The sequence below is a fragment of the Microbacterium sp. Y355 genome (assembly GCF_059445345.1).
The window spans coordinates 2,609,334-2,721,814 of the sequence record NZ_JCAIUD010000001.1 but is presented as its reverse complement, the minus strand read 5'-3'; the positions used below and the strand labels follow the sequence as shown (position 1 = coordinate 2,721,814).

Below are 112,481 nucleotides of genomic sequence, written 5' to 3'. Positions count from 1 at the left end.
GCAGCATACGGAGCGGGTCGTCGCCGAAGCTCACGTTCGGGTCGATCGGAGTGCGCAGGATGCCGGCGACGAGATCTTCCACGCCGCCGGTCGGGTCAACCAGCTTGATCTCGGGCACGAGCAATGCCATCGCGTTGACCCGGAAATCGCGACGCACGAGGTCGCCGTCGATCGTGTCACCGAACTCGACGGTCGGCTTGCGCGTCACGCCGTCATAGCTGTCGGCGCGATAGGTCGTGATCTCTACCTGCTCGCCCTGCACGCGAGCGCCGATCGTGCCGAACGCCCGACCGATATCCCACTGGGTGGTCGAGATCGGCGTGACGATTTTCAGAATCTCGTCGGGTGAGGCGTTCGTAGTGAAGTCAAGATCATGCGTGGAGCGCCCAAGCAGCGCATCGCGCACCGGCCCGCCGACGACAGCGAGCTCGAAGCCGGCTTCTTGGAAGGCGCGGGCCACTACAGCGACGATCGGGCCTTCGGCCAGTGCGCTCAGGCGCGCGAGTCCTTCGGCCATATTCAGCATGGGTTCCAGAATACCGGCCGGATTCATCGACGTTTCGCATGGGCACTGAGCACGGTTCCACCCGCGCAATAGGATCAGCGTGTGCCCCACGATGACGCTGAGCCCACCCGTCCCGCAGACCGAAGGACGTCGCGGCGCGGATTCTTCAAGGTGGGCGGTGCCGCTCTCGCCGGAGCCGTGGTCGGTGGCGGCGCGGGCGCCGCGATCGGTGCGGCGATCGGCCGCCGGGACGGGTTCGCCGACGGCACGGCCGAGTTCAGCGCCCTCTCCCCTCGGCACGCGCCTGGGTTCGACCATCTCGTCGTGGTGATGGGCGAGAACCGCTCCTTCGACAATCTGCTCGGCTACCTTTACTCCGCAGACGACTTGCCGGATGGTGCGAGCTTCGACGGCCTCGCGTTCGGCGACTACAGCAACACGGCGCCCGACGGCACCGAGGTTCCGGCCCACGTCTACGAGGGCGAGACGGACAAGATCATGGGGTACCCGAACCCGGATCCGGGCGAGGAGTTCCCGCACGTCAACACGCAGATCTTCAACACGATCGAACCGGCTGGCAACGACCGACTCTTCGTGGAGCAGATGAAGGCGCCATACAACACGCCTCAGAACGGCGAGCAGCCGACGATGTCCGGGTTCATCAATGACTACGTCGTGAACTTCCGACGCCTCAAGAAGGGGAAGGAGCCGACGCTCGACGAGACGAAGCACATCATGGGCTCGTTCTCGCCGAAGATGCTGCCGACGCTGTCGACGCTCGCCCGAGAGTTCGCGGTGTACGACAACTGGTACGCCGCCGTGCCCTCGCAGACGTTCTGCAACCGCTCTTTCTTCCATGCCTCCACGTCGCACGGGTTCGTCACGAACAAGCACGGCGGCGGTTATGACAAGTGGTTGGATGCCCCGAAAGCACCCACAGTCTTCAACCGACTTGAAGATGCCGGGCTCAGCTGGAAGGTCTACTTCGACAAGCTGCAGATGGTCTCGTTCACCGGTGTGCTGCATGCACCCGTGCTCGAGAAGTTTTGGCGCACAGAGCACTTCGGCACCATGGAGGACTTCTACGCCGATGTGAAGAACGGCACCCTCCCGGCATACGCATTCATCGAGCCGCGCATGGTCTACAACCACAACGACTTCCACCCGCCGTTCGGCCACCTGCGCGAGAGCGAGTTCCAGGGTGAGGAGGTCGTCGACAGTGCGCTGTCGGACGTCCGTGCCGGGGACGAGCTCGTCCACGAGATCTACGACGCGATCCGCACCAGCTCATCGGACAAGGGTTCCAACGCGGTGAACACCCTGCTGCTGATCACCTTCGACGAACATGGCGGATGCTACGACCATGTGCCCCCGCCCGCGGCGACGCCGCCGAAGTCGACGGACGGCCCCGGCGAGATGGGATTCACCTTCGATCGTCTCGGATGCCGCGTCCCGGCGATCGCCGTGTCGGCATACACGCGCCGCGGAACGATCGTCCACGACGAGATGCACCACGGATCAGTGATCGCCACACTGAACCGTCAGCATGGGCTCGCCCCGCTCACCGACCGTGACGACACCGCCAATGACATGTTCTCGGTGATCAACCTGGATGAGCCCCGCCACCCAGCCGACTGGCCCGTGACCATCCCCGGATTCACGCCGCCAAATCCGGAGGCGACACCGCCGCATCCGGCGCACGCGAGCAAGGACAAGCCGCTCACGCCGCCGGCGAACGGGCTGCTGGGCCTTCTCCTCGCGCGGTACGGGACGGGCAAGGAGAAAGAACCACAAACCTACGAGGACGCGTACAACCTGCTGCAGAAACACGGCAAGGGGTTGTTCGGCTCGCCCAGCTGACGCCTTCCTCGGATCAAACGGGGTCGCCCTGCACCGGCCCCTCGGTGTTCGGCTTCCAGCCCAGCGCCGGAGCGACATGCTTCGCGAATGACTCCAGCACGTGCAGGTTGTAGTCCACACCGAGCTGGTTCGGGATGGTGAGCATCAGTGTGTCTGCGGCCATCACGGCTTCGTCGGCGAGGAGCTGTTCGATCAGCACATCCGGCTCTGCGGCATACGTCTTACCGAACGTCGAGCGGAAGCCATCGATGACGCCGATCTGGTCGCCGTTTTCGGCGTTGCGCAGGCCGAAATAGCCTCGATCTCGGTCATTCATAAGCGGGAAGACGCTCCGGCTCACTGAGACGCGGGGCGTGCCGGTGTGGCCGGCTGCCTTGTAGGCGGCCCGATACAGGTCGATCTGTTCGCGCTGCAGCTGGTCGAACGGCACCCCGGTCGCCTCGGTGAGCAGCGTCGAGCTCATCAGATTCAAACCCTTGCGTCCGGTCTCTTCTGCGGTGGCTCGAGACCCCGAGCCCCACCAAATGTGCTCGCGCAGCGTCTCGGAGCGCGGTTCGATCGCCAGGTACCGTCCTTCGCCGACCTGCTGTGGGTCGCCCTGCACGACACCCGCACCGTCGATCGCCTCGAGAAACAGGTCGAACTTGTCGCGAGCGAGGTCGCCTCCGCGGGGATCCTCGCTGCCTGCGTAGCCGAATGCTTCGTAGCCGCGCAGCGCGGTCTCGGGTGAACCGCGACTCACGCCGAGCGCGATGCGACCGCGGGCGATGAGGTCGAGTGCGGCTGCTTCCTCAGCGAACTGCAGCGGGTTCTCGTACCGCATGTCGATGACGCCGGTTCCGACCTCGATCCGCTCAGTCTTCGCCGCCATCGCCGCGAGCAACGGCATGGGAGACGCAGCCTGGCGTGCGAAGTGGTGCACCCGCACGTACGCGCCATTCACGCCGATCTCGTCGGCGCCGACCGTGAGATCGATTGTCTGGTGCAGCATGTCGCCGGCGGTACGCGTGCCCGATCCGGGTACGGGCGCATAGTGCCCGAAGGAGAGGAATCCGAAAGCCTTCATGTTCGTATTCAACCGCATGGATGCTGTGTTATTCCCTGCGTATCGGCCGAGCTTGCCGCGTCGATCCGGCGTGCCTACGGCATCCGTTCGGGAGGAGAACGCACTGATAGGCGGACCGAACCGGGAGATTCCTCCGCCCAAGACTGCGAAATCCGCCCAACGGTGTGAGGCGAGGTGGTTCAGTCCCCAGCGACGAGGAACCCGTCCAGCACGAGCTGACGGATGCGCGGCTCGAGATCCTGCCACAGCGCCACCAGCGGCACCTCGAACAGGTCGGCCAGCGCTGCCACAATCTGCGTGACTGTCAGCTCTCCATCGCATGCACCGACGAAACCGGCCAACGCAGGATCGACCGAGACCGTGCGGCCGAACCCGCCGCCCTGACGCAACTCGATCACACTCGGATCATCGTTTCCCGGCATAAAGTGTCGGGCCTCGGTGACGTCCGGCGCCGTGATCAGGGTCGATGGGATGCCGCCGCCGAGCACATCGTGCGCAGCTAGACCATCGCGGAGCGCACGCCCCGGTGCAGACAGCGGCTGGGACACCCTCTCAAAGCGGCGGAGCACGTCCTGCCCGGCGGGTGCACGCCGCAACAGCACGTACCCGAAGCCGATCGCGGTGACTCCACGTGCCGCGAAGTCATCGAGCCAGGCCTCCAGCATCCGTCCGAAAGCCGCTTCGCGCGGGGTGGTGCCACCGTCGCGGATCCACAACTCCGCATAAGAGAGGGGCGTGAGCTCTTCGCGCTCAACAACCCACACGTCAAGGACGTCGTCCACCCACGACTCCACGCGCTCAAGACCTGCGGTGGCGCGCGACTCCCAGTTTCCCAGCAGTTGAGCCACCCCGCCGGGTGTGAGGTGGGCCGGCACTTCGCGCAGGAACTGCTCAACGAGCGCATCGCCGATCAACCCCCCATCGCGGTATTCGTACGCGGTCACGCCCTCGACGCGCGGAGTAATGACGAACGGCGGATTGGAGACGATCAGGTCGAATGCCTCACCGGCGACCGGCTCGAACATGCTCCCTTGGCGGAACGTGATGTTGCTCACGCCGTTCAGGCGTGCGTTGAGCTCAGCAAAAGCGAGCGCCCGCGCGGAGATGTCTGTCGCGACCACTTCGCCGGCATGACGTGCGACCAGCAGCGCCTGGATGCCGCATCCGGTGCCGAGGTCGAGCGCACGCGCAACTGGATTCGGGATGATCAGCTCGGCCAGCGTGCGCGATGCCCCGCCCACACCGAGCACATGATCCGCCGGCAGCGCTGCGCCGAGAGCAAGTTCATCGAGATCGCTCGCGATCCACCACTCCCCTACACCGTCAGCATCGACGAAGGACTGCGGATGCAAGAGCACCGCTGGCGCAGCATCCGTGCCGGAAACCGTGGCGAATCCGAGCCCGACCAGGCCGTCCACACCGAGCCGGGGCAGCGCTGATGCGATGAGCGCACTCGGCTGCGGCATCCCAAGCACGAAGAATCGACCGAGCGTGGCGAGGGCGCCATCGTCACCTTGGATCGCGCGCAGCAGCGGTTCGCGCACGCCGCGTCCGATGGCGTCGTCTGCTTCCTCTCCCCACAGTCGTCGCAGCGGCTCTGAGCGGAAATCTGCGGCATCGAGATCGGCCGACAGCGCGGCGACGAGGAACGGATCGGGCGTAGGCGGGAGAGCGTCGGACACGGCCGTCACTCTACGCGCCTTCAGGGTTCCCTGATGCCACCCGCCTAGAATTACGAGGTCACAACTCACGGGCTGGCCGCCACGGCACCCGAGGAAGACCAGAGACGTTGATCAGCCCCCGAACCGGCAGTCGTGCGCGCGCGAAGCGCTGTGCACGCGGTTTCGTCGCGTTCTCACTCGCCGCCGGCCTCTTGGCTGCACCGCAGTTCTTTGTCGCCTCGCCGGCGACAGCCGCCGTCGAAGACGCGGATCCCGGCACCGTCGAGCTCTCGCTCTCGGCGGGGCTGCATGGCGTGATCCAACCGGGTGCCCCTCTGACAACGAGCGTCACGATCGACAACGGCAGCGATGATGAGCTCCCTGCAGGGCGCGTCACCGTTGAGCTCAACCGCACGCCGCTCATCGACAGCGCGGCGGTTGCGGCGTGGCTCGATGCCGACGAATCCGACGGCACATTCGTCCCGCTCAGCAGCGAGATCTCCACGGCCGTCGGGTCATCCGAGTCGTCCACGATGTCAGTCTTCACCCCCGTGACCGCGCTCGGAGAGCTGACTGATGGCGTCTATCCGCTTCGAGTGACCTTCGATGACGGCACCACTGGCAATGCGCCCGGCGCCGACGAGGGGCCCGACACCGACACCCCGGCAGCCAGCAACTTCACCGCGAGCAGCGTGCTTATCGTCACCGCGGGCACGGCCACGCAGGTGACCGTCATGGTGCCGATCACGGCGACGCCCGCGAACGGCGCCCTACTCACGGCCGACGAGCTCACGACACTCACCGCACCCGACGGCGCCCTCACCGCGCAGCTGAACGGCATCGCCGGTACCACGGCTGTGCTCGCCGTCGACCCCCTGATTCCCGCCGCCATACGTGTGCTCGGCTCTGCGGCACCTCTGACCGCGACTGAGTGGCTGGCCCGGCTTGAGACACTCTCCAATGAGCGCTTCGCGCTGCAGTACGGCGATGCAGACGCCACCGTTCAGGCGCAGGCCGAGCTGCCGGAGCTGCTCACTCCCCTGCCGTTCACGTCTTACCTCGACGTGGCGAACTTCGTCGAGAGTGACGGCACCGCCTCACCATCGCCATCACCATCGCCGTCCCCGACATCGACGCCGTCCGTCCCGACCCTTCCGACCGATGAGGAACTGACCGCGATTCGCGCTGAGGAATCCGGCATCCTCTGGCCCCTCGGAGACGTGAACACCGCCGACCTCGCCACTTTCAGCACGTACTTCGACAGCGATCTCACGACGGTCCTGCCGTCGTCATCCATCGCTGCAGCTACCGGCGCTGTTGTCGAGATCGATGGCAGCGATGTGCTGGTGATGGATGCCACGGCCTCCGCCGCACTATCGGATGCCGCCGCCGAGGAGGATGCCGGTCTCCGCGAACGCGAGATCGCGGAGGGTCTCGCCCAGCTCGCTTTCGCCGGTGCGCAAACGCCCCTACTCGTCGGCCTCGAGCGTGACGAGACGCGCACGGCCGATGCTCTGCGTGAAACGGTCCTTTCGCTCGGCGCGATCGCCGACCCGATCGACCTCGATGCGCTTCGGGCCACGGCACCGGCATCCGCCACGCTCGCCGTGGAGTCCTCGGCAGAGCGCGTGACGGCCCTGAGCGCACTGCTTGCCGACGAGGCGCACCTGGCCGCGTTCTCGTCAATCCTCGACGACCCGCTCGTGCTCCGCTCGCCTGAGCGCCTACAGATCCTCCGCCTGATCGGCGTCGGGGCATCCGACAGCTATGCAGAGGATGCCAGTGCGCATCAAGTGGAGACCAGCACCACACTCAATGCAGTGGGCGTGCAGCAGCCAAGCCCCATCCAGCTGTTCACGTCAGCGGCTCCGCTGCCGGTGTGGGTGCGCAACGATCTGCCGTGGCCTGTGAATGTGCGACTCACGTCTACGCCTTCGGATGCCCGCCTCGATGTGCAGCCCACGAAGGACTTCGTGGCGCAGCCCGCGAGCAACGAACGTGTCAAGGTGCCGGTCGAGGCGCGAGTGGGAAGCGGCGAGCTCGAAGTGAACTTCAGCCTCAGCTCGCCTACCGGCGTGCCCATCGGTGTCGACCAGACGGCGAAGGTGACGGTCCGCGCCGAATGGGAGAACATCGGCCTCGGCATCCTCGGTGGGATCATCGGTCTGCTGCTCGTGCTCGGCGTGGTGCGCACCGTGGTGCGGCGTCGGAAGGCTGCTGCGGAGGATACGGATTCAGAAGATTCGGGCGGCTCGACAGAAGAGGTGACCGGTGAGTAGCCTCGGGCGCGCCAGCGCCGTCATCGCGGCCGGCACCATGGTTTCGCGTGTAACCGGGTTGCTGCGCAGCATCGTTCTCGTTGGTGTGCTCGGATCAATATCTCAAGCAGCGGATGCTTTCACGGTCGCGAACCAGCTGCCCAACAGTGTCTTCCAGCTGATCTCGGTCGGCGTCCTCACCGCCGTGATCGTTCCTCAGATCGTCAAGGCGACGACGCATCGCGACGGCGGTAGCGCGTTCATCTCGAAGCTGTTCACCGTCGGTGTCGTCGTGCTCCTGATTTGCACGGTCATCGCGATGATCGCCGCCCCCGGCCTGGTTTGGCTCGCCACTTCAGAGAAGCAGCAGGAGCTGCGCGCCCTCGCGACCGCATTCGCGTACTGGTGCCTGCCACAGATCCTCTTCTACGGCATCTACGCCCTACTCGGCGAAACGTTGAACGCACGCCGGGTCTTCGGCCCGTTCACGTGGGCGCCGGTCATCAACAACGTCGTGTCAATCGCGGGTTTCCTCGCTCTCGGTCTGCTGTTCGGCAACATCCCGACCCGCGCATCCGCCTGGACACCGGAGATGATTGCCGTCCTAGGAGGCACCGCCACGGCTGGCATCGTCCTTCAGGCCCTCGTGTTGCTCATCTTCTGGCGGCGTGCCGGAGTCTCACTTCGTCCAGACTTTCGCTGGCGCGGAGCCGGTCTCGGCACGGTCGGCCGCCTCGCTGGCTGGACGCTGCTGATGGCTGGCGCTGGCATCGCTGCCGGCTTCCTCCAGAGCAATATCGCGACCGCAGCATCCGGCACCGGCGCGTCATCCACCGTCATGGCGAACGCATGGCTGGTGTTTATGCTCCCTTACTCCGTCATCGTGCTGTCGATCGGGACTCCGTACTTCACGCAGATCAGCGAGCACGCCTCGGCGGGGCGTCACGACGAGGTGCGCGCGGACATCAGCCGTAGCATCCGCACCCTTGTCTTCTTCATCATGGCCGCCATTGCGGCTGTCGCCGCGGCAACCCTTCCGGCCACCCGGGTGTTCACCAAGACACCGATCGAGGCCTTCGCCGCCGCTCCAGTTCTGGTGGCGTATCTGATTGGTCTGCTGCCGCTGACGATCCTTTTCATCGTGCAGCGCACCTTTTATGCCTACGACGACACCCGCACACCCTTCTGGTTCACGATCTTTCAGGCCTCTCTCGTCGTTGTGACGGCCCTGCTCGCGTCTTACCTGTACTCAATCGACGTCATTCCAGTGACGCTCCTGGCGGCGTGCGTGGCGCTCGGTCAGTCCATCGCCAGCACGCTGCAGACATTCCTCGCCATCTGGCTGCTGCATCGGAAGATTGGTGGGCTGCAGGTCCGGTCCTGGATGACGGCAATCGGTCGTTTCGCCCTCGCCGCCGTGCCGGCGGGTTTCGCCGGATGGGGCGCGTTCATCCTGCTCGGCGGCACCAGCGGGTGGACGATGCAGAGCCAGCTCCTGGGAGCCATCGGCACCTGCATCATCGGCCTTGTCGTGGTTGTCGTCTACGTGGCGCTACTTGCGCTGATGCGGGCACCGGAGCTCAAGGTGGGCGCTGACCTGCTGAAGCGCTTCCTGCCCGGACGCTGACGTGCAGCGCGGCTCTCAGGCCAGGGAATGACGCACGGCTACCATTGGTTGAAGCAATGGAGCGTCCTGCCCAGGCAAAGAGAGAGAGCACATGCGCAAGGTCATCATCATTGGCTCCGGCCCCGCCGGATTCACCGCCGCGATCTATGCGGCGCGCGCGAACCTCGAGCCGTTGCTCATCGCTAGCTCCGTCGAGGTCGGTGGCGAGCTGATGAACACCACCGAGGTCGAGAACTACCCGGGCTTCCCTGAGGGAATCCAGGGACCAGAGCTCATGACGAAGTTCCAGGAGCAGGCGGAGAAGTTCGGCACCGAGGTCGTCTATGACGACGTCACCGAGCTGGATCTGGATGGCCCCATCAAGACGATCACACTCGGCAGTGGGACTGTGCACGAGACCCAGTCGCTGATCTACGCGACGGGTTCGGCGTACCGCAAGATTGGCGTCGAGGGCGAGGAGCGTCTCTCCGGGTACGGCGTCTCGTGGTGCGCAACCTGCGACGGCTTCTTCTTCCGCCAGAAGACCATCGCCGTCGTCGGCGGTGGCGACTCGGCGATGGAAGAGGCGACCTTCCTCACGCGCTTCGCGGACAAGGTCTACATCATTCACCGCAAGGACACGCTGCGGGCATCGAAGATCATGCAGGATCGCGCGTTCGCGAACGAGAAGATCGAGTTCATCTGGAACAGCGAGGTCACCGAGGTCACCGGTGCTGACAGCGTCGCAGGCGTGAAGTTGCGCAACACCGTCGACGGCACGGTCTCAGATCTCGCGCTTGATGGTCTGTTCGTCGCGATCGGCAACGACCCGCGTACACACCTGGTGCACGAGAAGCTCGAGCTCACAACCGAGGGAACGATCTGGGTCGACGGCCGCTCATCGCGCACGTCGACACCTGGTGTCTTCGCCGCCGGCGATGTTATCGACCCGACCTACCGTCAGGCCATCACCGCCGCCGGGACCGGCACCGTTGCTGCCCTTGACGCCGAGCACTACATTGCTGCCCTTGAGGACACCGCCCCGGTCGGGGCATCCGTCTAGGGAACACAATCCTTTCACTCGCTGTTGTAGCGGGTGAACCTCTATTGAAGGAGAAACTGATGACTGCAAAGGTAACGAGCCAGGCGACCTTCGACCAGGATGTACTTCAGGCCGAAGGCCCCGTTCTGGTTGACTTCTGGGCTGAGTGGTGTGGTCCGTGTCGCATGGTCGCACCGGTGCTCGATCAGATCCAGGCTGAGAACGCCGACAAGATCACCATCGTCAAGCTCAACGTTGACGAGAACCCCGAACTTGCCATGAAGTACCAGATCACGTCGATTCCGGCGATGAAGGTCTTCCACGGTGGAGAGGTCAAGGCGACTATCATCGGCGCCAAGCCGAAGCCCGCGCTCGAGAAGGATCTCGCCGCGTTCCTCGCCTGACCCTGAAACTACAAAACCACGCCGAAACGACGTCTTAGACGTGTTGTTTCGGCGTGGTTTTGTTGTTTCGCGGGGTGCTCTGGGCGCTAGTGCGCGTCAGGACACGTCAGCGACCGTGGTGTCCCACTTGCGATGGCGCGTCTTCTCGCCGAGCAGTCCCCAGACGGCTGGCGTCAGCTCCGGATACTCCAACGCGATCTGTCGCATCACGCGGTAATTGCGGGCAGCGTTGGGCCGAACACCGTCATTCGCGGCGATGTTATCGGCGCGCAAGAGGTAAACGACCAACTCATCGACGCTGGGGAGTTCTTCCATGAAATCCCAAGGATCCTCGCCGCCCAACAGTCGCTCCTGCACGAGCACTGCAAGTTCGTCAGACGCCTCTGCGCGTAGAACTTCCAAACTCGCGCGACGCGGGACAGCTTCTGACATGCCTTAAGCCTACGCGCGCTTATGCCCGCCTCGGCGCGGAAGGTTCACAACATCCGTCATCGTCTCGAGTTCTCGACCCTTCGTCTCTGGCACCTGGAAGTACACGAAGAAGAACGACACGATCGCGAAGAACGCGTAGAAACCGTAGGCGAAAGTGAGCCCGATCTCAGCGAACGCCGGGAATGTCGTCGAGATGAAGAAGTTCGCCACCCACTGGGCGGCCGCAGCCACCGCTAGCGCGCCGGCACGAATACTGTTCGGGAACATCTCCCCCAGCAGCACCCAAACCAGTGGGCCCCAGGTAGCACCGAAGAACACCACGAATCCGTTGGCGCAGACGAGCGCAATCAGCGACCACGGCTCGGGCAGCACGACGTTGCCATCCTGCAGTGTGCCGAACGAGAAGGCCACAGCCATCATGCCCAAGGTCACGGCCATGCCGATGGAGCCTGTGAGCAGCATCGGGCGCCGGCCAACCTTGTCGACCAGCATGATCGCGATGATCGTGACGACGATGTTCGTGACCGATGTGATGACGGAGGTCATCAGGGCCTGAGACTCGTCGAATCCCACCGACAGCCACAGCGTGGTCGAGTAGTAGAAGATCACGTTGATGCCGACGAACTGCTGAAAGACGCTGAGCAGAATGCCGACCCAGACGATGGGCTTCAGCCCGAACTTGTCGCCGCGCAGGTCGCGCAACGACTCCTTCTGCTCGACGTTCAATGTGGCGCGGATCTCCTCGATCTTGAGATTTACGTCAGTCTCGCCGCTGAAATCGTAGAGAACCTGCGAAGCCTTGTCGAGCTGTCCCCGCGCCACCAGGAATCGAGGAGACTCCGGAAGTCGGAGGGCCATGAGCCCGTAAACCACGGCGGGAATCGCCTCGACCATAAACATCCAGCGCCACGCTTCGATGCCGAACCACAGAATGGATGACGCGGAGCCGGCGATATTGGCCAGCAGGGCGTTGGAGAGCAGGGCCGTGAAGATACCAGTCACGATTGCGAGCTGTTGGAGAGAACCGAGACGCCCGCGAATCTTCGCCGGCGAGACCTCCGCGATATAGGCCGGCGCGATCACGGATGCCGCCCCCACGCCGAGTCCGCCGATCACACGCCAGACGATCAAGTCGATGACCCCGAACGCGAAGCCTGAGCCGATGGCCGAGATGAAGAACAAGATGGCCGCGATCACCATCACCGGGATACGGCCCAACTTGTTCGCCAAACTTCCCGCGAACCACGCGCCAACGGCACAACCGATCAGTGCGGAAGACACGGCGAAGCCCTGTAGCCCAGGTCCGAGCGAGAATGCTCCGGCGAGAGCGGTGACCGCGCCGTTGATCACGGCCGTGTCGAAGCCGAACAGGAATCCGCCGAGTGCTGCGGCAATGCTGATCCCGATGACCCGACCGTTGAGTCGTGCGGCCGGACTCTTCTTATCTGCCATGTTGTCTCCCCTGTTGTGCCCACTCTAAGAGTCACGCCCACCACAAGGCGAGCGAGAGTTCAGAAGTTCAGGATCCGTACTGCTCTTCGCCCAGCTCAGCCAGGATGCGATTGAGATCCTGAATCGACGCGAATTCGATTGCGACCTGGCCTTTTCTTGCACCCAACGTGATCTTCACACGAGTGTTCAGGCGGTCGCCGAGCTTGCCGGACACCTCGTCGAGGTAGGCACGGCGGGCACCGGGCTGCGCCTTGACCTTCTTCGTGCCGGTGCTCGGGAAGGATTTCGCAGCTTCTTCAGTGGCCCGCACTGAGAGGTCTTCGTTGACTACCTTGTCGGCGAGCTTCTGCATCGCGGCGGAGTCATCGAGGGAGAGAAGGGCACGAGCGTGGCCAGCGGTGAGGACACCCGCGGCAACACGCTGCTGCACTGGAACAGGCAGCTTCAGCAGGCGGATCGTGTTGCTGATCTGCGGGCGAGAACGGCCGATGCGCGTCGCCAGTTGCTCCTGTGTGATCCCGAAGTCTTCGAGCAGCTGCTGGTAGGCGGACGCTTCTTCCAACGGGTTCAGTTCCGAGCGGTGCAGGTTCTCCAGCAGCGCGTCACGAAGCATGTCTTCGTCTGCGGTCTCGCGGACGATCGCGGGGATCGCATCTAGACCAGCCTCGCGTGCGGCGCGCGTGCGGCGCTCCCCCATGACCAGCTCGTAGTCACCATCGGAGTTCTTGCGAACAATCACCGGCTGCAGGACACCGAACTCACGCACGCTGTGCACAAGCTCGTCAAGATCATCGGTGCTGAAATGCGTGCGCGGCTGACGCGGGTTGGGAACGATCTTGTTCGGGTCGATCTGAATCAGATGAATGCCGGGAACTACCTCGAGGTCGGGCGCCCCCGTGACCGCTGCAGAGACGTCAGAGCTGCCCGCATCCGCCTTCGGGCGAAGTGAGGCACCGGGGAAGAACACATCAACCGGACGCTCGGACTGATCCGCCGTGGGGATGAGTGCGCCGATTCCTCGACCCAATCCAGTGCGCTTGGCCATCAGTTCTCCTTGCTCTGCGTCTTCTGGGACGCGATTTCGACAGCGGCCTCGCGGTATGCAATCGCACCAGCGGAGTTTCCGTCGTAAGCGATCACCGTCTGACCAAAACTTGGTGCCTCAGATACACGTACTGAACGCGGAATCATCGTCTTCAGCACCTGATCGGGGAAATGGTTGCGCACCTCGTCGGCAACCTGCTGAGCAAGACGGGTGCGTCCGTCGTACATCGTGAGCAGAATCGTGGAGAGGTGAAGATCAGGGTTGAGGTGCTTCTGAATCATCTGGATGCTGCCCAGAAGCTGACTCAGTCCCTCGAGCGCGTAATACTCGCACTGGATCGGGATGAAAACCTCAGATGCCGCGGTGAAGGCGTTGATCGTCAGAAGACCGAGCGACGGAGGGCAGTCGATGATGACGAAGTCGAGAGCACTCTCTCGGAGGTACACGTCCAGTGCGTTGCGTAGCCGATGTTCGCGAGCCACCTGGGAGACCAGTTCAATCTCGGCGCCGGCGAGGTGAATCGTGCTCGGCGCGCAAAGCAGGTTCTCGGATTCCGGGCTCTGCTGGATGATGTCTGCGAGCGGAACATCTTCAATCAGCACGTCGTAGACGCTGGGAGTATCTGCGTTGTGCGGCACCCCGAGTGCGGTGGATGCGTTTCCCTGTGGGTCAAGGTCGATCACCAACACCTTCGCACCTAGAGCCACAAGAGCGGATGCCGTGTTCACTGCCGAGGTGGTCTTACCGACGCCACCCTTCTGGTTCGACACTGTCATGACACGCGTCTCGCCACTGAATTCGATTGAGGTAGTTTCCAATCGGCGACGACGAGCGCTCAAATCGGCGATTTCTCGCGCCAGTGGCGTATCTACCCCGAAAGTACTGTTCGGTGTTACCTTTTCGGACTGTTTCACGTGAAACATCCACTCCTTTCGAGGGCCGTATTCCACTCTAATCGCTGCGTCAGACGTTCCGGACAGTTGTGGTTTCTAGCTACTGAGACTCGGGCTTCCCGGCATGTCTACTTCGACTATTGCGCGGCAGTGATGTGCCGCGATCTCTTCCGGCAGTCCATGTTTCACGTGAAACATCGGGGTCTCAGTTGTGTTGTCCACGCATCCAGTTCTTCCAGCTGCGAGAACTGATGTTTCACGTGAAACATTCACCCGAGGGCCGTACGCACCAAGGACTAAGCGCCCCGCACTTTAGCCCGAAACACGCGAGTAGTCTCCTCCAGCACGCCAATACCCAGAACCTCAACCCGCACATCACTGAGCCGATACTTCTTGATCTGCTTGGCGGCTGCGTCAATCTCTACTTCAGCGTTTTTTCCCTTGAGGAGTGCAAGCTCTCCCCCATCGCGCACCAGAGGCGCTGTGTACGGGAGAAGGGTACGCAACGCGCTGACAGCCCTGGCCGTGACAACGTCGAACTTCTCGCTGGTGCGAACATCTTCTGCACGAGACCGCAGGACCACGACGTTATCGAGCTCAAGCTCGTTGACCTGCTCGTTGAGCCAATTGACTCGACGTTCCATGGGCTCGACCAGTGTTAACTTCACATCTGGCCGTGCGATGGCAACGACAAGGCCGGGCAGGCCGGCCCCGGAGCCGATATCCGCGGCCGAGCCATGAAAAAGTGGTGCTGCAATGGCGCTGTTCAGAATGTGTCTCGTCCATAGACGAGGCAGCTCGAGCGGACCAATAAGTCCACGTTCCTCACCCTGCGCAGCGAGTGCCGCAGTGAACGCACGTGCGACGTCGATCCGATCGCCAAAGAGTGATGCCGCAACTTCCGGTTCAGTCTCAACCGTGGGTTCTGCCTGTGTATCTGACACGCTCACTCCTCACGATGTTTCACGTGAAACATCAGCGGCGGCGGATGACCGTGTGACGTTCGGCGCCCTCACCGTACGACTCGGAAACAAGATCGCGATCGGCCACGATATCGTGCACGAGCTTTCGCTCATAGCTCGACATCGATGGCAACGATGCCTGCGATGCTCCTTCGTCAAGCTTGACCAACGCAGCATCCACCAGCTTCTCGAGCTGACGCTTGCGAACATCACGAGATCCACCCACATCGAGAATCAGTCGCGAGAACGAACCGGTCTTGTTCTGCACGGCGAGGCGGGTGATCTCCTGCAATGCCTGAACAGTGTCGGGGTCTGAAAGGACGGAGATGTCTTCACCCTCAGCCTCGACCGAGACGTAGGCGCGACCTTGGCGCACATCGAGATTCAGATCGCCGTCGATGTCTGCAATATCCAGCAGCTCCTCGATGAAGTCAGCCGCGACATCGCCTTCATTCTCAAGCTGCTCGACAGTGGGCTCAGTGCGCTCAGTGCGTTCCACGACGTTCTCGCTGGTCATGAGTTCGGACCCTTCTTCTTCGAACGCTTCTTGCCCACCGGCTGCTGACGCTTCGGTGCGTTCTGCTTGGCCTTCTCTACCTCGTCGAGCTTGCGCTGCTGCTCAGCCTCATACGCCGCAATCGGGACAACCTTGCCGGATGAATCGATCGCCTTACCCTTGCGTGCAAGTCGCTCTTCGCGTGCCTTGGCTGCTTCCGAACCGGGGGTCGGCATCTCGCGGATGACGAGGAACTGCTGCGCCATGGTCCACAGGTTCGAGATGAACCAGTACACAACCACGCCGAGCGGGAAGAACACACCAGAGAAGATGAAGCCCAACGGCAGTACGTAAAGCATGATCTTCTGCATCTGGTACGCCTGGCCGGTCTTGGCCTCTGGTGACAGGTTCTTCGAGATGATCTGCAGCTGCGTAAAGAACTGCGAACCGATCATCAGCACGACGAGGATGACGAGGAGCACGATCGCAACGGTGTTCTGCGTCTCGACAGCGTGGCCGAGGGTGCCGTGCAACGAGACTGATCCAAAGATCGTCGCGTCGTAGAACTCCTTGGTCAGGTCGGCGCTCAGGAGGCCCACACCACCGATGCCATCATTGGCATGCTTGGTGACGTCGTTTAGCACGCTGAACAGGGCAAAGAAGATCGGCATCTGAACGATCATCGGCAGACAGCTCGACATCGGCGAAGTGCCGTGTCTCTTATACAGCGCCATTGTCTCGCGGCTCATCGCCTCACGAGACAGCTGATCCTTCTTGCCCTTGTACTTCTCCTGGACCTTCTTCATCTCAGGAGCGATTTCCATCATCTTGCGCTGGCTCTTGATCTGCCGCACGAAGAGGGGGAACACCGCACCGCGAACGACGATCACGAGACCGACGATCGAGAGGATCCAGGTGATGCCGGCTGCTGCGGGCAGCCCGACCGTGGTGAACAGCGAGTGCCAAGCAACGAGGATGAGCTCGACGACCCACTTAAGGGGCCACAGGATGGTGCCGAGTAGATCGAAGCCACCACCGGAATCAGCGGGCGGTGTTGGCGTCGCAGAGGCGAGCAGAAGGTCAAGACCCACTGTTCAGTCCTTTCGAGAAGGTACGACGAAACCTCGAGCGGTCAGGTCGAATCGGAAATGGTCGTGGGGGCGAACGTCATCGACGCCGCCTTTTGTCCAGGGATTGCATCGCAGCACGCGCCACGCCGAGAGCATGGCTCCCTTGATAGCACCGTGCTGCTGCACAGCACCTACAGCGTAAGCCGAACAGGACGGATAGTACGCACACACATCACCATAGATCGGCGAGATTACGGCGCGATATCCGGTGAGAAACCCCAGCACGAGATTGCGTGGAACGAGTGGGATGCTGCGCACGAGGTCACCAGGATGCAGATGCGCCGATCCCATCGCGTAGGAGGGCAGGGCACTCATGCCGACGTCCTGGTGCGGTTGAGTCGTGCGAGACACCGCGTCACATCAGCGTTGAGCTCGGCAAATGTCGCGGTGGCGGACGCAGGAAGGGCACGGATGACGACATCCGTGCCCTCTGGCACCATCGAGAGCGCGTCCGCGCACACGGCTTTGAGCCGTCGACGCACGGTATTGCGGATCACAGCAGTGCCCACCTGTTTACTGATGATGAACCCGAACCTGGGTTCACGTGCTTCATCGGTCGTCAACAAAGACGTGACGACCGTCGCGCCCCCGCACCGGACTCCGCGACGCACGACCAACCGGTAGTCGGTACCTCGCGTTAGTCGGAGCGGGCGGGCGAGCACGAAGCTTTACGCCGAGAGCTCGACGCGGCCCTTCGCGCGGCGGGCCGAGAGGATGCCGCGGCCGGCGCGCGTGCGCATGCGCAGGCGGAAGCCGTGCTTCTTAGCGCGACGGCGGTTGTTGGGCTGGAACGTACGCTTGCTCATGGAATCACTCCGGGAACGCTGTCACCGGATGTGTACGACCGGAGACATAGGGATCTGCCCTTTTTCGGGCATAAGTCAACCGATTAAGCGTACGTCGTACCGGCCCAGAGAGCAAATCTCCGCGCCATACCGTTTCGCGCTGTGTTGCGCCGCACCATAATTATCCACAACCTTGTCGCCACCGACGTACTCGACACACCGTTGATTTTCCGTGGGTAGTTGCCCTTCACAGGTTGGCTGACTACCGTTGCATCCGAAGTTATCCACAGGGGGGATCTGCCGAAATCGGTCTGTCCTCCGCGAGCCCTTACCCGGAGCACCATGCCCTCTCCTGACCAGCCCGACGTTCCGATCTGGGCAGAGGTTCTGGATCTACTCGCCCATGACGACCGGGTCACCCCCCAACTGCAGGGCTTCCTGAGTCTCGCCGTTCCTGCCGGCATCATGAGCGCGACGCTCTACCTTGACGTCCCCAACGACCTGACCGCGGCGCAGATCAACAAACGACTACGCGTTCCGATCATGGAGGCTCTCGGTCACCTCGGCGAAGAAGTCACCTCTTTCCGTGTGGTCGTCAACCATGAGCTCGCCGAGCACCCGACCGCCCCGATCGCGGTCGCGGACTTCGGACGCCCAGAGGCCCCGCGCACCGACTATCCGGTCGAACAGCCCACTCAGTTGCGCCACGAATCGCGCCTGAACCCGAAGTACACCTTCGACAACTTCGTCATCGGACAGTCCAACCGCTTCTCACACGCAGCGGCGGTTGCTGTCGCAGAGGCGCCGGCGAAGGCCTACAACCCGCTATTCATCTACGGCGACTCCGGTCTCGGCAAGACCCACCTTCTGCACGCGATCGGCGACTACGCCCAGTCTCTCTATACGGGGGTGAAAGTTCGCTACGTCTCCAGCGAAGAGTTCACCAACGACTTCATCAATTCGATCGCCAACAACCGTGGGTCTGCATTCCAGGCACGCTACCGTGACGTCGACATCCTGCTCATCGACGACATCCAGTTCCTGCAGGGCCGCGCCGAGACGCAGGAAACCTTCTTCCATACCTTCAACACCCTGCACGATCACAACAAGCAGATCGTGATCACCAGCGATGTCGCCCCAAAGCACCTGACCGGTTTCGAAGACCGGATGCGCAGCCGGTTCGAATGGGGTCTCATCACCGATGTGCAAGCTCCTGACCTCGAAACCCGTATCGCTATCCTGCGCAAAAAGGCACAGAGCGAGGCGCTCCACATCCCCGACGACGTGCTGGAGTACATCGCGACCGTCGTGTCGTCGAACATCCGCGAACTCGAGGGCGCGCTCATCCGTGTCTCCGCATTCGCAAGCCTGAATCGCTCTGCGCTCGACATATCCCTCGCTCAGACGGTGCTCCGAGACATCATCGACACGGCAGAAGACAACATCATCTCGCCGACCGACATCATCACCGCCACCGCTCAGTACTTCAAGCTCACCGTCGACGACCTGTATGGATCAAGTCGATCGCAGCAGATCGCGACGTCGCGTCAGATCGCGATGTATCTGTGCCGCGAACGCACGAACCTCTCACTGCCGAAGATCGGTCAGCTGTTCGGTAACCGCGATCACACCACCGTCATGTACGCATATAAGAAGATCAGCGACCTCATGAAGGAGCGTCGCTCCATCTACAACCAGGTCACCGAGATCACGACGCAGCTCGGTCGGCGCTGACGATTTGCAGCCGATTGGCCGCTTCGACCACGCTCCATACCATGCAATTCACCCCTGTTTACACATGTGGATAACTTGTGGATGAATACACTTAACATCGGGACGAATGTGTGGAAATCGCGGCTACCTGTGGATAACTCCACAAACGGCCGCTTCGACCACACACCTGTTTAAGCGCGGTTTCCTCAGGGTTTCCACATCTCACACGCATGTAGTTCCCTACGGACGATTGATATCCACCGAGTTATCCACAGTATCCACAGGTGTTAACACTGTTAAGGAGTTAACCCTTTGAGAGCGGATTCCGAGCACCTCAACGGTGTCGAAACCCGTCGTATGGCAGAGCCGGGCTGTGGGGATACGATGGGAACCCCTGACGTGAGCCCATGCTCCTCAGATCCTGTAATTACGACGAGGGAGCGCCCGTGAGGTTCCAGGTCAACCGCGATGTCTTCAGCGAAGCTGTTTCCTTCGTCGTCAAACTTCTGCCACAGCGCAATCCACAGCCGATCTTGGCCGGTGTGCTCATCGAAGCAGGCGAGTCAGGTCTCACCCTCTCGGCATTCGACTACGAAGCATCCGCACGTACGACCATCGAGGCGACGGTCGAGACACCAGGAACGATTCTGGTTCACGGGCGGCTGCTCTCAGACATCGCGAGCCGACTGCCGAACGCACCCATCGAGATTGCTGTCGAAGAAGACGGCGGTATCACCGTCACCTGCGGATCGGCTCGCTTCACGCTGGCTGCAATGCCCGTTGAGGAATATCCGTCGATCCCTGAGGTTTCTGGCACTTCGGGTGTTGTTCCGGCCGACGATTTCGGTACGGCGATCGCGCAGGTCGCGTTTGCAGCGTCTCGTGATGACGTGACTCCTGTGCTCACCGGCGTGCAGCTCGAGGTAACCGAGAACAACCTCAGCCTCGTCGCTACCGACCGCTACCGCGTTTCGCTTCGCAACGTGCCGTGGGATGGCGAGGCACCTGAGCAGACTGCGCTGGTTCCCGCGCGCACACTGACCGAGGTCGGAAAGACCTTCGGACACACCGGAACCATCCAGGTGTCGTTCTCCGGCGCCGGCGACCGCGAGATCATCGCGTTCACGTCGGGCAACAAGACGGTGACTTCTCTCCTGATCAAGGGAAATTTCCCGCCGGTTCGTCGCCTGTTTCCCGAGCAGACCGAGCACTACGCGGTCGTCAACACCGCCGACCTGATCGAAGCAGTTCGGCGTGTGGCGTTGGTGCTTGATCGCGCAGCTCCGCTGCGTTTCACGTTCACATCTGACAGCGTGACGATGGATGCCTCTGGCAGCGAGCAGGCTCGAGCATCTGAGTCGGTCGACGCACACCTGACCGGTGGCGACGATGTGACGCTCGGCTTGAACCCGCAGTATTTGACCGAGGCGCTCAGCGCGGTCAAGAGCGAGTTTGTGCGCGTGACATTTACGTCAAGCGACAATGCCAACAAGCTCAGCCCGGTGCTGATCACGAGCCAGACCTCGGTCGACCAGGCAGGAAGCGACTCCTACAAGTACCTGCTGCAGCCGAACCTTCTGCTGCGCTGATCGTCTCCATCTCGCTCGACGAGCGAATTCGGGGAGAGTGTCTGCCCCGAAAGGTAGGGTGAATCCGTGATTGTGGAGCACCTGAGCCTTGTGGACTTCCGCAACTACGCGACCGCAGAACTCAGCCTCCACCCTGGACCGAATGTGCTCGTCGGCCGCAACGGCCAGGGCAAGACGAATCTTGCAGAAGCAGTGGTGTTCCTTGCCACGCTCGGCTCCCATCGGGTGTCGTCGGATGCTCCGATGGTGAGGGACGGCCAAGATTTCGCAGTGATCCGAGCACGGCTCTCGGTCGGAGAACGCAAGGTTCTCGCCGAAGTGCAGATCAATCGGCAAGGGTCTAACAAAGCCCGCATCAACGGATCACCATCCAAGACCAACGAACTCCCCCGCTACGCGCATGTCGTGTTGTTCGCACCAGAAGATCTGCAGATCGTTCGGGGAGACCCGTCATCCCGGCGTCGATTCGCAGACCAACTGCTGATTCAGCGCGCGCCGCGGATGTCTGCAGTACTCGGTGATTATGACCGCGTTCTCAAACAACGAAGCGCACTGCTGAAATCCGCCCGCGCACGCGGCATCCGAGGCGAAGCACTTACCACGCTTGAGGTGTGGGACGACAAGCTTGTCGCACTGGGATCCGAGATCATCGACGCGCGCCTCCGGCTTGCGGCTGACCTGCAGCGCCCACTTGCCGACGCGTACACCGCCATCGCCGGCGCTGACCATCAGCCCGAACTCGAGTGGGCGCTTTCTGTTCGAGGAGGAGACCCCGAAGAAGGCGAAGAAGGCGCGTCCGATACCCGTGGCGAGATAGCCGACATGTTCCGCGCGGCATTGCAGGCGAAACGTAAGCAAGAGCTCGACCGAGGTCTCACTCTTGTCGGTCCTCATCGGGATGATCTTCTGATGCGCGTACGTGGGCTTCCGGTGAAGGGATATGCCTCGCACGGCGAGTCCTGGTCGATTGCGCTGTCTTTGCGTCTGGCATCCGCTGAGCTTCTGCGCGCTGAATCGCCGGCGGGAGATCCGGTCCTCATCCTCGATGACGTCTTCGCCGAGCTCGATGCTGATCGACGGCAGCGTTTGGCGACTCTGACCGTCGGATATGAGCAAGTGGTGGTCACCGCAGCGGTGGAGGAAGATATCCCTGAGCCGCTGCACCGACACGTCGTGCGCATCAACGCCGGCATGATCAGCGATGATCGCGCCGAGAATGACAGCAGCGAGACGGATGATGAGGAGGAAGACGATGAGTGAATCAGCATCAGATACTCCGGAAACTGTCGCGACCTACCTGCGTCTTCGCGGGCTGAAGCCCAGCTCGAAGTCATGGAAACGCAAGCGTCGTATTCGAGATGACGATGACAACGCACCTTTCACTCCCGGTCGCGACCCTGGGGCGCTCGGTGCGGTGCTCGACAAGCTCAGTCGTGAATCCGGTTGGGAGATCACGCTGGCGCGTGAAGATGTGGTGCGCCAGTGGGCGGAATTCGCCGGCGCAGACACCGCGAAACACTCTGAACCGGTCGGACTTGAGAATGGGATGCTGACCGTCAAGTGCGACTCGACAGCCTGGGCGAAGAACCTGCAGTTCATGCGCGCGACCATCTTGACTGAGATCGGACGACGCTATCCACAGGCGGGAGTCAACAACCTCCGTTTTATCGGCCCGGACGTTCCCTCTTGGAAATGGGGGCCGAGAGCCGTTCCAGGGCGGGGCCCGCGCGATACCTACGGGTAGGGCATCAACGGACCCCACTTGATCGATTTCAGGGCCACACAGGGCCGTATAGCCACGTTTAGGGTCTGAGTGAGGGTAGACTGGGCATTCGAGATATCGATGTGGAGAATCACCTCTGATGACGCCTGAAACCCCTGCTGACGAGCCTGAATCGACAACCGGGGAAACCCCCGACGCCGAGCGCACCATAACCCCCCAGCAGAAGCAGCAGGGTGAGTACGGTGCCAATGAGATCCAGGTCCTCGAGGGTCTTGAGGCCGTCCGCAAGCGCCCCGGTATGTACATCGGCTCGACTGGGCCGCGAGGACTGCACCACCTGGTCCAGGAGATCGTCGACAACTCCGTCGACGAAGCGATGGCTGGGCACGCAGACACGATCCTCGTCACACTGCTCGCAGACGGTGGCGTGCGTGTCATCGACAACGGTCGTGGCATTCCCGTCGACCCGCACTCCTCCGACCCGTCGAAGTCGAGTGTGGAAGTTGTGCTCACGATCCTGCATGCCGGTGGAAAGTTCGGCGGCGGCGGATACGCCGTCTCTGGCGGTCTGCACGGCGTCGGTTCGTCTGTTGTGAATGCGCTCTCCACGCGTTTCGACGTGGAGATTATGCGTCAGGGTCACGTCTGGAATCACAGTTTCTCCAACGGTGGCGAACCGCAGGAACAGGGACTCATCAAGGGTGCCGAGACCGATGAGACCGGCACCACGATCACGTTCTGGCCCGATTCTCAGATCTTCACCGAGGGCGTCGTCTTCGAATACGACACTCTGCGCACTCGTTTCCAGCAGATGGCGTTCCTGAACAAGGGACTGCGCATCGAGCTGAACGACGAGCGTGAAGGTGCCACCTATGAGATCGAGGAAGAGGGCACGACCGTCACCAAGCAGCGCGCCGATGTCTTCCTCTACGAGCGCGGTCTTGTCGACTATGTCGAATACCTGAACCGGGTGCGGCACGCCGAGGTCGTCAATGAGGAGATCATCGACTTCGAATCGGAAGACACCGAGCGCAAGATCTCTTTGGAAATCGCGATGCAGTGGACGACGGGTTACACCGAGAATGTCTTCACCTACGCGAACACCATCAACACCCATGAGGGTGGCACCCACGAAGAAGGCTTCCGCGCTGCGCTGACCACTCTCGTCAACAAGTACGCCCGCGCGAACAACCTACTCAAGGAGAAGGACGAGAACCTCTCCGGTGATGACGTGCGTGAGGGGCTGACTGCGGTCATCTCGATCAAACTCGGCGAACCGCAGTTCGAAGGTCAGACCAAGACCAAGCTCGGTAACACCGAGGCGAAGGCATTCGTTCAGAAGGTCGTCGGCGATCAGCTCGGTGACTGGTTTGGTCGCAATCCGGTGCAGGCGAAGAACGTCATCCGTAAGTCCATCGACGCCGCAACCGCGCGGATGGCCGCCCGCAAGGCGCGCGAGACCGCCCGTCGTAAGAGCGTGTTCGAGTCTGCGGCTATGCCGGACAAGCTCAAGGACTGCACCAGCAAAGACCCGTCGATCAGTGAGATCTTCCTGGTGGAGGGTGACTCGGCCGGTGGTTCGGCCGTGCAGGGTCGCGATCCGCACACCCAGGCGATCCTCGCCCTGCGTGGAAAGATCCTGAACGTCGAGCGCGCTCGTCTGGACAAGGCTCTGGGCAACCGCGAGGTCCAGGCAATGATCCAGGCATTCGGCACTGGGATCGGCGAGGACTTCGATATCTCCAAGGCCCGCTATCACAAGATCGTGTTGATGGCGGATGCTGACGTCGACGGCCAGCACATCACGACGCTGTTGCTGACGTTGCTGTTCCGATATATGCGCGGACTCATCGAGGCCGGCTTCGTGTACCTCGCAATGCCGCCGCTGTACCGACTGAAGTGGACGAACAAGCCGCACGAGTACGTGTACTCGGATGCCGAGCGCGACGCGCTGATGAAGCACGGTTTGGAAAACGGCAAGCGCATCGGCAAGGACGGCGTGCAACGGTACAAGGGTCTCGGCGAGATGAACGCCAAGGAACTCTGGGAGACCACGATGGATCACACCACGCGGACGCTCCGTCAGGTGACCATCGAAGATGCAGCCTCTGCGGATGAGATCTTCAGCGTGCTCATGGGTGAGGACGTTGAATCTCGACGCAACTTCATTCAGCGCAACGCCAAGGATGTCCGCTTCCTGGACATTTGACGCCGTAGGCAACGCTCAGCGAACGATTGAAAGATACAAATGACTGACGACAATTCGACGGGCGAAACGACCGGATCCGGTCGCGAACAGCCTTATCACGAGCACGGCAAGATCGATCAGGTCGACCTGCAGTCGGAGATGCAGCGAAGCTACCTCGACTACGCGATGGCGGTCATCGTCGGCCGTGCGCTGCCTGATGTGCGTGATGGTCTGAAGCCCGTGCACCGCCGGGTGATTTACGGCATGTACGACGGTGGCTACCGTCCCGACAAGGCGTTCTCGAAGTGTGCCCGTGTCGTCGGCGAGGTCATGGGTCAGTACCACCCGCACGGTGACACGGCGATTTATGACACCCTCGTGCGTCTGGTTCAGCCCTGGGCGCTGCGGTACCCGCTCGCTCTCGGTCAGGGAAACTTCGGCTCCCCCGGCAACATGGGTGCTGCTGCACCCCGTTACACCGAGACGAAGATGGCTCAGCTCGCGCTAGAGATGGTGCGCGACATCGAAGAGGAGACCGTCGACTTCCAGCCCAACTACGACGGCCAGACTCAAGAGCCGACGGTCCTTCCGGCCCGTTTCCCGAACCTGCTCGTCAACGGCTCCGTCGGCATCGCGGTCGGCATGGCGACCAACATTCCCCCGCACAACCTGCGCGAGGTTGCTACTGCTGCGCTCTGGGCTCTCGACAACCCCGGTCTGCCGCGTGAGGAGCTTCTCGAGGGGCTCATCCAACGCATCTCCGGTCCTGATTTCCCGACTGGTGCGCAGATTCTCGGTTCGAAGGGCATCCAGGAGGCCTACCGCACCGGTCGCGGTTCGATCACGATGCGCGCAGTCGTGAATGTTGAAGAGATCCAGGGCCGCAACTGCCTGGTGATCACCGAACTGCCCTACCAGGTGAACCCCGACAACCTCGCAGTGAAGATCGGTGACCTGGCTCGCGATGGCAAGGTCACGGGCATCGCCGATATCCGCGACGAGACCAGCGACCGCACCGGTCAGCGTCTCGTAGTGGTTCTCAAGCGGGATGCTGTCGCCAAGGTTGTGCTGAACAACCTGTACAAGCACACGCAGTTGCAGGACAACTTCGGCGCGAACATGCTCGCCATCGTCGACGGCGTTCCGCGAACGCTCGCTCTCGACGGCTTCATCACGAACTGGGTCTCGCACCAGATTGATGTGATCGTCCGTCGCACGCAGTTCCGCCTCCGCGAGGCTGAAAAGCGCATGCACATCCTGCGCGCATACCTCAAGGCGCTCGACGCGCTCGATGAGGTCATCGCGTTGATCCGCCGGTCGCCCACAGTCGACCAAGCTCGTACCGGGTTGATGGAGCTTCTCGACATCGATGATGTCCAGGCCGATGCGATCCTCACGATGCAGTTGCGTCGCCTTGCGGCCCTCGAGCACCAGAAGATCGTCGATGAAGCCAACGAGCTTGAGATCAAGATCGCCGACTTCAAGGCGATTCTTGCCGATGAAATGCGCCAGCGCACCATCATCCGCGACGAGCTCACCGAGATCGTCGAGCGTTTCGGCGATGACCGACGCACCCACATCCTGCACGGTTTCGACGGTGACGTCTCGATGGAAGACCTCATCGCCGAAGAAGAGATGGTCATCACCGTCACCCGTGAGGGCTACATCAAGCGCACGCGCAGCGACAACTATCGCTCGCAACACCGCGGTGGCAAGGGTGTCAAGGGCGCGCAGTTGCGCGCGGATGACATCGTCGAGCACTTCTTCGTGACCACCACTCACCACTGGCTGCTGTTCTTCACCGACAAGGGCCGCGTCTACCGGACCAAGACCTACGAGGTGCCGGAGGCCGGTCGCGACGCGAAGGGTACGCACGTCGCGAACCTGCTCGCATTGTTGCCGGATGAGAGTATCGCTCAGGTGCTCGCGATCCGCGACTACGACGTGGCCGAGTATCTGGTTCTTGCAACTCGCAACGGCCTGGTCAAGAAGACCCGACTTGACGCCTACGACACGAACCGTCAGGGCGGTGTCATCGCGATCCGTCTGAATGACGAGGACGAGCTTGTCAGCGCACTCATGGTGAACGCGGAAGACGACATCCTTCTGATCAGCCGTCGCGGTATGTCGGTGCGCTTCAGCGCGACCGATGAGGCACTGCGTCCCATGGGACGCGCGACCGCTGGCGTCAAGGGTATGAAGTTCCGTGAGGGTGACAGCCTTCTCTCGGCATCCGTCGCCTCGCCTGGCCAGTTCGTGTTCGTGGTGACTGACGGCGGATTCGCGAAGCGCACTGCCGTCGAGGAGTACCGCGTGCAGGGACGCGGCGGATTCGGCATCAAGGTGGCAAAGCTCAACGACGATCGCGGCACTCTTGCGGGTGGAATGATCGTGGCTGAGGACGACGAGGTTCTGGTGGTTCTGTCCAGCGGCAAGGTGGTACGCTCTGCCGTGGCCGAGGTGCCCGCGAAGGGCCGAGACACCATGGGAGTGGTGTTCGCCCGGACTTCCGAGAAGGACCGGATCCTCGCCATTGCCCGCAACAGTGAGCGGGGCCTTGCCGAAGAAGAGGTAGAGGCGGAGTCAGACGCAGAGGCGGCGACTCCCGAATCGACACAGAACTCTGAGGAAAGCACGGACGAATGAGCACAGTAGCCGACAAGCTGGCGAAGAAGTCCACGCGTAAGACCGGTGGCAAGCAGGTTCGACTGCGTCTGGTCTACATCGACTTTTGGTCAGCCGTGAAGCTCTCGTTCCTGGCCGCGGTCGCGCTTGCAATCGTGACCATGGTTTCGTTCTTCCTGATCTTCCTGGTGCTGCAGGCGACGAGCATCCTGGCTGGGGCCGACGAATTGGTCGGCAACATCACCGAGGGCGCGGTGTCGATCTCGTCGATGCTTGGCCTTCCCCAGGTCATGGCGTTTGCCGCAGTTGTATCGATCCTGAACCTGATCGTGGTCACCGTGCTCGGCGCGGTCGTGGCCGGTATCTACAACCTTGCGGTGAAGGTGACCGGGGGCCTGCTCGTCGGCTTCATGTCGAACTAGTTCCCCGCACGACCCCTTACGAGTGGGCGTGTGTGGCTCGCCTTCGCTGGCGAAGCGCCACAGGCGCCCATTCGCATATCTAGGAGTAGGGGAAACCCGAACCTAGGCGTCGGGCTGGCACGGTGTTGGCAGCGGGGCGTGCGGCCTACCTTTGAGATATGACCACTCAGACCGCCCCGGCCCCAGTCGGCGCTCCCCCCGCGAAGAAGCCGCCGCTGCGGCTCTTCCTGACAATTCTGCAACTTGCCGGCCTCGGCGTGATCGGTTCCGGTGTTATCGGCCTCCTCGCCGCACTCTTCGGTACCGGCGTCGGGCTGCTGTTCGCCTTCGGTATCGGCGCGGTGTTCCTCGTCGGGCTGGTCTACGCGCTGTACGGCGTGGCGTGGTTCGAGATCGCTCGCGTTGACGGGCTCTACCGTCTCGGACTCCCGCCGCTGGCTCCGCGCCGACGCTTGCGGCCCGGCTTCGGCGGTTGGCTGCGTTCACTCGGTCGCCAGTCGATCGATGCGACCATGTGGCGGGCAGTGGCGAACTTCGCGATCGCGTGCATCTTCGGCACACTGGTTCTTCGACTCTTCTGGGGCATGTTCTGGTCCGCGATCTACACGTTCTCGCCGCTGTTCGGAGACTCCTCGATCGGACCATTCGGCGCGGTCGTGAGCGGCGGGTGGGCGCCGGTGATCGGCATCCTCGGTGTTCTCGCTGCTGCTGCCGGCATCGTCGGCCTGGCGCTGCTCCACCGCGTTCTTACTCGAGCAATCGTCGTGCCGAATCGCGAGGCCGAACTCACCGAGCAGGTGCGCACGACCAGTGCGCAGCGTGAAGGCGCCGTGCGCGCTGCAGATCTCGAGCGCACCCGCATCGAGCGCGACCTGCACGACGGTGTTCAGCCGCGACTGGTTTCGGTCGGCATGACCCTGGGTCTCGCACACCAGAAGATCGAGAGCGATCCGGAAGTAGCGAAGCAGCTGATCGGCGAGGCACACACGTCCACGAAGGCCGCCATCACTGAGCTGCGCCAGCTCGCCCGGGGCATCCATGCTTCTGTTCTTGACGATCGCGGTCTGGATGCTGCGCTCTCAGCGATTGCCAGTAGATCGCACATCCCGGTGCAGCTCGATGTGCGCATGACCGGCCGCTGCAGTCGTGACGCCGAAGCGGCGGTGTACTTCTCCATTGCCGAGTCGCTGACGAATGCCGCCAAACACTCGCGAGCCAGCGAATGCCGAGTCATCGTGCGGATGCGCGAGAGCGGAGTGCTCTGGGCCCGCGTGGAAGACAACGGCATCGGAGGCGCGCACGTGCAGCCCGGCGGTGGCCTTGATGGCATCTCTAATCGGGTGACGGCCGCCGGCGGTACCTTCCGCCTCGACAGCCCGCAGGGCGGTCCGACATCGCTGGAGGTGAGCGTGCCATGCGCATCCTGATCTGTGAGGACTCGGTTCTTCTTCGCGAGGGTCTGGTTCGTCTGCTGGAGGATGCCGGACACGAGGTGGTCGCGGCTCTGGCCGACACCGAGGGTCTAACCGAAACCGTGCGGAGCACGGACCCGGAGCTCTGCATCCTCGATGTGCGGCTGCCCCCGACTTTCACCGACGAGGGTATCCGTGCGGCACTCGCGCTGCGGTCCACGCATCCTGCGCTGCCGTTGCTGGTGCTCTCGCAGTATGTCGAGGAACGGTATGCCAGCGATCTGATTGCCGCACAGGGTGGGCCTCTCGGGTACCTGCTCAAGGATCGCGTCGCAGATGTCTCAGAGTTCCTCGCCTCCGTGGAGCGGATCGCCGAGGGAGGATCCGTGCTTGACCCGGAAGTGGTCCAGCAGTTGCTGACGCGTCGCAATCGCGACGATCGGATGCTGCAGCTCACCGAGCGTGAGCGCACAGTGCTCGCGCTGATCGCCGAGGGGAAATCGAATCAGACGATCGCGGGTCTGCTGTTCCTCTCGGAGGCGAGTGTTGAGAAGAACATCACCGCCATCTTCCAGAAGCTCGGCCTCGAGCCAGAGGCCGGCAACCGCCGCGTGCTTGCAGCGCTTGCTCATATCGAGAACACCGGCGGCACGCCCCCGCTCGGTAACCAGACGGGAATGACACGATGAACATCGAACCTCAGCGCACGCCTGACGGCACACGCACCTACGCCAGAGTCACAGCGATCACCGTGACCACCGCGGTCGTGGGGGGCATCGCCTTGCTGGGAGCCGGCGGCACGGCCGCAGTCGCGGCCGTGAATGATGCGACGGTCACCAGCGAAACCCGGTCCATCGATGTGGACGGGATCGAGACGCTGGAAATGGATGTCAGCGCCAGCAGAGTCACCGTGCGCTTCGGTGACGTCGACGAGGCACAGCTCCAGATGGAGGGCAGCCGCGGTGGTTGGACGATGCGCCGTGACGGCGATGAGCTGATCGTACAGAGTCCGAGGGAGTTGTTTGACGGCTGGTTCGGCGGTGGAATCTTCGGGAACTGGTTCAATGACGACGAGCGCGTCTTGTTGACGCTGCCGGAAGAGTTGCAGGATTCCCGGCTGGACGCTGACATCACGTTGATTGCAGGGGGCCTCGACGTGGATGGAGCGTTTGATGGCCTGGACATAGAGTTGGGGGCCGGCAGGCTCCACTTGAGTGGATCAGCGTCATCTGTTGACGTCGATATGAGCGCGGGTCGAGCTGACGTCAACCTCACGGACGTGGACGAAGCCGATTTCGTCGTGTCTGCCGGTGAGCTCGTGGCCGAGCTGGCTGGAACGGCGCCCAGTGAGGTAACCATCGACGTCAGCGCCGGTTCTCTCGATCTGACGCTTCCGGATGTCGCCTACGACGTGCAGCAGGAAGTCAGCGCGGGTTCCCTCGACAACAACCTGCAGACGTCGTCGAATGCGCGGAATTCTGTCGTGGTCAGCCTCTCTGCTGGCAGTGCGGTTCTGCGCCCCGGCCGCTGAGCATCGTCGATTCGGATTTTCCTGAAATCTCGGGTAAAGTCTTGGAGGTTGACGGGGATATAGCTCAGTTGGTTAGAGCGCTTCACTGATAATGAAGAGGTCCCAGGTTCAAATCCCGGTATCCCCACTCCGTCACCACAATTAAATAGCTTTTGGGGCCTTAACTCAGTTGGTAGAGTGCCTGCTTTGCAAGCAGGATGTCAGGAGTTCGAATCTCCTAGGCTCCACAAATAAGAACCGGTCAGACATCACGTCTGACCGGTTCTTTGTTCCTGCGGGATGTGCCTGCGTCCGGAGACTGAGTACCGATACCCACCCGTGTCCTCGCCGGGACAGGCGCGACACTTTTGACACGATTCAGAGAAACCGTTGACACGACGCGACGCGTCCTCCTAGTCTCGAAGGCGGCGACTGGGGAAAGCGTATTCCAACGTTCAGCGATCAAAGGTGAAGCGAATGAAAACCCCCCTACGAACGACCGTACTGGTCGCGGCTTTGGCAACCACTCTGATCCTGCCGGCGCAAGCCGCACAGGCCGGATCCTCAGGTCAGGGGAATGGCCATGGTCACGGTGGCACGTCCGCCAGCCCTCAGATCGAAGACCTCGATCGAGGTCTGGTCGCCGTCGACACGGCATCTGGAATCTTCGTCAGCTGGCGACTGCTGAAAGCCGAAGCTACCGATGCGAGCGAGACCGGGCTGACCGGCACCGACTTCGTCGTGTACCGAGATGGCCGCAAGATCGCGAGCGTCACCGACAGCACGAACTATGTGGATGCCGCGGGCTCGGCAGATGCCACGTACCGCGTGGCCCCGGTGGTCAAGGGGCGCACCGGCAAGAAGAGCGACAAGGTCACGCCACTCGACCAGTCGTATCTCGACATCCCGCTGACCAAGCCCGCCGACGGCGTCACGCCGACCGGCGAGACCTACACATACTCCGCCAACGACGCGTCGGTCGGCGACGTCGACGGGGACGGCGAGTACGAGTACATCGTCAAGTGGGACCCCTCCAACGCGAAGGACGTCTCGCAGGTCGGCTACACCGGCCCGGTGTTCCTCGACACGTATGAGGTCGACGGCACGCTACTCAACCGCATCGATCTGGGGGTCAACATCCGCGCCGGTGCCCACTACACGCAGTTCCTCGTGTACGACTTCGATGGTGACGGCCGCAGCGAAACGATCCTCAAGACCGCGCCGGGCACGAAGTCGGTGCAGTACGGCGCGAATGGCTCGGTCAAAAAGGAGTCATACATCACGCTGCCGAAGGCCGACCGCAAGGCCGGGTACGCGCACGAGGATGACTACCGGATGAGCGCAGACGACTATTACGCGCACCTCGTCGAGACGTTCCTCGGCTGGTCCGCGCGCGAAGAGGTCGTCTCAGGCCAGTGGCCCGCCACGCTCGAAGAGGCATGGGGCACCGAGGTGACACACGAGTACCCGCTGTCGCGCGAGAGCGCGGAGGAGCTCACCGATTACTTCATCGATGTCTATGCGCCGTCGCGCTCGGCGCGCAATGCGCTACGCGCCTTCGAAGGCTTCATCGTCGACGGTCCCGAGTACCTCACGGTGTTCGATAGCGCTACCGGCAAGGAGCTGCAGACTGTGACCTACGAGCCGGGACGCGGTGACGACGGTCTGCTGTGGGGAGACTACGCGATGTCGCGTATCGAGCCCGGCAACCGCGTCGACCGCTTCCTGTCGGGCGTCGCTTACCTCGACGGCGAGCACCCTTCCGCCGTCTTTGCCCGCGGCTATTACACACGCTCGACGATCGCGACGTATGACTGGAACGGCAAGAAGCTGAGCCAGCGCTGGCTCGTCGACAGCGGCCACGTGCCGATGTCGAACCCGTTCAACGACGGTCCGCACGGCCGCGACGGCACCGATCCGGTCTATGGCACGATCACCACGCAGGGCTTCCATAGCCTGAGCGCAGCCGATGTCGACGACGACGGCAAACAGGAGATCGTCTACGGCTCGGCGACGATCGACGACGACGGCGGCCTGCTGTACTCATCGTTCGACGTGATGCCCGAAGGCAGCGGCGACCCCGGCGCCGTGGCCCGGCTCGGCCACGGTGATGCGATGCACGTCGCCGACATCGACCCGAACCGCCCCGGTCTTGAGATCTTCACGGTGCACGAGGGCGGCGCCTGGGCGCCGTTCGGCACTGCGTTGCGCGATGCGGCGACGGGCGAAGTGATCTTCGGCGCCTACTCGGGCCGCGACACCGGTCGCGGCATGATCGGCGACGTCCGCAGCGACGTGCCGGGTGTCGAGGTCTGGTCGAGCATGCCCGCGGGCACCGACGCATCCGGCCTGCTGTCGGCGACCGGCGAGATCGTGTCGCCCACGAACCCCGGCACCAACATGTCGATTCGGTGGTCCGGCGACCTGACGACGCAGCTCGTGAACGGCGCCCTCGAGGTCACGCCAACGATCGACGACTGGACCGACGGCACGGTGCTCACAGCATCCGACACCCGCACCAACAACGGGACGAAGGGAAACCCCTCGCTTGTGGCCGATGTGCTCGGGGACTGGCGTGAAGAGCTGGTCGTGCGCACGGCCGACTCGAGCGCGCTGCGCGTCTACCTGTCGACCGAGGTCACGACACACAAGCTGTACACCCTCATGCAGGACGTGCAGTATCGGGCCGAGATCGCGCGCCAGCAGACGGCGTACAACCAGCCGGCTTACCCGTCGTTCTACTTCGCCTCAGACATGTCATTCGACGACGTGCCACTGGGCTCGGGCAAGAAGGGCGGCAAGCACTGAGCCGCTGAAGCAACCGGACGGGCCGGGGGTCTTGCAGACCCCCGGCCCGATGGCGTTTCAGAGGTCGCGGTACCGCTTAGCCTCAGCCAGCCGCGCAGCTAGCTCGTCGTGTGAGACCGGGCGACCGACCTTCGGGTCTGTCGAACCAAAGTATGGACGCGTGTACGCGGGAGTGTCCCGCTGAAAACGCCATCCCTCCGATAGGACGCCCGCGTCCAGGGTGTCGTACCCGATTGCGTCGAGAAATTCTGTGACGGTCTCTTTTGCTGCCTGGTCGTCTCCGGCAATGGGAAGGACGGAGCGCTCCGGGTCTCCTGACGGTCGGGCTAGGCCAGTGAGATGGGGGAAGTAGATGCTGTTGAAGGCCTTGACCACGCGCGACTCCGGCAGATGCGCCTGCAGCAACTCGGTCGTCGTCGTTGATTCGTCGTCGAGCTCCGGGTAGTGGCCGTCGCGATCGGGATAGTAGTTATTCGTATCGATGACCGTCTTGCCCTGTAGTTCGGCGACGGGCACGTGCGGGTAGGCGGCCAACGGGATGGACACGATGACGATGTCACCGGCCGCAGCAGCTTCCGACGGAGTCGCCGCTCGAGCACGCGATCCGAGATCGGCGACAAGGCCCGCGAGGGTCTCGGGGCTACGGCTGTTGCTTAGCACCACTTCGTAGCCCGCCGCGATGGCCAAGCGAGCGACACCACTGCCGATGTTGCCGCTCCCGATCAAACCAATGGTCGTCATAATCTCTCACTTTCCTTCATTGAGTACGCGCCACTGCCGCGGCGTCGGACATGACATGATGTACACGTCAGTATGTACATCACCGTACCTTATGTACACGCAAAAGCGTACATAAGGTACGGGCCGGAACGTAAGGAAGAGGATCGTGGCAAGTCGCTTGTCGCACCCACTCGAAATCCCCGCCGAAAGTGAGCTGGACCTGTTTCAGGCGATGTTTGCGCTGACCGACCCGGTCCGTCGTGCGATCGTCTACTACATTGCTCAAGAGCCCGGAACAGCGTGCAGCGGATCGGACTTCGGAGTATCGAAGTCCGCGCTGACGAGGCACTGGCGGGTGCTCCGTGAGGCCGGGGTGATCAAGCAAGAGGTGGACGGTACCCGTCACCGAAACTGGTTACGCCGTGAGGAACTTAACCGCCGTTTTCCTGGACTGCTCGACCTTGTCCTGCATGAGCACGAGGCGACTCTCGCAGGAGCGAACCGCGAAGCATCCTCTATTTCGAAGCGATGAGCTGCTCGATGCCGTCGAGCACGCGAGCGAGGCCGAACTCAAAGCTCAGCGTGGGAGCCGACGCGCCGTTGTAGAGTTCGCCGACGTTCTGGCCAACGCGGCCGGAAAGCGGAAAACGACTGCCGTCCATCACCTTTTCGAGCAGTGGTGCGTTGATCTCCCACCACTCACGGTCACTCATACCCGATGATTCTTTCGTGCGCTGAGCGTCACGGGCCGCGCGCGCGGGGCCCGCGACGAAGGAGACCAGCAGGGTGAGCGCCTGATCCATCTCGAGGTCGCTGAGTCCAAGTCCATCGACCGCAGCGAGTTGCCACTCGTAGCGATCCGAGATTCCTGGGCCGAGTGGTGGCCTGCTCGAGTCGACCTGCAACAGCCAGGGATGGCGGCCGAACTCTGCCCACTGCTGGCGTGCGATGTTCTCGAGGCGAGCCCGAACCAGGCCCGCGTGGGGATCGAGCGGCGTTTCAGCGGCAACCGAGTCGAACATGAGCTCAATCAGCTCGGTCTTGCCTGGAACATAGGTGTAGAGCGACATCGCGCCGAGCCCGAGCATGTCGGCGACGCGACGCATCGACACGGCCTCTAGACCCTCCTCGTCGGCCAGTGCGATAGCAGTCTTGACGACTTCATCGACGCTGGTCTTCTGCTTGGGGCCACGGGCTCCCTGCGGCTCGCCGATCTGATGACGCCACAGCAGCGCGAGCGTGCGATCCGCCACTCGGGAGTTCTCGTCGAGCTCCGCATCATCGTCGTTCATCCCTCTAGCCTACTTTCTCCGTATGGTGTACGATAATCAATCTCAGTAACTTTGTACAGCGTACGAAGTAAAGACGAATGATCGATCTAGGAGGAACGTGTCCCTCAAATATTCACTCGAAGCGAGCGGCCTGCGTAAGCGCTATGGCGCAGCGTTGGCACTCGACGGTTTCGATCTCAGGGTCGAATCCGGAACGATCCACGGTCTACTCGGCCCAAACGGCGCGGGGAAGTCCACCGCAGTGCGCGCGCTGTGCACCCTGGTCGATCTCGACGACGGCAGCGCGACCATTGACGGCCACGATGTGCGCACCGCGCCCGCCCGCGTGCGCGAACGTATCGGCCTCGTTGGCCAAAGTTCGGCACTTGACGAGGTACTCGGCGGCCGGCAGAACCTCGTCATGTTTGGTCGGCTCTCCGGGCTCCGCACCCGGGCGGCGCAAACCAGAGCCGATGAGCTGATCGAAACCTTCGGGCTTACGGATGCGGCGCACCGCCCGGTCGCGGGCTACTCGGGTGGAATGCGACGTCGTCTCGACATCGCGGCAAGCCTGATCCTGCGCCCCGCTGTGCTGTTCCTCGATGAACCGACGACCGGTCTCGACCCCCGCGGGCGAAACGAGGTGTGGGAGACGGTGCGCCACGCGGCCGGAGCAGGAACCACGGTGTTACTCACCACTCAATACCTTGACGAGGCCGACCAGCTCGCCGAGCGCATCTCGATCATGGACAACGGGCGCGTCATCGCCGAGGGCACGCCGGAGGAGCTCAAGCGCCGGGTGGGTGGCGAAGTCGTCGAGACCGTACGCCGGCTGCCCACGCTCGACGAAGTGTTCCTCACACTCACGGGCGCACCCCGCACAGCCGGAGCAGCCGCAGATCCCAGCGAAAATGATTCAACCCAGGAGGCCACGGCATGACCCAACTCACCACAGACATGGGCCGCGCACGCTCTAATACCCTGCGCGAGGGCTGGATCCTCACCCAGCGCGAGTTCGCGCACTGGGCGAGACAGCCCGCCACACCGATCTTCGGCATCGCATTCAGCGTGATGCTGCTGCTGATGTTTGCGTTCCTGTTCGGTGGCGCGATAGCGGTGCCTGGTGGCGGCTCCTACATTCCCTTCTTACTACCGGGCGTACTCACACTCACGATGATGTTCGGGCTCGAGGGCACGATGCTGGCCATGACGACGGATGCCGCGAAGGGCATCACCGACCGCTTTCGCTCTCTACCTATCGGTAGCGCGGCAGTCTCACTTGGGCGGGCCGGAGCAGACATGGCAACGTCCGTTGTGAGTCTCGCCGTTCTCATCGGCGGCGGGCTGCTGATCGGATGGACGATCAATGCGAGCGTCGGATCCGCACTGCTTGCGGTGCTGTTGCTGCTCTGGTTGCGCTTCGCCCTGCTCTGGGTCGGCATCTTTCTCGGGCTCACCTTCCGCTCCCCGGGCGCGACGATGGCCGTGCAAGTGCTCGTGTGGCCGGTCGGTTTCCTGTCAAACGTCTTTGTCGCACCCGAAACGATGCCAGCCTGGCTCGGCGCGATTGCGGAATGGAACCCGATCTCAGCTACAGCGACAGCGGCCAGGCAACTCTTCGGCAACCCGACCGGCATAACGGAGGGCTGGTTCACCGACAACGCGCTACTCATGGCCGCGGTCTGGCCGCTCGTCATCACGCTCGTGTTCTTGCCACTCTCGGCACGCGCCTACCGAAACCTGCGTGCGTAGGTGGGGGCGTGCGCCGAGGCTTCGTGCCTGGTCAACGTAGGATCGAAGAGTGCTGATCGGTCTGATGCGTCCTGTTGAAACCCAGTCTGTTGACGTCGAGGCGGCAGATCTCGCCGCTGTGCAGACCCAGCTCGCTCTGCAGAAGCCAGAAGGCTTTGACCTCATCTCCGCACCTGTCGCGATGATCAAGGGTGCGGACATGCTCAAGGCGACCGGCACATTCGCCCGCCGTGACCAGATTCAGCAGATCGACGCCGATGACATGGATGCGCTGCTCGCCAAAGTGCCCGAGGGCTGGCAACTGCTCAACGTACGCAACACCTGAGCCCGGCGAGGCCCAGCGGGAGCCCACACCCCTCAGGCAGACCGGCGCCGGCGCACGCCCTCGGCGAGCTGACCCAGGGCGACAGCCGTGGCATCCCAGCCCATGCAGGCATCCGTCACGCTCTGTCCGTGCACAAGCCGCGTACGGCCGGCGTCCACATCGAGCTTCTGGGCGCCAGCGACGAGGTTGCTCTCCAACATGACGCCGGCGATTGCCTGACCGTCGGTGGCGATCTGCTCACCGAGCTCGGCAGCCACTTCGGCCTGGCGCACATGGTCCTTGCGACTGTTCCCGTGGCTAGCGTCGATGATCACGCGTGACGTGAGCATTGCTGCCGAGAGGCGCTGCGACGCGCTCAGCACGGTTTCGGCATCGTAGTTCGGGCCGTCCGCTCCGCCACGCAGGATGACGGAGGTGTCCGGGTTGCCCGTCGTGGCAACCAGGCTTGCCCGACCGTCGGCGCCGATCCCGAGGAACGCCTGCGGGGCGGATGCCGAGGCTGCAGCATCCAGCGCCACCTGAAGTCCGCCGTCGGTGCCGTTCTTGAATCCGATCGGCATCGACAGCCCGGATGCGAGCTGCCGGTGGATCTGGCTCTCCGTGGTGCGCGCGCCGATGGCACCCCAGGTGACGAGGTCGGCGGTGTACTGCGGGCTGATCGGCTCGAGGAACTCGGTGCCACACGGCATCCCGAGTGCGGTGACGTCACGCAGGAACCCGCGCGCCAGGCGCAGCCCCGCCTCGATGTCGTGGCTGCCATCGAGGTGCGGGTCGTTGATGAGGCCCTTCCACCCGATCGTCGTCCGCGGCTTTTCGAAGTACGTGCGCATCACGATCAACAGGTCGTCGCGGTGCTGCTCGGCCTCGCGCACGAGCCGACCTGCGTACTCGAGGCCGGCGGCTGGGTCGTGAATTGAGCACGGGCCGGCGATGACGAGGAGTCGGTCATCCTCGCCAGCCATGATCGCGCGCACCTCGGCGCGGGTGCGAGACACGAGCGAGGCGCGCTCCTCGCCGATCGGAAGCTCAGCGGCGATATCGGCCGGAGTGGGGAGTGTGGTGAACTGCGCGACGTGCAGGTCGGCGGTTACTTCAAAGGCGGTGGCATCGATGGTGGCGGCGTCGTTCATATTCCTGGGTCCTGTCTTCTGTGCGAAGGCGGACCCCGGATGCAGAGCCCGCCGAAACGGCGAAAGCCAGAGCAAAATGCTCTGGCTTGTCAGCTCTGAAGGAGTCGGTGTGCGCTAGATCAGCGACGGCTCCTCCAGAGCCGACTGAAAATACGCATACCAACGAGTTGTCATGCGAACGACCCTACAGCATGCGCACGGGGTGCGTGCGCATGCTGTCCGACTCACGTCAGCGGGGAGAAATCGCGGTTCGCGATGTGTCCAGGACGGGCCGTCTTCGCCGCGAACGGCTCTACGAGCGTGTTCTCGACGCTGTTGAAGACCATGAACACGTTCGAGCGCGGGTACGGGGTGATGTTGTTTCCCGAGCCGTGCATGATGTTCGAGTCGAACCACAGTGCGGAACCTGCAGCTCCCGTGAACTGGTCGATGCCGTACTTGTCCGCCATTGCCGTGATGGCCGCATGGCTGGGTACCCCTGCCTCCTGCGACTGCAGCGACTGCTCGTGGTTGTTGTCGGGGGTTTCTCCCACGGCCGGCACGAACGTGCGATGCGAACCCGGCATCACCATCAGTCCGCCATTGAACGGATAGTTGTCCGTCAGCGCGATCGACAGGCTGACGGCTCGAGGGATCGGCATGCCGTCCTCGGCATGCCAGGTCTCGAAGTCCGAATGCCAATAGAACCCTGTGCCGGTGAAGCTCGGCATGTAGTTGACCCGCGTTTGGTGCAGGTAAACCTCAGACCCGACGATCTGCCGTGCGCGGTCGAGCACCTTGGGGCTGCGGGCGAGGGCATCGAGTACCTGGCTCAGCTTCTCGACCTCGAAGACTGAACGCACGGTGCCAGTGCTGCGTTCGGTGATCATTCGGTCGTCGTTCTGGAGCGCCGTGTCTGCGGCGAGCCTGTCGAGCTCACCGGAATACAGTGCGACCTCATCCGGCGAGATGAAGTCGTCGAGGATCGAGAAGCCGCGTTGCTCGTGCGCGTTCAGTGCGGCTTCGGTGAACGGTCCGTCATCCGGAGATCCCCACACCGCCGGCTGGGTGCGGGTGATGAAGTCGGAGGGCTGGGTCAACCGGGTCGGGAACAGATCCTCTGCGGTCGTTGTGGTGGTCATGCGTCCTTCTCCTGCCTCTCGTGCTGGTGTCGTTCGGATGGGATCGGATCGGGTCAGGCAGGCTCGGCGACGAGCGGGTACACGCCGTTTTCGTCGTGCACTTCGCGCCCCGTGATGGGCGGGTTGAACACGCACACCGTGCGCATCTGCGTGCGCGGCCGCACTTCGTGCTTGTCGTGGTTGTTCAGCAGGTACAGCGACCCCGGTGCGAGCTGGTGGGTCTCTCCGGTCGCCAGGTCGGTGATCTCACCCTCGCCCTCGACGATGAACACCGCCTCGATGTGGTTCGCGTACCAGAACTGGTTCACGGTGCCCGCGTACAGCGTGGTCTCGTGCACCGAGAAGCCCACTTGCTCCTTCGCAAGCACAATGCGCTTGCTGCGCCAGTTCTCGGTCTTGATGTCGGCGTCGGTGTCGGTGATCTCATCGATGGTGCGGACGATCATGCGGGGGTGTGCTCCTTGCTCTCGGCGATGTGGTGGGTGTGGTCTGCGGCATCCGGATCGGGCTCGCCCAGCACGGCGCGAATCGATTCATCGATGATCATGAGGCCGCGGTCCAGCTCGGCATCGGTGATCGTCAACGCCGGAAGGATCTTCATGACCTCGCCCTCGGGCCCGGAGGTCTCCATGAGCAGGCCTCGTGTGAACGCCGCTTGGCAGACGGCCTCCGCCATGTCACCCGACGGGAACTGCAGACCGCGCGCGAGACCGCGGCCCTTGGCGACGAGGTCGTGCTTCGGGTACCGCGCGACGAAGGTGTTGAACCACCCTTCGACACGTGCCCCCTTGGTGAGGGTGGAGTCGCGCAGCGTGTGGTCTGTCCAGTAGCGCCGCAGCGCTTCGGCTGCGGTCGCGAAGCCGGGGCTGATGCCACGGAAGGTGCCGTTGTGCTCACCCGGCTGCCAGACATCCAACTCTGGCTTGATCAACGTGAGCGCCATCGGGATGCCGTAACCGGAGATCGACTTCGACAGGCAGACGATGTCGGGGACGATGCCGGCTTCTTCGAAACTGAAGAACTCACCGGTGCGGCCGCAGCCCATCTGGATGTCGTCGACGATCAGCAGCATGTCGTACTTCTTGCAGAGTGCTGCCAGCGCGCGCAGCCATTCCGCACGCGCAACGTTGATGCCGCCCTCGCCCTGCACGGTCTCCACGATCACGGCGGCCGGAGCGTTCAATCCGCTCCCGGTGTCTTCGAGCAAGCGCTCGAAGTAGAAGAAGTCCGGGTAGTCGCCATCGAAGTAGTCATCGAACGGCATAGGTGTCGCATGCACGAGCGGCACGCCAGCGCCGCCGCGCTTGAGCGAGTTTCCGGTCACCGACAGTGCGCCGAGCGTCATGCCGTGGAAGGCGTTGGTGAAGTTGATGACCGATTCACGGCCGGTGACCTTGCGTGCCAGCTTCAGCGCGGCCTCGACGGCATTCGCTCCACCCGGGCCAGGGAAGACGACCTTGTAGTCGAGATCGCGAGGCTTCAGGATCACATCGTTGAAGGTCTCGAGAAAGTCCCGCCGCGCCGAGGTGAACATATCGAGCGAGTGCACGATGCGGTCATCGGCCAGATAGTCGAGGAGGACTTTCTTCAGCGCGGGATTGTTGTGTCCGTAGTTCAACGCCCCGGCGCCGGTGAAGAAGTCAAGGTATTCCTTGCCGTCTTCGTCGTACATCGCGCTGCCGACGGCTCGGTCGAACACGACCGGCCATGAGCGGGAATAGCTGCGAACTTCGGATTCAAGCTGGGTGAAGATATTCATCTGCTGTGGTTCTTCTCCTTGAGGGTCACGTGCGGGGGAGTGCACGCCGCCCTGAACGGGCGGATGGTGCCGGCTACATCGGCGGACCGATCTCGTACAGCCGTTCGGGGTCGTGGGACGCGGCATCCGAGCTGTCGAGGCTCAGGTGTGCGCTCTCGAAGAGTGGGGTGACGACGACGGGCGCGTCACTCCAGCGGCGCGCGAGGCTTCGGAAAGTCTGTTGTGAGGCGATGTTGTCGTCGGTGATCGTCGTCTGCAGGGTGCGCACCGGCGGGTGCACAGCAGTGTCGTGGATCAGATCGTCGAGCATCTGTCCTGCCAGCCCCAGACCGCGGAAGCGCTCATCGACGGCAACCTGCCAGATGAACAAGCATTCTGGGTCGGCCGGGCGACGGTAGCCGAGAACGAATCCGGCCGGGCGGTCGTCGACAAGCGCGATGCGGCACGTTGCGGCGAAGTCTCGGGCGTAAAGGACGTACGCGTACGAGGAGTTCAAATCGAGAGTCTGAGAGTCGCGCGCGATGCGCCAGAGCTCAATTCCTTCGGTGACGCTTGGCGACCGAATCAGGCTCGTCCTGCCCGACCGCGCATCGATATGCGCGGCCCGTGCTGACGTGCTCGGCTCAATCGAGCCGGGGGAAGTCAGAGCGTTTCACCATCCCGGATCGAGGGGTGAAACGCTGGCGAGTTCATGTTCATGGGGGAGTGGACTCCGCTGAGAAACAGCTTCGGTCCGCTCTTCACACTGTCATGCTCATGCCAAGACCTCAAATTCGGGCCCGGCTCCGCCCCGCAAATATGTGATCGGGAGTGCCCGGCATTTCGTAGGCTGGCCGCATGGCACGCACGAAGCGAAAAACGCTCCCGAAGAACTTCGATGAGATCCTTCGATCTGGTGATCTGGTGGCCGTGCAGAAGGTGTTCGACAAGAGCGCATTGGACGCCTACGGGGGATATCGCCGGCAGACGGCGATCGGATACGCGGATGCTGATGCGGACGTCATTCGGTGGCTTATCGCGGAGGGCGCTGATCTTGAAGCAGGTGATGAGAAGGATGCGACGCCGCTGATCGCGCACGCCGGAGCCTGGAACGGCAAGGTCGCGCTGCTCCTTGAGCTCGGTGCTGATATCGCCGCCCGCGACAGCAACGGGATGACGGCTTTGCACGAGGCAGTCCCGTTCCACACTCACAACGTCCGGATTCTGCTGGATGCCGGAGCCGACGCGCTTGCCCGGGACGACGACGGGCAGACGCCGCTCGCGCGCGGACTGCAGCGGTGCTCGACCACGGCGATCGAGGAAATGGCTGAGATCGCCGAACTGCTGCTCGCGGCGGGTGACGCGGTCGACGATGGGATGCGTGAGTCCGTGCGCCGAATCGCGGCGAACTTCGAAGACATCCGCGAAGTCTTCAATGAGGAGTCGCTGCCCACAACGGATGCTGCACTGAACCGCCTCTACGAACTCTTCGGCGTGGAACCCATCGTCGCCCCTGAGCGCCATGACGGTACGTCACCGATCCTGCTCCCCGAGGGTGACTGGGTCGAACAGCACAGTGCCCTTTTCGACTCCCTCATCCCGGCGATGGGTGCGGCGGCCACGGCACAGGGCGAGGCGATCCGCATCACTGGGCGCGTGGTCAACGAGCTCGACGGCAACGGAGGCATCAACTGGGACGACCACTTCCGACGGATGGTCGACACACTCCTCGTGCTGTTGCGTCGCGGCATCCCGCTGGATGATGAAGATCTGGCGGATGCTGCGAAACGGGCCGCGCGCGTGCGCAAGGCCCGACCGTATGAAGACGATGTCGCAGCCCTGGCCCGGTATGCCGTGGTCTGGGTCGGGCGCAACCCCACTCCTCTTCCCCTCGGGGAGGTTCCGTACGAGCGCTGATGGAAGCCGGAGGAGATCGTCCCCGTCGAGTGATCGCGGCCTGTGGCATGCTGGGGCGCATGATGACCCAGCCGCACCTGCCGCACGATGATGTCGACCCGGATGGCCTGCTTGAGTATTCGGTGGTCTTCACTGACCGCTCCCTGAACCACATGTCAGCCCGCTTCGTCGGTGTCATGCAGCAGACCCTCGAGATCCTCGAGGAGGCGTACAACGCGCACACTTCGGCGATCGTCCCCGGCGGCGGCACGTACGCGATGGAAGCGGTCGCTCGTCAGCTCGCCAGCGGACGGCGTACTCTCGTGGTGCGCAACGGTCTGTTCTCGTTCCGGTGGTCGCAGATCCTTGAGGTCGGCGGCATCAGCGATGACGTCACGGTGCTCGCGGCCCGCCCTGACACCGATGACCTGCAGGCCACGTGGGCGCCAGCGCCGATCGACCAGGTCACCGGAGTCATCCGCGCTCGCCGCCCTGAAGTCGTCTTCGCGCCTCATGTGGAGACCGCCGCCGGCATGATCCTGCCCGACGATTACATACGCGCCCTCGCGGATGCTGCGCACGAAGTCGGCGCTCTCCTCGTACTTGATTGCATCGCCTCGGGTGCGATGTGGGTCGACATGAAGGAACTCGGAGTCGATGTGCTGCTCAGCGCTCCGCAGAAGGGCTGGAGCGGATCGCCGTGCGCCGGGTTCGTGATGCTCAGTGAGGCAGGGGCAGATGCCGCACGCTCCAGAGTCTCGACGAGCTTCGCCATCGACCTCGCCAAGTGGTTGACGATCGCTGACGAATATCGCGCCGGACGAGCGGCCTACCACGCGACCATGCCCACTGATCCGCTCACTCACAACCTCGCCGCCATGATCGCGACCCGCGAGCGCGGGTTCGAGGCACTGCGTACGGCGCAGATCGAGCTCGGCACTCGCGTTCGGTCACTACTGGCGGGGCGTGGATTCACCTCGGTGGCGGCATCCGAATTCGCAGCGCCCGGTGTCGTGGTCGTTCACACGGATGACCCTGCACTGAAGTCTGGTGCGGCGTTCAAGGAGCAGGGTCTGCAGATCGCTGCCGGAGTTCCGCTGCACTGCGACGAACCGGAGGGCTTCTCGACCTTCCGCCTCGGGCTTTTCGGCCTGGACAAGCTCGCGGATATCGATGGCACGGTGGCTCGTCTGGAAGCGGCGCTGGACCGAATCCAAGGCTGACCCCGCGGGTGCGAGGTTCGGGTGAGGATGGCCTAACCTCGAAGCATGACGACAGGGCGCGCAGAGCAGACATCGGGTGGTAGCGAAGGCGGTGGCCGTCCGCGTGGTGTGCAGCAGGTCTTCGAAGTCGTCCGCACCGAGCTGATCGCACCTCAGCTTGTCCGGGTGCACCTGGGTGGGGGAGCGTTTGATGCATTCGTCACGAACGCTGGCGACGAGAAGCTTGCGAAGACCGACAAGTACGTGAAGTTCCAGTTCGCCAAGCCCGAGTTGGGCCTGCAGCCGCCGTACGACCTCGATGCCCTGCGCGCCGAGCTCGACCCCGCCGACATTCCGGTGCGCCGCACCTACACGGTGCGCTCGGTCGACTATGACGCGAGGACCATCGCGGTGGACTTCGTCGTGCACGGAGACGAAGGACTCGCAGGGCCCTGGGCGGCGAAGGCGCAGCCCGGCGACCTCGTCGCGCTCTCGGGTCCCGGCGCGCAGTACTCACCGGCTGAGGGGGATGTCACCTACCTGCTCGTCGGGGATGATTCCGCGATCCCGGCCGTTGCCGCTGCCCTTGAGGCGCTGCCGTCGACGGCGCGCGGCATCGCACTGATCGAGGTCTCGGATGCGAGCGAGCAGATCGAGCTTCGCTACCCCGCCGCTGTCGAGGTGCGGTGGCTGCATCGGATCGTTTCAGGTGTGGCGACGCCCTACGGCGAGCTGCTGGTCGCAGCGGTGGTGGCTCTCGATCGCCCGGATGGCGAGGTCGATATCTTCGCTCACGGAGAGCGCGAGTCGATCAAGCGCATCGGCGCCCACCTGCACAGTGAGTGGGGCATCGAGCGTCGGGCAATGTCCGTATCGGCATACTGGGCCTACGGTCGCAGCGAGGATGCGTTCCAGAACGAGAAGCGCAGTCCCGTCGGACAGATCTTCGCGGACTGACGCTCATACGCTGCCCCAAGCACACTGCGCACGAGCGCGCTGCCCACGAATCTCGCTACGCATGGGGTGCGCCTGCCAGACTGACGGCATGACGACAGTCTTCACCGGCCACATCCGTCCGCTCACAACCGACGTCGATGCCCCCGGCGCTGCAGGTGCAGATCTCGTCGAGGCCATGGCCGTCGAAGGCGGACGCATCCTCGCGCTCGGCACGGTGATCGAGATGACAGATCGGTTCCCGGATGCCGAGACTGTCGCCCTGGACGGGTGGGTTATGCCCGGACTCATCGAGCCGCACGGCCATCCCGCCTACTCGTCGATCCTGCTCTCGCTCCTGGTCGTCGACATCCGTCCGGTGGTGATCCCGGATGCTGCCGGCGTCCTCGCCGCGCTGAAGCAGGCCGTCGCGGACGCCGACGGGCAGGCTGTCTTCGCGAACGGGTGGGACTCGCTGCTGCAGCGTGGGCTCCCCGATCCGGACATCCACTGGCTCGATGAGTTCGCCGGTGAGACTCCCCTCGTCGTGATCCACAACTCCGGACACTCGGCTTACTTCAACAGCGCGGCCGCTCGTGCGGCCGGCATCGATGGCAGCACTCCTGATCCGGCCGGCGCGCGTTTCGCTCGTGACGCAAGTGGCGGCCTCGCCGGCGTCGCTTTCGAAGAAGCAGCGGTCGAGCAGGTCGTCGCCCCGATGCTCGGTAGCGCGCAGCAGCATCTGCCCGAGCTGCTCGTCACCCATCTGCGCGACCTGGCCCGTCGGGGCATAACGACGGTCGCTGATCTTTCGTGGAACCCCGATCTCAACCCGCTCGTCCAGGCGCTGCATGCCAAGGGTGCACTGCCAGTGCGGCTGCGCTGGTACGAGATGTCGCGGCCAGGTGGCACGGCGTCACCTCGCGGAGATGACGATGCGGTGTTCCGTCAGACCGGGGTGAAGACCTGGTCGGACGGTTCCCCCTGGATCGGCAACATCGCCACATCCTTCCCCTACCTCGACACCGAGGCGACCCGCGGTCTGGGTCTTGAGCCGCACCACATCGGCACCGCGAACTACACGTCAGAGCAACTGCTCGCGATCGCCGAACCCTATGCCGCGGGCGGATGGCAGCTCGCTTGTCACGCGCACGGCGATCTTGCGGTCGACTCCACGCTTGACGTCTACGAGCAGATCATCACCGCTCACGCGTTGACCGACCATCGTTTCCGTCTTGAGCACTGCGGCGCGATGACTCCGGCGCAGTTCGAGCGCGCAGCATCCCTCGGTGTGACCGTCAGCCTGTTCGTCGACCACATCACCTACTGGGGCGAGGTGCTCGTCGACGACCTGTTCGGCGCCGCGCACGGCGGAGCCTGGGCGGATGCCGGTGCGGCATTCGCCGCTGGACACCGCGCCACGTTCCACAACGACGGCTGGGTCACTCCGAACGAGCCGTTCCGCAACATGGCGGTCGCAGAGTCGCGCACCACTCGCAGCGGGTTCCGGATGCCCGGTGGCACGCCGGTCACTCGCGCCCAGGCGCTCGCGGGCCAGACGACGAACGCGGCATGGCAGCTGTTCAGCGAGCACGAGATCGGCGCGCTCGCACCGGGACTGTTCGCCGACTTCATCGTCGTCGACCGCGACCCGGTGACTGTTTCTGCGGAGGATCTGGCCGAGACCGTGGTGCGGGCGACATACCTGGCGGGTGCGCCCGTGGGCTGAGCGCGTCTGGTCGCTTCGCGGCCGGGAGGGGTCGCACATGGTCGCTTCGCGCCGGGGAGGGGTCGTATATGGTCGCTTCGCGCCGGCGAGGGGTCGCACATGGTCGCTTCGCCGCCGGCGAGACGGCAATGTGCGTCACCTCAGGACGCGGGGTGACACGCACCACATGCTACAGTTGCTTAAACCGACTGGACGGTATGTAGATCGCGCAAGGAGGCGCCATGTCCGCAGCACGATTCGACGGCACAGCACGCTTTAACGACACAGTCTCACTGATCACCGGGGCGAGCCGCGGCATCGGCTTCGCCATCGCTCAGCGCATCGTCGCCGAGGGAGGCTCAGTGATCATCACTGGCCGTAAGCAGGAGGCGCTCGATGCTGCCGTCGCGGAGCTCGGGTCCGCCGCATCCGCCGTCGCTGGTCGCGCCGACGACGCCGATCACCGCGCTGCTGTCTTCGCGCATATCGCAGAGAAGCATGGCCGTCTCGATCACCTCGTGAACAACACCGGAATCAATCCCGTCTATGGACCGATCATTGACGTAGACGCGGATGCCGCGCGCAAGATCCTCGAGGTCAATGTGGTCGCAGCCCTCGACTGGACTCGAGCCGCGCTTTCTGCCGGTCTCACCCGCAGTGTCGTGAACATCGCGTCGGTGGCTGGGCTGAGCGCGAGCCCCGGCATTGCGTTCTACGGCATATCCAAGGCGGCGCTCATCAACCTCACGGCGCAGCTCGCCTACGAGCTCGCCCCCGGCATCCGCGTCAATGCTGTGGCCCCGGCCGTGATCAAGACGGCGTTCGCGCGAGCGCTTTACGAAGGACACGAGGGCGAGGTCGCGGCGGGCTATCCACTCGCACGCCTCGGCGAACCCGCCGATGTGGCCGGTCCCGTCGCCTTTCTGCTTTCCGACGACGCGGGATGGATGACGGGACAGACGGTTTCGATCGATGGCGGCGCCAGCATCCGTCCACTCTGATGGATGGCTCTGACGCGCAGATCCGACGCCCGATCGGGATTCACGGGAGGATGAGGGTATGAAGGATTCACACGTCGCAGAAGACGTCACCCGCGCCGCCGTCGAGCTGTTCGCCATCCGCGGGTATGCGAACACGAGCGTGCAGCAGATCGTCGAGGCTGCCGGCGTCACCAAGGGCGCGATGTACCACTACTTCGAGTCGAAGGACGATCTGCTCTTCGGCATCTACGACTCGCTGCTGTCGCTGCAGAAGGCGCATCTCGACGAGATCATCGCGCGCGGTGGGACGACAGACGAGGTGTTGCGCGCGGCGTGCATCGACGTGCTCGAGACCTCGATCGATCACATCGCCGAGGGGGCGGTCTTCTTCCGCAGCATGAACATGCTCTCGGCGCCCCGGCAGCAGGATGTCACGCGCCGCCGCCGCGGATATCACGACGAGTTCGCTGCCCTCATCGAGGCCGGACAACGCGATGGAATCTTCCGCGACGACATCCCGGTTGCCCTGCTCGTGGCGCACTTTTTCAGCGACGTGCACTACCTGTCGCATTGGTATTCACCCGAGGGACCGGAAGGCAAGACGCTCATCGCCGAGCAGATCACCGACCTGTTCCTCGCCAGTCTGAGGAGAACGGATGCCGTCCACCACTGAAGTTCCGCAGTCCATGCGCGCCTGGCAGGTCACCAGTCTCGGTGAACCCGCAGATGCGCTGACGCAGCAGAGCGTGCCGACACCGGTGCCCGCCGAAGGCGAGGTGCTCATTCGGGTTGCGGCGGTTGCGGCGAACTTCCCGGATGTGCTGCTCGCTCGCGGCGAATATCAGGTGAAGCCGGATCTCCCCTTCATCCCCGGAGTGGAGTGCAGCGGGACAGTGGTCGCCGTGGGCGTCGGCGTCTCTACGCACGCGATCGGTGACAGGGTCATCGCGGGGAAGATCGGCGTTCTCGCCGAGTACGCGGCAGTGGATGCAGCAGCCGTGCACCGCATCCCCGACAGCTTCGACTTCGAGGCGGCGTCGGGTCTGAACGTCGCGTACCAGACGGCATGGTTCGCACTGCATCGTCGGGCGAAGCTGCAAGCGGGCGAGTGGTTGCTCGTGCATGCTGCGGCGGGTGGAGTCGGGGTGGCCACCGTGCAGCTCGGTGTCGCCGCAGGCGCAAGGGTGATCGGCGTGGTGGGCAACGAGGCGAAGGCCGAGGTTGCTCGTGCCGCGGGAGCAGAGTACGTCATTCTGCGCAGCGATGACATCGTCGGCGAGGTCAAGCGAATCACGGGCGGCCGAGGCGTTGACGTGGTGTTCGACCCGGTGGGAGGGGCGGCGTTCGCAGCCTCCACCCGTGTGGTCGCCTTCGAGGGACGCATCGTCGTGATCGGCTTCGCGAGCGGTGAGATTCCGCAGCTCGCGGTGAGCCATGCGCTGGTGAAGAATTATGCCGTTCTCGGGCTGTATTGGGGTCTCTATCAGGAGCGCATGCCGCACCTCGTCGATGAAGCGCACGAGGAGCTGATCCGACTGTTCGAGGCGGGCAAGATTGCGCCGGTGATCGACAGTGTGGTGGCGTTCGACGATGCACCGTTTGCGATCACCAAGCTCGCGACTGGTGCGACTGTGGGCCGCGTGGTCATCCAGGTCTCGTCATGAACGATCTCGATGGCAAGGTTGCGCTGATTACGGGCGGTGCCCGTGGCATCGGCGAGGCGTACGTCCGCGCGCTGCATGCAGCCGGTGGAAGGGTCGTGATCGCCGACATCCTTGAGGATGTCGGGCGCGCGCTCGCAGCGGAGTTGGGTGAGCGTGCGTTGTTCGTGTCGTTGGACGTCACGGATGAGGCGCAGTGGGATGCCGCGGTGGATGCTGCCGTGCAGGCCTTCGGCGCCGTCGACGTGCTGGTCAACAACGCCGGTATCGCGAATGCCGCGCCGATCGAGCATCTCAGCACCGAGAAGTGGAATGCGGTGATCGCGGTGAACCTCTCCGGCACCTTCTTCGGATGCCGCGCGGTGGTGCCGATCATGAAGCAGCAGGGCAAGGGATCGATCATCAACATCTCCTCGGTCGAGGGGATGCGCGGTAGCGCAGGTCTGCATGGCTATACGGCGGCGAAGTTTGGGGTGCGCGGACTCGCGGCATCCCTCGCGGTCGAGCTCGGACCGTTCGGGATCAGGGTGAACTCGGTGCATCCGGGGTTCATCAATACTTCGATGACGACCAGGATCGACCCTGCACATCTCGACATTCCACTCGGGCGGCCCGGTGAGCCGGAGGATCTGGCGGGAACGATCGTGTTCCTTGCGAGTGATGCGTCGTCGTTCACGAGCGGCGCGGAGTTCGTCGTCGACGGCGGCATGATCGCCGGCATCCCGCACCGCTGAGGGGTTCAATGCCGCGTCGGATTTCCGCCAGCATTGGGGCCGCCGCGCTGGTGAACTGAGCGCATGACACGCGCGCTGCTGACGTCCCCTCACCACATCACAATCGACCCCGCGATTCTGTACTGGGGCACGCCCGTGGTCCTCATCTCCACAATCAATCCAGACGACACTGCGAACCTGGCGCCGATGTCGTCCGCGTTCTGGCTCGGCCATACAGGCGTTCTGGGCCTCGGCCGCAGCTCGCATACCGCAGCGAACCTGTTGCGCACCGGAGAATGCGTTCTGAACCTGCCATCCGCAGAACAGGCGGATCTCGTGGACGCACTTGCTCTGACAACTGGAGCAGCCGAGGTGAAAAGCTGGAAGCTCGCGGCGGGGTATCGCCACCACGCTGACAAGTTCGGACTGGCTGGCGTGGACTCGATCGCTTCCGACACCGTCGCAGCGCCGCGCGTGGCGCAGACACCGGTAGCGATGGAAGCCCAACTCATCGCCGATCACTTCACAGACATGCATCTGCTGACCGTTGCCATCACTCGAGTTCATGTGCATGAGAGCATTCGCGCGCCGGGAACGAAGAACCGCATCGGTCCGGATCGGTGGAGACCGTTGATCATGAGCTTCCAGCACTTCTACGGACTGGGCGCAGAGGTGCACTCCTCACGGCTGTCGACGATCGACGAAGAGCAATACCGTTAGATCACTGAACTCTTCGCATCACTAGGATCTTCGCATCGTTACGCTCTTCGTTCCGGTCCACCATCATTCGGCGGTGGCGAATCTTCGTCGGCGGGGACGCAGATTCCCGGCCGGACGCCAGCGTTGTTCGCGATCCCACCACAGCGGGCCGCGCACCTCAGGAACGCCGCCGTTCATCCGGATTCGCCACTCTGACAGGTGCAGATTCCGGTGGTGCCACCAACAGAGCAGCACGCCGTTGTCGGTGTGTGTCGGACCGCCATCGGCGTGCTCACGAACATGATGGATCTCACACCAGGTGGCAGGAATCGTGCAACCGGGAATGATGCAGCCACCGTCCCGAAGCGTGATCGCCCGCCGTTGGAGGGCATTGAAGATGCGGGCCGAGGTGCCGATCGAGACGATCCTGCCCTGGCTGTCGAAGAGGACGCGTTGGATGCCGCCCGCGCAGCCCGTCTGTGCGGCGACATTTGCAGGAATGAGGTCACCGGTGTTCAGCACGCTCGCGTGACCTGTGCCGGTGGCGTAGTCGTCTGCGTTGACGGTCACCACCAGAGTTGGCGCAGCACCGCCCAGCGTCGGAAACTCGCCAGTACGCGCAGCGGTGTTAAGAATGGCGGCGAATGCATCGTGACGCTTCTGCGTGCGCGTGCGTGAGTCCATGGGCTCGGAAGGATCATCGTCCTCGGTCGACGGCACGAACTGCACACCGGTGTTGCCAGCGTCATCCGGCCCCTTGACCCGAGGATTCAGCAGGCTGTCCAACAGCAAGTTCAATTGACCGGCGACTTCGGGCAGCAGGTCGCCGTAGATCGGGACGCGCCCATCGCGCAGCCGTCCGAGAGTGAGTCCGCGCCCACGGGCGGCACGCTTGTCGGTGGGTTCTGCGCCGTCTGGGTCGAGGTAGGCGACGAGGACCTGGGAGAAAATACCGATGTCCTCCGGCGTCGGCAGCGGGCCGCGACCCGTGGGTGAATCGAGGTCTGTGTCGATCCCTCTGGCAAGGGACGCGAGACGCCGGTCGGCCTCGAGCCGCTGATCGTCGAGGATGCGCGCGCGTGCCTGCTCCAGCGGAGTGATCGCGGCTAGTAGACCGGACAGTCCCAGCGCCCCGTCGATCACCGCTTCGCGCAACGCGGGATAGCGCGCAGGAAGGAATACACCCTCGGTAATGCTGCGGGTGCGCCTCAGGAAACCGGCGGCCCGCACCGGCCGGTGAGCCTGGCGGGAGTCGACCAAGGTGAGCATCCGAATGAGGTCGACCGCGGTTGCGCACCCGTAGGTGAGGGTGATCCGGTCATCCCGCATCGCAGCCGAGCGCTCCTGCACCTGGACCGCGCTCTCGATCTGCAGGCTCTCGATTCGTCGCTGGATCCGACCGGATGCCTCGAGCAGCGCAGCCAGATCCTCATCGGAGAGATCGGGAATGACTTCGCGGCCGAACGCGTCGCGCGTCAGCACTGCGAGGGTCTCATCGAGACCCTCGAACTGTGCGACGACGTTGTTCATACTTACTATTGAACACCTGGCCACAGACATTCGAACTCGATATTCGACCAGGTCAGCGAACTTTTTCTACGTTGCTCCCGTTGGCGGTGATCCGTTCATTGCAGGCGCTCACGCTCGATGACCGTTGCGCCTGCGGCGGGTCCTCGTTGGGACCGCGGCCGGGTGGGATCATTGGTCGCCATTAGGAGCCGGAATGCGAACCAGCCGGCCTGGCACAATCCCAGCGCTCAGCAAATGTCCTCGCCTAGATTGACGCCTTGTGCAGCCCCGCACCCGAATGCGTCAGCGGGCGGTGTGCCGCTTGCGCTGACTAGGGAGGAGACCGAGGAGCACTGGGACGAGGATGCCGAGTGCGCAGACGATCGCTACAGCTGCTGTGCTCATACACTCGATTGTTGCATCGAAGGGACACCGCCACCAGGCACCCGTGGGTCTCGAGACATCAAGGTCATGAGACACGTTCTCGGAAGTAGACGGCTCCGCCTCAACGCCTCCGTGCCGCGACATGATCGGGAAATCTTCCTGGCCGATTCCGCCGTCTTCGTAGAACGAGTTCAAAAAATTCTGCACGTGCGCGATCAGTTGTTCTCTGGAGAACTTGGAAGCATCGCATGACTCGGTTTCTGCGGAGTGATTGGCAGAGAAACCGATGGTGTAGCCGTAGGTTCCGTTAGTAGGTCCGTTCAGCCAGGTGAAGTCTTAGCTGATGGTGGCACTTGGTTGGTACCTCTCGCTGACACCCAGTCGGTCCATCCAACGCTCTGCAACATTTACATACCGCCCGGTCGGTTTCTGAGGTACAGTGGTCGAACCAGCGACACGAAGAGGTGCCGATGTACCCGCAAAACCAGCAATCCGACCAGCCTTCCGCGAGGCTAGAGGTGAGTCATCTCACCGTGACTTTCGGCGGTCTCACTGCCGTCGACGACGTCTCTTTCGACGTCCGACCCGGCGAGATCGTCGCCCTCATCGGCCCGAACGGCGCAGGCAAGACGACCGTGTTCAACGCGATCTGCGGTCTCGTGCGCAACCGGGGGAGCATCTCGCTCGACGGTCGTCCGGCACCGCGCCGCACGGCACGCCTCACCGGGCATGGGCTCGCACGCACCCTGCAGGGTCTCGGGCTTTTTCCCGGCCTGACTGTGCGCGAGAACGTCCGGGTTCCGCTCGCCGGACGACGGGATGCCGAGACCACCGTGAGCGCGCAGCTCGAAGCTCTCAACCTCACGGCGCTCGCTGATCGTCCGGTCGCGGCGCTCGCCTACCCAGACCGCAAGCGCGTCGCCCTCGCCAGAGCCCTTGTCTCTTCTCCCACCATGTTGCTGCTCGACGAGCCTGCCGGCGGTCTGGGCACCGATGACATCGATGCACTCGCCACCACCGTGCGCGCCGTCACCGACAGCGGATGCGCCGTCCTGCTCGTCGAACACCACGTCGACTTCGTGATGGGCCTTGCCGATCGCATCGTCGTGCTGGACTTCGGCCGCGTCATCGCGCAAGGCTCCCCAGACGAGGTCCGAACCGACCCTCGCGTGGAAGAGGCCTATCTCGGCGTGAGGGCAGATGCTGCTACCCCAGAGGAAGTCAGCTCATGACCACCATCACGCGCACCGGCGCCGCCCTCAACATCAGCGATCTCACCGTCGGGTACGGCGGCGCACCTGTTCTGCACGACGTCAGCATCGACCTTCGCCCCGGTGAGGTGGTCGCGCTGCTCGGCGCCAACGGCGCAGGCAAGACCACGCTGCTGCGAACGCTCGCGGGGCTCGTGCCTGCGGCATCCGGTTCTATCACGCTTGACGGAACCAATCTCGGCGTCCTCCGCACAGAAGACCGCGCGCGACGCGGCCTCGCCCTGGTGCCCGAAGGTCAGAGTGTCGTTGCCGAGCTCAGCGTCGAGGAGAACCTGCGCCTCGGCGCCCTATGGCGGCATCGCGGTGCCGCTCGCGAGCGCGCGATCAATGGCATTTACGAGATGTTCGAACCGCTCGCCCGGCGCCGCACCGCCGATGGGCATCAGCTTTCCGGTGGCGAGCGGCAGATGCTGGCCCTGGGCCGCGCGCTCGTCTCCGAGCCTCGCGTCCTCGCACTCGATGAGCCTTCGCTCGGCCTCGCACCGCTCGTGGTTGCGCAACTGATGGGCACCCTCCGCGATGCCGCATCGCAGCGCGGCATCACCGTGCTGCTCGCCGAGCAGAACGTCACCGGAGCTCTCTCCATCGCCGATCGCGGCGTCGTGCTCGACCTCGGTCGTGTGGTGGCGGATGCTCCGGCATCCGATCTCGCCGGCGACGCCGCCCTCCGACACGCCTACCTGGGGTTCTGATGGATCGTCTCGCATTCCTTCTCGCCACCGGCCTCGCCCGCGGCGCGATCTTCGCGCTGTTCGCGCTGTCGCTCGTGCTGATCTGGCGTGCCGCGCGCATCATCAACTTCGCGCAGGGTGCCATGGCGCTCGTCGCCACCTACGTCGCCTTCGCAGTGAGCGCGCTGACCGGCAACTATTTCGCCGGACTCGGCGCTGGCCTAATCGCCGGCGCGGTTGTCGGGCTCGTCATCGAACGCGGAGTGATGCGATTCGCCCCGCACGCGAGTCCGCTCACCGGTGTGATCGTCGCGATCGGGATCGTCATGGTGCTGCAGTCACTGCTCGGCATCCTGTTCGGACCGCAGTATCGGCCCATGGCGGCGCCGTTCGACGACGCACCGATCACCGTCGGCGGCGTGCCGCTGTTCTCTCCGAACGATTTGTTTATCCTGCTCGTCGCGCTGACTGTGATGGCAGCCCTCGCACTCCTGTTCACCCGCACCTCGCTCGGCTTGCAGCTGCGCGCAGCGGCATTCGCCCCCGAAGTGTCGCGCGTACTGGGGGTGCGGGTGAACAGGATGGTGACGATCGGATGGATGCTGTCGAGCGCCGTCGCGGCCCTCGCGGCGATCCTGCTGGTACCGACGGAACTCGGATTGAACCCGCACTCCACCGACATGCTGTTCGTCTACGCCTTCGCGGTCGCGGTGGTCGGCGGCTTGGATTCGCCCGCCGGCGCGATGCTAGGCGGCCTTGTCGTCGGCGTCGCGATGACGCTCGTCACCGGATACCTCGGTGCCACGGTCGCCCCGATCGGTGTACTCGTACTGCTCGTCGCCGTGCTGCTGTTGCGGCCAGGCGGAGTGTTTTCCCTACGAGAGGCGCGCAGCGCATGAACCGCATCCTGCCCGCGCTGCGCGGCCCGCGTCGCACGATCGTGTTCGGCGTGATTCTCACCATCCTCGCGATCGGTGGCACGTTCCTGCTCGATCCGTACCGCAACTTTCAGCTCGCCACGATTGCCGCCACCTTCTGCACGGTGGCAGGACTCACGCTGCTGGTCGGCCAGAGCGGTCAGCTCTCGCTCGGGCACGCGGCCCTCATGGCGACCGGCGGCTACGGCTATGCCCTCACTGCCAATGCCTTGACTGAGGCAGGAGTCGCAGGCGCGCCACGATTCCTGATCGCCTTCATCGTCGCCGTCCTCGCGGCCGGCGTTCTCGGTCTGCTGCTGGGTCTCGCCGCCGCTCGCCTGCGCGGTCCCTATCTCGCCGGCGTCACTCTGGCGCTCGTGATCGCGGTTCCTGCCGTCACCGCGGTGTTCTCTGGAGTGTTCCGTGGCGACCAGGGGCTGCAGATCGCCTATGACGGCGTGCCGGAGGCACTGCGCACGATCATCGCCCTCGAGCAGTGGCAGGCGTGGGTCGCCGTCATCGTCGCCGGAGTGGTCGTCACGACGCTCGCGGTGCTGCGTGGCGGCACGCTGGGGCTGCGGATGCGCGCCGTGCGCGATGACGAGACGGCGGCCAGGCTCAACGGCGTCGCCGCCGCGCAGGTAAAGGTCACCGCGTTCGTGGTGAGCGCGGTCGCGGCAGGTGCCGGCGGCGCGGTGCTCTGTTTCGTCACACAGTCGGTGAGCCCTGGCGCCTACACGCTGGCGTTCTCGCTGCTGCTGCTTGTCGCTGCCGTGCTCGGTGGCCTCGGCAGCATCGGCGGTGCCGCGATCGGCTCTGCGCTGATCGTGCTGCTGCCGTGGCTCATCGGAACCGCGACCTCGGCGCTTCCGCTACCGACAGAGATCGCGCAGCGCCTCGCCGGCAACCTCCCCGTGCTCATCTTCGGTGCCCTGCTCATCATCACGATGCTCGTGCGGCCCGGCGGACTCGCCAGCCTTCGTCTGCGCGCGATACGCCGGCAAACGACGGATGCTCCGCCGACAGCGCTCGCACCGACGGCGGCGGTCACGGCATCCGGCCCCGACGAGGCATCCGGCGCCTCGGCATCCGCACCACTGCTCTCGTCTGAACCAATCCTGCAATCCCGTACCCAATGAAAGAGGTGACCCATGTCACAGCACACCCCGCGTCGAAGGATCGCACTGATCGCTACGGCATCCGCTGTCGTTATCGCGCTCGCCGGATGCAGCACTCCTGCACCGGCAGATGATCCCGCCGCCGCAACCCCCGGCGTCACCGAAGACACCGTCACGATCGGCACGCACACGCCGCTCACGGGCCCGGCAGCTGCTGGCTACTCGTCCATCTCGGCCGCGGCCACCGCCTACTTCACTTACCTGAACGAGCAGGGTGGGATCAACGGGCGCGAGATTGAATACATCGTCAAGGATGACGGCTACAACCCCGCCACCACCCAGACGGTCGTTCGAGAGCTCGTCCAGGAGGATGAGGTATTCGCCATCGTGAACGGCCTGGGAACCGCACCGCACACGGCCGTGCTCGACTTCCTCAACCAGAACGAGGTCCCAGACCTGTTCGTCGCCTCCGGCTCCACGAACTGGAACGATCCGGAGAAGTACCCCTTCACCTTCGGATTCAACGCCGACTACATCGTCGAATCAGCAGCTCTCGCGCAGTACGCCACCGACGAGTACGCGGGCAAGAAGGTCTGTCTGCTCGGACAGGACGATGACTTCGGCGACGAGATGATCGAGGGCGCGGAACTCGTTCTCGGAGGGGGCGGACTCACCCACGTCGAGCGCTATTCGACCTCCAACCAGGACGTCACCGCGCAGATCGGAGCACTCAAGGCCGCCGGCTGCGAGATCAACATCCTCGGAACCATCAACGGCTTCACCGCTCTCGCGGTGGGTACGGCTGCACAGCTCGGCTGGTTCCCGCAGTGGTTCTCTTCCTCCTCCGGAGCTGACTACCCGACGCTCATCGGCTATCTCGGCGAAGAAGTCGGACCGCAGCTGCTGCAGGGATTCGTGGGGACGAACTACCTGCCCGCACTCGGTGGCGACAGTGACTGGGTGACGCTGTTCCAGACGGTCAACGAGGAGTACAACGATGGTGCGCCGTTCGACGGCAACACGATCTACGGCATGAGTGTCGCGTATTTGTTCGCGGAGGCGCTGGCGGCCGCAGGCGAGAACCCGACGCGCGAATCGCTGGTGGATGCTGTGCGCTCCGGTGACCTCGCCGGCAACGGCATCCTGCCGCTCTCATTCAGCGAGGACAGCCACGCCGCCTACCTCGGCGTCGGCATCAGCACCGTCGATCAGGGTGTGCAGGACTACGTCGGCACGACGTACTCGGTCGAGGATGGCAAAGTCACCTCGGCCGAACCGGCGCCGGTGGCGCTCACCGCTGAGGGCGTGCCAGGGTCCTGACCTCACGTCCCTCACGAAGAAGCGGCCCGGCTCGGAGTAGCCGGGCCGCTTCTTCGTGCACGGCCCGGCTACTTCATCGCCTTGGGTGCAACATTCTTCCGTGTGCGCCGTCGCCGGAGCCAGATGACGGTTGTGACGATGATCGGTATTTGAGTGAGCCCGTATAAGAGGTGAAAGGCGTAGTGGGTGAGCGATTGGTCGGGGTCAAAGGGCAGGAACGTCAGCGGCAGAACGGTGACGATCGCACCCGCGAGGTTCAGCGTTCCCCACACCAGCAGTGCCCACGCTGCACCCTCACGCAGCGGTGTGAACCAGAGGGCGACCAGAACGGCGGTGATGAGCAGAGGGATGAGTGATTCTGCGCTCATGATCGTCTGACCTGGCAGGTCGGCGAGGTTATGGATGAACAAACCGATCCACCCAAGAAGCGCGGTCACGGGTGCCCACAAAGCCATCAGGCCAGTCCCATCGCACCGATGACAACCGCGAAACCGCTTGCGAGCAGCGCGAGAGTGTTCGCCGCGACTCGCAGGCCGAAGAAGCGCTCCCAGCGGGCGCGAATTGTGCGCCACTCGGCAGGTGGTTTATCCGCCGACCAGCTCGCCATCCTTCGGTTGATTGGCAGGTCGCCGCGCAGAATCGCGAGGAGGACCAATACAAGGGCGGCGAGTGTGACGGCGTCGGCTGCCACAACGATCACGGCGCCGGTGAAGGCGGCTGCGACGAGCGCCGCGGCGGTGACTGCGAGGCACGAGAGCATCAACGGTTTCGCGAGGCGGGGCGCAGTGAGGTCGATCGCGCGCTTCACCGGAACGTAGACGCTCGCGTCCATCATCCGCAGTGCAGGGTTCAATGCAAAGTAGCCGGTGAGATGCACGCCGAGCAGGAGCGCGATCAGCACGAGCGCGGTGAGCGAGAGGGCGAACGACGTCATGAGCAGACATCCTTTTCGACACAACCTGCGTGTATCTAGTTGTGAGGATGAACGATGCGTCGGAGGCTGTCAAGAGCACCCGCCGTTCACGCCTCTCTGACTCCCGGCTGGCAGCGAGTAGTCAACGGCAGTGACTACCCGCTGCCGCCTACTACTTTCCGGTGAGGGTGGCGGTCAACAGGTTCGGGCTGTCCTGGGTGACGTAGGCGGCGCTGGGCACGTAGATCGTGTCATCCTGCACGAGTACCGAGGTGGGATTGCTGAGGCCGTCGTCTTCGGTGAGTACCGTGGTGCGCTCGCCGTTGGTTACAAGGACGACTTCACTGCTCGGATCGAGCGTCGCGACGATCTGGTCCTCGCGTCCGGTGAAGGCGAAGTCGTCGACGCCGACAAGATCATCGGCTGCGACGGTGATCTCGCCTGCAGCCCCGTCATCCTGGATGTCGATCTGGAGAATCGTTCCGGCGTCGAGATTCGAGACGTAGACATCACCGCCGTGCAACTGCACGCCGTTCGCACCGAGGAAACCGTCCTGAGCGAGTTCGGCACCCTTCGACCAGGTCGACACCTCTCCGTCGAGCGTGATGCTGTAGATCGCAGAGAGCACTGAGTCTGCGGCGAGGAACTGGTCGTGTTGCTCGTCGTAGGCGAGCCCGTTCGGCAGACCGGTCGCTGGGAGCGATGCGACCAGCGTGAACTCCCCGTCGGCGTCGAGCTTCCACAAACCGGTGGTGTCTGCCTCCCCGGTTGCGTACAGCGCGTAGTACGCGTCGTCGACGAGTGCGAGACCGGTCGCCAGGGGGAAACCGAGCACGGGGGTGGCGGTGCCGCCCCCGGCGGGTGCGGGGAGCGTGCCCAGAATGTCGACATCGCCAGCGGCGGAGATTTCGGCAATCTGGCGGCTGGCCGCGAAGGTGACCGCAACGGCGTCGCCGGCGGTGCTCACGATGTTTTCGGGCAGCTGCCCGGCGGTGAGGTCGAAGGACGCGACGATGCTGGCGTCGGTCGCGTGGGAGAAGACTGCGGGTGACGCGTCGGCAGGGGCCGCTGGAGCAGCGCACGCGCTGAGCGTGAGTGCAGCTCCCACAGTGAGCAGGCCGAGACTGGTAATGGCGAGTCGGTTGGTGAACATGAGTGTGTACCTCTTTGGTTGGTGTCGGTGCGGGGGGATGCCCGAATTCCACTGTGCGACCGTGGTCGAGAACGGGCCAGCCCGCCGTGTGGGTATCCCTGAGCGGGATACCCACACGGTGGCGGTCGCAGGCACAATGGGGTGATGACCGAGATGAATCAGCTCGGGATGTTCCTGCGTGCGAGCCGCGCCAGGATCACCCCCGAGCAGGCAGGGTTGACGCTGTACGGCGATAACCGCCGAGTGGAGGGGTTGCGCCGCGAGGAACTTGCGATGCTGGCCGGAGTCAGCGCCTCGTACTACACACGCCTTGAGCAGGGCCAGGCAAGTGGCGCTTCTGCGCAGGTGCTCAACTCCCTCGCAGCGGCTCTGTTGCTCGACGCCGACGAGCGTGCGCACCTGCACACCTTGGCAGGACATCATGTGGGGACGCTTCGTGCGCGCGCTTCACGCAGCGTGGAATCAGCTGATCCGGCGTTCCTCGAACTGATCGACTCGATGCCGGACATCCCGGCGATGGTACTGGGGCGTCGCAGCGAGGTCCTCGCCTGGAATCGGCTCGGCCATGCGCTGCTCACTCCGCATCTCGGCTACGACGCCCCTCAGCATCCGCAGTCTCGGCCCGTGCTTGCAGAGTTGGTCTTTCTCGATCCGGCACTGAGGGTGCTCTACGTGGATTGGCCGGCGAAGAGCCGGGCTGTCGTCGGTGACCTTCGGTTGGCCGTCGGCAAGTATCCGGACGACACCGGGTTGGCCTCGCTGATCGGGATGCTGTCGATGAAGAGCGCGGAGTTCGCCCGGCTGTGGGCGGACAATCGTGTGCAGGCTCGTAACACCGTGGTCTACGAACTGCGCCATCCGCTGGTGGGCTCGCTCACGGTGACGAAGCAGTCGTTGCAGTCGCCTGGCATCTCTGCACAGGTGCTGGTGACGCACACCGCCCCTGCCGGATCGGCATCGCGGGAGGGACTGACACTTCTGCACCATGCCGATCTAGACCGTGCCGCTCTAGATCACGCCGTTCCGAGCGCGCTCAGCGAGAGTACTGCTCCACCAGCGCACGCTTGAGCACCTTGCCGCTGCTACCGAGGGGCAGCTCCGCAACGAGGTGCACGACGCGCGGGTACTTATACGCGGCGATGTGCTCGCGCACGAAGGCAATGACCTCTTCGGTGTCGAGCTCCACACCCTCGAGGGCCACGACCGCGGCGTGCACCTCCTGGCCTTTGACGTCGTCCGGCACACCGAACACAGCGGAGGAAGCGACACCAGGATGCCTGGCGAGCACTGCCTCGACCTCGGTGGGGTACACGTTGTACCCAGAGCGTACGATCATGTCCTTCTTGCGGTCGACGACCGTCAGCACGCCATCGACGTAGGTGCCGAGATCACCGGTACGGAACCATCCGTCGACGACCGCGGCGGCCGAGGCCTCCGCGCGTCCGAGATAGCCCTTGAAGAGGTTGTGCCCGCGCACGACGATTTCGCCGAGGCTCTCACCTGAGTCGTCGAGCACGATGCGGTCATCGATCTCGGCATCCGCGATCGCCACATCGACGCCCCACAGGGTGCGACCGACGGTGCCAGGTCGGATCGGAATGCCGAGCGGATTCGACGACACCGTCGGCGCAGTCTCGGTGAGACCGTACCCCTCATGCACATCCGCACCATAGGCGTCGTGGAACGCCTCCAGCACGGCGACCGGCAAGGCGGCACCGCCAGAGACCGCGAATCGCAGCGGCGGACGCGCGGGCGAGCGGCGAGCAGCCTCGAGCATCCCGACATACATGGTCGGTACGGCCGTGAACACGGTCGCCTGATGCTCGACCATGAGTGTGAGCGCTTCGTCGGGATCGAACCGGGGGAGCAGGATCACCGCAGCGCCAACCCGGAACGCGATGTTCATCACCGCGGTCTGGCCGAAGGTGTGAAACAGCGGCAGCCCGCCGAACACGATGTCGTTTGCGCGGATGTCGAAGGCATCAATGAGGGTGCAGTGCACCTGCTCAATGATCGACAGATGGCTGCCGACCGCGCCCTTCGGGGTGCCCGTCGTGCCGCTCGTGTAGAGGATCGTCGCGGGATCAAGCGGTCCGGTCGCGACGTGCCGCACGATCGGCGCGGCTGCACCAGCCTCACGTTCCAGGCGAGGAAGCTCGATACCGGCATCCGCAGGAAGCAGCACGGTGGTCAGGGGAACGCTAGCCTGCTGCGCGGCAGGAATCGCCTCACCGAGCAGCGGGGCAGCGACCACGAGCAGATCCGCCTCGGCATCGCGCAGCACGTAGGCGATCTCCTCTGACTTGAACAGCAGATGCACTGGCACCGCGATCGCGCCGAGCGACAGCACTGCGTAGTAGACGCGCGCGAAGTCGGGCACGTTCGGGATCAGCATCGCTACGCGGTCGCCCTTGCCGATGCCGCGGTCTCGCAGGGCACCGGCGTACGCACGTGTCTGGTCCCACAGGTCGCGGTAAGTGGTCGCGGTGCCGGCGAAATGCACGGCCGTGCGGTCGGCGTGCCGAACGGCAGATTCGGCGAGGATCCCGGCGACTGACAGTGTCGGGAAACCGGGGCCGTCGATGGCGGGGTCAGGGGTGTGGGTCATCATGTCTCCTTTGACGTGAATGGTGCGTGCGTGTGCGGATGGTGGTTGAGAGTCGATCAGAGGCGCAGCTGCGCGCGACCGAGACTCGACAGGTGCACTTCGTCGGGACCGTCGGCGATTCGCAGCGAGCGGATGCCGGCATACAGCTCGGCGAGCGGGGTGTCACCAGAGACGCCGGCACCGCCATGCACCTGAATTGCGCGGTCGATGATCGTCTGCACCGCGCGCGGCACCGCGATCTTGATCGACTGGATCTCCGTCGATGCCTGCCGATTACCGACGGTGTCCATCAGCCAGGCGGTCTTCAGCACGAGCAGGCGCAGGGCCTCCAGTTGGATGCGCGACTCGGCCACCCACTCGCGGATCACGCCCTGCTCGGCCAAGGCGCGACCGAACGCGTGCCGCTCGTTGGCGCGAGTAATCAGCAGCGAGAGAGCTCGCTCGCCCATGCCGATGGCGCGCATGCAGTGGTGGATTCGACCGGGGCCGAGGCGCGCCTGCGCGATCGCGAAGCCGCCGCCTTCCTCCCCGATCAGGTTCGAAACGGGCACGCGCACGTCCTCGAAGACGATCTCGGCATGGCCGCCGTGGTCACGGTCGTCGTAACCGAACACGGTCAGTGGGCGCACGATCTGCACTCCAGGAGTGTCCCGTGGCACGAGAATCATCGACTGCTGGCGGTGACGAGCGGCATCCGGATCGGTCTTGCCCATCACGATGAAGATCGCGGCGTCCGGGTTCATCGCTCCCGTCGACCACCACTTGCGTCCGCTGATGACGTACTCGTCACCCTCACGGCGGATGCTGGTGCCGATGTTCGTGGCATCGCTGGATGCGGCATCCGGTTCGGTCATGCAGAACGCGCTGCGGATCTCGGCATTCAGCAGCGGGGTGAGCCACTGCTTCTTCTGTTCGGGGGTGCCGAAGTCGTTCAGCACCTCCATGTTGCCGGTGTCGGGTGCCGCGCAGTTGAACGCGACCGGCGCGAGCCGGGGACTCCATCCGGTCAGCTCGGCCACCGCGGCGTACTGCAGGTTCGTCAGCCCGGCGGCTCCCGTCGCGGCGGCGTCGCCCGGCAGGAACAGGTTCCACAGCCCGCGTTCGCGAGCCTTCTGTTGCAGCTCACGAACGATCGGACGGAACGTCCACTCGCCCGGTGTTGCGGCAACTTGCGCGTCGAGGGTGGGCTCGGCCGGGAACACCTCCTCATCGAGAAAGGCGCGCACCTGCGCGGTGATTTCGATCGTTCGTGCATCCAGAGCAAAGTCCATCAGTGCACCTGCAGTCCTTTTCTCGCGAGCGGCTCGACGAGCCCACCCATGCGTTCGAATCCTTCGCCGACGGTGTCGCCTGCGCGAAAGCGGTAGTGGATGCCCTCAAGGATGACGGCAAGTTTGTACGCCGCGAAGGCGCGATACCAGTCGAGGTTTGGCAGGGTGATGCCGGCGTGCGCCGCGTATGCATCGGCGAGCTCGCCGAATGCGGGATACCCGGCTGCCGGGTCGACGGCGCTTGCAACGACTCCGGCGCCACCGGGTAGATCGGCGACGTCCCAGTACAGCGCGAAGATGCCGAGGTCAACGAACGGGTCACCGAGGGTGGCCATCTCCCAGTCCAGAATCGCGGAGATGTGCGGGCGGTCGCGCGGGCCATCGACGAGCGCGTTGTCGAGGCGATAGTCGCCATGCACGATGCCGGTGCGCACCGTCTCGGGTACGCCGCCGGCGAGCGTCGCCTGCAGGCGGTCGAGGTCAGGGGTCTCACGTGAGCGTGAGGCATCGAGCTGCCGTCGCCAGGTGGCGAGTTGACGGTGCAGATACCCATCGGGGCGACCGAAGTCGCTCAGGCCCACTTCCGCTGGGTCGACGGCATGCAGGTCGGCGAGATGTCGCACCAGCTTGAGGCTCAGCGCGTGCAGGCTCGCGGGGGAGTAGTCGGCGTTCTGGGTGGGCGATGCGAGTACACGCCCAGGCGCGCGCTCCATCAGGAAGAACGGGCTGCCGGTGATGATCCCGCCGGTGTCGTCGACGAAATCCACCGCAGCCGGAACCGGAATCGCTGTGTGCGCGAGGGCGGAGATCACGCGGTGCTCCCGCCCCATGTCGTGCGCGCTGGAGAGCACGTGTCCGAGCGGGGGACGGCGCAGGATCAGTGGAATCGTCGCCCCCTCGACGGCGTACGTCAGGTTACTGCGGCCGCCGGCGATGACCTCGGCGCGCAGCGCAGCACCCGTGGCACGTTGCGGAGGCGCGAGGTCGGGATGCACGGCAGCCAGCCATGCGGTCAGCGCCGTCACGTCGAGCCCTGGTACCTCAGACATCTGCGCCCGCCTTCCTGCGGCTCGTCGATGAGCCGTCACCAATACCATACCGGATGGTCGGTATGTGCGACTACTCCTCGCACAGATGCACGGAGATCGTACGGATGCAGGGCGAAACGCCGGTGAATGGCACTGCATCCGTTCATCGGCCCTGCAGGTGTGCGGGCTCAGTGCACGGGGGTGATCTGAAACTCGATCGCTTCCCTGATGGATGCCGGAACCGGCGCCGGTCTGCGGGTCACGGCATCCACGAACACGTGCACAAAACGACCGGTCGCGATCTGCTCATCCCCGAGCAGGATGCCGAGTTCCCACGTGATGCTCGTCGTGCCGAGGCGCTCGATGCCGATGCCCACCGCGAGCGGGTCCGGAAACGCCGCCGAGGCGTGAAACTCGCACGAGGATGCTGCGCACAGAGCGATCGCGTCACCCTGGGGATCGAGTCCGCCCTCCCGGATCATCCAGGCGTTCACGGCAGTGTCCATCGCCAGGTAGTAGACGGTGTTGTTGATGTGCCCGTATTGGTCGTTGTCGCTCCAACGCGTCGGGAATGGCTCGTGCACGCGGAATGTCGACATGGTGTTCTCCTCAAGTCGTCGCGAGTGCTCGCGAGTGGTGGCCGGGCCTCAGTCGTCGACGCGCAGTAGTAGCCGGAAGGCGATGCGGGCACGCGCGGCGCTGGGCTGGTCGCCGGAGATCAGGTCGGCGTAGGTGAACGACTCCGACATCCGCACCAGCAGGTAGGCGAGCCCTGCCGGATCGATCGCGCCGCCAAGTGGTTCGTCGCCGATCTCGCGACGCACCAGCCACTCGGCGGTCGCGACATAGCGGCGCTGGATGGGGCTTTCCTTGGTCGTGAGCAGGCGCAGCGCGCGGGCCGGCTCGCGGCGCAGAAACTGACGGAAGTACTCGGCCGTAATCAGGTCATCGACGAAATGCGTGAGGATGCCGGCGATACGCTCGCCGCTGCTCAGCTGGGCGGTCGCATGCTCGGCCTGCACGAGTGTCGGAACAGCCAGCGACCAGAGCACTTCGCCGAGCAACGCGTCGCGGTTGCCGACCCAGCGGAACAGCGAGGTGCGCTCGATGCCGAGCGAGGCGGCGAGGCTGCCCATGTCGATGCGGTGGCCGGCGATGAAGCTCTCCCGTGCGGCGTCGAATGCGCGTCGTGCATCGGCGTGCGTGCTCAGGCGTTCTGACAGCCAGGAGGGTGCCGCGATCAGGCCGGCGTCGGCGATCGTCACTGCGGCCCCGGTGGTGGAAGCGATGGTCGCGCTGGTCATGCGAGAACTCTACCCGCGCAGCACTGGTCAATCGCAACGTTTCCAAATTTGTTGTGCAACGTTCTCAAAAATGATGCATACTCGATCGTGATCACCGACGATCGGAGACACCATGACGTCCTTCCTCACCTCAACCGCCCCTGGCTCACGTGCTTTGGTGGATGCCGCACCCGCTCCGCTGCTGGCCGCCGACTTCTACGAGTTCCAGAGCCGGCTCACCGACACCGAGCAGCGCGCCCTGAGCTCGATCCGCAGGTTCCTCGACACCGAAGTGCGACCCTTCGCCGATGACCACTGGGAGCGCGCGGAGAGCCCGCGTCACCTGGTGCCACGGATCGCGGAGCTGGGTCTGTACGGCAACGCCTTCCCTGAGACCTGGCAGTTTGAGAACAGCGCGGTCTTCCGTGGCTGGGTAGCGATGGAGATCTCCCGCGCCGACCCGTCAACGGCCACCTTCATTGGTGTGCACAGCGGCCTGGCGATGACCGCGATCTGGGTCGGTGGGTCAGACGAGCAGAAGGCCGAATGGCTGCCAACGCTTGCCGCCGGCGAACTGGTAGCTGCATTCGGTCTCACTGAGCCGGATCATGGTTCCGACACGGCCAAGGGCCTGGAGACCACGGCGGAGCGCCGCGGCGACGAATGGGTGCTGAACGGCGCGAAGCGCTGGATCGGCAACGGCGCCTTCGCCGATCTCGTCGTCATCTGGGCGCGCGACCTTGCCGACGATCAGGTCAAGGGGTTCCTCGTGCGCACGCCGGCGATCGGGTTCACCGGCACCAAGATCGAGCGCAAGCAGTCGCTGCGCGCGGTCGAGAACGCCGACATCGTGCTCGAGAACGTCGTCGTTTCGGAGAGTGACCGGCTACAGAAGATCGACGGCTTCCGCGACCTCGCGGTGGTGCTTCGCCTCACCCGCGCGGATGTCGCATGGCAGGCGCTCGGAGTCGCAGTAGGCGCCTACGAGGCATCCGTCGAATATGCCAAGACCCGTATTCAGTTCGGAAAGCCGATCGCCTCGTTCCAGCTCGTGCAGCAGAAGCTCGCCGACTCGCTGGCCGACATCACGGCATCCATCGCCATGTGCATGCGCGTCTCGCAGCTGCAGGATGAGGGCGCGCAGCGCGATCATCACTCCGCGATGGCGAAGGCATTCGTGACAAAGCGGATGCGCGAGGTCGTGGCCCGAAGTCGCGAGATCTGCGGTGGCAATGGCATCCAGCTCGATCACGGCGTCGCACGGTACTTCGCCGATGCCGAAGCCGTCTACACATTCGAGGGCACCTACGACATGAACTCCCTCATCGTGGGGCGGGCCATCACCGGCATCCCTGCCTTCGTCTGACCCGTCACGTTACGCGCACACCACCACAGGAGATCTCATGCCCGAGGCATACATCGTCGCCACCGCACGCTCCCCGATTGGCCGCGCCGGAAAGGGATCGCTCGTCTCGCTACGCGGTGACGATCTCGCCGCTCGCATGGTGCAGGCCGCGCTCGACAAGGTGCCGGGGCTGGACCCGGCCCGCATCGACGACCTGCTGCTGGGCACCGGCCAGCCCGCCGGTGAGCAGGGATTCAACATCGCGCGCATCGTGTCGGTGCTGCTGGGGCTTGACACCGTGCCAGGCACCACGGTGAATCGCTACTGTTCATCATCGCTGCAGACCACCCGGATGGCGTTCCACGCGATCAAGGCCGGCGAGGGCGATGTCTTCGTCTCGGCCGGGGTGGAGATGGTCAGCCGGTATGCGCAGGGCGCAGCGGATGCCTCGCCAGGACATGTGATCGAAAACCCGGCGTTCGGCGCTGCCGTCGCGCGCTCGACGTCGCGAAGCACGGCCGGCGCTGGGGCGTGGACCGACCCCAGGCGCGATGGGGCGCTGCCGGATCCGTATATCGCGATGGGTCAGACAGCCGAGAACGTGGCGCAGGTGCGCGGCATCACCCGTGACGAGCAGGATGCCTTCGCCGCACGGTCGCAGCAACGGGCCGAGGCGGCGATCGCGTCGGGGTTCTGGGCGCGGGACATCACGCCGGTGACCCTCGCCAACGGCACGGTGGTCTCCGCCGACGACGGACCTCGCGCCGGGGTCACCGCCGAGTCCCTTGCAGGGCTGCAGCCGGTGTTCCGTCCGGACGGAACGGTCACTGCGGGCAACTGCTGTGCGCTCAATGATGGGGCAGCGGCTGTCGTCATCGTGTCGGATCGCGTCGTGGAGGAGTTGGGGCTCGAGCCGCTGGCGCGCATCGTCTCGACCGGGGTGAGCGCTCTGTCGCCGGAGGTCATGGGGCTGGGGCCCGTTGAGTCTTCACGACGCGCGCTCGCCCTGGCCGGGCTCGACATCTCCGACATCGACCTCGTCGAGATCAATGAAGCTTTCGCCGCGCAGGTGATCCCTTCAGCACGTGAGCTCGGCATCGATGAGGAACGCCTGAACGTGCACGGCGGGGCGATTGCCGTTGGACATCCGTTCGGCATGACCGGTGCGCGCATCACGTCGACGCTGCTCAACGGGCTTGCTGTGACCGGTGGCCGCTACGGGCTCGAGACGATGTGCGTCGGCGGCGGCCAGGGCATGGCGATGGTGCTCGAGCGGATGTAACGGCATCCAACCACAGCAGGAAGAGGCGCGGCCCGGACGGGTCCGCGCCTCTTCCTGTGCCGCGAGTCACGCCGGGATGAAAAGGGCGACTGTCTCGGCGACCAGCGCCGGACGCTCAGAGCCCTCGATCTCGACCGTCGTGCGCATCCCGACGCGCCAGCCCTGCACACCGCCTTCGACGGACGTGACCTCCGTGACCGCACGCACGCGGGATCCGGCCGTCACCGGCTGCAGAAAACGCACCTTGTCGAGGCCATAGTTCACGACCATTGCTGCACCGTCGACCTGCAGCAGCCCCTCGGTGAGGCGCGGCAGCAGCGAGAGGGTGAGGTACCCGTGTGCAATGTTGGCGCCGAACGGCCCTGACGCCGCGCGCTCGGCATCGAGGTGGATCCACTGCCAGTCTTCGGTGGCATCCGCGAATGCCTGGATGCGCGCCTGATCGATCGTGAACCAATCGCCGGTGGCATGTGCCCCGATCGCCTCGGCGAGTTCCGACGGGTGGGCGGCGACGATGCTCATGACGCGGGCCCTCCTGCCACGTACAGCACCTGGCCCGAGACAAAGCCTGCCTCTTCTGAGATGAAGAAGGATGCCGCGGCGCCGATGTCCTCGGGCTGCCCTGCCCTGCCCACCGGGATCTCCTTCGGCATGTGCGCAACGAACTCATCGAAGCCGACACCCACGCGCTCGGCTGTCGAACGGGTCATATCGGTGACGATGAACCCCGGCGCGATCGCGTTTGCCGTGATGCCGTAGCGTCCGAGTTCGATGGCGAGGGTCTTCGTGAAGCCCTGCATTCCGGCCTTCGCGGCGGCGTAGTTCGCCTGGCCGCGGTTGCCGAGTGCCGAGGTGCTCGACAGGTTCACGACCCGACCCCAGCCGGCCTCGACCTGATGCTTCTGCACCGCCCGGCTCATCAGGAATGCACCGCGCAGATGCACGGAGATGACCGAATCCCAGTCATCCTCGGTCATCTTGAACAGCAGGTTGTCGCGGATGATCCCTGCGTTGTTCACCAGGATCGTCGGTGCGCCGAGTTCGGCGGCGATCAGGTCGACGGTTGCGGCCACCGCATCGGCGTCGGCGACGTCCGCGCCGACTGCGATGGCGCGGCCTCCGGCGTCGATGATGGTCTGCACGGTGCCTGCGCAAGCGGCTTCATCCAGGTCGAGAACAGCGACGGCGTGTCCGTCGGCGGCAAGACGAATGGCCGTTGCGGCGCCGATGCCGCGTGCGGCTCCTGTGACGATGGCGGTGCGGGTCATGGAGGGTCCTTTCGGTGGGGGCTAGGGCTGAGTGGTTCAGAAAGTGAGCAGTTGGCGCAGTTCGCTGCCGGTGGCGAGTCGGTCCATCGCCTCGGGTAGCTCGTCGAGGCGGATGCGGGATGACACCAGTCGCTCGAGTGGAAGGCGACCGGCGCGCCAGAGCTCGACATAGCGAGGGATGTCGCGCTCCGGTACGGCAGACCCCAGGTAGCTGCCGATGATGGTCCTCGCCTGTGCGGTCAGCTGCAGCGGAGACACCGTGGCCGTTGCATCAGGCGCCGGCAGGCCGACGGTGACGGTCGTGCCTCCTGGCGCGGTGAGTGCGAGGGCGGTCTCGAATGCGCGCGCGGAGCCGGCGGCCTCGATCACTACCGGCCCGTGCAATCCAGCATCCACCGCTTCTGCCGGGAGATACGCGGAGGACGCGCCGAGTTCGCGCGCGAGATCGAGTTTCGCAGGCACGGCGTCGACGCCGATGACCTCGTGACCGAGAGCTGCGGCGACGAGCAGAGCGGCCATGCCGACGCCGCCGAGTCCGACGACGATGACGCGGTCACCCGATGCGGGGCGGCCCGCGTTGATCACCGCTCCGCCGCCCGTGAGCACGGCGCAGCCGAGCAGCGCCGCGATCTCGGCTGGCACGTCGTCGTCGACAGTGACGACTGAGGTGCGGCTGACGACCGCGTGCGTCGCGAATGCGCTCACGCCGAGATGGTGGTGGATGTCTTCACCGGTCGCCGAGTTGCGGTGCAAGCGGATGCCGTCGCCGATGAGGGTGCCGCCGTTGTTCGCCGCGGAACCCGGGATGCAGGGGAGGCGTCCGTCCGTCCGGCAGTTTTCGCAGTCGCCGCATCGGGGCAGGAATGTCATCACCACGCGGGTGCCGATGGTGATGTCGGAGCCACCGGGTCCGACCAGCTCGATGATGCCGGATGCCTCGTGGCCGAGCAGCATCGGCATCGGACGCTGACGGGTGCCGTCGACGACGCTCAGATCGGAATGACAGACGCCCGCAGCCTCGATGCGCACGAGCAGCTCGCCGGGGCCGGGAGGATCCAGCTCCACCTCGCCGACCGTGAACGGCCGGGACTGTGCGAACGGGGGTTCAGCACCGGATATCTCAAGCACGGCTCCGCGGATGAGCATCCGACCTCCCTATGGCCACGCGTCAACGCGCGACTCTGCAATAATCATACCGACCAGGCGGTATGTAATCTAGTCATGTGCGATCTCGGCATCCCAGTATGGTGAGTGCATGGATCTGCGGGTCGCAGCATACGCGGTCGTCACCGACGACGAGGGAAAGGTGCTGCTGGCGCGCTGGACCGAGGGTCGCCGAGTCGCGTGGACGATGCCCGGTGGCGGGCTCGAACCCGGTGAAGATCCAGAGGATGCGGTGCGTCGAGAGGTCCGTGAAGAGACCGGCTACACAGTCCACGTGCAGGAACTGCTCGGTGTGCACTCCCGCGTCATTCCGGCCGGACGTCGAGTGAAGAAGGCCGCCGTCCCGCTGCATACGCTGCGCATCGTCTATCGAGCGAAGATTTCCGGCGGCAAGTTGCGCTTTGAGGAAGACGGCTCGACCGATATGGCCGGCTGGTTCACCACACCCGCCGTCGCTGAGCTACAGCGCGTCAAACTCGTCGACATCGCACTGCGCATGGCCGAGGTCATCTGACCAGGAAAACCCGGAAACCCGGAAAACCCTGAAACCCGGGAAACCCTGATTCCCGGACGGAGCGCTCAGCCTCGCGGCTGCTCAGGCACGGTGATGTCGGCGACCGTCGCACCGTAGGCGGCGATCAGCGCATCGGCGTCGACGAACAGGCTGTAACCGTGCGCGCCAGCACCCATTGCAACCTGCTGTCCGACGATCGACTCATCGGCGTACACCGGCCAGTCGGTAGAGCTGCCGATCGGCACGATGGTGCCGCGCTCGTACCCGGTCGCGGCCAAGGCGAGCTCGGACTCGGGCAGGCGCAGCTTGTTCACGCCCACCAGGGCGCGCAACTTCGGCCACGAAATTGAGCGCCCGCCCGGCACCAGCGCGAACAGATATGTGTCGTCTGCACGCTTCACAACCAGCGTCTTGACGATGCCTGACGGGTCGATGCCGAGCAGCGCTGCAGCTTCGTGCAGGCTGTTCGCCTCAGGTCGCTCGCGGATCTCGATGTCGAGACCGCGCGCCGCCGCGGCATCCCTCACCCGTGAATGCGGGTCAGGCGAACTCACGCGTCTGGTGCGGAAAGCGGGTCGTCAGCAACCCAGAGCTCGTCGTCGGTGCGCAGCGCCTGCCATGCGGCGTAGAGCACGCCGGCAGCGGCAGCGACGCCGAGGATGATGGCGATGACCGATCCAAGACCGGGGCCGCTCTTCACGGGAGCTGCGGGCTGGTGCGAGAACGACAGGCCCTGACGCTTCGCGTTCGCGACATCCCATGCCGACAGCGCGGTGCCAACGACGCCGCCGACGATCGGGACGACCTTGTCATCCACGACCTGACGGCCAATCTTGATCCCGCGGTTGACGGTCGGCGCAACGCGTCGGTTGTAGGTGTCGTGCACGACGGGGAGAACCTGCTCGCGACCGACATTACCGAGCTGGCGACCGGCCTCGCGGGCGACGTCTGCTGCATGACCAACGAGAACCTGCTGGGATTCCCAGAGTTCCGTAGCGTCGTTCTGCAAACGGCGCAGTTCTTTCTTGCGCTTGCGGGTGAGGCTCACAATGTTCTCCTGCCGAGTTGGAGTACGGGGCTCCCCATCTTGCCAGACGAGTCTGGATGAGGGGAGAGAATCGACCATCTCATATGAAGCTCTGCGAGAATAGGGTCATGGCTCAGCACTCTCACGTTGCAACTCTGCACACCAACCGCGGCGATATCGTGGTCAATCTCTTCGGCGACCACGCTCCGAAGACCGTCAAGAACTTCGTCGGTCTCTCCGACGGAACCCAGGACTGGACTGACCCCGCCACCAACCAGCCCGGCGAGGGCGCGCTCTACAAGGACGTCATCTTCCACCGCATCATCCCGAACTTCATGATCCAGGGCGGCGACCCGCTCGGCCAGGGCGTCGGCGGCCCCGGATACAACTTCGACGACGAGATCAACATGGACCTCAACTTCAGCGAGCCCTACATCCTCGCGATGGCGAACGCTGGCCTTCGTCGTAACCCGATCACCGGGAAGGCTGAGGGCACGAACGGCTCGCAGTTCTTCATCACCACCGACCCGACCCCGTGGCTGCAGGGCAAGCACACAATCTTCGGCGAGGTTGCCGATGACGCTTCCAGGAAGATCGTCGACGCAATCGCCGCAGTTCCCACCGCAGCCGGTGACCGCCCGATCGAAGACGTCGTCCTGCAGTCGGTCGACATCGTCGCCGTCTGATCACGTCAGCTCTGGCCGATCCGGATGACTACACCTGAATTCACGAGAAATCGCGAAAACTACTGCTATCGCCATCCGGATCGGCAGAGCTTCGTGCTCTGCCAACGCTGCATGCGCACTGTCTGCCCCGAGTGTCAGACTCAGGCGGCGGTCGGGGTCATCTGCCCCGAGTGCATGAAAGAGCAGCGCACCAACCGCACCCCCGCGCAGAAGCGCGCTCAACGGCAGTGGGGTCGCCGTTCCACGGTATCGATGGCCGCCGTTCAGTCCGGCAAGCCGATGATGACCTACGGCATTATCGCGGTCACCGCATTCGTCGGTCTGCTGCAGCTGGTGCCAGGCCTGGACATCAGCGGGTTGTTCCGGTTCTGGGTCGGCTATCTGCTCCCTGATCTTTCGGGCTACCCCTTCCAGCCGTGGCGCCTGCTCACAGCGGCTCTCGTCCACAGCGGCATCTGGCACATCGCCCTGAACATGCTCGCGCTCTGGATGCTCGGCCGCAGCCTTGAGCCCATGCTCGGTCGCTGGCGATTCCTCACCCTCTACGTGCTCGGAGCGCTCGGTGGCTCTGTCGCCGTCGGCATCATCGCGCCCGGAAGCGTCACTGTCGGTGCATCCGGCGCTGTCTTCGCGCTGTTCGGTGCGCTGCTTGTCATCGGATTGCACATCGGCGCCAACATGACCGGACTGTTCGTGTTGCTCGGCATCAACCTCGTGATCGGATTCGTGCCGGGGTTCAACATTGCCTGGCAGGCGCACCTCGGCGGCGCCGTCGTCGGTGCGCTGGTCGGACTCATCGTCTTGCGCACTCGCAAGCGCTCGCAGCGGCACTGGCAGATTCTGCTGCTGATCGCAGTTGCGGTGCTGTTGCTGGTAGCCGTGTTCACCCTTCCGCGGCTGATTCTGACCTGATCAGAAGTTGTTAACAGGGTTCTCCACCCCTGTGAATAACAACCGTGTAATTCTCCCCAGGCTGTGGATAACTTTGGGGATAACTTTTCGGGCCGGCCCATCCACGAAAAACGCCCCCTCAAGAGAGGGGGCGTTCACAAGAGTGGATGCGAGGCTCAGCGCCAGCGCGTGGTCATGAGGAAGCCGATCAGCGCGATGCCGAGGCCGATGGCAAGATTCCACGAATCGATACCGGGAATGGGGAACTGCATCCCGGAGATGTAGAACACGAGGATCCATGCCAGCCCCAGCAGCATGAAGCCCAGCATCACCGGCTTGAACCACACGGCGTTCGGGGCCTGCTCGCCTTCCGCGCGCTCAACAACGGGTTCTTCGCTCTTACGCTCTCGTGCCATGCGGTCATTCTACCCAAGACGGCAGTCTTTGCAGTGTTCTCAGGCTGGCCTTCACTCGCGCGCGTTAGGATCGCCCCTATGACTGCCTCCGCCGTGCCGATGACGCGGCGTCAGCGTCGGCAGCGGAGTCGTCCACGCGCCACCTTCACCAGCGTGCTCGGCGAACTTCTGCTGACAGCGGGAGTCATCGTCTTGCTGTTCGTCGCCTGGCAGATGTGGATCGGCGACATCATCCTCAGCGCACAGGGCAACAGCGCAGGTCAGGCGATTACGCGGGAGTGGGAGCAGCTTCCTGTTCCGGAGCCCCCTCCCGTCGTCGAAGACGAAAACACGGGTGAGACCTGGTACGAGCCTCCTGTGCTGGAGCATCCGGGCCACGGCGAATATCTCGCACAGATGCGCGTGCCGCGTTTCGGTGATGACTACAACGTTCAAATTGCCGGTGGTACCAGCCGTTCGGTCACCCTCGACAACGGCTGGATCGGTGTATACGACCAGTCAGTGATGCCGGGGCAGGTGGGCAACTTCTCGGTCGCCGGCCACCGCACGACCTGGGGCTTCCCGCTGAACCGCATGGACAAGCTGCGTCTGAATGACGCCATCGTGGTCGAGACGCAGGAAGGCTGGTACACCTACCGCTTCCGCACACTCGAGTACGTTCAGCCGAGCGAGATCGATGTGCTCGAGGATGTTCCTCAGGTGCCGGGTGCCGTCACCGGAGAGCGCTACCTGACACTCACCGCCTGTTCACCTCTGTACTCGCTCGCCGAGCGCATCATCGGCTATTCCGTTTTTGAGGGCTTCCAGCCTCGCGCCGAGGGTGCACCGGAATCCCTGGCGTCCGTTGACGAAGTGGCGGCCCCGTCGTGGTGAGGAAGATCTGATGTACGCAGCAATCTGGCGCATCCTGCCCGGCCCATGGTGGCTGCGGGTGCTGATCCTGCTCGTTGCGGTCGCCGCGATCCTCTATGGACTCTTCTTCTACGTCTTCCCGTGGGTGAGCCCGCTCATCACCCCGGGCGAGGTCGACCTGGAGTGAGCGTGCGCGTGCTCGTCGTGGACAACCACGACAGCTTCGTACACACGCTCGTCGGCTACCTGCGTGAGCTCGGTGCCGACACCGAGATGATCGAGGCGGATGCCGAGACGGTAGCGGGCTTCGCCCGTATCTTGCCTGATTTCGATGGCGTGCTGCTCTCCCCTGGTCCAGGCAGGCCACGGGATGCCGGTGCTTCGGTCGACATTGTCCGCCTCGCGGCCGAGCGACGGATGCCAATGCTGGGGGTCTGTCTCGGACATCAGGTGATCGGCGCAGCCTTTGCCACTGAAATCGCTGAAGCACCGGAACTCATGCACGGCATGCTCTCGTCGATCAACCACGACGGGGCGGCTCTGTTCGACGGCATCCCTTCACCCTTCGACGTGGGCCGCTATCACTCGCTGGCACTGCCGGAGGCCGAGCTGGCACCAGAGCTCGTCGTCACGGCACGCACGACGTCGGGGACGGTCATGGCGCTCGCACATCGTGAGCTGCCGATTCGAGGCGTGCAGTTCCATCCGGAGAGCGTGCTCACCCAGCACGGCTATCGGCTGTTGGCGAACTGGTTGAGCGAGGTCGCGTCAGCGGCCGGGGTGGCGTACGACGCGCGACGGGCATCGGCGGGGTTGACGCCGCTGCCCTCGGATCACTCGCAGTAGCGCAGTTCGACCTCGGAATGCACGGGAACGTCGCCGGGTGCGAGTGACAGCGACAGCACTATTCCCGGGGCTTCCAACTCTCCACACTCGCCGATCGACGTCGGCACAGCGGTGAGATTGAGGTTCTCCAACTCAGCCGTGGCCGCATCTACCGTGAAGCCGGTGACATCGCGCATGGTGACTCGCCCACTGGCGACGACGAGGTTCACGATCGTTCCCGGTGCGACTTCGTCGCCTGCCTCGACGTTGGTCGTGGCGAGCACTGTTTCGGCGGCGCTTTCCGCGTCATTCTCGGGATTCACGTTTCCCAAAGCCAGGCCCTCTGCTTCCAACGCCTCGACTGCGGCCGATTGTGAAAGGCCGATGAGCTTCGGAACGATCACGGTCTCGGCGCCTGCAGAGACATAGACAGTGACGGTCTGGCCGACCTCTACCGACTGCTCGGCCTTCGGGTCGGTGCGGATCACATTGCCCTCGGTGATCTCAGCATTGGCTTCGGTGACGATGGTGGAAAGCAAGCCGAGTTCTTCGAGGTCGGTCTGTGCGCGCTGTGAAGAGACATCGATGAGGTCGGGCACGACGCGGGATGAGGTCGGAATCTGCTCACCGCGTGGCATCAGGATCACCCACAGCAGAACTGAGATGAGCAGCACGGCCAGCAACGCGACGCCCGCCCAGATCCACACCACCGGTGGCCCAGACTGGGTGCGGGCCATCGTCGTGTCGGTGCTGAGCTGGCGAAGCGAGCGTGCGGTCTCCTGCGCCTGACGAGGGCTCGATCCATACAGCTCGCTGGTGAGTGCGCCGAGCTGCTTCTTGCTCGGAGCCTTGCCGGCGACGGCACTGTCCAGCGCGGCGCGGAAGCTCGCTGCATCCGGATAGCGCTGGTAAGGGTCTTTTGCGAGGGCACGCAGCACGATCGGGTCAAGGGCACCGGGGGCGTCTTCATTGACCTCAGTGGGCGCGAGCGGCGTCTCGCTGACGTGCTGGTACGCGACAGCGACCGGCGACTCTCCGCGGAACGGCTGACGGCCGGTGAGAAGTTCGTAGAGCACGACGCCGGTCGAATACAGGTCAGCGCGGGCATCCACCGGCTCGCCCTTGGCCTGCTCGGGCGAGAAATATGCGGCGGTGCCAATGATCTGAGTGGTCTCGGCGACGGTCGATGATGAGTCAGACACCGCACGCGCGATGCCGAAGTCCATGACCTTGACCTGGCCCTTTTCGGTGACCATCACGTTGCCGGGTTTGATGTCGCGGTGCACGACGCCAGCGCGGTGCGAGTAGTCGAGAGCCTCGAGGATGCCGTCTACGTAGCGAAGGGCATCCTCAACGGGCACGGGGCCTTCGGCGATGATCTCCTTCAGCTGGCGTCCCTGCACGAGCTCCATGATGATGTACGGCTCGCTGCCAGGCGAGCCCGCAGGGGCGGAACCGTCGCCGGCCGAAGCAGGATCGCCCGCATCGAACACGCGCACGACCGAAGGGTGCGACATCCGTGACGCAGCCTGTGCTTCCAGCCGAAAGCGGGTGCGGAAAGCCGTGTCGCGAGCGAGGTCAGGATCAAGGATCTTGATGGCGACTTCGCGACCGAGCGTGATGTCGTAACCGCGATAGACCTTCGCCATGCCACCGTGGCCGATGAGCTCGTCCACACGGTATCGCTCGGCAATGATGCGCGGCTCTGCGGACACTGAAGACTCCCCCTGGTCTGACAACAACGTGAATCTACTGAGGTTACCCTCAGCCTTCGCTGTTCTTGTCGTCCTTGTTGTTGCCGTTGCCGTTGCCGTTGTCACCGTTGCCCGCGCCGGGCGTGGGTGTCGGTGTCGGTTCCGACTCAGGCTGGACGATGGTCACCGAAAGGTCGTTCGAGTTCGGTGATGTACGAGGCTCGCCGCCACCGCCGCAGATTCCGGCGTAAGAGGCGACCATCCGCTGCGCATCCTCTGCATCGCTGACCAGAACCTGCACGCTGCGCACGTCTGCGCCGAATGTGGGCCCTACGCCGCCGACGAAGGTGGCGCCGGTGAGATTCACTGTGTAGCCGTCGACAGTCGTTCCGCTGGGACAGGTGAATCCTGCGCCCCACGTGATCGTCACAGTCGAACCGGCCTTGACCTCAGACGGGTTGCCGTTGATCATCGGGACGTCCGAGGGCGCCGTCAGCGGTGCACGCTCTCCGTAGGAGGTGAGCGTGATCGTCTGGTCGACGGCCACATTGCCTCCAGGCTCGACCATGTAGATCTGGCCAATCTCCTCGTCCGAGGCCGCCGCGTTACCAGGGACGCAGTTGACGAGGGTGAAGCCGTTCTCATTGAGAATCGCCGTAGCCGCTTCGCACGTCTGACCGTTCAGGCCCAGCGAGTCGACGTTGACGCGCGTCGGCTCGGGCGTCGGAGTGGGCGTGGGCGGCGGCGGTGTCGTCGGCGGAGCGGACGTGGGTGTATCGATCGGGGTGGGGTCGTTCGGGTTCATCAGTCCATAGACGGTGGCACCCAGCACGATCGCGAGCAGCGCGATCAGCGCGATCAGCGGCCACGTCCACGGGCTGCGCTTCTTCTTCGGACGATCCTCTTCAGCGGCGCTGCTGCCGGCGGGCAGCTGCGCTGTAGTCGGGAGGATGCGCGTGGCGCCGTCATCGCCGTTTGCCGTGAGCAGGCGCGTCGCGTCATCATTTGCGACACCGCCGGAAGCGATAGCAGGGACGGCGATCGCTGCGGAATTCAAATCGCCGCGGCGGAGGGCCTGCGCTGCACGTGCGACCGTTGCCGACGAAGAAGGCCGGTCGGCCGGCTTCTTCGCGATCATCGCCATGACGAGGTTCTGCACCGGGATCGGCACCGTAGGCGGCAGCGGCGGGGGCTGCTCGTTGATCTGTGCCATCGCGATCGCGACCTGCGACTCGCCAGTGAACGGGCGCTTGCCTGCCAGGCACTCGTACGCGACGATTCCCAGCGAATATGTGTCGGTCGCAGGAGATGCCGGGTGCCCTGACGCTTGCTCAGGCGACAGATACTGCACAGTACCCATGACCTGACCGGTCGCCGTCAGCGGCACCTGGTCAGCGATGCGGGCGATGCCGAAGTCAGTGATCTTCACCCGGCCATCCGGGGTGATCAGCAGGTTTCCGGGCTTGATGTCGCGGTGCACGAGACCGGCAGCGTGCGCAGCCTGCAACGCGGATGCCGTCTGCGCGACGATATCGAGCGTCTTGTCGGCGCTCAGTGCGCCGTCGCGCTCGAGAAGCGTGGACAGCGCCTCGCCTGGTACGAGTTCCATGACGAGGAAGGCACTGCCGTTCTCCTCGCCGTAGTCGAAGACACTGGCGATGCCCTCATGGTTGACGAGTGCGGCGTGCCGGGCCTCAGCGCGGAAGCGCTCGAGGAAGCCCGGATCCCCCATGTACTCGTCCTTGAGGATCTTGATGGCGACGATGCGTCCGATGACATGATCGGTCGCCTCCCACACCTCGCCCATACCGCCGATTGCGATACGCGACTGAAGCTCGTATCGACCACCGAACGACACACCCTGCGTCGGCCTCATTTGTAAAGCACCGCCTCTATGACCATCTTCGCGATCGGGGCGGCGAGCGTGTCACCGGATCCCGACTGTCCCATTCCGCCGCCGTTTTCGACAACGACCGCCACCGCAACCTGCGGGTCGTCCGCAGGTGCGAAACCGGTGAACCATAACGTGTACGGATCGTCGGGGTTGTGCTCGGCCGTCCCCGTTTTACCGGCGACGTCGATACCGTCTATTCTTGCACCCGTCGCCGCGCCATTCGCGACGCTCGCCACCATTGACCCGGTGACCTCATCGGCGACATCAGCATCCACAGCGCGATCGAACTCCGTGCTCTCGTATTCGCGGATCACCGAGAGATCGTTGCCGATCACTGCATCCACCAGGCGAGGGTTCATCACCACTCCATCGTTAGCAAGGCCGGCCGAGATCATTGCGACCTGCAACGGCGTTGACGTGACCTCTCCCTGACCGAATCCGGTCAGGGCAGTCTGAGCGTCGTCCAGGCCGCGCGGGTACTTGGAGACGGCGGATGTCAGAGGCGTATCGAAGCTCTGATTGAAGCCGAACTTCTCGGCGGTCTCGAGGATCGCCTGGTCACCGATCGCGACAGCGAGCTCCGCCATCGGGATGTTGCAGCTCAGGCGGAGCGCCTCTGCGATCGTCACGGTCTCGCCGGATCCGCACGTGCCGTTCCAGGCGTTCGACACCTGATTCGTGGAACCAGGCAGCGTGTAGCGGGCCGGGTTGGGCAGCGTCGACTGCGACGTCCAGTCGCCGGTGGCGTATGCAGCGGCCGCAACGAGCACCTTGAACGTGGACCCAGGCGGGTTGAGCTCGCCGATGGCACGGTTCTGCAGCGGGTTCGGCTTCAGCGCGTCAAGAGCGTCGTAGGCGGCTTCAGCCTGGCTGCCGCTGTGCACGGCGAGCTGGTTCGCGTCGAAGCCGGGACTCGACACCATGGCGAGGATTCGGCCCGTCGAAGGCTCGATGGCGACGACAGCGCCCTGCAGATCGCCAAGCCCTTCGTATGCGGCCTGCTGCGCCGCGGCATCCAGAGTCAGTTCGACGCTGAACCCACGTTGCGGCTGGCCGGAGACGATCCGCTCGATCTCGGCGAAGAAGGCGCCCCCGCCGGTGCCGGAAAGATCTGTGTTCAATGCGTTTTCGATGCCCGTCGATGACTGCAGCGCCGGGTTGAAGTAGCCGGTGACGCTCGACCAGATCTCAGAGTCGGTGTACACGCGCTGATACTGGTACTCGTCTTCGGATGGCACCGAGTACGCGATCGGCGAGCCATCGGCGATGATCGACCCGCGCTGGATCTCGTAGCTGTCCAGCAGGGTGCGCGTGTTGCGGTCAGACTGAGCGAGGTTCTCAGCGGCGACCACCTGGATCCAGCTGGTCGACGCGAACAGCGCGAGGAACATGAACAGCATGACGATGCTGAGACGCCTGAGTTCTTTAGTCATCAGCCGATCACCACCCTGGGCTGGCGGCGCACGCCGTCAGAGATACGCAGCAAAAGTGCCACGATGAGCCAGTTCGCGACCAGCGATGACCCGCCGGCTGCGAGGAACGGCGTGGTGAGACCGGTGAGCGGGATGACACGGGTGACGCCGCCGACCATGATGAATACCTGCAGGGCAATCGTGAAGGAAAGGCCGATGGCGAGAAGCTTGCCGAAGTCGTCCTGGCCGGCGATCCCGATGCGCACGCCGCGACTGACGAACACCATATACAGGCAGAGGATCGCGAACAGGCCGATCAGCCCGAGCTCTTCGCCGAGGCTGGGGATGATGTAGTCACTCTGCGCGAGCGGGGTGATGTCGGGGCGGCCCTGACCAAGACCCGTGCCAAGCAGGCCACCGTGCGCGAGCCCGTAGATGCCCTGCACGAGCTGGTATCCGGGGCCCTCCGGGTCGACGATGTCTGGATCGAAGGCGAACAGCCAGTTCGTGAAACGGCCGCGCACGTACTCGAGGATCTGGGTCGCGGCGAGCACTCCTGCGGCAACCATCGCGAGGCCGATCAGCACCCAGCTCGTCTTGCCGGTGGCGACGTACAGCATGGCGATGAACATGCCGAAGATCAACATTCCGGTTCCGAGGTCGCGCTGCACGACAATGATGCCGAGGGAGATGACCCAAACGATGATGACGGGGCCGAGCTCTCGCATCCGAGGCCACGTCATGCCGAGGAACGACTTTCCGACCGAGGTGAGGCTCTCGCGGGTGCGCACCAGATAGCCGGCGAAGAAGATGGCCAGGCAGATCTTGGCGATCTCGCCGGGCTGGAACGAGAAGAGCCCACCGAGCGAGACCCAGACATCCGCTCCCGCGTCGCTGACGCCAAGGCCGGGAACGAACGGCAGCAGCAGCAACAGGATTCCGACGAGGCCGAACACGTAGGTGAACCGGAACAGGACGCGATAGTTGCGCAGCAGGATGACGATCGCGATGGCGCCAGCGAGTGAGATCGCCGTCCAGACCAGCTGCTTCGTCGAGTATGCCGCCCACCCGGTGAGGTGCTCGGCGATGTCAAGTCGATAGATCATCGAGATGCCCAGGCCGGTCAGCAGGGTGGCGATGGGCAGCACGAAGGGGTCGGCATCGGATGCCACGAACCGCAGCACGAAGTGCAGAGCGAAGGCGAGCACTGCCAGGCCCCCGCCGATGAACAGGATGAACGGGTCGATGGCCCCAAGCGCGCCCAACTGCACGAGCGTGAGTGCCGCGCCGCTCAGAGCGCAGGCGAACAGCAGCAGCCAGAACTCGCGGTTGCGCTGGGTCTGCGGCATCCGCATTCGGCGCAGCGCTTTGATGACCGCGGTATCGGTGGCGACGTCGGTGCTCATTCGGCACCCTCCCCTTCGACAGCGTCAGTGAGGGCCGGGGTGGGAGCGGGGGTGGGCGTCAGCGTGGGTGTTGGCGTGGGCCTGGGCATGGTGGTCTCGCCGGTGACCTCTTCTGCTCCAGCCTGCAGGCGGTCAACGATCGCCATGGCATCGGCGAGCGAACGCGCGTTGATCGTGCGCTCCACCGAGGAACGCTGGTACGGCGGCAGATCGGCGAGCAGGATGTCGGTGTCTTCGATCTCGGTCGACAGTGGGATCGGGCCAATGTTCTGCTGCACCCCCTGGAAGATCACGACGCTGTCTTCGTCCGCACCGATGAAATAGCGCGTCTGAGTCCAGCCGTACGCAAGGAAACCTGCGCCGGTGAGTGCGAGGATCACGACGACGAGCGCAGCGATCCAGCCGATGCGGCGGCGCTTTGCGCGGCGGCGATCCTCCTCGATGAGCTCTTCGAGGTAGTCGGCGGCTGGCTCGAAGTGCGAGGGCTCGTTGGCGGCTTGACGCACGGGGTGCAGCCAGTTCGCGCGGCCGGTGCGTGCGGCAGGGATGAGCACACCGGAGGGGTTGGATGCCGCTCCGACGATGGTGGCGGGGCCGGAGGAGAGCGGATGCGCACCACCCACCTCGACCAGCACGATCGTCACATTGTCCGGCGCGCCGCCGTCGAGTGCCTGCTTGAGCAGATTGTCAGCGGTGCGGCCAGGGGGCAGGCCCAGACGCATGGCTTTGAGGATGTGCGGGTCGTCGACGACACCGGTGAGGCCGTCGGAGCAGAGCAGCCAACGGTCGCCGGGGAGTGTGGGCATGACGAAGAGATCGAGCTCCGGGTCATGGTCCATGTCGCTGAGCACGCGCATCAGCACCGAACGGCGCGGGTGATACCGGGCCTCTTCAGGAGTGATGCGGCCTGAGTCGACCAGGCGCTGGACGAAGGTGTGGTCGGCGGTGATCTGCGTCAACTCGTCATCGCGGTAGAGGTAGATGCGCGAGTCGCCGATGTGACCGATGACGGCGTGGTCGTCGACCATGATGATCGCGCTGACCGTGGTGCCGAGACCGGCGAGCTCGGGGCGCTCCTTGGCCGCGCGGATGAGATCGCCTGCGGCCGTCGTAACCGCAGCCTGGAGGGATGCTTGCGCGTCATCTGTGGAATCGAAGGCCTGGTCGAGGCGTTCCAAACGCTGGATGGCGATGCTGGATGCGACATCCCCTCCCGCGTGGCCGCCCATGCCGTCGGCGACAGCGAACAGGTTGTCGCCGGAATAGCCGGAGTCTTGGTTGTTAGAGCGGACCTTCCCGGTGTGGGAGATCGCAGCACTCGATCCTTCGAAGACCATGCCCGCGTCAGGCTCGCAGCTCGAAGGTCGTGGCGCCCACCTTGATGGCGTCACCGATGCTGATCGGTGCCGGAGCCCCGCTGACGCGTGCGCCGGCGAGGAAGGTGCCGTTCGTAGAGTCGAGATCCTGAATGATCCAGCTGTCGCCACGCAGCAGAAGGCGGGCGTGGTGGCTGGAGGTGTAATCGTCGCGGATGACGAGACCGGATTCGCTGGAGCGGCCGATCGTCATCGGCTGGGTGCCGAGCGGAAGCTCGAGTCCTGCCTTCGGCCCAGAGGTGATCACGAGTTTGGACACGGTGCTCGTGGTGGCTGCTCCGCTCGTACGCGGGGCGGCCTGCGGCTTCACGGCCGGTGTCAGAGCCTGCGTCAGTGCGGATGAGGCGGCCTGTGACGGCGCGGGGGTGGGTGTCGCGGCGGCGACCGCTGCCTCGGCCGGAAGCTTTCGCACCTTCACGCCGAACAGGTCAGCGCGCAGCGAATAGATGACGCCGAACACGAAGAACCACAAGAGCACCAGGAATCCGATGCGCAACAGCAGGAGCGTCAGTTCAGGGACGTCGGTCATCGATTCACCCCCGACGTGTGATCAGCCGTCACGGGGACAATCCGAAACACGAGGTCGGTGCGACCGATCGTGATGGTCGTGTCGGTGGGTAGTGGCGCTTCGCGCACCTTGTCACCATTGACCTTCGTGCCGTTGGTGGAGCCGAGATCGCGCATCATGGCGCGCTCACCGTCCCACAGAATCTCGACGTGCTTGCGGCTGGATCCGGCATCCGTGATCGTGATGTCGGCGTCGCTGCCGCGCCCGATGACGCTGCGTGCGTGAGTGAGAGTGTGGCGGCGTCCGTCGACGTCGACGACGGCCTGCCAGCTGACGCGGCCTTCGACGGTGCCGGAGTCCACACGTACTGTGCCGGTGGCGACCTTCTCATCGATTTCGAGTGTGATGGAGACGGGGCCAGCGAAGCTGTAGCCCTGCGCTTTCGCGTGCGTGTTGATGAGTGCGTGCAGCTCGTCTGTCAGGGCGCCGCCGAGTGCGTGCATCCGCTGATAGTCGTCTGCGCTGAGGCGCACGGCGTAGCCGTTCGGGGCGATGATGCGCTCGCGGCTGACGACAGCGGCTTTGATGTCGGCTTCGCGACGGATGGCCGAGGCGATCTCCACCGGTTGGATGCCGCTGCGGAAGGTCTTGGCGAATGCGCCGTTCACGGCGCGCTCAAGACCCTTCTCAAAGCTGTCAAGTAGTCCCACTGGGCTCCTCTGGCATTGCGGACCGGTAGACACATCGTAGCCAGGTGACCTGGATATGCGCCTGCTGGGCGTCGCAATCGGCGTTGTGCCGGTCGAACTGCGGTCAAGCTGCGGGCAAGCTGCGGTCGAGAATGGCTTTCCTGCACGGGACAGGACTTGGCCACACCTGTCTGATGCTGCAGGACCATTCTCACCGGTGCAGAGCGTGAGCGGGGCGGCCTCGGCGAGTTCAGGGAGAGGGATTCTGCGTGATATCCTCTTCAAGTTGAGTTCTTCGGAATGAGACGTTCGCGCGAGTGGCGGAATGGTAGACGCGCTGGCTTCAGGTGCCAGTGTCCTTACGGGCGTGGGGGTTCAAGTCCCCCCTCGCGCACGCGAATGAAAACAGCCCTTCACCAGGTCTTAGGATCCAGGTGAGGGGCTTTTTCGTTTCTCCTCAGGTTCAGCGGAACACTCGGCTGATCGAACCCCCGGTCTGGAAGAGTTGCAACCACGCGAAGAAGCGTTGCAATGGGCGCAGCGGGAAGCCGACCACGCGACGCCAGCCGGTGCGGCGCGGCCAAGACGAGGTGAGAGTGGCTTGGGTGCCGCCCGCAGCGGGTGAGAGCTCGATCGAAAGCGTGCGGGAAATCGACTGAGGGGCGTCGGGGAACTCGAGTAGCCAGACCACCGACGTCGGCTCCAGTGCGACGGCCTGCGTGATTCGCCGCCGCCGAAACGGCTCCTTGACCTTGGCAGGCTTACCATCCGGGTACGTGGTGCGTGAATGGACGATCCAGGCGCCCGAGGTTTCCACCTCGACGGTTCCCGACTGCGGATCCCACTCCGGCATCCGCTCAGCATTCGATACGAGTGCCCAGACATCGGCAATGGATGCGGGGACGAAGGCCTCGAATCGCCCCTGCACCATGTTCTTCGACGACGTCGGATGCTGCGGAATCCGTTCGGCATCATCGAGTCGTTCAGTCACCGCGGCCGGTGTCGTCCCCATTCGTTCAAGGATGCCGGCGATCAGCCCGCTCGGCTCTGTCAGCAGCTCGCGCAGAATCGCGGCCGCGTCTCCTGCGCGCCGGCCCTCGCCAGCGCGGGTCATGACGCCCAATGCTCGCTCGCTCCACTCGTACCCCGCGGTCTCGTGGAACGTGATGCGACCGGGCTCGTTCTGCTCGATGGAGACACCGAGTGACCGCAGTTGCGCGGCGTGCTGTTCTCGTGTGGCTTCGCGCGCAGCATCCAGCGTGATGCCGAGTCCACGCAGCACCTGACCGGCCTTCTGTTCGCTGAGCATCAGCGCGAGCAGGAGATGTTCGAGGTCGGCCTCGCGGCGCCCCTCGCGTGATGCCTCCTCCATGGCGGTGGTGCTCAGCGTCTGCATGGTCGCGGCGGCGGTAAGGAAGCGACTCATGAGTTCCTCCTTGGGACGGGGATTGTCGGATCGACGCGTTTGGCGTACTTCTTGTGCACGGCCTGCCGGCTCACACCGAGCGCATCGGCGATCTCCTGCCAGCTCATGCCCGCCCGCAGCGCGGCCTCGACCTGTTTGAGCTCGAGCGTGTCGGCGAGAACGCGCAGAGACGACACCGCACGCAGACCTGCCCGGGGATCGCTGAGATCGGCGGCGATGGCCGCGATGGCTGTGGATTCCATGCTGTCAACCTATGTTGCGTAGAATTATCTGTCAACTCCGGTTGCTAGCGACCAGGCGACTAGATTTGCAGCACACCTCTCCTTATTCGACGGAGTGCCTCATCTCTCGTTCTGTTCTCTCCTCGGCTGCTGGTCGCGGCGTCGCGGCAATCCTGCTGGCATCCGTACTGTTCGGTGTGATCAGCCTGCTGGGTGGCCATCTCGACGGCTTCACACCTGAGGAGACGACGGCCTGGCGCGTGCTGTTCATCCTTATCCCACTCCTTGCGGTGCACGCATCCTCGAGGGCCCGCACCGAGCTGAAAACCGTGACCGCGCGCATCACGCGCAGCCCGAAACTAATACTGATCGTTCTCGTCTCCAGCGGCATCATGGCGCTGCAACTGTGGGTGTTCATGTGGGGACCAGCCAACGGGCACGCGCAGGACATCGCCTTCGGCTACTTCCTGCTGCCGCTGGTGATGGTCGTCGTGGGACGCGTGTTCTTCCACGACCGGCTGAGCATTCTGCAGTGGCTCGCGGTGGCGGCAGCCGGCGTTGGTGTACTCGCTCAGTTGCTGATCGCCGGAGGCGTGAACTGGCCGGTCGCCATCATTGCCGGCCTCTACCCGATCTACTTCGCTCTTCGCCGCTGGACTGGTCTCGATTCGATGCAGGTGTTCCTGATCGAGATCGTCGTGCTCATCGTGCCGGCTGTCGTGGTGATCATCGTCTCGTACGCGTCCGATCCATTGCGCAGCATCCCCGCGTCCTGGCCCTGGATGCTGCTGATGGCGTCGCTCAGCGGTGTGGCGATGACCCTCTATATCCTCGCCTCACGCCTGCTTCCGCTGTCGCTGTTCGGTCTGCTGTCATATCTCGAGCCTGTGCTGCTGCTGGGCGCGGCACTTCTTCTGGGCGAGATGTTCACGGCGCAGGATGCGTTCGTCTACATCCCGATCGTCATCGCCCTTGTACTGCTCGGTGTGAGCGGACGCCGCCATCGTGGAGGCTCCCGGATCCATCTGGAAGAGCCACCGCTGTGACCGGTCAGATCCAGCCCTATTCTCCAACCGTACGCGTCGCTATTGCGACTCCGGCCACGGGTCGACCTCGTGTCCGAGGCGGGGCATCGCAAAGGTGACGCCAGCGCTGCGAGCCCGCTTCTCGAGCCATTCGAGCGACTTCGCGACGTTGTCGAACGGCGCGGGCAGGGGCCGCAGGGGGCGATCGAGCCTGCGTGTGAAGTTGTCCCAGTGGATGGGGATCACGCGCCGTGCCCCAACGGCTTCCACGGTCTCCCGCCAGTACGCCTCTCGGAACTCGTCGGACTGCGTGCCCAGCGCGCCGATGCCGAGGTAGACGGTGTCTGCATGCCGCCCCGCGAGGGCACCGGGAATGTACGCTGCGCTCGCGTGGATGAGGACTGTTCCGCGCTGATGCTCGGCGAAAAGGGAGTAGCACTCCCCGGTGCGGTACGCCACTGTTTTGGCGGGGGGAGTGATCGGTGTCGTGATCTCGCCAGGGACGAGGTCGTCGGGACTGTGGGCTGCGTGCACCGCCGTGAGCGTGAACGTGCCGAACCGGACCGGCTGGTCATGGTGTGCTGTCATGAAGCGTTCCTGAGGAAAATCGACTCCGCGGGAGATCTGCCGCGTTGACTCCGATCCGATGAGCCAGGAGCCGGTCTTCTGCGCGACCGTCGCAGAGTCGAGGGCGTGATCGACGTGGGAGTGGACGACGAATACCGCATCGAGTCGGTCGATGTCAGCGCGACGCAGGGCGGCCTTGATGCGCCGCTGGTCTGGTCGGACCTTGCCGAAGGAAAAGCGGAGGAGGCCCGGTCGGGAGAAGTAGCCGTCGGTGAGGATCGCCGTGGTGTCGTCCCGGAGCAGCACAGTGGATACGCCGAGAAACACCGCGCGGACTTCGCCTTTCGCTGCCGGCGGGGCCACCGCTTCGGTGAACGCATCCCACTGGTCGATGTTCGGCGTTCGCATCATCTCGCTGATGATCGTGGGGACGCTCTTACCGCCGCCGAGCTTCAGCTTGCCGTCGCCGCTCATAGCGCCTTGCCCAGGGCGCGGCCGACGGTGCGGCCGGTGAAGATGCATCCGCCGAGGAAGGTGCCTTCCAACGCGTTGTAGCCGTGCGCGCCGCCGCCGCCGAAGCCCGCTGCCTCACCCGCGGCGTACAGGCCGCTGATCGGCTGCCCGGCTGCATCGAGAGCTCGGCCGCTGAGGTCGGTCTGGATGCCACCGAGAGTCTTCCGAGTAACGATCCAGAGCCGCACGGCGATGAGGGGGCCGTGCGAAGGGTCGAGGATTCGGTGCGGCTTCACGGTGCGAGTGAGCTTGTCACCGAGGTAGCGACGGCTGTTCTGTATCCCCATCGTCTGCGCATCCTTCGAGTACGGATTGACGATCTCGTTGTCGCGGGCCGTGATCTGCTTCTCGATCTCTCCCAGATCGAGAAGGCCGTCTCCCGTCATCTCGTTCATGCCGCGCACCAGCTCGGAGAGCGTGTCGGCGACAACGAAGTCGGCGCCGTGGTCTTTGAAGGCCTCGACCGGGCCCGGTGCGGAGCCGCCCAGCCGACTGCGGAGCAGCAGGCCGAGATCGCGGTTGGTGATGTCAGGATTCTGCTCAGAGCCGGAGAGAGCGAACTCCTTCTTGATGATCGTCTGGTCGAGGATGAACCACGAGTAGTCGTACTCGGCGATATCCGGCGTCGTGCGGAGGATCTTCAACGTGCCGAGGGTGTCATAGCCCGGCAAACCCGGTGCCGGGAGCCGCCTGCCACGTGCGTCCAACCAGAATGAGGATGGTCCGGGGAGGATGCGGATCGCGTGGTCTGGCCAGATCGGGTTCCAGTTCTGAACCCCCTCGGTGTAATGCCACATTCGGTCTCTGTTGACCAGGCGCACTCCCTGCTCGGTGGCGATGTCGAGCATCCGTCCGTCCACGTATTCCGGCACGCCGGTGATCATTTTCCGCGGAGGCGTACCGAGGCTCTCCGGCCACCACTTCCGCACTTGCTCATGATTGCCGCCGATGCCGCCGCTGGCGATGACGACCGCTTGCGCGCGGAACTCGAATTCGCCGAGCGGGTCGCGGTTCGATGGCGCACCGCGGCGGGCAGTGTCCGGCGCGAGCACGGTGCCGCGCACGCCGGTCACCACACCGTCGTCGAAGATCAACTCGTCCACGCGATGGCGGAAGTGGAACGCCACGTGCCCCGCGTCGGATGCTGCTCTGGCCTTGTTCGCGAAGGGCTCGGAGATGCCCGTTCCCGTTCCCCAGGGCACATGGAATCGGGGGACGGAGTTGCCGTGACCTCGAGCGGTCAGCGCTCCGCGCTCCGCCCACCCGACCAGCGGCGTGAACTTCACGCCCTGCTCTTCGAGCCACGCCCGCTTGTCGTCCGCGGCGAACTCGACGTAGGCCCGACCCCACTGGGCGGCCCATTCGTCCTCGGGGTGCTCACCGTCCAGACGATCCCAACCCGCTGAACCCTGCCAGTCCTGCCAGGCCAGCTCGAACGAGTCGCGCACTCTCAGACGTCGCTGCATCGGGGTGTCGACCATGAAGATGCCGCCGAACGACCAGAAGGCCTGCCCGCCCAGGTTCGCGGCGTTCTCCTGATCAAGGATCAGCACTTTCTTGCCCGCCCGCACGAGCTCGTTGCTGGCGACCAGGCCCGCAAGGCCACCCCCGATGATGATGACGTCTGCGTCCATCGTGTCTCCCGATCCTCTTGCGTCGACAGTGCTTTGAATTCAGACTGTACTCAATACACTTCGTATTGAAAAGGGGTTGTACCTTGATCAGGAAGAGGAGGAGCGCCCGTGGCGACACTGACCCTGCCGGCTGACCGAGTACCCCGCAGACGATCAGAGACCAGGCGACGACTTCTCGAAGCGACCAGCGGACTCCTGGTCGAAGGCGGAGTATCGGCCGTGACCGTCGACGCCGTCACCGGACGAGCTGGCTACACGAGGGGTGCGTTCTATTCCAACTTCGCCTCGCTCGACGAGTTGGTGTTTAGCATTTACGCCGAGCATCAGGCGGATGTCCTCACCCGACTGGCGGCTGCGGTTGGCCGCGTCGTCGCCCGAAAGCCGATGTCGACGAAAGACGCGGTGGAGGATGTGGTCGAGGCGATGACGTTCGATCTGGAATGGCTCCGGATCAGGATCAACTTCGCCTCCGACGCCCAGTACGACTCCACTCTCGCCGGCCAGTTCCTCGAGCACGAACGCGAATTCCTCAGCGCCTTGCAACCGGTTCTCGTAGGAGCACTGGCGCAGCTCGGCCTCGTTCCGACGGTGCCGGCGGATCTATTCACCCGAGCCGTCGTGGCAGCTCACAACGGGGCGCTGGCCAACAGCGTCCCCGACCCTGACCCGTCACAGCTGCGCCGGCTCGTATGCAGCGCAGTCATCCTCTCCCTCACGCAGGAGATCCCTCAGCGCGAGCCGCAACGCTCGTAGCCTTTGAGGCGCATCACAGGTCAAGTCGGGCGAACGGGATGCCGCGCACGACGCGTCGCCATGGATGCTCGCCCAGCGACCACAGCATCCGCTCTTCCGGGTCTAGGGCGAGATCCTCGCAGCCGATTGGCAGCGGTACGTCACTGCGTTGCGGCTGTGCGCCGTCTCCGTCCCACAGTGCACCGGGCTTCAGGCCGCGCGACTGCGAGATGAACCGCCGCGCACCCCACTGCACTGCGCCCTGCATGCATGGAATCTGCGGAGAGCTTTCGTCGATTGGCGTGAAGGAGCCGTCGACGTCGTCCGGAATCGTGAACTCGCCGATGCGTCCGAGCGTGTCGCCGCGGTATTCGCCGATGAGCACGCGAGGAAGCGAAGTGCCGTCGGTGTCGAACACTCGACCCAGAAACGAACACCGCAGGGGCACAGAATGCACGTGGGTTCGGACCGCGGCCAACGCCACCGCGCCGAACCCTCGTCGTCGTGCTCCCACCACTCGCCGCGCTGCCGCTCCCCTCGGCTTGTGGGTGTCGCTGAGATCGAACTCCCATATCCCCTGCCCGGTGGCGGCGACGAACAGCCGATCACCGAACCAGGCGAGGCCACCGGCATGGATTTTCGCGGGCAGGAGTTCGCCGTCATCACCCTCGATCGTGAGGGCCACATCGAGGTGCCGCGAGCGCTCCAAGTCGATGAATGTCACTCGCGATGCGAGATGCTGACCCGTCTTGTCTTTGCGGAACCAGCTCACGGCGAGGGTTCGCCGCCCCTGCCAGGTGCCGAAGTCGATGCCCTGCGGGTACCACTTCGTCGTGTACGAGCGGGCAGTGAGCCACTTCAACTCGACTACGCCGCGGCGTCGGTGGCGCATCGGGCGCCACATTGATCCGAAGAGTCCGAACATTCGAGTCAGATCCAGCCGCGCTCTTCCGCCACCAGCACCGCCTGCTGGCGAGTGGCGACGTGGAGCTTTGCGAGCACTGCCGAGATGTGATTGCGCACGGTTCCAGGCGCGAGTAGCAGTGAGCGCGCGATCTGTCCGGTCGTCTCACCGCGTCGTCCCGCGCGCAGCACATCGAGCTCACGATCGGTCAGAGGGCTCCTTTCGTCGCTCAGCGCGTCGGCGGCGACCTCTGGATCGACATAGCGCCCGCCCGCAGCAACCCGACGGATCACCTCGGCCACCTCGTTCGCGCCGCGAGACTTCGGCAGGAAGCCGGCGACTCCGGATGCCAGCGCTCGCCGCAGTACGCCGGGACGCGCATGCCGCGTCACCACTACACAGCGCGTCGCCGGCAGCGTGCGGCGCAACCGTTCGGCGACCTCGACACCGTCGAGTCCCGGCATATCCAGATCGAGCAGGCAGATGTCGGGCTGCAGCTTCTCGGCCATGACGACCGCCTGATCGCCGTCAGCACACTCTGCGACCACGTCGATGTCATCCTCGAGCCGCAGCAGCGCCGCCAGGGCGGAGCGGATCATCGCCTCATCATCGGCAATCAGCACGCGGATCATCGCTGCTCCCCCGGATCGGTCACATCGGCCACTACGGGCACGGTCACGACGACCGTGAACTCGTTCTTGCCACGCTGCACTTCGACGGATCCGCCGAACTCTGCGGCGCGACGGCCGATACCGTCCAGCCCGGATCCATCGTCGCTCGCGGAGGTGTCGGATGGCGCGTCGTTCGAGATCTCGTAGCGCCAGGACTCCGCCTGCCGAGTCAGAGACAACCGCGCCCACTTCCCGCCGCCGTGGCGGAGGACATTGGTCGTTGTCTCACGGATGACGGGCCCCAGAACGGATGCCGGCGCGCGATCTGCATCAGCATCCACGCGCGCTTCCGCTGCCGTACCCGCCGCCTGCAGCAGATCGACGGCGTTGGCGATCTCGTCTCGCAGCGGCACTGAGCGGAATCGCAGCGCGAGGTCGCGTGTGCCCTGCTGGGCTTCGGCCACACTGGTTCGCGCCGCGCGCAGCTGCTCCAGTGCGGCGTCTGCGTCTTTCGTCAGCAGGCGCTCCGCCAGTTCGAGCTGGAGCGCGACCACCTGCAGGTGGTGACCCTGGAGGTCGTGCACGTCAGTCGCCACCCGCAGACGTTCCTGGGTTGCGGCGAGGCGACTCTCAGAGGCTCGTGCCCGGTCGAGCCGCACCAGTACGTCCCACCACCACAGCGAAGCGACGGTCATCGCCGGAAGGATGACGGAGAACAAGATGAGTGTCCCCAAGGCCGTCGTCGCGGCCCCGCCGTCTGTCGCATTCGTGTCGATCACGGCGAGTGCGACGAGCAGGCCAGTGGCGGCGAGCAATGCCCGAACCCGAACGCCTGACTGCCAGTTGAGAAGCATGAGCGACTGCAGCAGCGGTAAAGCGCCGACGATCCATAATCCGCAGACCGCGCCGGCCGTCACTCCATATGCCACGGACAGCAAAAGTGGCAGTAGCTGCCTGCGCCACCGCACCAGCGGTGCGGAGTCCGTCCGATGCCGGTAATCGATCAGCAGCGCCACCGTTGCTGCAACCCACGCCAGACCGCCGAGGCCGACTCCAGCGATCGCGACGGGCGATTGGGCTGGGGAGGAGGCGACGACGACGAGCGTGGCAAGCACGACTCCCAGTTCGAAGAAGAGAAGGGCCGCGACCGTGTACCACCAGGTGGCCGATACACCGCGTGCAAGCCGCAATGAGCTGCGCTCTGCCACAGCCGATGAACCGGCTGGCGCCGGGTTGGACCTAGTGCTCATGGTTCAACACTACGGCCGTGACACTTGTCACCCGTCAGTCGTGCAGAGCGCCCGGCTAGAGGTGACAGAACGGCACTTCCCGCAATCGATGCAAAGCGATGGACTGGTTTCACACCAACCCCCGGTGCGAAACGACAGGAGCAATCATGAACCTCATCGAGATCTTCCAGAACCTGATCGGCCAGGTGCCAGAGTTCCTTCAGCCAGTCATCGTCGCTGCAGCCGGCGCGATCCCCTTCATCGAGGGTGAAGGCGCCGTGAGCATCGGCATCCTGGGCGGCATTCACCCGGTCATCGCCGCGATCGCGGCGATCGCCGGAAACTTCCTCACCGTCGCTCTGCTCGTGCTGCTCAGCTCTGGTGCACGCACCGCAGTGGTCAATCGTCGCCGTGCCAGCGTGCTCGCCGGATCCGGCGGCACCGTCGATCTGGATGCCGCAGCAGACAGCCTTCCGATCGAAGACGACAATTCGCGCAAGGCCGCACGTCGCCAGAAGTTCCTGCGGGCGCTGGAGCGCTACGGGGTTCCCGGTGTGAGCCTGCTCGGCCCGCTGCTGCTGCCGACCCAGTTCACGGCGACCATGCTCGCCGCCGTCGGCGTCGGCAAGGTGCGCATCCTCATCTGGCAGGCCATTGCGATCATCGGCTGGACAACCGTGTTCGCGGTGATCATCAGCGGCGTCGTCCAGGCTGTGAGCTGAGCATCATCCGGCCAGCATCGCTGGGCAGCGCCGCATCGATGGCGCTGCCCAGTCGAACTACTTCTTGAAGGCGTCTTCTACTTATTGAAGGCGTCTTCTACTTATTGAAGGCGTCTTTGACGTTGTCGCCGGCCTTCTTGATGTCGGCCTTGGCCTGGTCAGCCTTGCCCTCCGCTTCGAGCTTCTCGTTGTCGGTGAGCTTGCCAGCGGCTTCCTTCATGTGACCGGCCATGTCTTCAGCGGTGTGCTTCGCCTTGTCTCCAACACCCATTGATCCGTTCCTTTCGTCGGGGATCATCGTCGGGGATCAGATGATCCATATGGTCGACTGTCACACGGATATCGAGATAGGCCGACGGGGTTGACGCGCGGTGGCGGGGAGGGTACCGGAACTGCGCCTACGTCGTCGGCGTGGGCTTGCGGTAAGCCTCACGCATGTGATCGCTCGTGAGGAAGTCGGCAATGCCGATCATGACCAGGCTGAAAATTATCTGCTCGGTGACCATCCACGCCGGATACAGTCCGGGAATCGCCGCCATCACCAGTGTGATCACGGGGAAGATCTGCGCGAACAGGCGAAGACGCTGATATCCCCACCGCCAGCCGAGCTTGGCACGCCAGGCAAAGTAGAACAGCGTCACGGTCATGCCAAGCACCACGACCGTGCGCATCCAGACGGCGAAGCCCACTGATGCACCATTGGTCGCCAACAGCACTGCCACGACGAAGGCGCCGACGCCGATCACGAGCTCGACGACGAGCAGCCACATGATCCAGCTGAACGCACGCACGGTTTTCGGGTGGGTGCGTGCATCTTCTGAGATCACGATTCCGGCCCCGCGGCCGCCAGCGAGCCGATCAACGCGCAGGAGAAACGATTCGAGCGACATACTCGGAGCATATTGCGCTGTCCGCTCCCGGGCGAGGTCGCTGTCTCCACCTTTTGAGCGATGTCGGTTTGCGGACTGGTTAGTGAGCTTGAGGCATGACAACTACTCGCGTGCGCTTCTCCGACCGGCTCACTTCACGGCGGGGCGCATGGATCTCACTGGGCGTCGTGCTGATCGTGTTCACCGCGCTGTTCGGTCTGTTTTCCCGGATCGATGCCCCATCCGGGAACGAATCGGCGCCCGCTGACTCGGAATCCTCCCGCGTGAGCGCGCTGCTGGACGAGTTTCCGAACGCTGATGAGCAGTCGGTTCTGGTGGTCGCTTCGCGAACGGATGCTGCGGTCCTGACCGATTCCGACATTCAGGCGCTGGAGAAGGTCGTTCCCGTACTCAATGAGCACACCGGACTGACATCGTCCGGCCCGAGCGTGAGCGATGACGGAGCGGCGGCGGTGATCGTCACTCCGATCACTGTCGGCGCCGACAATGCTGAGACGGCCCACATCGTCAAAGACTTGCGCGAATCGCTCGAGGGCGTCGCACCAGACGGAATCACTCTGCAGGTCACCGGCGGCCCAGCCTTCGGCGCCGACATCACTTCGGCCTTCGATGGCGCCGACTTCACGCTGCTGGCGGTGACGATCATCATCGTCGCACTTCTGCTGATCATCACCTACCGCTCCCCCATCCTCTGGCTCCTCCCGCTTACCGTGGTCGCGTTCGCCGATCAGCTCGCCGGGAAGGTCACCGGCGCCGTTGGTGCGCTGCTCGATCTGCAGTTCGATGCCGGCATCATCAGCGTGCTCGTGTTCGGTGCCGGTACCAACTACGCGCTGCTGCTGATCTCGCGGTACCGGGAAGAGCTTGCCGTGCACGAGGATCATCGCCAGGCGCTGAGCGAGGCCTGGCGTAAGACAGTGCCAGCGATCGTGGCATCCAACATCACCGTCGTTCTGGCGTTGTTGACGCTCGCACTCGCGGTGATCCCCGGCACGCGCGGGCTCGGTGTGTCGTCTGCCGTTGGTCTGCTGATCGCGCTCGCCGCGGTGCTGTTTGCGCTGCCTCCGCTGCTAGCGCTGTGCGGGCGTAAGGTGTTCTGGCCCTTCATGCCGAACGCGGGTGCTGGTGCCACGCGCGAAACGGTCTGGCACCGCATCGCGACGCGCGTGATGCGGCGGCCGGTGGTGAGTCTGGTGAGTGGCCTCGCCCTGCTGGCCATCATGGCCACCGGACTCCTCGGAACATCGGTCGGTCTCAATCAGGTCGAGAAGTTTCGAGGGGAATCCGAATCAGCGGCCGGGCTCGAGGTGCTCGCTGACCATTTCCCGCCCGGAGAGTCGCAGCCGATCTTCGTCGTCGCCGACAGCTCATACGCAGACGAGGTGGTGGGTGCGATGGCCGATGTCGACGGCGTGCTGCGCGCGCATCCGATCGGTGAGACCGACGACGGCACACTCACACAGATCATGGTCACCGGTGAGTTTGCACCGGGTACTGCCGAGAGTCTTGATCTCGTGACCGAGCTGCGGACGGTGGCCCACGGCGTGCCGGATGCCGACGCTTTGGTGGGCGGTGCGATCGCGACAGACCTGGATGCCAGGGCAGGAAACGAGCGGGATCTTCTCCTCATCGCGCCGCTGGTGCTTGCCGTGAGTTTCATCGTGCTTCTCGTCCTGCTGCGATCTCTGGTCGCACCCTTGGTGCTGCTGTTGGTCAATCTGATCAGCGCCGTCGCAGCGATCGGCGCTGGCGCCTGGCTGAGCAGGGTGCTGTTCGATCAGCCAGCGCTCGACCTGCAGGTGCCACTGCTGGCATTCCTCTTCCTTGTCGCGCTCGGGATCGATTACACGATCTTCCTCGTGCATCGTGCCCGCGTTGAAGCCGAGACCCACGGCACGCGTGGAGGCATGGTGCAGGCCGTCGCGCACACCGGCGCCGTCATCACCAGTGCAGGGATCGTGCTCGCAGCAGTCTTCGCGGCGCTCGGAGTACTGCCCCTGGTCACGCTCGGGCAGCTGGGCCTGATCGTCGGGGTCGGAGTGGTGGTCGACACACTGGTCGTGCGCGCCGTGGTCGTGCCAGCGCTGTTCGGGCTGCTGGGTGAGCGCATTTGGTGGCCGCGCAGGTGATCCCGCAGTTTCGGGAGAGATGAGGCGCCGGATCAAGATCCGTGCTGTGCGTCCCATCTCTTCCCGAAACCTGCGATCCCTGCGGGATCATTCCCCAACCTCGACCGAACTCAACTCCCCGAGAACTTCGTGGACGAGTCGCACATCCTCCCCGAATGTGAAGGTGCATGCGTACGGGGTGTGATCGTCACCGTCGCCCCAGACGACGGTAAGGCTGTCCCCAGAGTCTGACGATCCACGCATGCTATTGGGCCCCTCAAATGGGCCAGTCCCCAATGGTCTACTCGGGGGGCCGCTATCGGGTTATCTTCCCACGTTTTTTCGAATTTGTCCCCCAAATGGGGGACAAGAATTACCTTTTGCATATAGGGTGTTTTCTGACGCACCCTCCGGTCGTCTTTGGCCCTCATCGCTCCCCCCGCGGTGAGGGCCGTCCTCTTTTCTGCGGGCGTGCGACTCGACAGCAGCGGCAATCGTTGGCGCGATTCCACGAAGTATCGCTCGTGCAACATTTGGATTACCTTCTCGCCCGGGCTGTTCCACGCGGTGGCTGCCCCGATAATGTGGGCATCGTCGGGGCATCCGGCCTCGACGACATCCAGCAGAACGGCAGTACATGAGTACCCAAGGCACGGTTAAGTGGTTCAACTCGGAGAAGGGCTTCGGCTTTATCTCCCCCGATGACGGCGGCGCTGACGTCTTCGCGCACTATTCCGCCATTGAAGCAAGCGGCTACCGCTCACTCGACGAGAACCAGCGCGTCGAGTTCGAGGTGGCGCAGGGCCCCAAGGGCCTGCAAGCCGAGAACATTCACCCCATCTAAGGGCGATAACACCGCACTCCCCGCTCCGGCGCGCGTCACCTCGTGCGCCGGCGGGGAGTGTTGTGTTTTCTACGGGAGCAGCAGCGCCTGCAAAGCCTTCGCGTCACCGGCGCGGAACGCGGCCGGTTCGCCCTCGGACGAATCACCGAATCCCCATTCGGCGAAGATGACGGGGATGCCGAACTCGACGGCACCCTCGACATCGTGATGACGATCGCCGATGAGCACCGGATTCGACGTGTCGACGCCCGCAGCCTGCAGGCGTTCGAGTGCCCAGCCGACGACGTCGGATTTGCTGTCGCTGCGTCCGATGGTGCCACTACGTGCGCCAGAGATCGCCGTGAAAAGGTCCGCCAGGTCATTGTGTTCGAGGATCGCCCGCACCTGGTTCTCGGGCTTTGTGCTCGCGGTCGCCTGGGGGATGCCGGCCGCCGCGACGGCGCGGATCACATCAGGGACACCGGGGTAGATGTCGACCGAGTCTGCGTATCCATCACGTGCGGCGAGTTCGCGGTAGCGATGGAGCGCGTCATCGGCCTGCTCTGGGCTCAGACCCGCCAGGATCTGGAAAGACTCGTACATCGGCGGACCGACCCAGCGTGACAGCGCAGTGGGATCCGGTGCCGGTAGGTCGAAGGATGCGAGCACCTCGAGGAGACGAGGGAAGATACCGGGCGTGGCGTCGGCGATGGTGCCGTCGACATCCCACAGCACGCAGGAGTAAGGGGAGTGGGGCATGCTTCCAGCCTAGGCGCGGCTGGTCGGTGAGCCCGCCCGCGGTCCTGCCCACTTTTTCTGCACCGATTTGATCTCACGGCGGTTATCCACGGAACGTGTCTTCAGCGCCGATGGCTGTCGAATCCTCGTGACAATCTGAACAACCAGGGAGACAATGGAGGTGTGTTCGTGTCAATGGATGTGGTGACGATGCTCGCGAGTCTCGCGACGATTCTCGTCGCACTCTTCGGCGGGTTCGCGTGGATGATTCGCCGAATGGACGCCGGATTCGCCACTCAGGAGGTGCGGGTGGATGCACGATTCGACCGCGTCGAGGACCGACTGGGCCGTGTCGAGCAGGAGCTGACAGAGGTGAAGATAGCGATCGCGCGCCTGGAGGGTCCCGCGCCGCGCCTCGTCACGACTCGCTGACCGCGCTCAGAACAGGCGCGGTACTCCGGACTCGATGCCCTTCATCTCGTCGTAGTCGAGCACGAGGCAGCGGATGCCTCGGTCCTCGGCCAGCACGCGCGCCTGTGGCTTGATCTCTTGGGCGGCGAAGACGCCCTGCACTGGGGCCAGGTGCGGATCGCGCCCGAGGAGTTCGAGGTAACGGGTGAGCTGCTCGACACCGTCGATATCGCCGCGCCGCTTGATCTCCACCGCGATGGCTGCGCCGTTGGCATCCCGCACCATCAGGTCGACCGGACCGATCGCCGTCGGAAACTCGCGACGCACCAGCGTCGCACCCTCGCTGATCAGTTCGACCTGCTCGGCGAGCAACCTCTGAAGGTCGGCTTCGACGCCATCCTTCTGCAGCCCGGGGTCGATACCGAGTTCATGAGCGGAGTCGTGCAGCACCTCGTAAATCTGAACGCGCAGCGCATCGCCGGTCTTCTTGTGCGTCACGCGCCACACCTCGATGACGCCGGCGCTGCTTTCTCCCTCGCCCGGTTCCTCGGTGGTGAGGGTGCAGGGAGGGCTCATCCAGTTCAGCGGCTTGTAGCTGCCGCCATCGGAGTGCACAAGCAGGCTGCCGTCGCCCTTGTGCACGAGCAGACGCGTGGCGAGGGGGAGGTGGGCGTTGAGCCGCCCGGTGTAATCCACGGAGCAGCGGGCAATGACGAGACGCACCCGAAGAGCCTAACCGGCGTTCGACTTCTTCTGCGCCGTTTCCTTCAATGGGCGGGCGGCGCCCGAGAACAGCCCGGATGCCACAACAAGCACAACCAGGATGAACAGCGTGTTCAGCAGTCCGATGTGTTCGCTGATCAGCCCCAGAATCGGTGGACCGCCGAGGAACGCGACGTAGCCGATCGTCGCGGCGGCACTCACACGTGCGGCCGCCTTTTCCGGTTCATCCGCTGCCGCTGACATGCCGAGGGGGAATCCGAGCGAGGCGCCGATGCCCCAGAGTGCCGTACCCACGAAGACGAGGGGGAGGGACGGCGCGAGGATGAACAGCAGGATGCCGCCCGCGGCTGTAATCGCGAGAAAGCGAAGCACGACTACGCGGCCGAATGTATCGACCAGAGGGCCGCCGAAGATCCGCACAGCCGTCATGCACACCGAGAAGACAGTGAGTGCCGCGGCGCCCATCGCCGTGCCGCCGCCGTGATCTTCGGCCGTGCCGAGCGCGAGCCAGTCGTTCGCGCCGCCCTCAGCGAAGGCCATGCCGAGCATCACGACGCCGAGCGCGTAGGTGCGAGGCTCGCGCCAGGCAGACATCGCCACGTGCATCCGATCGCGCCAGTGCGGCTTCTCCCCTGGCTCCGCGGGGTCGAGGGTGGCCTCACGGTTCGGCACGTTAGCGATGCAGACGAATGCACTGGCGAAGATGATCGCAGCGACGACGATTGTGTGCGTGGCGACGCCGATGTGCCAGGTCGTTGCCGCCCATCCGGCACCAGCGCCGATGACGGTGCCGAAGCTGAAGAACGCATGGAACAGCGGCAGGATCGTCTTACCAGCCTCCTGCTCGATGGCCGTGGCTTCGACGTTCATCATGACGTCGAGGCATCCATTACCGAACCCGAACAGGGCGAGACCGATGATGACGACCGGGAACGACGCGAGCACGGTCGTGCCGATCCCGATCAGGACGAGGCCGACCGAGAGCGTGATCATCAGCGCCAGCATCCCTCGGCGCGCGCCGGTGCGTGCCATGACGGCGGGGCTCGTCGAGATCCCGAGGATCGAGGCGATCCCCATGCCCAGCAACAGCAAGCCGATCTGAGCGTTGTCGATGTTGAGCGCGAGCTTGATGTCGGGTACGCGCGAGGCCCACGTGGCGATCGAGACGCCGCTGGCGAGGAAGATCGCGAAGATTGCGTTGCGCCAGCGCAGGTACTGCGAGCGGGTGAGGGCGAAGTCCATTCACAGAGCGTATCGAATCGATTCGATCTGCGGCAACAGAATCGGGTTATCCTCGGAAGATGACCGCCGCTTCCGCGCCTCGCCGCGCGACCATCGCAGATGTGGCACGCGAGGCGGGTGTGTCGACCTCAACGGCCTCGGTCGTGTTCAGCGGAAAGACGAAGGTCTCAGATGTTACTCGGGAGCGGGTGCTTGCCGCAGCGGCTGAGCTGGGCTATGCCGGTCCTGACCCGCGGGCCGCGTCGCTGCGCACCGGGCGCAGCGGCATCGTCGCTGTCGTGCTCGAGGGCCAGCTGCGTGCAGCCTTCCTCGACCCGGTTGCCATCGCGATGATGGATGGGCTCACCGACGGTCTTGCATCGCTCGGAGCAGGTGTGCTGCTGCTGCGTGACGATCCGGAAGATGATGAGAGTTCGGCGCTGGCGACCGCACCGGTGGATGCTGTCGTGTTGATTGGATGCTCCGGGCGAACTCGTGCGTCGCTGGATCTCGTGCGGAGCCGAGGGCTGCCGGTTGTCGTGATCGAAGGTGATGCGGGGGAGGGGATCCCACGCATCACGCTGGACAACCGTGAGGCGACCGCTGAACTCGCCCGGTATATGCAGAGCCTCGGGCACGAACGAGTCGCGACCGTGACGCTGCCGCTCGACAGCGATCGCGTGCGCGGGCCGATCAGCTCGGATCAGTGGGAGCGTGCAACCGTCGACGTCACACTGGACCGCTATGCCGGTGTGCGGGACGTCTTTCCCGACGTGCGGGCACTCTCGGCCGGCGGCAGCTCGATCGACGAAGGTGTGATCGCCGGGCGTGCGCTGCTCGCCGACCCCGACACCCGACCGACCGCGGTGCTCGCACAGAGCGATCTGCTTGCGGCCGGTGTGATTCGCGCGGCGGAAGAACTGGGGCTGCGCGTGCCGGCGGATCTGAGCGTGGCAGGGTTCGACGGCATCCGTGTCGACGGCATCGGCGCCCATGTTCTGACCACGATGGTGCAGCCGGCCGTCGAGAAGGGGCGTGCGGCGGGGGAGCAGGTCGCGCGGATGCTCCGGGGCGAGGCCGCGTCATCACTGCACTACACCTCTCGCTTCCGGGCCGGCACGACCACAGCGGCTCCGACTTGAGGGTCAGGAGCGCGGCGGGCCCAGCGGCAGCGCGTCCGGCGTGAAGTCGTAGATCGTGTACTGACCGCAGTCGATCACATCGTTCGGCAGCGCGTTCGTGCCCAGCTCCCAGTCAACGCTCTGCGCATCCTCGATCAGGAAGGTCACCTCGCCCACCTCGAAGTCCGTGCGATTGACGAGCCACGCGTAGGCGTTCAGTTGATGGTCGACCTGCACGAGCTGCGAGGGATCATCGAGGTGCAGCTTCGGAAGCCGCACGGTCCAGAACTGTCCGGCACCGGTCTGCCCTGACGCGCTCACCCAGTCATTCACACAGACCAGATCGTCGTTCGGATGCTGTGCCGCAACTGCCAGGCGCGGAACGCTGAGCGCACCACCGAGGAGGATCACGGTGCCGAGGACCGCGGTGATCACGGTCGCCGTGCGCCGCGGCATCCGCACTGCTCTCGGTGAAGCGACCAATCCGAGTATCGGCGCGAAGGCCACCGGCCCCAGGTAGCGAGCGGCGTGGGTGCCGAGCGCCATCGCCCCGACCGCCACGAGTACCGGAAGAAGCCAAGCGGAGGCGGCGACGAGGCGGGAGCCGGCGCTCTGGGCGCGCAGCGTCCCTCGTATCGCGAACATCAGCAGCGCCAGCAGCAAGAGCGTGCCGATCACGCCGAGTGGGGTGGACAGGCGCTCTGCGAGCAGGTTGCCGTAGTACTGCACAGACTCGGGCCAGAGCGCCGGCTGGGCGTACTCAGCGCCGCTTTTGGAGATCCATGCCGAAAGGGGAATGCGACCGAGGAAACCCACGATGCTGCCACCGATGAGCCATCCAAGAAGGGTGAGCGCGCGCTGCCGAGACGCCGCATAGACAGCGGTGATGCCGAGCATGATGCTCAGGGGAACCGTTGCCCACGCGATATAGAGAGGGTTGGAGAGCACCGATGCAGCCGCTAAGACGGCCAGCCATACGGGAAGCACTCGGCTCACGACAGGGCGATCGAAGGCGCGCCGCACGATGCCGACACTCAGCACCACCGCGATCACGGTTGCCGAGTAATAGGTCGTCATAGCCAGCGTTGACGCGAGCTCTAAAGACTCGCGCGAGCTCGTGGTCTCCGTGACGGCGATCAGGCAGAAGGCAGCCACCGCGATGACAGACCAGGCGACAGGGGCGTATCCGCTGCGTCGGCGCCCTGCGGCCAGACGCACGGCACCGTAGAGCGCCACCAGATTCACCACCGCGTTGATGGCCAGCACGGCGTTGACGTCCAGCGAAAGCAGGCGCCCCAGCATCCAAAGCACGCCGAAGATGATGGCTTCGGGCAGAAACAGCACACTCGACATCGCCCAGTCGAAACCCTCACCGTCAGAGATCGACCGCACCAGCATTGCGACGGCCAGCGAATCGCCGTCGCGGAAAATCAACTCCGACCGCGCGGTCGATGCAATCTGCGCCACCGTCGCGGCGGCGATGAGCGTCGCCGCGAGCCAACCGCTGATCTCTCGAGTCCACGTGCGCCGCATCCCACCACTCTTTCATGTCGGCCGAGGGCGGAAGCGCGAAGCCCATGTGGGGACGGCACGCGATCACGCCAGGTAAACTGTGAAAAACCCCCGCCCGCCTGAGCCGCAAGGCCGACGAGCTATTTGAGGAGCCGCCGATGCTAGTGCTCCTCGCTGTGTTCCTTCTCGGGGCTCTCCTTCTTCCCGTGTTGGTCCATTGGCTTGGGGCGCAAGCGTTTGCGATCGCGGCTCTCATTCCTGCTGCGGCATTCGTCCATGCGCTGGTCATGACGCCGCAGGTGCTGGCCGCCGATCCGGCACCGTTCGAGACAATCGAGTGGATCCCGCAGCTGGGGCTGAATCTCTCCATGCACATGGATGTGCTGGGCTGGGTGCTGACACTCATCGTCACCGGGGTCGGTGCCCTCGTGCTGCTCTATTGCCGCTGGTACTTCTTCGACGACTCCACCGACCTCGGTCAGTTCGCCGGAGTTCTGCTCGGGTTCGCCGGCGCCATGTACGGCCTGGTGCTCACCGACGACCTCGTCATGCTCGTGATGTTCTGGGAAGTCACCAGCATCCTCTCCTACCTGCTCATCGGTCACTACCGCCGCCGCGCCGCGAGTCGTCGTGCAGCACTGCAGGCACTGCTGGTGACGACACTCGGCGGACTGGTTATGTTCGTCGGCGTCGTACTGCTGGTGGTCGATACGGGAACATCGAGCATCACCGAGATGCTCGAGCTCGCTCCGACCGGCCCCGTCGTCACCGCCGCGATCGTGATGCTGTTGGTCGGTGCGCTGAGTAAGTCGGCGATTTTCCCGTTCCACTTCTGGCTCCCAGGAGCAATGGCCGCCCCCACGCCGGTCAGCGCATATTTGCATGCCGCGGCCATGGTCAAGGCCGGCATCTATCTCATCGCTCGGTTCGCCCCGATCTTCGCGCTGTCTGATCCATGGCGACCGATCGTCGTTTCACTCGGCGTCTTCACGATGCTGCTCGGCGGGATACAGGCGCTGCGAGAGACTGACCTCAAGCGCATCCTCGCGTTCGGCACGGTGAGCCAGCTCGGCTTCTTCACTGTCGTGGTCGGCTACGGCACCCAGGCGACCGCACTCGCCGGCCTCGCCCTTGTTATCGGTCACGCCCTGTTCAAGTCGGCGCTGTTCCTCATCGTCGGCGTCATCGACCGTCAGCTCTCCACCCGAGATATCAACGAACTCTCCGGCGTCGGTAGACAGGCGCCGGTGATGGCGACGGTCGCCTTCATCTCGGTGGCCTCGATGGCTGGCATCGCGCCGACCATCGGGTTCGTCGCCAAAGAATCGGCGCTGACCGGTCTTCTGAACGATGCATTGGGTGGCTCGGCGTGGGCGCTGGTTGCCCTGATCGGCGTGATTCTGGGATCTATGCTCACCGCGGCATATGGGGTGCGGTTCCTGTGGGGAGCGTTCTGGAAGAAGCGCGACAAGCAGGGCGCGTACGAGCCAGACACTGTTTGGCCCGACCCTCCGGTCGGCTTTCTCTCGGCACCAATCGTCCTTGGCGGGCTCACGCTGGCGGCCGGTATCGGTGCTCCGGCGGTCGACGTCGCGCTGCACGGATACGCCGTCACGGCGGCACCGGGGCTGGATGCCGCAGGCCAGGCGGTCGAGGGGCCTGGCCACCTCGCTCTCTGGCACGGATTCGAACCGGCGCTGGGCATCTCGGTGCTCTCGGTGCTGCTCGGCGTCGGGCTGTTCCTGCTTACCCGCCGCACCGGCTGGGACCGCAAGACGCGGCTATTGAAGTTCACGGCCGCCGACGTGTACGCCCTGATCATGCGCGGCGTCGACCGCCTCTCAGTCGTCACCACGACACTCACCCAGCGAGGCTCGCTGCCTGTTTATGTCGGCACGATCTTCGTGGTGTTCGTCGCCGCTGAGACGACGGCACTCCTCGCCAGCGACTTCGATCGTCTGAATCTGTCGGCCTGGCACACTCCGACGCAGATCGCCGTCGCGCCGATCATGGCGATCGCCGCTGTCGTCGCTGTACGAGCGCGTAAGCGCTATACCGGAGTAGTGCTGGTCTCCGTCACCGGGCTCGGCATGGTTGCGTTGTTCGCGACGAGTGGCGCTCCCGACCTCGCCCTCACCCAGATCCTCGTTGAGACGGTCACTATGGTGACCTTTGCGCTGGTGCTGCGCCGGTTGCCGTCACGCATGGGCGAGCACAACGCCTCGGTGTCTCGCATTCCGCGTGCAGTCCTCGCCATTGGAGTCGGTGTCACGATGGCCTTCATCGCGGTCACCGCGACGCAGGCGCGCATCGCCGACCCAATCTCACTCTCCTTCCCCGAACTTGCGTATGAGCTCGGCCACGGCAAGAACGTCGTCAACGTCGCGCTGGTCGACCTGCGTGGCTGGGACACCATGGGCGAGCTTTCCGTGCTGGTGCTCGCCGCCACAGGCGTGGCATCCCTCGTATTCGTCACCCACCGCGCCGACATGCTCTCCCAACGACCTTCGTTGCCGAAGCGAATCAGACGCAAAGCGCGGATCGCGCCGCTCGTCGAGACGACCGAGGGCATCCGCTTCCAGACTGCCGAGAACCGCAGCAACCCGCGCGCCTGGCTCGTCGGCGGCCAGCAGATGAATCCCGAGAACCGGTCGATTCTGCTGGAAGTGATCGTACGCATCCTGTTCCACACGATCATCGTGGTCTCGATCTATCTATTGTTCGCTGGTCACAACAGCCCTGGTGGTGGCTTCGCGGGTGGCCTGGTCGCCGGCATGGCCCTCGTGATGCGATACATCGCCGGCGGACGATGGGAGCTTGGTGCTGCCGCACCGGCGGATGCCGGTCGCCTGCTGGGTGCCGGACTCATCCTTGCCGTCGGCGCCGCAGTGTTGCCACTGTTCTTCGGCCTTGCCCCGCTGACGAGCTCGTTCTGGGAATGGGAGATTCCAGGTATCGGGCACATGGAGTTCGTCACCTCCACGATTTTCGACATCGGCGTTTACCTCGTCGTCATCGGGCTCGTGCTCGATGTGCTGCGCAGCCTCGGCGCCGAGGTAGACAGGCAGGCGCAGGAAATGCGCGTGCGGGGGGTGAGCGTCTGATGGATGTCTCGCTCACACTCATCCTCGTCATGGCAGTGCTCTTCGCCGCGGGCGTATACGCGATGCTCGAGCGCAGCCTGACGCGCGTGCTGATTGGTTTCCTGCTGCTGGGCAACGCCACAAACTTGCTGCTGCTCATCGTGATGGGCGTGCCAGGCAATGCTCCGTTCTACGGTGAGACTGACGTCAGCGACCCGCTGCCGCAGGCGCTCACGCTTACAGCGATCGTGATCACATTCGCTGTCTCGGCATTCCTGCTGGCATTGATCTATCGCTCCTGGCAGTTGGGTCAGGCCGACACCGTCGAAGACGACGAGGCCGATATCGCACTGCGCGAGCGCACCGACGAAGACGAAGACGTCATGGATGACGAGGACTTCGCCGAAGACGAAGAAGCCACGACCGACTTCGTCAATGTGCGCACGTCTCCGATCACAGTGCTGCAGATGCGCGATCACCCCTCGATTCAGAACGACGCGCCCGTGGACAGGGTGTGGAGCCCGCCGGACACCACCGACGCCGCACCCGAAGATGCAGCATCCGACGAAACATCCGACGAAGAAGGGGAGGATCGCACGTGACCGCGCTCGTTCCTCTTCTGGTCGCACTCCCGCTGCTGGGCGCGGCAATCACCCTCGTGTTCGGGCGCAGTCCGCGCCTCCAGGTGTTCGTCAGCGTTGCGACCCTCGCTGCCGTCGCAGTGATCGCTGCAGTGCTGCTGATCGCGGTCGACGGCGGCTCTCCCCTGGCCGTGTCTGTCGGCGGATGGCCGGTGCCGTTCGGCATCGTGCTCTACGTCGATCGGCTTGCAGCTCTGCTGGTGCTGATCTCGAGCATCGTGCTGCTCGCGGTGCTGTTCTTCTCCATCGGTCAGGGCGCTGCAGACGGCACGGACGAGACACCGATTTCGATCTTCAACCCGTCGTATCTGATCCTCGCCGCTGGCATCTTCAACGCCTTCATCGCGGGTGATCTGTTCAATCTCTACGTCGGCTTCGAGATTCTGCTCGTCGCGTCATATGTGCTGATCACGCTCGGCAGCACCGAGTCGCGCATCCGTACCGGTGCGGTCTACATCGTCGTTTCACTGGTCTCGTCGATCATCTTCCTCGCGGCGATCGCGATGATCTACGGCGCCCTCGGTACCGTGAACATGGCGCAGATCGCCGAGCGGATGGTCGAGCTGCCGCAGGAGACCCAACTCGTGCTGCACCTGATGCTCCTTGTGGCATTCGGTATCAAGGCGGCCATCTTCCCTGTGTCGTTCTGGTTGCCCGACTCCTACCCGACCGCTCCTGCGCCGGTCACGGCCGTCTTCGCCGGCCTGCTGACGAAGGTCGGCGTCTACGCGTTGATCCGCACGGAGACGCAGCTGTTCGCCGAGAACGACATCAACACGCTGCTGCTGATCGTCGCGTTGGCGACGATGATCATCGGCGTACTGGGTGCGGTGGCGCAGGCCGAGCTGAAACGAATTCTCTCATTCACGCTGGTGAGCCACGTCGGATACATGATTTTCGGCCTCGCCATAGCGACGCCTGCGGCCGTCGGCGCGACGGTGTACTACATCGTGCACCACATCGTCGTGCAGACGACTCTGTTCCTTGCCGTCGGCCTCATCGAGCGCAGAGCAGGCAGCACGTCGATTCTGCGTGTGAACGGACTGCTGAAGGCGGCACCGCTGCTCGCGGTGCTGTACTTCGTTCCCGCCATCAACCTCGGTGGTCTGCCACCATTCTCAGGGTTCATCGGCAAGTTCGCGCTGTTCGAGGCCGCGGCATCCGTGGGCACTCCGCTCATGATCGTGTTGATCTTCGGTGGCATCGTGACCTCGCTGCTTACCCTGTACGCGCTGATGCGCGCATGGAATCTCGCGTTCTGGCGCGAGGAGGCGGACTCGACGGAGACCGATGCTGACAACCGCATCTCGTACCTCGACAGCGCTCCCGCAGCTGACGAGCAGAAGGAGCGTCGCCGGATCCCGAGGATCATGACGGTCGCCACCGGCGGCATGGTCGGTGTCACATTGCTGTTGACGATCTTCGCTGGCCCTCTCTACGCATTGTGCGACCGCATTGGCGCATCGCTGCTGCAGCCCGTGAGCCTCGTCCAGCTGGAAGAGGAGGTGGCGCCGTGAGTCCCGATACACGACGCCACGTGTTGCATGACGTGTGGCTGCAGTTGCCGTTCCTCGCCTGGCTCGTGGTGCTGTGGATGCTGCTGTGGAACCAGTTCACGGTACTGTCGCTGGTCAGCGGGCTCGTTGTCGCCGTCTTCGTCACCCGCGTTTTCCGGCTGCCGACCATCGAGCTGTCCGGCCGTATCAACCTCTGGTACGCGGCGCTGTTCCTCGTGCAGTTCCTGTTCGCGGTGTTGATGGGGGCGGTCTCGGTCACGATTCAAGTCTTTAACTTCCGCCGTCAACCAGGGGCGGCGATCATCGGTGTTCCGTTGAAGTACGCGGATGACCTGATCATGACGCACGTCTCGGTCACTTCGTCACTGATCCCTGGTTCGCTCGTGGTCGAGACAGACCGTGATCGACGCATCCTGTACCTGCACATCATCGGCGTCCGCACCCGTGCCGACGCCGACGCGCAGCGTGAAGGCATTCTGCGCTGGGAGAAGAGAATCGTCCGAGCACTGGGCAGTCCGGCGCAGTACCGTGCGCTGAAGGCAGACGAGCGTGCAGGAGGTGCGCGATGAACATCCTGCTGACACTGATCGCGGTGGTATTCGCCCTCGCGGCGATCCTTGCCGTGTTCCGAATCATCCGCGGGCCGTCGATCCTTGACCGCGCTGTGGCATCCGATGTGCTCCTCACCGAGGTCATGTGCGTGCTGGGCGCCGAGATGGCGATCAACGGGCATACCCGCAGTATTCCGGTGCTGCTCATCATCGCCGCCGTCGGCGTGTTCGGCTCGATTTCGGTCGCCCGCTATGTGGCGCGAAGGGACAACACGACATCATGAACGTGCTCGGTCTTGAAATTCCGGATCCCTTCATCGACACTGCGGTGCTGGTGCTGATCCTGCTGGCTGCCGTGTTGTGCCTGTCGGCGTCGGTTGGTCTGCTGCACTTCCGCGACGTGCCCTCCAGACTTCACGCCGCGACCAAGCCGCAGGTGCTCGGTGTCATGCTGGTCTGCCTGGCGGTCGCGCTCTCGCAGCGCTCGGTGGGAGGGATTCTCCTCGGACTCGCACTGGTGGCGCCCGTTGTGATGATGCAGTTCGCGACCGCTCCGCTATCGGCTCACATCGTCGGCCGTCAGGCGTACCGCAACGGCACCACGGAGGAGCGTCGGCTGGTCGTCGATGATCTTGCGGACTCGAAGCAGACCCCGCCCGGCGCGGGCTGAGCCACGGATCACTCGGGGGAGATATGAGCGCACAGCCGGGCTGGTACGACGCGGGAATTCCAGGGCGAGAGCGCTGGTGGAACGGCTCTCAGTGGACGGCGCATGAGCGCGGGATCGCAATGGTGCCGGCAGTTCCCGTTCAGCAGGTCGTGCAGCAGCAGCCGTATTCGTATGCGCAATCGCAGTATGCGGTGGCTGCGCAGCTCCCGCATATGGGCTGGTATCCGGTGGTTGGCACACCGGATGTGCGCTGGTGGGATGGCACCGGATGGACGCCATATCGCATCCGTGACGGCAAACCTCGCCCCGATGCATTAGCCATTGAGCCCGCGAGCACGGGTATCACGCTCGGCATCATGTTCATCGTGCTCGGGATGATGCAGCTCGGCATTTACAGCTGGTCGAGCACTTCGAACATGACCATCCTCCCAGTGCTGACACTGTCGGCAGGCGCGATCTGGCTCATTGGCGGCATTCAGAGCAGCCGGCTCCGCAAGCTCCCGGTTCCACAGGGGACGGCTGTTTTTGATCCGTCTGCGCGGCCTCTGCCCGGCGAAGTCGAGGGGATTGGCGCCGGCTGGTATCCGGTCGCGGGTCAGGTGACTCGTTGGTGGACGGGCGCGCGCTGGAGCTGGTATATCGGGCAGAAGTTCGGTGTGCGTCCTGGGCATGCAGGTCCGCGTGGCTATCGTGTCTCGATGATCATGGGGTGGATTCTCGCCGGGTTCGGCGTGCTGGCTGTGCTGCTGGGCATCGC

General features: G+C 64.2%; 112 protein-coding genes and 3 tRNA genes (2 of these 115 cut by a window edge). 60 read left to right on the top strand and 55 right to left on the bottom strand.

Annotated elements, in window-relative coordinates:
* Positions 1–526 carry the start of a CCA tRNA nucleotidyltransferase gene (locus AC1C2O_RS13100; RefSeq protein ID WP_495430875.1) on the bottom strand. The gene continues 902 nt to the left of window position 1, outside the view, so 526 of the gene's 1,428 nt are visible here — the first part of the coding sequence; the start codon lies at positions 524–526; the stop codon falls past the left edge of the window.
* Between the two features lie 81 nt (positions 527–607).
* On the opposite strand from AC1C2O_RS13100, the gene AC1C2O_RS13095 reads away from it, so the two are divergent.
* Positions 608–2,365: an alkaline phosphatase family protein gene (locus AC1C2O_RS13095; protein WP_495430874.1), complete on the top strand. Its 1,758-nt coding sequence runs from the start codon at positions 608–610 to the stop codon at positions 2,363–2,365.
* Between the two features lie 13 nt (positions 2,366–2,378).
* Here the strand turns inward: AC1C2O_RS13095 and AC1C2O_RS13090 are convergent, their stop codons facing one another.
* Together AC1C2O_RS13090 and AC1C2O_RS13085 are read right to left on the bottom strand one after the other, a co-directional pair.
* A complete protein-coding gene (locus AC1C2O_RS13090) occupies positions 2,379–3,431 on the bottom strand; it encodes an LLM class flavin-dependent oxidoreductase (RefSeq protein WP_495430873.1) in 1,053 nt (350 codons plus the stop codon).
* Positions 3,432–3,610: 179 nt separating this feature from the next.
* Positions 3,611–5,122 (bottom strand): class I SAM-dependent methyltransferase, encoded by a 1,512-nt coding sequence (locus AC1C2O_RS13085; RefSeq protein ID WP_495430872.1) that lies wholly within the window; start codon positions 5,120–5,122, stop codon positions 3,611–3,613.
* Positions 5,123–5,220: 98 nt separating this feature from the next.
* Between AC1C2O_RS13085 and AC1C2O_RS13080 the strand changes: the two genes are divergently transcribed.
* The 4 genes from AC1C2O_RS13080 to trxA all read left to right on the top strand — a co-directional run bounded on the left by AC1C2O_RS13080 (position 5,221) and on the right by trxA (position 10,402).
* Positions 5,221–7,371, top strand: a complete 2,151-nt coding sequence (locus tag AC1C2O_RS13080; protein ID WP_495430871.1) for a DUF6049 family protein — start codon at positions 5,221–5,223, stop codon at positions 7,369–7,371.
* Entirely contained in the window at positions 7,364–8,977 is a 1,614-nt protein-coding gene (gene murJ / locus AC1C2O_RS13075) for a murein biosynthesis integral membrane protein MurJ (protein WP_495430870.1), read from the top strand. Before AC1C2O_RS13080 ends, murJ begins: the two co-directional genes overlap by 8 nt.
* Positions 8,978–9,068: 91 nt before the next feature.
* Complete coding sequence (gene trxB, locus AC1C2O_RS13070) at positions 9,069–10,019, top strand: thioredoxin-disulfide reductase (protein ID WP_495430869.1); 951 nt, start codon at positions 9,069–9,071, stop codon at positions 10,017–10,019.
* A 59-nt stretch (positions 10,020–10,078) separates the two neighbouring features.
* Positions 10,079–10,402: a thioredoxin gene (trxA, locus tag AC1C2O_RS13065; RefSeq protein ID WP_495430868.1), complete on the top strand. Its 324-nt coding sequence runs from the start codon at positions 10,079–10,081 to the stop codon at positions 10,400–10,402.
* Between the two features lie 96 nt (positions 10,403–10,498).
* On the opposite strand, the gene AC1C2O_RS13060 is transcribed toward trxA, so the two are convergent.
* The 10 genes from AC1C2O_RS13060 to rpmH form a co-directional block, all read right to left on the bottom strand.
* A complete protein-coding gene (locus tag AC1C2O_RS13060; RefSeq protein WP_495430867.1) occupies positions 10,499–10,834 on the bottom strand; it encodes a tryptophan synthase subunit alpha in 336 nt (111 codons plus the stop codon).
* A gap of 9 nt (positions 10,835–10,843) precedes the next feature.
* Positions 10,844–12,286, bottom strand: a complete 1,443-nt coding sequence (locus AC1C2O_RS13055; RefSeq protein ID WP_495430866.1) for a sugar porter family MFS transporter — start codon at positions 12,284–12,286, stop codon at positions 10,844–10,846.
* 67 nt (positions 12,287–12,353) lie between these two features.
* On the bottom strand, positions 12,354–13,331 hold the full coding sequence (locus AC1C2O_RS13050) for a ParB/RepB/Spo0J family partition protein (RefSeq protein WP_495430865.1): 978 nt from the start codon (positions 13,329–13,331) through the stop codon (positions 12,354–12,356).
* Complete coding sequence (locus tag AC1C2O_RS13045; RefSeq protein WP_495430864.1) at positions 13,331–14,254, bottom strand: ParA family protein; 924 nt, start codon at positions 14,252–14,254, stop codon at positions 13,331–13,333. The genes AC1C2O_RS13050 and AC1C2O_RS13045 overlap by 1 nt, the downstream gene beginning before the upstream one ends.
* Before the next feature lie 266 nt (positions 14,255–14,520).
* Positions 14,521–15,168, bottom strand: a complete 648-nt coding sequence (gene rsmG, locus AC1C2O_RS13040; protein WP_495430863.1) for a 16S rRNA (guanine(527)-N(7))-methyltransferase RsmG — start codon at positions 15,166–15,168, stop codon at positions 14,521–14,523.
* Between the two features lie 31 nt (positions 15,169–15,199).
* Complete coding sequence (locus AC1C2O_RS13035) at positions 15,200–15,703, bottom strand: Jag family protein (protein ID WP_495430862.1); 504 nt, start codon at positions 15,701–15,703, stop codon at positions 15,200–15,202.
* Positions 15,700–16,773 (bottom strand): membrane protein insertase YidC, encoded by a 1,074-nt coding sequence (gene yidC, locus AC1C2O_RS13030; RefSeq protein WP_495430861.1) that lies wholly within the window; start codon positions 16,771–16,773, stop codon positions 15,700–15,702. The genes AC1C2O_RS13035 and yidC overlap by 4 nt, the downstream gene beginning before the upstream one ends.
* A gap of 3 nt (positions 16,774–16,776) precedes the next feature.
* Positions 16,777–17,127 carry a membrane protein insertion efficiency factor YidD gene (gene yidD / locus AC1C2O_RS13025; RefSeq protein ID WP_495430860.1) on the bottom strand — a complete coding sequence of 117 codons (351 nt, stop codon included), beginning with the start codon at positions 17,125–17,127 and terminating at the stop codon, positions 16,777–16,779.
* On the bottom strand, positions 17,124–17,474 hold the full coding sequence (rnpA, locus tag AC1C2O_RS13020) for a ribonuclease P protein component (RefSeq protein ID WP_495430859.1): 351 nt from the start codon (positions 17,472–17,474) through the stop codon (positions 17,124–17,126). The genes yidD and rnpA overlap by 4 nt, the downstream gene beginning before the upstream one ends.
* A 6-nt stretch (positions 17,475–17,480) precedes the next feature.
* Positions 17,481–17,618, bottom strand: coding sequence for a 50S ribosomal protein L34 (rpmH, locus tag AC1C2O_RS13015; RefSeq protein WP_439283287.1), 138 nt, complete (start codon positions 17,616–17,618; stop codon positions 17,481–17,483).
* 321 nt (positions 17,619–17,939) lie between these two features.
* Between rpmH and dnaA the strand changes: the two genes are divergently transcribed.
* The 13 genes from dnaA (at position 17,940) to AC1C2O_RS12950 (ending at position 33,587) form a co-directional block, all read left to right on the top strand.
* The gene (gene dnaA, locus AC1C2O_RS13010; RefSeq protein WP_495430858.1) at positions 17,940–19,331 is read left to right on the top strand and encodes a chromosomal replication initiator protein DnaA; all 1,392 of its coding nucleotides are present in this window, start codon (positions 17,940–17,942) and stop codon (positions 19,329–19,331) included.
* 425 nt (positions 19,332–19,756) lie between these two features.
* Entirely contained in the window at positions 19,757–20,899 is a 1,143-nt protein-coding gene (dnaN, locus tag AC1C2O_RS13005) for a DNA polymerase III subunit beta (RefSeq protein WP_495430857.1), read from the top strand.
* Between the two features lie 66 nt (positions 20,900–20,965).
* Complete coding sequence (gene recF, locus AC1C2O_RS13000) at positions 20,966–22,159, top strand: DNA replication/repair protein RecF (protein ID WP_495430856.1); 1,194 nt, start codon at positions 20,966–20,968, stop codon at positions 22,157–22,159.
* Positions 22,152–22,643, top strand: coding sequence for a DciA family protein (locus AC1C2O_RS12995; protein WP_495430855.1), 492 nt, complete (start codon positions 22,152–22,154; stop codon positions 22,641–22,643). The genes recF and AC1C2O_RS12995 overlap by 8 nt, the downstream gene beginning before the upstream one ends.
* A 118-nt stretch (positions 22,644–22,761) precedes the next feature.
* Positions 22,762–24,831: a DNA topoisomerase (ATP-hydrolyzing) subunit B gene (gene gyrB / locus AC1C2O_RS12990; RefSeq protein WP_495430854.1), complete on the top strand. Its 2,070-nt coding sequence runs from the start codon at positions 22,762–22,764 to the stop codon at positions 24,829–24,831.
* A 39-nt stretch (positions 24,832–24,870) separates the two neighbouring features.
* Complete coding sequence (gene gyrA / locus AC1C2O_RS12985) at positions 24,871–27,456, top strand: DNA gyrase subunit A (RefSeq protein WP_495430853.1); 2,586 nt, start codon at positions 24,871–24,873, stop codon at positions 27,454–27,456.
* Positions 27,453–27,857 carry a DUF3566 domain-containing protein gene (locus AC1C2O_RS12980; RefSeq protein ID WP_495430852.1) on the top strand — a complete coding sequence of 135 codons (405 nt, stop codon included), beginning with the start codon at positions 27,453–27,455 and terminating at the stop codon, positions 27,855–27,857. Before gyrA ends, AC1C2O_RS12980 begins: the two co-directional genes overlap by 4 nt.
* Positions 27,858–28,015: 158 nt before the next feature.
* Positions 28,016–29,284, top strand: coding sequence for a sensor histidine kinase (locus AC1C2O_RS12975; RefSeq protein WP_495430851.1), 1,269 nt, complete (start codon positions 28,016–28,018; stop codon positions 29,282–29,284).
* Complete coding sequence (locus AC1C2O_RS12970) at positions 29,272–29,958, top strand: response regulator transcription factor (protein WP_495430850.1); 687 nt, start codon at positions 29,272–29,274, stop codon at positions 29,956–29,958. The genes AC1C2O_RS12975 and AC1C2O_RS12970 overlap by 13 nt, the downstream gene beginning before the upstream one ends.
* Positions 29,955–30,800: a DUF4097 family beta strand repeat-containing protein gene (locus AC1C2O_RS12965; RefSeq protein ID WP_495430849.1), complete on the top strand. Its 846-nt coding sequence runs from the start codon at positions 29,955–29,957 to the stop codon at positions 30,798–30,800. The genes AC1C2O_RS12970 and AC1C2O_RS12965 overlap by 4 nt, the downstream gene beginning before the upstream one ends.
* Positions 30,801–30,853: 53 nt before the next feature.
* Positions 30,854–30,927, top strand: a tRNA-Ile gene (locus tag AC1C2O_RS12960).
* 27 nt (positions 30,928–30,954) lie between these two features.
* A tRNA-Ala gene (locus tag AC1C2O_RS12955) sits at positions 30,955–31,027 on the top strand.
* Between the two features lie 229 nt (positions 31,028–31,256).
* Positions 31,257–33,587: a rhamnogalacturonan lyase gene (locus tag AC1C2O_RS12950; protein ID WP_495430848.1), complete on the top strand. Its 2,331-nt coding sequence runs from the start codon at positions 31,257–31,259 to the stop codon at positions 33,585–33,587.
* A 57-nt stretch (positions 33,588–33,644) separates the two neighbouring features.
* Here AC1C2O_RS12950 and AC1C2O_RS12945 read toward each other — a convergent pair whose 3' ends face one another.
* On the bottom strand, positions 33,645–34,328 hold the full coding sequence (locus AC1C2O_RS12945) for an NADPH-dependent F420 reductase (protein ID WP_495430847.1): 684 nt from the start codon (positions 34,326–34,328) through the stop codon (positions 33,645–33,647).
* A gap of 145 nt (positions 34,329–34,473) precedes the next feature.
* Here AC1C2O_RS12945 and AC1C2O_RS12940 point away from each other — a divergent pair, with 145 nt between their 5' ends.
* Positions 34,474–34,839 (top strand): ArsR/SmtB family transcription factor, encoded by a 366-nt coding sequence (locus tag AC1C2O_RS12940; protein WP_495430846.1) that lies wholly within the window; start codon positions 34,474–34,476, stop codon positions 34,837–34,839.
* On the opposite strand, the gene AC1C2O_RS12935 is transcribed toward AC1C2O_RS12940, so the two are convergent.
* Entirely contained in the window at positions 34,823–35,599 is a 777-nt protein-coding gene (locus AC1C2O_RS12935; RefSeq protein WP_495430845.1) for a TetR/AcrR family transcriptional regulator, read from the bottom strand. The genes AC1C2O_RS12940 and AC1C2O_RS12935 overlap by 17 nt on opposite strands.
* A 97-nt stretch (positions 35,600–35,696) precedes the next feature.
* Here AC1C2O_RS12935 and AC1C2O_RS12930 point away from each other — a divergent pair, with 97 nt between their 5' ends.
* From AC1C2O_RS12930 to AC1C2O_RS12920, 3 genes are read left to right on the top strand one after another with little or no spacing between them, the layout of a single operon-like run.
* The gene (locus tag AC1C2O_RS12930; RefSeq protein WP_495430844.1) at positions 35,697–36,518 is read left to right on the top strand and encodes an ABC transporter ATP-binding protein; all 822 of its coding nucleotides are present in this window, start codon (positions 35,697–35,699) and stop codon (positions 36,516–36,518) included.
* Positions 36,515–37,330 (top strand): ABC transporter permease, encoded by an 816-nt coding sequence (locus AC1C2O_RS12925; RefSeq protein ID WP_495430843.1) that lies wholly within the window; start codon positions 36,515–36,517, stop codon positions 37,328–37,330. Before AC1C2O_RS12930 ends, AC1C2O_RS12925 begins: the two co-directional genes overlap by 4 nt.
* Positions 37,331–37,379: 49 nt before the next feature.
* Positions 37,380–37,655, top strand: coding sequence for a hypothetical protein (locus AC1C2O_RS12920; RefSeq protein ID WP_495430842.1), 276 nt, complete (start codon positions 37,380–37,382; stop codon positions 37,653–37,655).
* Positions 37,656–37,687: 32 nt separating this feature from the next.
* Here the strand turns inward: AC1C2O_RS12920 and AC1C2O_RS12915 are convergent, their stop codons facing one another.
* The 5 genes from AC1C2O_RS12915 to ectA form a co-directional block, all read right to left on the bottom strand.
* Positions 37,688–38,785 carry a 3-deoxy-7-phosphoheptulonate synthase gene (locus AC1C2O_RS12915; RefSeq protein ID WP_495430841.1) on the bottom strand — a complete coding sequence of 366 codons (1,098 nt, stop codon included), beginning with the start codon at positions 38,783–38,785 and terminating at the stop codon, positions 37,688–37,690.
* Positions 38,786–39,009: 224 nt separating this feature from the next.
* The gene (thpD, locus tag AC1C2O_RS12910) at positions 39,010–39,906 is read right to left on the bottom strand and encodes an ectoine hydroxylase (protein ID WP_495430840.1); all 897 of its coding nucleotides are present in this window, start codon (positions 39,904–39,906) and stop codon (positions 39,010–39,012) included.
* 53 nt (positions 39,907–39,959) lie between these two features.
* A complete protein-coding gene (locus tag AC1C2O_RS12905; protein ID WP_495430839.1) occupies positions 39,960–40,352 on the bottom strand; it encodes an ectoine synthase in 393 nt (130 codons plus the stop codon).
* Complete coding sequence (gene ectB, locus AC1C2O_RS12900; protein WP_495430838.1) at positions 40,349–41,665, bottom strand: diaminobutyrate--2-oxoglutarate transaminase; 1,317 nt, start codon at positions 41,663–41,665, stop codon at positions 40,349–40,351. The genes AC1C2O_RS12905 and ectB overlap by 4 nt, the downstream gene beginning before the upstream one ends.
* A gap of 73 nt (positions 41,666–41,738) precedes the next feature.
* A complete protein-coding gene (gene ectA, locus AC1C2O_RS12895) occupies positions 41,739–42,230 on the bottom strand; it encodes a diaminobutyrate acetyltransferase (RefSeq protein ID WP_495431736.1) in 492 nt (163 codons plus the stop codon).
* Between the two features lie 272 nt (positions 42,231–42,502).
* Between ectA and AC1C2O_RS12890 the strand changes: the two genes are divergently transcribed.
* The 9 genes from AC1C2O_RS12890 (at position 42,503) to AC1C2O_RS12850 (ending at position 51,457) form a co-directional block, all read left to right on the top strand.
* Positions 42,503–43,561, top strand: a complete 1,059-nt coding sequence (locus AC1C2O_RS12890) for an ankyrin repeat domain-containing protein (protein WP_495430837.1) — start codon at positions 42,503–42,505, stop codon at positions 43,559–43,561.
* 59 nt (positions 43,562–43,620) lie between these two features.
* Positions 43,621–44,763, top strand: coding sequence for an aminotransferase class V-fold PLP-dependent enzyme (locus AC1C2O_RS12885; protein ID WP_495430836.1), 1,143 nt, complete (start codon positions 43,621–43,623; stop codon positions 44,761–44,763).
* Positions 44,764–44,808: 45 nt separating this feature from the next.
* Positions 44,809–45,699 carry a siderophore-interacting protein gene (locus AC1C2O_RS12880; RefSeq protein ID WP_495430835.1) on the top strand — a complete coding sequence of 297 codons (891 nt, stop codon included), beginning with the start codon at positions 44,809–44,811 and terminating at the stop codon, positions 45,697–45,699.
* An 88-nt stretch (positions 45,700–45,787) separates the two neighbouring features.
* Complete coding sequence (locus AC1C2O_RS12875) at positions 45,788–47,404, top strand: amidohydrolase (protein WP_495430834.1); 1,617 nt, start codon at positions 45,788–45,790, stop codon at positions 47,402–47,404.
* A 221-nt stretch (positions 47,405–47,625) separates the two neighbouring features.
* The gene (locus AC1C2O_RS12870; protein WP_495430833.1) at positions 47,626–48,384 is read left to right on the top strand and encodes an SDR family oxidoreductase; all 759 of its coding nucleotides are present in this window, start codon (positions 47,626–47,628) and stop codon (positions 48,382–48,384) included.
* A 58-nt stretch (positions 48,385–48,442) separates the two neighbouring features.
* A complete protein-coding gene (locus tag AC1C2O_RS12865; protein WP_495430832.1) occupies positions 48,443–49,036 on the top strand; it encodes a TetR/AcrR family transcriptional regulator in 594 nt (197 codons plus the stop codon).
* Positions 49,020–50,027, top strand: a complete 1,008-nt coding sequence (locus AC1C2O_RS12860) for an NADPH:quinone oxidoreductase family protein (RefSeq protein WP_495430831.1) — start codon at positions 49,020–49,022, stop codon at positions 50,025–50,027. The genes AC1C2O_RS12865 and AC1C2O_RS12860 overlap by 17 nt, the downstream gene beginning before the upstream one ends.
* Positions 50,024–50,758 carry a glucose 1-dehydrogenase gene (locus tag AC1C2O_RS12855; protein WP_495430830.1) on the top strand — a complete coding sequence of 245 codons (735 nt, stop codon included), beginning with the start codon at positions 50,024–50,026 and terminating at the stop codon, positions 50,756–50,758. The genes AC1C2O_RS12860 and AC1C2O_RS12855 overlap by 4 nt, the downstream gene beginning before the upstream one ends.
* A 63-nt stretch (positions 50,759–50,821) precedes the next feature.
* On the top strand, positions 50,822–51,457 hold the full coding sequence (locus AC1C2O_RS12850) for a flavin reductase family protein (RefSeq protein ID WP_495430829.1): 636 nt from the start codon (positions 50,822–50,824) through the stop codon (positions 51,455–51,457).
* A 63-nt stretch (positions 51,458–51,520) separates the two neighbouring features.
* Here the strand turns inward: AC1C2O_RS12850 and AC1C2O_RS12845 are convergent, their stop codons facing one another.
* Positions 51,521–52,966 (bottom strand): HNH endonuclease signature motif containing protein, encoded by a 1,446-nt coding sequence (locus tag AC1C2O_RS12845; RefSeq protein ID WP_495430828.1) that lies wholly within the window; start codon positions 52,964–52,966, stop codon positions 51,521–51,523.
* 881 nt (positions 52,967–53,847) lie between these two features.
* Between AC1C2O_RS12845 and AC1C2O_RS12840 the strand changes: the two genes are divergently transcribed.
* From AC1C2O_RS12840 to AC1C2O_RS12820, 5 genes are read left to right on the top strand one after another with little or no spacing between them, the layout of a single operon-like run.
* Positions 53,848–54,561, top strand: coding sequence for an ABC transporter ATP-binding protein (locus AC1C2O_RS12840; RefSeq protein WP_495430827.1), 714 nt, complete (start codon positions 53,848–53,850; stop codon positions 54,559–54,561).
* The gene (locus AC1C2O_RS12835; protein WP_495430826.1) at positions 54,558–55,292 is read left to right on the top strand and encodes an ABC transporter ATP-binding protein; all 735 of its coding nucleotides are present in this window, start codon (positions 54,558–54,560) and stop codon (positions 55,290–55,292) included. The genes AC1C2O_RS12840 and AC1C2O_RS12835 overlap by 4 nt, the downstream gene beginning before the upstream one ends.
* Entirely contained in the window at positions 55,292–56,170 is an 879-nt protein-coding gene (locus AC1C2O_RS12830) for a branched-chain amino acid ABC transporter permease (RefSeq protein ID WP_495430825.1), read from the top strand. Before AC1C2O_RS12835 ends, AC1C2O_RS12830 begins: the two co-directional genes overlap by 1 nt.
* Complete coding sequence (locus AC1C2O_RS12825; protein WP_495430823.1) at positions 56,167–57,327, top strand: branched-chain amino acid ABC transporter permease; 1,161 nt, start codon at positions 56,167–56,169, stop codon at positions 57,325–57,327. Before AC1C2O_RS12830 ends, AC1C2O_RS12825 begins: the two co-directional genes overlap by 4 nt.
* A 12-nt stretch (positions 57,328–57,339) precedes the next feature.
* Positions 57,340–58,626 (top strand): ABC transporter substrate-binding protein, encoded by a 1,287-nt coding sequence (locus AC1C2O_RS12820; protein WP_495430822.1) that lies wholly within the window; start codon positions 57,340–57,342, stop codon positions 58,624–58,626.
* Between the two features lie 68 nt (positions 58,627–58,694).
* Here AC1C2O_RS12820 and AC1C2O_RS12815 read toward each other — a convergent pair whose 3' ends face one another.
* From AC1C2O_RS12815 to AC1C2O_RS12805, 3 genes are all read right to left on the bottom strand, one after another.
* On the bottom strand, positions 58,695–59,081 hold the full coding sequence (locus AC1C2O_RS12815) for a hypothetical protein (RefSeq protein ID WP_495430821.1): 387 nt from the start codon (positions 59,079–59,081) through the stop codon (positions 58,695–58,697).
* Positions 59,081–59,560 carry a hypothetical protein gene (locus AC1C2O_RS12810; RefSeq protein ID WP_495430820.1) on the bottom strand — a complete coding sequence of 160 codons (480 nt, stop codon included), beginning with the start codon at positions 59,558–59,560 and terminating at the stop codon, positions 59,081–59,083. Before AC1C2O_RS12810 ends, AC1C2O_RS12815 begins: the two co-directional genes overlap by 1 nt.
* Positions 59,561–59,711: 151 nt before the next feature.
* Positions 59,712–60,692 (bottom strand): SMP-30/gluconolactonase/LRE family protein, encoded by a 981-nt coding sequence (locus AC1C2O_RS12805; protein ID WP_495430819.1) that lies wholly within the window; start codon positions 60,690–60,692, stop codon positions 59,712–59,714.
* 144 nt (positions 60,693–60,836) lie between these two features.
* Between AC1C2O_RS12805 and AC1C2O_RS12800 the strand changes: the two genes are divergently transcribed.
* Positions 60,837–61,760, top strand: a complete 924-nt coding sequence (locus AC1C2O_RS12800; protein WP_495430818.1) for an MmyB family transcriptional regulator — start codon at positions 60,837–60,839, stop codon at positions 61,758–61,760.
* Here the strand turns inward: AC1C2O_RS12800 and AC1C2O_RS12795 are convergent.
* From AC1C2O_RS12795 to AC1C2O_RS12775, 5 genes are all read right to left on the bottom strand, one after another.
* On the bottom strand, positions 61,726–63,300 hold the full coding sequence (locus AC1C2O_RS12795) for an AMP-binding protein (RefSeq protein ID WP_495431735.1): 1,575 nt from the start codon (positions 63,298–63,300) through the stop codon (positions 61,726–61,728). The two genes, AC1C2O_RS12800 and AC1C2O_RS12795, sit on opposite strands and share 35 nt — an antisense overlap.
* A gap of 56 nt (positions 63,301–63,356) precedes the next feature.
* Positions 63,357–64,571: an acyl-CoA dehydrogenase family protein gene (locus AC1C2O_RS12790; RefSeq protein ID WP_495430817.1), complete on the bottom strand. Its 1,215-nt coding sequence runs from the start codon at positions 64,569–64,571 to the stop codon at positions 63,357–63,359.
* Complete coding sequence (locus AC1C2O_RS12785) at positions 64,571–65,620, bottom strand: phosphotransferase family protein (protein ID WP_495430816.1); 1,050 nt, start codon at positions 65,618–65,620, stop codon at positions 64,571–64,573. The genes AC1C2O_RS12790 and AC1C2O_RS12785 overlap by 1 nt, the downstream gene beginning before the upstream one ends.
* 167 nt (positions 65,621–65,787) lie before the next feature.
* The gene (locus AC1C2O_RS12780) at positions 65,788–66,198 is read right to left on the bottom strand and encodes an acyl-CoA thioesterase (protein ID WP_495430815.1); all 411 of its coding nucleotides are present in this window, start codon (positions 66,196–66,198) and stop codon (positions 65,788–65,790) included.
* 48 nt (positions 66,199–66,246) lie between these two features.
* Complete coding sequence (locus tag AC1C2O_RS12775; RefSeq protein WP_495430814.1) at positions 66,247–66,903, bottom strand: QsdR family transcriptional regulator; 657 nt, start codon at positions 66,901–66,903, stop codon at positions 66,247–66,249.
* Positions 66,904–67,015: 112 nt separating this feature from the next.
* On the opposite strand from AC1C2O_RS12775, the gene AC1C2O_RS12770 reads away from it, so the two are divergent.
* Positions 67,016–68,248 carry an acyl-CoA dehydrogenase family protein gene (locus AC1C2O_RS12770; RefSeq protein ID WP_495430813.1) on the top strand — a complete coding sequence of 411 codons (1,233 nt, stop codon included), beginning with the start codon at positions 67,016–67,018 and terminating at the stop codon, positions 68,246–68,248.
* 37 nt (positions 68,249–68,285) lie between these two features.
* The gene (locus AC1C2O_RS12765; protein ID WP_495430812.1) at positions 68,286–69,509 is read left to right on the top strand and encodes an acetyl-CoA C-acetyltransferase; all 1,224 of its coding nucleotides are present in this window, start codon (positions 68,286–68,288) and stop codon (positions 69,507–69,509) included.
* 66 nt (positions 69,510–69,575) lie between these two features.
* Here the strand turns inward: AC1C2O_RS12765 and AC1C2O_RS12760 are convergent, their stop codons facing one another.
* The 3 genes from AC1C2O_RS12760 to AC1C2O_RS12750 are packed head-to-tail and all read right to left on the bottom strand — an operon-like array spanning position 69,576 to position 71,923.
* Positions 69,576–70,031 (bottom strand): MaoC family dehydratase, encoded by a 456-nt coding sequence (locus AC1C2O_RS12760; RefSeq protein WP_495430811.1) that lies wholly within the window; start codon positions 70,029–70,031, stop codon positions 69,576–69,578.
* Entirely contained in the window at positions 70,028–70,777 is a 750-nt protein-coding gene (locus AC1C2O_RS12755) for an SDR family oxidoreductase (protein WP_495430810.1), read from the bottom strand. Before AC1C2O_RS12755 ends, AC1C2O_RS12760 begins: the two co-directional genes overlap by 4 nt.
* Before the next feature lie 36 nt (positions 70,778–70,813).
* Positions 70,814–71,923, bottom strand: a complete 1,110-nt coding sequence (locus AC1C2O_RS12750) for a zinc-binding dehydrogenase (protein WP_495430809.1) — start codon at positions 71,921–71,923, stop codon at positions 70,814–70,816.
* Positions 71,924–72,032: 109 nt separating this feature from the next.
* Here AC1C2O_RS12750 and AC1C2O_RS12745 point away from each other — a divergent pair, with 109 nt between their 5' ends.
* On the top strand, positions 72,033–72,455 hold the full coding sequence (locus tag AC1C2O_RS12745; RefSeq protein ID WP_495430808.1) for an NUDIX hydrolase: 423 nt from the start codon (positions 72,033–72,035) through the stop codon (positions 72,453–72,455).
* A gap of 65 nt (positions 72,456–72,520) precedes the next feature.
* Here the strand turns inward: AC1C2O_RS12745 and AC1C2O_RS12740 are convergent, their stop codons facing one another.
* Both AC1C2O_RS12740 and AC1C2O_RS12735 read right to left on the bottom strand, forming a co-directional pair.
* Entirely contained in the window at positions 72,521–72,982 is a 462-nt protein-coding gene (locus AC1C2O_RS12740) for an aminoacyl-tRNA deacylase (protein WP_495430807.1), read from the bottom strand.
* Between the two features lie 23 nt (positions 72,983–73,005).
* Positions 73,006–73,503 (bottom strand): DNA helicase, encoded by a 498-nt coding sequence (locus AC1C2O_RS12735; protein WP_495430806.1) that lies wholly within the window; start codon positions 73,501–73,503, stop codon positions 73,006–73,008.
* Between the two features lie 107 nt (positions 73,504–73,610).
* On the opposite strand from AC1C2O_RS12735, the gene AC1C2O_RS12730 reads away from it, so the two are divergent.
* Positions 73,611–74,168, top strand: a complete 558-nt coding sequence (locus AC1C2O_RS12730; protein ID WP_495430805.1) for a peptidylprolyl isomerase — start codon at positions 73,611–73,613, stop codon at positions 74,166–74,168.
* Positions 74,169–74,192: 24 nt separating this feature from the next.
* On the top strand, positions 74,193–75,080 hold the full coding sequence (locus AC1C2O_RS12725; RefSeq protein WP_495430804.1) for a rhomboid family intramembrane serine protease: 888 nt from the start codon (positions 74,193–74,195) through the stop codon (positions 75,078–75,080).
* Between the two features lie 155 nt (positions 75,081–75,235).
* Here AC1C2O_RS12725 and AC1C2O_RS12720 read toward each other — a convergent pair whose 3' ends face one another.
* Positions 75,236–75,475 carry a cell division protein CrgA gene (locus AC1C2O_RS12720; RefSeq protein ID WP_495430803.1) on the bottom strand — a complete coding sequence of 80 codons (240 nt, stop codon included), beginning with the start codon at positions 75,473–75,475 and terminating at the stop codon, positions 75,236–75,238.
* 78 nt (positions 75,476–75,553) lie between these two features.
* Here AC1C2O_RS12720 and AC1C2O_RS12715 point away from each other — a divergent pair, with 78 nt between their 5' ends.
* From AC1C2O_RS12715 to AC1C2O_RS12705, 3 genes are read left to right on the top strand one after another with little or no spacing between them, the layout of a single operon-like run.
* Positions 75,554–76,348, top strand: coding sequence for a class E sortase (locus AC1C2O_RS12715; RefSeq protein WP_495430802.1), 795 nt, complete (start codon positions 75,554–75,556; stop codon positions 76,346–76,348).
* 10 nt (positions 76,349–76,358) lie between these two features.
* Positions 76,359–76,514, top strand: a complete 156-nt coding sequence (locus tag AC1C2O_RS12710) for a hypothetical protein (RefSeq protein ID WP_495430801.1) — start codon at positions 76,359–76,361, stop codon at positions 76,512–76,514.
* A complete protein-coding gene (locus AC1C2O_RS12705; protein ID WP_495430800.1) occupies positions 76,511–77,173 on the top strand; it encodes an anthranilate synthase component II in 663 nt (220 codons plus the stop codon). Before AC1C2O_RS12710 ends, AC1C2O_RS12705 begins: the two co-directional genes overlap by 4 nt.
* Here AC1C2O_RS12705 and pknB read toward each other — a convergent pair.
* From pknB to AC1C2O_RS12670, 7 genes are read right to left on the bottom strand one after another with little or no spacing between them, the layout of a single operon-like run.
* Positions 77,161–78,867, bottom strand: coding sequence for a Stk1 family PASTA domain-containing Ser/Thr kinase (pknB, locus tag AC1C2O_RS12700; RefSeq protein ID WP_495430799.1), 1,707 nt, complete (start codon positions 78,865–78,867; stop codon positions 77,161–77,163). The genes AC1C2O_RS12705 and pknB overlap by 13 nt on opposite strands.
* Before the next feature lie 49 nt (positions 78,868–78,916).
* Positions 78,917–80,722 (bottom strand): serine/threonine-protein kinase, encoded by a 1,806-nt coding sequence (locus tag AC1C2O_RS12695; protein ID WP_495430798.1) that lies wholly within the window; start codon positions 80,720–80,722, stop codon positions 78,917–78,919.
* A complete protein-coding gene (locus AC1C2O_RS12690; protein ID WP_495430797.1) occupies positions 80,719–82,173 on the bottom strand; it encodes a peptidoglycan D,D-transpeptidase FtsI family protein in 1,455 nt (484 codons plus the stop codon). The genes AC1C2O_RS12695 and AC1C2O_RS12690 overlap by 4 nt, the downstream gene beginning before the upstream one ends.
* Entirely contained in the window at positions 82,173–83,558 is a 1,386-nt protein-coding gene (locus AC1C2O_RS12685; RefSeq protein ID WP_495430796.1) for an FtsW/RodA/SpoVE family cell cycle protein, read from the bottom strand. The genes AC1C2O_RS12690 and AC1C2O_RS12685 overlap by 1 nt, the downstream gene beginning before the upstream one ends.
* Positions 83,555–84,895, bottom strand: a complete 1,341-nt coding sequence (locus AC1C2O_RS12680) for a PP2C family protein-serine/threonine phosphatase (RefSeq protein ID WP_495430795.1) — start codon at positions 84,893–84,895, stop codon at positions 83,555–83,557. Before AC1C2O_RS12680 ends, AC1C2O_RS12685 begins: the two co-directional genes overlap by 4 nt.
* 7 nt (positions 84,896–84,902) lie before the next feature.
* Complete coding sequence (locus AC1C2O_RS12675) at positions 84,903–85,463, bottom strand: FHA domain-containing protein FhaB/FipA (protein WP_495430794.1); 561 nt, start codon at positions 85,461–85,463, stop codon at positions 84,903–84,905.
* Complete coding sequence (locus tag AC1C2O_RS12670; protein ID WP_495430793.1) at positions 85,460–86,152, bottom strand: FHA domain-containing protein; 693 nt, start codon at positions 86,150–86,152, stop codon at positions 85,460–85,462. The genes AC1C2O_RS12675 and AC1C2O_RS12670 overlap by 4 nt, the downstream gene beginning before the upstream one ends.
* A gap of 290 nt (positions 86,153–86,442) precedes the next feature.
* On the opposite strand from AC1C2O_RS12670, the gene AC1C2O_RS12665 reads away from it, so the two are divergent.
* Positions 86,443–86,525 (top strand) — tRNA-Leu (locus tag AC1C2O_RS12665).
* A gap of 69 nt (positions 86,526–86,594) precedes the next feature.
* On the opposite strand, the gene AC1C2O_RS12660 is transcribed toward AC1C2O_RS12665, so the two are convergent.
* Positions 86,595–87,557, bottom strand: coding sequence for an SRPBCC family protein (locus AC1C2O_RS12660; RefSeq protein ID WP_495430792.1), 963 nt, complete (start codon positions 87,555–87,557; stop codon positions 86,595–86,597).
* The gene (locus tag AC1C2O_RS12655; protein WP_495430791.1) at positions 87,554–87,799 is read right to left on the bottom strand and encodes a helix-turn-helix domain-containing protein; all 246 of its coding nucleotides are present in this window, start codon (positions 87,797–87,799) and stop codon (positions 87,554–87,556) included. Before AC1C2O_RS12655 ends, AC1C2O_RS12660 begins: the two co-directional genes overlap by 4 nt.
* A gap of 65 nt (positions 87,800–87,864) precedes the next feature.
* On the opposite strand from AC1C2O_RS12655, the gene rarD reads away from it, so the two are divergent.
* Entirely contained in the window at positions 87,865–88,824 is a 960-nt protein-coding gene (gene rarD / locus AC1C2O_RS12650; protein ID WP_495430790.1) for an EamA family transporter RarD, read from the top strand.
* A 39-nt stretch (positions 88,825–88,863) separates the two neighbouring features.
* On the opposite strand, the gene AC1C2O_RS12645 is transcribed toward rarD, so the two are convergent.
* Positions 88,864–89,844, bottom strand: coding sequence for an MBL fold metallo-hydrolase (locus AC1C2O_RS12645; protein WP_495430789.1), 981 nt, complete (start codon positions 89,842–89,844; stop codon positions 88,864–88,866).
* On the bottom strand, positions 89,841–91,517 hold the full coding sequence (locus AC1C2O_RS12640) for an FAD-binding dehydrogenase (protein ID WP_495430788.1): 1,677 nt from the start codon (positions 91,515–91,517) through the stop codon (positions 89,841–89,843). The genes AC1C2O_RS12645 and AC1C2O_RS12640 overlap by 4 nt, the downstream gene beginning before the upstream one ends.
* A gap of 108 nt (positions 91,518–91,625) precedes the next feature.
* Between AC1C2O_RS12640 and AC1C2O_RS12635 the strand changes: the two genes are divergently transcribed.
* Positions 91,626–92,270: a TetR/AcrR family transcriptional regulator gene (locus AC1C2O_RS12635; RefSeq protein WP_495430787.1), complete on the top strand. Its 645-nt coding sequence runs from the start codon at positions 91,626–91,628 to the stop codon at positions 92,268–92,270.
* Positions 92,271–92,283: 13 nt separating this feature from the next.
* Here the strand turns inward: AC1C2O_RS12635 and AC1C2O_RS12630 are convergent, their stop codons facing one another.
* The 3 genes from AC1C2O_RS12630 to AC1C2O_RS12620 are packed head-to-tail and all read right to left on the bottom strand — an operon-like array spanning position 92,284 to position 95,014.
* Positions 92,284–93,174, bottom strand: coding sequence for a hypothetical protein (locus AC1C2O_RS12630; RefSeq protein ID WP_495430786.1), 891 nt, complete (start codon positions 93,172–93,174; stop codon positions 92,284–92,286).
* A 5-nt stretch (positions 93,175–93,179) separates the two neighbouring features.
* Positions 93,180–93,785, bottom strand: coding sequence for a response regulator (locus AC1C2O_RS12625; RefSeq protein ID WP_495430785.1), 606 nt, complete (start codon positions 93,783–93,785; stop codon positions 93,180–93,182).
* Positions 93,782–95,014 (bottom strand): sensor histidine kinase, encoded by a 1,233-nt coding sequence (locus AC1C2O_RS12620; protein ID WP_495430784.1) that lies wholly within the window; start codon positions 95,012–95,014, stop codon positions 93,782–93,784. Before AC1C2O_RS12620 ends, AC1C2O_RS12625 begins: the two co-directional genes overlap by 4 nt.
* 146 nt (positions 95,015–95,160) lie before the next feature.
* Here AC1C2O_RS12620 and AC1C2O_RS12615 point away from each other — a divergent pair, with 146 nt between their 5' ends.
* Positions 95,161–95,715, top strand: a complete 555-nt coding sequence (locus AC1C2O_RS12615) for a small multidrug efflux protein (RefSeq protein WP_495430783.1) — start codon at positions 95,161–95,163, stop codon at positions 95,713–95,715.
* A 97-nt stretch (positions 95,716–95,812) separates the two neighbouring features.
* On the opposite strand, the gene AC1C2O_RS12610 is transcribed toward AC1C2O_RS12615, so the two are convergent.
* Complete coding sequence (locus AC1C2O_RS12610) at positions 95,813–95,986, bottom strand: CsbD family protein (protein WP_495430782.1); 174 nt, start codon at positions 95,984–95,986, stop codon at positions 95,813–95,815.
* A gap of 127 nt (positions 95,987–96,113) precedes the next feature.
* Complete coding sequence (locus tag AC1C2O_RS12605) at positions 96,114–96,605, bottom strand: hypothetical protein (protein WP_495430781.1); 492 nt, start codon at positions 96,603–96,605, stop codon at positions 96,114–96,116.
* Positions 96,606–96,700: 95 nt separating this feature from the next.
* On the opposite strand from AC1C2O_RS12605, the gene AC1C2O_RS12600 reads away from it, so the two are divergent.
* Both AC1C2O_RS12600 and AC1C2O_RS12595 read left to right on the top strand, forming a co-directional pair.
* Positions 96,701–98,734, top strand: a complete 2,034-nt coding sequence (locus AC1C2O_RS12600; protein ID WP_495430780.1) for an MMPL family transporter — start codon at positions 96,701–96,703, stop codon at positions 98,732–98,734.
* 616 nt (positions 98,735–99,350) lie between these two features.
* Positions 99,351–99,557: a cold-shock protein gene (locus AC1C2O_RS12595; protein WP_439283423.1), complete on the top strand. Its 207-nt coding sequence runs from the start codon at positions 99,351–99,353 to the stop codon at positions 99,555–99,557.
* 69 nt (positions 99,558–99,626) lie between these two features.
* On the opposite strand, the gene AC1C2O_RS12590 is transcribed toward AC1C2O_RS12595, so the two are convergent.
* On the bottom strand, positions 99,627–100,295 hold the full coding sequence (locus AC1C2O_RS12590) for an HAD hydrolase-like protein (protein WP_495430779.1): 669 nt from the start codon (positions 100,293–100,295) through the stop codon (positions 99,627–99,629).
* 174 nt (positions 100,296–100,469) lie between these two features.
* Between AC1C2O_RS12590 and AC1C2O_RS12585 the strand changes: the two genes are divergently transcribed.
* On the top strand, positions 100,470–100,706 hold the full coding sequence (locus AC1C2O_RS12585; protein WP_495431734.1) for a response regulator: 237 nt from the start codon (positions 100,470–100,472) through the stop codon (positions 100,704–100,706).
* Between the two features lie 6 nt (positions 100,707–100,712).
* On the opposite strand, the gene nucS is transcribed toward AC1C2O_RS12585, so the two are convergent.
* The gene (gene nucS / locus AC1C2O_RS12580; RefSeq protein WP_495430778.1) at positions 100,713–101,408 is read right to left on the bottom strand and encodes an endonuclease NucS; all 696 of its coding nucleotides are present in this window, start codon (positions 101,406–101,408) and stop codon (positions 100,713–100,715) included.
* A gap of 9 nt (positions 101,409–101,417) precedes the next feature.
* Complete coding sequence (locus AC1C2O_RS12575) at positions 101,418–102,650, bottom strand: MFS transporter (RefSeq protein WP_495430777.1); 1,233 nt, start codon at positions 102,648–102,650, stop codon at positions 101,418–101,420.
* A gap of 59 nt (positions 102,651–102,709) precedes the next feature.
* On the opposite strand from AC1C2O_RS12575, the gene AC1C2O_RS12570 reads away from it, so the two are divergent.
* Complete coding sequence (locus AC1C2O_RS12570; RefSeq protein ID WP_495430776.1) at positions 102,710–103,771, top strand: LacI family DNA-binding transcriptional regulator; 1,062 nt, start codon at positions 102,710–102,712, stop codon at positions 103,769–103,771.
* Between the two features lie 3 nt (positions 103,772–103,774).
* Here AC1C2O_RS12570 and AC1C2O_RS12565 read toward each other — a convergent pair whose 3' ends face one another.
* Positions 103,775–105,283, bottom strand: a complete 1,509-nt coding sequence (locus AC1C2O_RS12565) for a hypothetical protein (RefSeq protein ID WP_495430775.1) — start codon at positions 105,281–105,283, stop codon at positions 103,775–103,777.
* A 137-nt stretch (positions 105,284–105,420) separates the two neighbouring features.
* Between AC1C2O_RS12565 and AC1C2O_RS12560 the strand changes: the two genes are divergently transcribed.
* The 7 genes in view from AC1C2O_RS12560 to AC1C2O_RS12530 are tightly spaced (at most 23 nt apart) and all read left to right on the top strand, a layout consistent with a single transcriptional unit that may run on beyond the window.
* Positions 105,421–108,366: a Na+/H+ antiporter subunit A gene (locus AC1C2O_RS12560; protein ID WP_495430774.1), complete on the top strand. Its 2,946-nt coding sequence runs from the start codon at positions 105,421–105,423 to the stop codon at positions 108,364–108,366.
* Positions 108,366–108,947: a Na(+)/H(+) antiporter subunit C gene (locus AC1C2O_RS12555; protein ID WP_495430773.1), complete on the top strand. Its 582-nt coding sequence runs from the start codon at positions 108,366–108,368 to the stop codon at positions 108,945–108,947. The genes AC1C2O_RS12560 and AC1C2O_RS12555 overlap by 1 nt, the downstream gene beginning before the upstream one ends.
* Entirely contained in the window at positions 108,944–110,503 is a 1,560-nt protein-coding gene (locus AC1C2O_RS12550) for a Na+/H+ antiporter subunit D (RefSeq protein WP_495430772.1), read from the top strand. The genes AC1C2O_RS12555 and AC1C2O_RS12550 overlap by 4 nt, the downstream gene beginning before the upstream one ends.
* Positions 110,500–111,072 (top strand): Na+/H+ antiporter subunit E, encoded by a 573-nt coding sequence (locus AC1C2O_RS12545; protein WP_495430771.1) that lies wholly within the window; start codon positions 110,500–110,502, stop codon positions 111,070–111,072. The genes AC1C2O_RS12550 and AC1C2O_RS12545 overlap by 4 nt, the downstream gene beginning before the upstream one ends.
* Positions 111,069–111,338 (top strand): MrpF/PhaF family protein, encoded by a 270-nt coding sequence (locus AC1C2O_RS12540; RefSeq protein ID WP_495430770.1) that lies wholly within the window; start codon positions 111,069–111,071, stop codon positions 111,336–111,338. Before AC1C2O_RS12545 ends, AC1C2O_RS12540 begins: the two co-directional genes overlap by 4 nt.
* Positions 111,335–111,724, top strand: coding sequence for a monovalent cation/H(+) antiporter subunit G (gene mnhG / locus AC1C2O_RS12535; protein WP_495430769.1), 390 nt, complete (start codon positions 111,335–111,337; stop codon positions 111,722–111,724). The genes AC1C2O_RS12540 and mnhG overlap by 4 nt, the downstream gene beginning before the upstream one ends.
* Before the next feature lie 23 nt (positions 111,725–111,747).
* A protein-coding gene (locus AC1C2O_RS12530; RefSeq protein WP_495430768.1) for a DUF2510 domain-containing protein crosses the window boundary here: on the top strand, positions 111,748–112,481 show its 5' portion. The gene runs 148 nt beyond the window's last position; only the first 734 of its 882 coding nucleotides appear in the window; it begins with the start codon at positions 111,748–111,750; its stop codon lies beyond the right edge, outside the window.

Excerpts from the sequence above, each read along its gene's own strand:
- AC1C2O_RS12595 (WP_439283423.1), top strand. The coding sequence starts at position 99,351 with ATGAGTACCCAAGGCACGGTTAAGTGGTTCAACTCGGAGAAGGGCTTC.
- AC1C2O_RS12870 (WP_495430833.1), top strand. The coding sequence starts at position 47,626 with ATGTCCGCAGCACGATTCGACGGCACAGCACGCTTTAACGACACAGTC.
- AC1C2O_RS12690 (WP_495430797.1), bottom strand. The coding sequence starts at position 82,173 with ATGACTAAAGAACTCAGGCGTCTCAGCATCGTCATGCTGTTCATGTTC.
- AC1C2O_RS12575 (WP_495430777.1), bottom strand. The coding sequence starts at position 102,650 with ATGGACTTCGCCCTCACCCGCTCGCAGTACCTGCGCTGGCGCAACGCA.
- AC1C2O_RS12965 (WP_495430849.1), top strand. The coding sequence starts at position 29,955 with ATGAACATCGAACCTCAGCGCACGCCTGACGGCACACGCACCTACGCC.
- AC1C2O_RS12880 (WP_495430835.1), top strand. The coding sequence starts at position 44,809 with ATGACGACAGGGCGCGCAGAGCAGACATCGGGTGGTAGCGAAGGCGGT.
- AC1C2O_RS12855 (WP_495430830.1), top strand. The coding sequence starts at position 50,024 with ATGAACGATCTCGATGGCAAGGTTGCGCTGATTACGGGCGGTGCCCGT.
- AC1C2O_RS12715 (WP_495430802.1), top strand. The coding sequence starts at position 75,554 with ATGACTGCCTCCGCCGTGCCGATGACGCGGCGTCAGCGTCGGCAGCGG.
- AC1C2O_RS12950 (WP_495430848.1), top strand. The coding sequence starts at position 31,257 with ATGAAAACCCCCCTACGAACGACCGTACTGGTCGCGGCTTTGGCAACC.
- AC1C2O_RS12805 (WP_495430819.1), bottom strand. The coding sequence starts at position 60,692 with ATGTTCACCAACCGACTCGCCATTACCAGTCTCGGCCTGCTCACTGTG.
- AC1C2O_RS12750 (WP_495430809.1), bottom strand. The coding sequence starts at position 71,923 with ATGCTCATCCGCGGAGCCGTGCTTGAGATATCCGGTGCTGAACCCCCG.
- dnaA (WP_495430858.1), top strand. The coding sequence starts at position 17,940 with ATGCCCTCTCCTGACCAGCCCGACGTTCCGATCTGGGCAGAGGTTCTG.
- AC1C2O_RS12615 (WP_495430783.1), top strand. The coding sequence starts at position 95,161 with ATGAACCTCATCGAGATCTTCCAGAACCTGATCGGCCAGGTGCCAGAG.
- ectB (WP_495430838.1), bottom strand. The coding sequence starts at position 41,665 with ATGAATATCTTCACCCAGCTTGAATCCGAAGTTCGCAGCTATTCCCGC.
- AC1C2O_RS13060 (WP_495430867.1), bottom strand. The coding sequence starts at position 10,834 with ATGTCAGAAGCTGTCCCGCGTCGCGCGAGTTTGGAAGTTCTACGCGCA.
- gyrB (WP_495430854.1), top strand. The coding sequence starts at position 22,762 with ATGACGCCTGAAACCCCTGCTGACGAGCCTGAATCGACAACCGGGGAA.
- AC1C2O_RS12610 (WP_495430782.1), bottom strand. The coding sequence starts at position 95,986 with ATGGGTGTTGGAGACAAGGCGAAGCACACCGCTGAAGACATGGCCGGT.
- AC1C2O_RS12765 (WP_495430812.1), top strand. The coding sequence starts at position 68,286 with ATGCCCGAGGCATACATCGTCGCCACCGCACGCTCCCCGATTGGCCGC.
- AC1C2O_RS12935 (WP_495430845.1), bottom strand. The coding sequence starts at position 35,599 with ATGAACGACGATGATGCGGAGCTCGACGAGAACTCCCGAGTGGCGGAT.
- AC1C2O_RS12795 (WP_495431735.1), bottom strand. The coding sequence starts at position 63,300 with ATGACCCACACCCCTGACCCCGCCATCGACGGCCCCGGTTTCCCGACA.
- AC1C2O_RS12675 (WP_495430794.1), bottom strand. The coding sequence starts at position 85,463 with ATGACCGACGTCCCTGAACTGACGCTCCTGCTGTTGCGCATCGGATTC.
- AC1C2O_RS12620 (WP_495430784.1), bottom strand. The coding sequence starts at position 95,014 with ATGAGCACTAGGTCCAACCCGGCGCCAGCCGGTTCATCGGCTGTGGCA.
- AC1C2O_RS12890 (WP_495430837.1), top strand. The coding sequence starts at position 42,503 with ATGGCACGCACGAAGCGAAAAACGCTCCCGAAGAACTTCGATGAGATC.
- AC1C2O_RS13090 (WP_495430873.1), bottom strand. The coding sequence starts at position 3,431 with ATGAAGGCTTTCGGATTCCTCTCCTTCGGGCACTATGCGCCCGTACCC.
- AC1C2O_RS12565 (WP_495430775.1), bottom strand. The coding sequence starts at position 105,283 with ATGCGGCGCACGTGGACTCGAGAGATCAGCGGTTGGCTCGCGGCGACG.
- AC1C2O_RS12875 (WP_495430834.1), top strand. The coding sequence starts at position 45,788 with ATGACGACAGTCTTCACCGGCCACATCCGTCCGCTCACAACCGACGTC.
- AC1C2O_RS12860 (WP_495430831.1), top strand. The coding sequence starts at position 49,020 with ATGCCGTCCACCACTGAAGTTCCGCAGTCCATGCGCGCCTGGCAGGTC.
- yidD (WP_495430860.1), bottom strand. The coding sequence starts at position 17,127 with ATGAGTGCCCTGCCCTCCTACGCGATGGGATCGGCGCATCTGCATCCT.
- AC1C2O_RS12745 (WP_495430808.1), top strand. The coding sequence starts at position 72,033 with ATGGATCTGCGGGTCGCAGCATACGCGGTCGTCACCGACGACGAGGGA.
- AC1C2O_RS12590 (WP_495430779.1), bottom strand. The coding sequence starts at position 100,295 with ATGCCCCACTCCCCTTACTCCTGCGTGCTGTGGGATGTCGACGGCACC.
- AC1C2O_RS12695 (WP_495430798.1), bottom strand. The coding sequence starts at position 80,722 with ATGAGGCCGACGCAGGGTGTGTCGTTCGGTGGTCGATACGAGCTTCAG.
- AC1C2O_RS12820 (WP_495430822.1), top strand. The coding sequence starts at position 57,340 with ATGTCACAGCACACCCCGCGTCGAAGGATCGCACTGATCGCTACGGCA.
- AC1C2O_RS12885 (WP_495430836.1), top strand. The coding sequence starts at position 43,621 with ATGATGACCCAGCCGCACCTGCCGCACGATGATGTCGACCCGGATGGC.
- AC1C2O_RS12625 (WP_495430785.1), bottom strand. The coding sequence starts at position 93,785 with ATGATCCGCGTGCTGATTGCCGATGATGAGGCGATGATCCGCTCCGCC.
- AC1C2O_RS12980 (WP_495430852.1), top strand. The coding sequence starts at position 27,453 with ATGAGCACAGTAGCCGACAAGCTGGCGAAGAAGTCCACGCGTAAGACC.
- AC1C2O_RS12660 (WP_495430792.1), bottom strand. The coding sequence starts at position 87,557 with ATGAGTCGCTTCCTTACCGCCGCCGCGACCATGCAGACGCTGAGCACC.
- AC1C2O_RS12970 (WP_495430850.1), top strand. The coding sequence starts at position 29,272 with ATGCGCATCCTGATCTGTGAGGACTCGGTTCTTCTTCGCGAGGGTCTG.
- AC1C2O_RS12850 (WP_495430829.1), top strand. The coding sequence starts at position 50,822 with ATGACACGCGCGCTGCTGACGTCCCCTCACCACATCACAATCGACCCC.
- AC1C2O_RS12830 (WP_495430825.1), top strand. The coding sequence starts at position 55,292 with ATGGATCGTCTCGCATTCCTTCTCGCCACCGGCCTCGCCCGCGGCGCG.
- AC1C2O_RS12825 (WP_495430823.1), top strand. The coding sequence starts at position 56,167 with ATGAACCGCATCCTGCCCGCGCTGCGCGGCCCGCGTCGCACGATCGTG.
- mnhG (WP_495430769.1), top strand. The coding sequence starts at position 111,335 with ATGAACGTGCTCGGTCTTGAAATTCCGGATCCCTTCATCGACACTGCG.
- AC1C2O_RS12815 (WP_495430821.1), bottom strand. The coding sequence starts at position 59,081 with ATGGCTTTGTGGGCACCCGTGACCGCGCTTCTTGGGTGGATCGGTTTG.
- AC1C2O_RS12915 (WP_495430841.1), bottom strand. The coding sequence starts at position 38,785 with ATGAACGACGCCGCCACCATCGATGCCACCGCCTTTGAAGTAACCGCC.
- AC1C2O_RS12800 (WP_495430818.1), top strand. The coding sequence starts at position 60,837 with ATGACCGAGATGAATCAGCTCGGGATGTTCCTGCGTGCGAGCCGCGCC.
- AC1C2O_RS12570 (WP_495430776.1), top strand. The coding sequence starts at position 102,710 with ATGACCGCCGCTTCCGCGCCTCGCCGCGCGACCATCGCAGATGTGGCA.
- AC1C2O_RS12710 (WP_495430801.1), top strand. The coding sequence starts at position 76,359 with ATGTACGCAGCAATCTGGCGCATCCTGCCCGGCCCATGGTGGCTGCGG.
- AC1C2O_RS12560 (WP_495430774.1), top strand. The coding sequence starts at position 105,421 with ATGCTAGTGCTCCTCGCTGTGTTCCTTCTCGGGGCTCTCCTTCTTCCC.
- AC1C2O_RS13045 (WP_495430864.1), bottom strand. The coding sequence starts at position 14,254 with ATGTTTCACGTGAAACAGTCCGAAAAGGTAACACCGAACAGTACTTTC.
- AC1C2O_RS13055 (WP_495430866.1), bottom strand. The coding sequence starts at position 12,286 with ATGGCAGATAAGAAGAGTCCGGCCGCACGACTCAACGGTCGGGTCATC.
- AC1C2O_RS12605 (WP_495430781.1), bottom strand. The coding sequence starts at position 96,605 with ATGTCGCTCGAATCGTTTCTCCTGCGCGTTGATCGGCTCGCTGGCGGC.
- trxB (WP_495430869.1), top strand. The coding sequence starts at position 9,069 with ATGCGCAAGGTCATCATCATTGGCTCCGGCCCCGCCGGATTCACCGCC.
- AC1C2O_RS12770 (WP_495430813.1), top strand. The coding sequence starts at position 67,016 with ATGACGTCCTTCCTCACCTCAACCGCCCCTGGCTCACGTGCTTTGGTG.
- AC1C2O_RS12630 (WP_495430786.1), bottom strand. The coding sequence starts at position 93,174 with ATGTTCGGACTCTTCGGATCAATGTGGCGCCCGATGCGCCACCGACGC.
- trxA (WP_495430868.1), top strand. The coding sequence starts at position 10,079 with ATGACTGCAAAGGTAACGAGCCAGGCGACCTTCGACCAGGATGTACTT.
- AC1C2O_RS12555 (WP_495430773.1), top strand. The coding sequence starts at position 108,366 with ATGGATGTCTCGCTCACACTCATCCTCGTCATGGCAGTGCTCTTCGCC.
- AC1C2O_RS12905 (WP_495430839.1), bottom strand. The coding sequence starts at position 40,352 with ATGATCGTCCGCACCATCGATGAGATCACCGACACCGACGCCGACATC.
- rpmH (WP_439283287.1), bottom strand. The coding sequence starts at position 17,618 with ATGAGCAAGCGTACGTTCCAGCCCAACAACCGCCGTCGCGCTAAGAAG.
- AC1C2O_RS12600 (WP_495430780.1), top strand. The coding sequence starts at position 96,701 with ATGACAACTACTCGCGTGCGCTTCTCCGACCGGCTCACTTCACGGCGG.
- AC1C2O_RS12755 (WP_495430810.1), bottom strand. The coding sequence starts at position 70,777 with ATGACCCGCACCGCCATCGTCACAGGAGCCGCACGCGGCATCGGCGCC.
- AC1C2O_RS12640 (WP_495430788.1), bottom strand. The coding sequence starts at position 91,517 with ATGGACGCAGACGTCATCATCATCGGGGGTGGCCTTGCGGGCCTGGTC.
- AC1C2O_RS13035 (WP_495430862.1), bottom strand. The coding sequence starts at position 15,703 with ATGACCAGCGAGAACGTCGTGGAACGCACTGAGCGCACTGAGCCCACT.
- AC1C2O_RS12785 (WP_495430816.1), bottom strand. The coding sequence starts at position 65,620 with ATGTCTGAGGTACCAGGGCTCGACGTGACGGCGCTGACCGCATGGCTG.
- AC1C2O_RS12585 (WP_495431734.1), top strand. The coding sequence starts at position 100,470 with ATGGATGTGGTGACGATGCTCGCGAGTCTCGCGACGATTCTCGTCGCA.
- AC1C2O_RS12810 (WP_495430820.1), bottom strand. The coding sequence starts at position 59,560 with ATGACGTCGTTCGCCCTCTCGCTCACCGCGCTCGTGCTGATCGCGCTC.
- AC1C2O_RS12975 (WP_495430851.1), top strand. The coding sequence starts at position 28,016 with ATGACCACTCAGACCGCCCCGGCCCCAGTCGGCGCTCCCCCCGCGAAG.
- thpD (WP_495430840.1), bottom strand. The coding sequence starts at position 39,906 with ATGACCACCACAACGACCGCAGAGGATCTGTTCCCGACCCGGTTGACC.
- AC1C2O_RS13050 (WP_495430865.1), bottom strand. The coding sequence starts at position 13,331 with ATGGCCAAGCGCACTGGATTGGGTCGAGGAATCGGCGCACTCATCCCC.
- AC1C2O_RS12775 (WP_495430814.1), bottom strand. The coding sequence starts at position 66,903 with ATGACCAGCGCGACCATCGCTTCCACCACCGGGGCCGCAGTGACGATC.
- AC1C2O_RS12945 (WP_495430847.1), bottom strand. The coding sequence starts at position 34,328 with ATGACGACCATTGGTTTGATCGGGAGCGGCAACATCGGCAGTGGTGTC.
- gyrA (WP_495430853.1), top strand. The coding sequence starts at position 24,871 with ATGACTGACGACAATTCGACGGGCGAAACGACCGGATCCGGTCGCGAA.
- AC1C2O_RS12645 (WP_495430789.1), bottom strand. The coding sequence starts at position 89,844 with ATGAGCGGCGACGGCAAGCTGAAGCTCGGCGGCGGTAAGAGCGTCCCC.
- AC1C2O_RS12730 (WP_495430805.1), top strand. The coding sequence starts at position 73,611 with ATGGCTCAGCACTCTCACGTTGCAACTCTGCACACCAACCGCGGCGAT.
- AC1C2O_RS12685 (WP_495430796.1), bottom strand. The coding sequence starts at position 83,558 with ATGAGCACCGACGTCGCCACCGATACCGCGGTCATCAAAGCGCTGCGC.
- AC1C2O_RS12680 (WP_495430795.1), bottom strand. The coding sequence starts at position 84,895 with ATGGTCTTCGAAGGATCGAGTGCTGCGATCTCCCACACCGGGAAGGTC.
- AC1C2O_RS12720 (WP_495430803.1), bottom strand. The coding sequence starts at position 75,475 with ATGGCACGAGAGCGTAAGAGCGAAGAACCCGTTGTTGAGCGCGCGGAA.
- AC1C2O_RS12790 (WP_495430817.1), bottom strand. The coding sequence starts at position 64,571 with ATGGACTTTGCTCTGGATGCACGAACGATCGAAATCACCGCGCAGGTG.
- AC1C2O_RS12865 (WP_495430832.1), top strand. The coding sequence starts at position 48,443 with ATGAAGGATTCACACGTCGCAGAAGACGTCACCCGCGCCGCCGTCGAG.
- AC1C2O_RS12835 (WP_495430826.1), top strand. The coding sequence starts at position 54,558 with ATGACCACCATCACGCGCACCGGCGCCGCCCTCAACATCAGCGATCTC.
- AC1C2O_RS12780 (WP_495430815.1), bottom strand. The coding sequence starts at position 66,198 with ATGTCGACATTCCGCGTGCACGAGCCATTCCCGACGCGTTGGAGCGAC.
- AC1C2O_RS12845 (WP_495430828.1), bottom strand. The coding sequence starts at position 52,966 with ATGAACAACGTCGTCGCACAGTTCGAGGGTCTCGATGAGACCCTCGCA.
- AC1C2O_RS12925 (WP_495430843.1), top strand. The coding sequence starts at position 36,515 with ATGACCCAACTCACCACAGACATGGGCCGCGCACGCTCTAATACCCTG.
- AC1C2O_RS12995 (WP_495430855.1), top strand. The coding sequence starts at position 22,152 with ATGAGTGAATCAGCATCAGATACTCCGGAAACTGTCGCGACCTACCTG.
- AC1C2O_RS12760 (WP_495430811.1), bottom strand. The coding sequence starts at position 70,031 with ATGAGCATCGTCGCCGCCCACCCGTCGGAACTCGCCGAGGCGATCGGG.
- AC1C2O_RS12540 (WP_495430770.1), top strand. The coding sequence starts at position 111,069 with ATGAACATCCTGCTGACACTGATCGCGGTGGTATTCGCCCTCGCGGCG.
- AC1C2O_RS12655 (WP_495430791.1), bottom strand. The coding sequence starts at position 87,799 with ATGGAATCCACAGCCATCGCGGCCATCGCCGCCGATCTCAGCGATCCC.
- AC1C2O_RS12725 (WP_495430804.1), top strand. The coding sequence starts at position 74,193 with ATGACTACACCTGAATTCACGAGAAATCGCGAAAACTACTGCTATCGC.